This window comes from Jiella sp. M17.18, assembly GCF_041027365.1.
Classification (GTDB): Bacteria; Pseudomonadota; Alphaproteobacteria; order Rhizobiales; family Rhizobiaceae; genus VKMB-3413.
The window spans coordinates 110,554-199,287 of record NZ_JBFTEH010000009.1 but is presented as its reverse complement, the minus strand read 5'-3'; the positions used below and the strand labels follow the sequence as shown (position 1 = coordinate 199,287).

General features: G+C 68.2%; 73 protein-coding genes (1 of these 73 only partly in view). 45 read left to right on the top strand and 28 right to left on the bottom strand.

Features of this window, described 5'->3' with window-relative positions:
• Positions 1 to 243: 243 nt before the first annotated feature.
• Together AB5S17_RS17380 and AB5S17_RS17375 are read right to left on the bottom strand one after the other, a co-directional pair.
• Complete coding sequence (locus AB5S17_RS17380) at positions 244 to 1,722, bottom strand: cobyric acid synthase (protein WP_369241660.1); 1,479 nt, start codon at positions 1,720 to 1,722, stop codon at positions 244 to 246.
• 139 nt (positions 1,723 to 1,861) lie between these two features.
• Entirely contained in the window at positions 1,862 to 2,872 is a 1,011-nt protein-coding gene (locus AB5S17_RS17375; protein WP_369241658.1) for a helix-turn-helix domain-containing protein, read from the bottom strand.
• A 222-nt stretch (positions 2,873 to 3,094) separates the two neighbouring features.
• On the opposite strand from AB5S17_RS17375, the gene AB5S17_RS17370 reads away from it, so the two are divergent.
• Positions 3,095 to 3,766 (top strand): hypothetical protein, encoded by a 672-nt coding sequence (locus AB5S17_RS17370; protein WP_369241656.1) that lies wholly within the window; start codon positions 3,095 to 3,097, stop codon positions 3,764 to 3,766.
• A 214-nt stretch (positions 3,767 to 3,980) separates the two neighbouring features.
• Here the strand turns inward: AB5S17_RS17370 and AB5S17_RS17365 are convergent, their stop codons facing one another.
• Together AB5S17_RS17365 and AB5S17_RS17360 are read right to left on the bottom strand one after the other, a co-directional pair.
• Entirely contained in the window at positions 3,981 to 9,740 is a 5,760-nt protein-coding gene (locus AB5S17_RS17365) for a DUF4011 domain-containing protein (protein WP_369241654.1), read from the bottom strand.
• A gap of 197 nt (positions 9,741 to 9,937) precedes the next feature.
• On the bottom strand, positions 9,938 to 10,825 hold the full coding sequence (locus AB5S17_RS17360) for a D-amino-acid transaminase (RefSeq protein WP_369241652.1): 888 nt from the start codon (positions 10,823 to 10,825) through the stop codon (positions 9,938 to 9,940).
• 214 nt (positions 10,826 to 11,039) lie between these two features.
• On the opposite strand from AB5S17_RS17360, the gene AB5S17_RS17355 reads away from it, so the two are divergent.
• The 3 genes from AB5S17_RS17355 (at position 11,040) to AB5S17_RS17345 (ending at position 12,845) form a co-directional block, all read left to right on the top strand.
• The gene (locus AB5S17_RS17355; protein WP_369241650.1) at positions 11,040 to 11,495 is read left to right on the top strand and encodes a hypothetical protein; all 456 of its coding nucleotides are present in this window, start codon (positions 11,040 to 11,042) and stop codon (positions 11,493 to 11,495) included.
• 183 nt (positions 11,496 to 11,678) lie between these two features.
• Positions 11,679 to 12,503, top strand: a complete 825-nt coding sequence (locus tag AB5S17_RS17350) for an urease accessory protein UreD (RefSeq protein WP_369241648.1) — start codon at positions 11,679 to 11,681, stop codon at positions 12,501 to 12,503.
• A gap of 39 nt (positions 12,504 to 12,542) precedes the next feature.
• A complete protein-coding gene (locus AB5S17_RS17345) occupies positions 12,543 to 12,845 on the top strand; it encodes an urease subunit gamma (RefSeq protein WP_369241646.1) in 303 nt (100 codons plus the stop codon).
• Positions 12,846 to 12,870: 25 nt separating this feature from the next.
• On the opposite strand, the gene AB5S17_RS17340 is transcribed toward AB5S17_RS17345, so the two are convergent.
• Complete coding sequence (locus tag AB5S17_RS17340) at positions 12,871 to 13,143, bottom strand: hypothetical protein (protein WP_369241644.1); 273 nt, start codon at positions 13,141 to 13,143, stop codon at positions 12,871 to 12,873.
• Positions 13,144 to 13,521: 378 nt separating this feature from the next.
• Between AB5S17_RS17340 and AB5S17_RS17335 the strand changes: the two genes are divergently transcribed.
• The 3 genes from AB5S17_RS17335 to AB5S17_RS17325 are packed head-to-tail and all read left to right on the top strand — an operon-like array spanning position 13,522 to position 14,564.
• Entirely contained in the window at positions 13,522 to 14,109 is a 588-nt protein-coding gene (locus AB5S17_RS17335) for a HupE/UreJ family protein (protein WP_369241642.1), read from the top strand.
• 30 nt (positions 14,110 to 14,139) lie between these two features.
• Positions 14,140 to 14,262, top strand: coding sequence for a hypothetical protein (locus tag AB5S17_RS17330; protein ID WP_369241640.1), 123 nt, complete (start codon positions 14,140 to 14,142; stop codon positions 14,260 to 14,262).
• Positions 14,259 to 14,564 (top strand): urease subunit beta, encoded by a 306-nt coding sequence (locus tag AB5S17_RS17325; protein WP_369241638.1) that lies wholly within the window; start codon positions 14,259 to 14,261, stop codon positions 14,562 to 14,564. Before AB5S17_RS17330 ends, AB5S17_RS17325 begins: the two co-directional genes overlap by 4 nt.
• 310 nt (positions 14,565 to 14,874) lie before the next feature.
• On the opposite strand, the gene AB5S17_RS17320 is transcribed toward AB5S17_RS17325, so the two are convergent.
• Positions 14,875 to 16,953 carry an NAD(+) synthase gene (locus tag AB5S17_RS17320; protein ID WP_369241636.1) on the bottom strand — a complete coding sequence of 693 codons (2,079 nt, stop codon included), beginning with the start codon at positions 16,951 to 16,953 and terminating at the stop codon, positions 14,875 to 14,877.
• 125 nt (positions 16,954 to 17,078) lie between these two features.
• On the opposite strand from AB5S17_RS17320, the gene AB5S17_RS17315 reads away from it, so the two are divergent.
• The gene (locus AB5S17_RS17315) at positions 17,079 to 17,294 is read left to right on the top strand and encodes a hypothetical protein (protein ID WP_369241634.1); all 216 of its coding nucleotides are present in this window, start codon (positions 17,079 to 17,081) and stop codon (positions 17,292 to 17,294) included.
• Between the two features lie 41 nt (positions 17,295 to 17,335).
• Here the strand turns inward: AB5S17_RS17315 and AB5S17_RS17310 are convergent, their stop codons facing one another.
• From AB5S17_RS17310 to AB5S17_RS17270, 9 genes are all read right to left on the bottom strand, one after another.
• On the bottom strand, positions 17,336 to 19,828 hold the full coding sequence (locus AB5S17_RS17310; protein ID WP_369241632.1) for an EAL domain-containing protein: 2,493 nt from the start codon (positions 19,826 to 19,828) through the stop codon (positions 17,336 to 17,338).
• A 35-nt stretch (positions 19,829 to 19,863) separates the two neighbouring features.
• Positions 19,864 to 20,238: a plastocyanin/azurin family copper-binding protein gene (locus tag AB5S17_RS17305; protein ID WP_369241630.1), complete on the bottom strand. Its 375-nt coding sequence runs from the start codon at positions 20,236 to 20,238 to the stop codon at positions 19,864 to 19,866.
• Positions 20,235 to 21,248, bottom strand: a complete 1,014-nt coding sequence (locus AB5S17_RS17300; RefSeq protein WP_369241628.1) for a catalase family peroxidase — start codon at positions 21,246 to 21,248, stop codon at positions 20,235 to 20,237. Before AB5S17_RS17300 ends, AB5S17_RS17305 begins: the two co-directional genes overlap by 4 nt.
• 227 nt (positions 21,249 to 21,475) lie before the next feature.
• Positions 21,476 to 23,032 (bottom strand): SpoVR family protein, encoded by a 1,557-nt coding sequence (locus AB5S17_RS17295; RefSeq protein WP_369241626.1) that lies wholly within the window; start codon positions 23,030 to 23,032, stop codon positions 21,476 to 21,478.
• Positions 23,032 to 24,336 carry a YeaH/YhbH family protein gene (locus AB5S17_RS17290; protein ID WP_369241624.1) on the bottom strand — a complete coding sequence of 435 codons (1,305 nt, stop codon included), beginning with the start codon at positions 24,334 to 24,336 and terminating at the stop codon, positions 23,032 to 23,034. The genes AB5S17_RS17295 and AB5S17_RS17290 overlap by 1 nt, the downstream gene beginning before the upstream one ends.
• Positions 24,337 to 24,354: 18 nt before the next feature.
• A complete protein-coding gene (locus tag AB5S17_RS17285) occupies positions 24,355 to 26,295 on the bottom strand; it encodes a PrkA family serine protein kinase (protein WP_369241622.1) in 1,941 nt (646 codons plus the stop codon).
• 466 nt (positions 26,296 to 26,761) lie between these two features.
• Positions 26,762 to 27,469: an NAD-dependent deacylase gene (locus AB5S17_RS17280; protein WP_369241620.1), complete on the bottom strand. Its 708-nt coding sequence runs from the start codon at positions 27,467 to 27,469 to the stop codon at positions 26,762 to 26,764.
• 16 nt (positions 27,470 to 27,485) lie between these two features.
• Entirely contained in the window at positions 27,486 to 28,904 is a 1,419-nt protein-coding gene (gene tldD, locus AB5S17_RS17275; RefSeq protein ID WP_369241618.1) for a metalloprotease TldD, read from the bottom strand.
• 109 nt (positions 28,905 to 29,013) lie between these two features.
• On the bottom strand, positions 29,014 to 29,460 hold the full coding sequence (locus tag AB5S17_RS17270) for an invasion associated locus B family protein (protein ID WP_369241678.1): 447 nt from the start codon (positions 29,458 to 29,460) through the stop codon (positions 29,014 to 29,016).
• Positions 29,461 to 29,906: 446 nt separating this feature from the next.
• Between AB5S17_RS17270 and coxB the strand changes: the two genes are divergently transcribed.
• From coxB to glgB, 16 genes are all read left to right on the top strand, one after another.
• Entirely contained in the window at positions 29,907 to 30,860 is a 954-nt protein-coding gene (gene coxB / locus AB5S17_RS17265; RefSeq protein WP_369241616.1) for a cytochrome c oxidase subunit II, read from the top strand.
• 24 nt (positions 30,861 to 30,884) lie between these two features.
• Complete coding sequence (gene ctaD / locus AB5S17_RS17260; protein ID WP_369241614.1) at positions 30,885 to 32,486, top strand: cytochrome c oxidase subunit I; 1,602 nt, start codon at positions 30,885 to 30,887, stop codon at positions 32,484 to 32,486.
• A gap of 267 nt (positions 32,487 to 32,753) precedes the next feature.
• Entirely contained in the window at positions 32,754 to 33,647 is an 894-nt protein-coding gene (gene cyoE / locus AB5S17_RS17255; RefSeq protein ID WP_369241676.1) for a heme o synthase, read from the top strand.
• Between the two features lies 1 nt (position 33,648).
• Entirely contained in the window at positions 33,649 to 33,783 is a 135-nt protein-coding gene (locus AB5S17_RS17250; RefSeq protein WP_369241612.1) for a protoheme IX farnesyltransferase, read from the top strand.
• A complete protein-coding gene (locus AB5S17_RS17245; protein ID WP_369241610.1) occupies positions 33,780 to 34,427 on the top strand; it encodes a cytochrome c oxidase assembly protein in 648 nt (215 codons plus the stop codon). Before AB5S17_RS17250 ends, AB5S17_RS17245 begins: the two co-directional genes overlap by 4 nt.
• A 122-nt stretch (positions 34,428 to 34,549) precedes the next feature.
• On the top strand, positions 34,550 to 35,428 hold the full coding sequence (locus tag AB5S17_RS17240; RefSeq protein WP_369241608.1) for a cytochrome c oxidase subunit 3: 879 nt from the start codon (positions 34,550 to 34,552) through the stop codon (positions 35,426 to 35,428).
• Positions 35,429 to 35,530: 102 nt separating this feature from the next.
• Complete coding sequence (locus AB5S17_RS17235) at positions 35,531 to 35,917, top strand: DUF983 domain-containing protein (protein WP_369241606.1); 387 nt, start codon at positions 35,531 to 35,533, stop codon at positions 35,915 to 35,917.
• Positions 35,907 to 36,698: an SURF1 family protein gene (locus AB5S17_RS17230; RefSeq protein ID WP_369241604.1), complete on the top strand. Its 792-nt coding sequence runs from the start codon at positions 35,907 to 35,909 to the stop codon at positions 36,696 to 36,698. The genes AB5S17_RS17235 and AB5S17_RS17230 overlap by 11 nt, the downstream gene beginning before the upstream one ends.
• Positions 36,699 to 36,808: 110 nt before the next feature.
• The gene (ispH, locus tag AB5S17_RS17225; RefSeq protein ID WP_369241602.1) at positions 36,809 to 37,813 is read left to right on the top strand and encodes a 4-hydroxy-3-methylbut-2-enyl diphosphate reductase; all 1,005 of its coding nucleotides are present in this window, start codon (positions 36,809 to 36,811) and stop codon (positions 37,811 to 37,813) included.
• Between the two features lie 5 nt (positions 37,814 to 37,818).
• Positions 37,819 to 38,835, top strand: a complete 1,017-nt coding sequence (locus AB5S17_RS17220) for a homoserine kinase (protein ID WP_369241600.1) — start codon at positions 37,819 to 37,821, stop codon at positions 38,833 to 38,835.
• The gene (gene rnhA, locus AB5S17_RS17215) at positions 38,832 to 39,290 is read left to right on the top strand and encodes a ribonuclease HI (protein WP_369241598.1); all 459 of its coding nucleotides are present in this window, start codon (positions 38,832 to 38,834) and stop codon (positions 39,288 to 39,290) included. The genes AB5S17_RS17220 and rnhA overlap by 4 nt, the downstream gene beginning before the upstream one ends.
• 281 nt (positions 39,291 to 39,571) lie before the next feature.
• Positions 39,572 to 40,018 (top strand): hypothetical protein, encoded by a 447-nt coding sequence (locus tag AB5S17_RS17210; protein WP_369241596.1) that lies wholly within the window; start codon positions 39,572 to 39,574, stop codon positions 40,016 to 40,018.
• A gap of 370 nt (positions 40,019 to 40,388) precedes the next feature.
• The gene (locus AB5S17_RS17205; protein WP_369241594.1) at positions 40,389 to 41,234 is read left to right on the top strand and encodes a fumarylacetoacetate hydrolase family protein; all 846 of its coding nucleotides are present in this window, start codon (positions 40,389 to 40,391) and stop codon (positions 41,232 to 41,234) included.
• Between the two features lie 216 nt (positions 41,235 to 41,450).
• Complete coding sequence (locus tag AB5S17_RS17200; protein WP_369241592.1) at positions 41,451 to 43,487, top strand: alpha-1,4-glucan--maltose-1-phosphate maltosyltransferase; 2,037 nt, start codon at positions 41,451 to 41,453, stop codon at positions 43,485 to 43,487.
• Between the two features lie 26 nt (positions 43,488 to 43,513).
• The gene (treS, locus tag AB5S17_RS17195; RefSeq protein WP_369241590.1) at positions 43,514 to 46,843 is read left to right on the top strand and encodes a maltose alpha-D-glucosyltransferase; all 3,330 of its coding nucleotides are present in this window, start codon (positions 43,514 to 43,516) and stop codon (positions 46,841 to 46,843) included.
• Between the two features lie 2 nt (positions 46,844 to 46,845).
• Complete coding sequence (gene glgB / locus AB5S17_RS17190) at positions 46,846 to 49,068, top strand: 1,4-alpha-glucan branching protein GlgB (protein ID WP_369241588.1); 2,223 nt, start codon at positions 46,846 to 46,848, stop codon at positions 49,066 to 49,068.
• 67 nt (positions 49,069 to 49,135) lie between these two features.
• Here the strand turns inward: glgB and AB5S17_RS17185 are convergent, their stop codons facing one another.
• The 4 genes from AB5S17_RS17185 to AB5S17_RS17170 all read right to left on the bottom strand — a co-directional run bounded on the left by AB5S17_RS17185 (position 49,136) and on the right by AB5S17_RS17170 (position 54,989).
• Complete coding sequence (locus AB5S17_RS17185; RefSeq protein ID WP_369241586.1) at positions 49,136 to 50,290, bottom strand: GGDEF domain-containing protein; 1,155 nt, start codon at positions 50,288 to 50,290, stop codon at positions 49,136 to 49,138.
• Between the two features lie 70 nt (positions 50,291 to 50,360).
• Positions 50,361 to 51,566 (bottom strand): GGDEF domain-containing protein, encoded by a 1,206-nt coding sequence (locus tag AB5S17_RS17180; protein ID WP_369241584.1) that lies wholly within the window; start codon positions 51,564 to 51,566, stop codon positions 50,361 to 50,363.
• A gap of 40 nt (positions 51,567 to 51,606) precedes the next feature.
• Positions 51,607 to 52,578 (bottom strand): transglutaminase domain-containing protein, encoded by a 972-nt coding sequence (locus AB5S17_RS17175; RefSeq protein ID WP_369241582.1) that lies wholly within the window; start codon positions 52,576 to 52,578, stop codon positions 51,607 to 51,609.
• Entirely contained in the window at positions 52,575 to 54,989 is a 2,415-nt protein-coding gene (locus AB5S17_RS17170) for a circularly permuted type 2 ATP-grasp protein (RefSeq protein WP_369241580.1), read from the bottom strand. The genes AB5S17_RS17175 and AB5S17_RS17170 overlap by 4 nt, the downstream gene beginning before the upstream one ends.
• A gap of 177 nt (positions 54,990 to 55,166) precedes the next feature.
• Here AB5S17_RS17170 and AB5S17_RS17165 point away from each other — a divergent pair, with 177 nt between their 5' ends.
• Positions 55,167 to 55,421, top strand: a complete 255-nt coding sequence (locus AB5S17_RS17165; RefSeq protein ID WP_369241578.1) for a type II toxin-antitoxin system HicA family toxin — start codon at positions 55,167 to 55,169, stop codon at positions 55,419 to 55,421.
• Entirely contained in the window at positions 55,418 to 55,750 is a 333-nt protein-coding gene (locus AB5S17_RS17160; protein ID WP_369241576.1) for a type II toxin-antitoxin system HicB family antitoxin, read from the top strand. The genes AB5S17_RS17165 and AB5S17_RS17160 overlap by 4 nt, the downstream gene beginning before the upstream one ends.
• A gap of 51 nt (positions 55,751 to 55,801) precedes the next feature.
• Here the strand turns inward: AB5S17_RS17160 and AB5S17_RS17155 are convergent, their stop codons facing one another.
• Positions 55,802 to 59,248 (bottom strand): DUF2126 domain-containing protein, encoded by a 3,447-nt coding sequence (locus tag AB5S17_RS17155; protein ID WP_369241574.1) that lies wholly within the window; start codon positions 59,246 to 59,248, stop codon positions 55,802 to 55,804.
• A gap of 196 nt (positions 59,249 to 59,444) precedes the next feature.
• Between AB5S17_RS17155 and AB5S17_RS17150 the strand changes: the two genes are divergently transcribed.
• From AB5S17_RS17150 to AB5S17_RS17120, 7 genes are all read left to right on the top strand, one after another.
• Positions 59,445 to 60,512, top strand: coding sequence for a putative zinc-binding metallopeptidase (locus tag AB5S17_RS17150; RefSeq protein WP_369241572.1), 1,068 nt, complete (start codon positions 59,445 to 59,447; stop codon positions 60,510 to 60,512).
• A 295-nt stretch (positions 60,513 to 60,807) separates the two neighbouring features.
• Entirely contained in the window at positions 60,808 to 62,688 is a 1,881-nt protein-coding gene (treZ, locus tag AB5S17_RS17145) for a malto-oligosyltrehalose trehalohydrolase (protein ID WP_369241570.1), read from the top strand.
• Positions 62,685 to 64,544, top strand: coding sequence for a 4-alpha-glucanotransferase (gene malQ / locus AB5S17_RS17140; protein ID WP_369241568.1), 1,860 nt, complete (start codon positions 62,685 to 62,687; stop codon positions 64,542 to 64,544). Before treZ ends, malQ begins: the two co-directional genes overlap by 4 nt.
• Positions 64,541 to 67,246 carry a malto-oligosyltrehalose synthase gene (gene treY / locus AB5S17_RS17135; RefSeq protein WP_369241566.1) on the top strand — a complete coding sequence of 902 codons (2,706 nt, stop codon included), beginning with the start codon at positions 64,541 to 64,543 and terminating at the stop codon, positions 67,244 to 67,246. The genes malQ and treY overlap by 4 nt, the downstream gene beginning before the upstream one ends.
• A gap of 61 nt (positions 67,247 to 67,307) precedes the next feature.
• Positions 67,308 to 68,093, top strand: a complete 786-nt coding sequence (locus AB5S17_RS17130) for a ThuA domain-containing protein (RefSeq protein WP_369241564.1) — start codon at positions 67,308 to 67,310, stop codon at positions 68,091 to 68,093.
• A 2-nt stretch (positions 68,094 to 68,095) separates the two neighbouring features.
• A complete protein-coding gene (locus tag AB5S17_RS17125; RefSeq protein ID WP_369241674.1) occupies positions 68,096 to 69,199 on the top strand; it encodes a Gfo/Idh/MocA family protein in 1,104 nt (367 codons plus the stop codon).
• A 121-nt stretch (positions 69,200 to 69,320) separates the two neighbouring features.
• Entirely contained in the window at positions 69,321 to 71,552 is a 2,232-nt protein-coding gene (locus AB5S17_RS17120; protein ID WP_369241562.1) for a DUF1217 domain-containing protein, read from the top strand.
• Positions 71,553 to 71,645: 93 nt separating this feature from the next.
• On the opposite strand, the gene AB5S17_RS17115 is transcribed toward AB5S17_RS17120, so the two are convergent.
• From AB5S17_RS17115 to AB5S17_RS17105, 3 genes are all read right to left on the bottom strand, one after another.
• A complete protein-coding gene (locus tag AB5S17_RS17115; RefSeq protein WP_369241560.1) occupies positions 71,646 to 72,002 on the bottom strand; it encodes a PepSY domain-containing protein in 357 nt (118 codons plus the stop codon).
• Between the two features lie 265 nt (positions 72,003 to 72,267).
• On the bottom strand, positions 72,268 to 72,993 hold the full coding sequence (locus tag AB5S17_RS17110; protein WP_369241558.1) for a beta-ketoacyl-ACP reductase: 726 nt from the start codon (positions 72,991 to 72,993) through the stop codon (positions 72,268 to 72,270).
• Positions 72,994 to 73,259: 266 nt separating this feature from the next.
• Positions 73,260 to 74,444 carry an acetyl-CoA C-acetyltransferase gene (locus tag AB5S17_RS17105; protein WP_369241556.1) on the bottom strand — a complete coding sequence of 395 codons (1,185 nt, stop codon included), beginning with the start codon at positions 74,442 to 74,444 and terminating at the stop codon, positions 73,260 to 73,262.
• Between the two features lie 317 nt (positions 74,445 to 74,761).
• Between AB5S17_RS17105 and phaR the strand changes: the two genes are divergently transcribed.
• Positions 74,762 to 75,373, top strand: coding sequence for a polyhydroxyalkanoate synthesis repressor PhaR (phaR, locus tag AB5S17_RS17100; RefSeq protein ID WP_369241554.1), 612 nt, complete (start codon positions 74,762 to 74,764; stop codon positions 75,371 to 75,373).
• Positions 75,374 to 75,512: 139 nt separating this feature from the next.
• Here the strand turns inward: phaR and rpmF are convergent, their stop codons facing one another.
• Positions 75,513 to 75,698, bottom strand: coding sequence for a 50S ribosomal protein L32 (rpmF, locus tag AB5S17_RS17095; protein ID WP_369241552.1), 186 nt, complete (start codon positions 75,696 to 75,698; stop codon positions 75,513 to 75,515).
• A gap of 321 nt (positions 75,699 to 76,019) precedes the next feature.
• Here rpmF and AB5S17_RS17090 point away from each other — a divergent pair, with 321 nt between their 5' ends.
• The 8 genes from AB5S17_RS17090 (at position 76,020) to AB5S17_RS17055 (ending at position 83,053) form a co-directional block, all read left to right on the top strand.
• Positions 76,020 to 77,183: an isovaleryl-CoA dehydrogenase gene (locus tag AB5S17_RS17090; RefSeq protein WP_369241550.1), complete on the top strand. Its 1,164-nt coding sequence runs from the start codon at positions 76,020 to 76,022 to the stop codon at positions 77,181 to 77,183.
• Positions 77,184 to 77,232: 49 nt separating this feature from the next.
• Entirely contained in the window at positions 77,233 to 77,739 is a 507-nt protein-coding gene (locus tag AB5S17_RS17085; RefSeq protein WP_369241548.1) for a hypothetical protein, read from the top strand.
• Positions 77,740 to 77,744: 5 nt separating this feature from the next.
• Positions 77,745 to 78,116, top strand: coding sequence for a type II toxin-antitoxin system VapC family toxin (locus AB5S17_RS17080; protein ID WP_369241672.1), 372 nt, complete (start codon positions 77,745 to 77,747; stop codon positions 78,114 to 78,116).
• Between the two features lie 16 nt (positions 78,117 to 78,132).
• Complete coding sequence (locus tag AB5S17_RS17075) at positions 78,133 to 79,740, top strand: carboxyl transferase domain-containing protein (RefSeq protein WP_369241546.1); 1,608 nt, start codon at positions 78,133 to 78,135, stop codon at positions 79,738 to 79,740.
• A gap of 41 nt (positions 79,741 to 79,781) precedes the next feature.
• Complete coding sequence (locus tag AB5S17_RS17070; protein WP_369241544.1) at positions 79,782 to 80,027, top strand: Arc family DNA-binding protein; 246 nt, start codon at positions 79,782 to 79,784, stop codon at positions 80,025 to 80,027.
• Positions 80,028 to 80,459, top strand: coding sequence for a type II toxin-antitoxin system VapC family toxin (locus tag AB5S17_RS17065; protein WP_369241542.1), 432 nt, complete (start codon positions 80,028 to 80,030; stop codon positions 80,457 to 80,459). It abuts the gene before it with no gap.
• Entirely contained in the window at positions 80,456 to 82,468 is a 2,013-nt protein-coding gene (locus tag AB5S17_RS17060; protein WP_369241540.1) for a biotin carboxylase N-terminal domain-containing protein, read from the top strand. Before AB5S17_RS17065 ends, AB5S17_RS17060 begins: the two co-directional genes overlap by 4 nt.
• A 204-nt stretch (positions 82,469 to 82,672) precedes the next feature.
• Positions 82,673 to 83,053, top strand: a complete 381-nt coding sequence (locus tag AB5S17_RS17055) for a response regulator (protein ID WP_369241538.1) — start codon at positions 82,673 to 82,675, stop codon at positions 83,051 to 83,053.
• Between the two features lie 235 nt (positions 83,054 to 83,288).
• Here AB5S17_RS17055 and ctrA read toward each other — a convergent pair whose 3' ends face one another.
• Positions 83,289 to 83,981, bottom strand: coding sequence for a response regulator transcription factor CtrA (ctrA, locus tag AB5S17_RS17050; protein WP_229152555.1), 693 nt, complete (start codon positions 83,979 to 83,981; stop codon positions 83,289 to 83,291).
• 363 nt (positions 83,982 to 84,344) lie between these two features.
• Between ctrA and AB5S17_RS17045 the strand changes: the two genes are divergently transcribed.
• Positions 84,345 to 84,716, top strand: a complete 372-nt coding sequence (locus AB5S17_RS17045) for a flagellar export protein FliJ (RefSeq protein ID WP_369241536.1) — start codon at positions 84,345 to 84,347, stop codon at positions 84,714 to 84,716.
• Between the two features lie 224 nt (positions 84,717 to 84,940).
• Positions 84,941 to 85,897 (top strand): Gfo/Idh/MocA family protein, encoded by a 957-nt coding sequence (locus AB5S17_RS17040; protein WP_369241534.1) that lies wholly within the window; start codon positions 84,941 to 84,943, stop codon positions 85,895 to 85,897.
• Between the two features lie 61 nt (positions 85,898 to 85,958).
• Here AB5S17_RS17040 and mnmA read toward each other — a convergent pair whose 3' ends face one another.
• Complete coding sequence (mnmA, locus tag AB5S17_RS17035; protein WP_369241532.1) at positions 85,959 to 87,131, bottom strand: tRNA 2-thiouridine(34) synthase MnmA; 1,173 nt, start codon at positions 87,129 to 87,131, stop codon at positions 85,959 to 85,961.
• Between the two features lie 310 nt (positions 87,132 to 87,441).
• Here mnmA and AB5S17_RS17030 point away from each other — a divergent pair, with 310 nt between their 5' ends.
• Positions 87,442 to 87,732 carry a DUF1153 domain-containing protein gene (locus AB5S17_RS17030; RefSeq protein ID WP_229152557.1) on the top strand — a complete coding sequence of 97 codons (291 nt, stop codon included), beginning with the start codon at positions 87,442 to 87,444 and terminating at the stop codon, positions 87,730 to 87,732.
• 161 nt (positions 87,733 to 87,893) lie between these two features.
• On the opposite strand, the gene AB5S17_RS17025 is transcribed toward AB5S17_RS17030, so the two are convergent.
• Both AB5S17_RS17025 and AB5S17_RS17020 read right to left on the bottom strand, forming a co-directional pair.
• Complete coding sequence (locus AB5S17_RS17025; RefSeq protein WP_369241529.1) at positions 87,894 to 88,508, bottom strand: DapH/DapD/GlmU-related protein; 615 nt, start codon at positions 88,506 to 88,508, stop codon at positions 87,894 to 87,896.
• Positions 88,509 to 88,649: 141 nt separating this feature from the next.
• Positions 88,650 to 88,734: the end of a LysE family translocator gene (locus tag AB5S17_RS17020; protein ID WP_369241527.1), read on the bottom strand. 560 nt of this gene lie beyond the right edge of the window; 85 of the gene's 645 nt are visible here — the last part of the coding sequence; its start codon lies off the right edge, out of view — the gene reads right to left on this strand; it ends in the stop codon at positions 88,650 to 88,652.

Genomic DNA, 88,734 nt, shown 5'->3' with positions numbered 1-88,734 from the left:
AAAGTCGGTCGCTGCCAGGTCTGCCAATCGCAAAAAACACCAAGCGTCTTCTTCTCTCACCATTCCCACCTCAAAGCCCCGCTCGGCACCCCCGGCGGGGCTTTCGCGCGTCCGGGCGGCCAGAACCCGAGCGCTCTACAGGAAAGACGCGCAGGCCGCGGGATCCCGCGCCAGACGCCCAAACCCCGACGCAAGACCCCGGAGCCCAAGAACGAAGCGCGTGCAGGACATGACGAGCGCCGTCTAACGCCGCTCCGCGAGGGCGAGCAACCGCGAAATGTCGACCGCCTGCTCCAGGGCTTCGGCGATCGCGTCCAGCGCGGATTCGACGCCGGCGCGGTGCCCGGACGCTGCCGCCTCCACCCCGAAGCCGGCGAGAAACCGCCGCCGATAGCCGTCCGCCGCGAACAGGCCGTGGAGATAGGTGCCGAAGATCCGGCCGCTTCCGGACGTCGCCCCGTCGGGGACGCCGTCGAGGATGCAGACGGGCCTTTCGCAGTCGGGACCGCTGGTTCGCCCGAGGTGGATCTCGTAGCCCTCGAGCGGCTCTCCGTCGGGGGTCGTCGCGCGGGCGGTGCGGACGATCTTCTCCGGCTCCATCACGGCCTCGACGTCGAGGAGACCGAGCCCCTCGGCGTCCCGCTGCGGGCCCTCGACCCCGTCCGGATCCCGCACCCGGCGTCCCAGCATCTGATAGCCGCCGCACAGGCCGACGACATGGCCGCCCCGGGCGACATGCGCCGCAAGGTCCGCGTCCCAGCCGTTGGCGCGGAAGGCCGCGAGATCGGCGATCGTGGACTTCGATCCCGGCAGGACGACCAGTTGCGCCTTCTCGGGCAGCCTCTCGCCAGGCGGGACGAAGACGACCTCCACCTCCGGCTCCGCCCGCAGCGGGTCGAGATCGTCGAAATTCGCGATCCGTCCGATAAGGGGCACCGCGACGGTGAGCCGCTTGGGAGCGCCGCGGGACAGCCGCTCGAGCACCACCGAGTCCTCCGCCGGCAGACGCCGGGCGGCGGAAAGGTGCGGGACGACGCCGAGTCTGGGCCAGCCGGTGAAGCGCGTGATCGCCGCAAGGCCGTCGTCGAACAGCGCGACGTCGCCGCGGAACTTGTTGATCAGGAATCCCGCGATCGTCGCGCGGTCGCCCTCCGGCAGGATCGCATGGGTCCCGACCAGCGAGGCGATGACGCCGCCGCGATCGATGTCGCCGACGAGGATCACGGGCACGCCGGCGGCCGTCGCAAAGCCCATATTGGCGATGTCGTTCCGGCGCAGATTGATCTCGGCTGGCGAGCCCGCACCCTCGACGACGACGAGATCGGCCTCCTGCGACAGGCTCTCGAAGCTCTGCAGGACGGTCTGGAGGAATCCCACCTTCAGGCGCTGGTAGTCCCGGCCGCGCGCTTCGCCCGTGACGCGCCCGCGCACCACGATCTGGCTGCCGGTCTCCGACTGAGGCTTCAACAGCACCGGGTTCATGTCGACGGTCGGCGGCGTTCCCGCGGCGAGCGCCTGCAGCCATTGGCCGCGGCCGATCTCACCGAAGCGGCCGGTCTCGGGGATCAGGGCGACCGCGGCATTGTTCGACATGTTCTGCGGCTTGAATGGGCGCACCGTCAGGCCGCGGCGGGCGAACAGACGGCAGAGGCCGGCAACGAGCACCGTCTTGCCGACGTCGGAGCCGGTCCCCTGCAGCATGATGGCGGACGTCTTCCTCATGCGAGGCTTGTCGCCCGGCGGGCAGGGAAGGTCCAGTGGCTTCTCGCGCGGAAAAGGCAGAGCGGATGCCGTGGCATCTCTACCCGGGAAGGTCTGCCGCGCTTCGTCCGGCGTGCGACGCGCCGCCGCCCCGGAAGAGCTACAGGACCGCCAGCCATGTCGGCAGCAGCGTCTTCAGCGAGGCGGTGCCGGGACCGCCGACGGTCGGCCGCGAGCGGTCAAGCCCGGCCGCCCGGAACTCCGACGGCGTGCAGCCGAAGGCGTCCCTGAAGGTGCGGCTGAAATGCGCGTCGCTGGAGAAGCAGAACCGGTGGGCGAGGTCGCCGATGCGCAGCGACGGATCCGGCTGCAGGAGATCGCGCGCGGCCGCCTTCAGGCGGCTCTCCCGGATCACTGTCGCGACACCCCCGGCTTCCTCGAACAGCCGGTAGAGGCTGGAGCGGGAGACGCCGATCGCCCGCGCGATCCGCTCCGGCCCGAGGCGCGGATCGGCGAGGTCGCGCTCGATCATCCTTCGGACCTGCACGACAAGCGCGCTCCGCAGGTCGTCGCGCAGCACATCGTCGCGCGGTGCCGCATCGGCAAGGCAGGCGGCGATCAGGCCGGGCGTCATCGCGGGGATCGCGCCCGGCACCGTCTCGCCGCCGCGCCCGGCCATCCGCACGACCGAGACGATGTGGTCGGCGAGGAACAGCGCGGCGGGATGTGCCAGCGTGTCGCCGTGGCGCGCTGCGACCGCGTCGGCGCGATCCTCCAGGGCTCGCCGGGGCACGACGACCGATACGGTGTGCGGTGGGGTGCGGACGCGCGGAGAGACCCGGCCGAGGTCGGTGACCGCGACCGCGATCGGAGCGCCGCCCGACGCGATCGGGCCGTCGAGATCGATGCGGATCATCAGGTGATCCAGGAAGTCGCGCATCAGCCGGTGCCGCGGCCGCTCGCGGGTGAAGCCCGGACAGGCCATCGCGTTGATGATCAGCGAGCCGAAGTGGAAGCTGTCGATCGTCGAGCGGACCGGCTCCCCGGAGAATGGCGCTATCTCGCTCACCTCGAACAGGGACGCGATGCGGCTCCGGAACGCCTCCTCACGGTACTTCGGCTCGACCATATCGGTCGAGAAGCGATGCGCCGAAATCCTCGCTGCCTGCATGCACGTCCGTCCCCACGCCACCCTGTCAGGCGTCCTGTCGTGATAGCTGGGACGAGGATGCAAGAACAACCGCATTCTCCGGGACGGATGCGATAACCGCAGGAATCCCGGCATCGTAGAAGAGGCTCGCCGGGTCCCGCAGAGGCGCGACCGGACGGCGGCGAGACGGGATCACCGGGCCGGCCGCCGTTTCCCTATCCCTTCTTCGGAGACGAGACGTCCATGCGGTATTGGAGCCTCGCGCCCATCGCAGTCCTGTGCCTGGCGGCGAGCGCCTGCACCACCACGCAGGAGGCGGCGACGGCGGTGCAGTCGCGCTGGATCGGCCAGCCGGCCTCGGCCTTCTTCACCCGCTATGGCCCGCCGCAGTCGGATTACAACTTGCCGAACGGCGACATCATCCACACCTGGCGCGGCGGCGAGACGACCCGCACCATTCCGGCGCAATACAGCAATCCGGCGCCGCCGAAGCTGCCGTCCTTCCCGACGTTCGGGAGCGCGCCGCAGTCCAGCGGCTTCGGCAATTCAAGCTGGCCCTCGTCCGGCACGTTCGGCGGCAATGCGCATCAGGCAAGCTCCCAGCCGCTCTGGAGCAAGCAGACGACGCGGACCGAGACGAAGGTCGAGAATCCGTCACCCGGCGTCACCCGCACCACCACCGTGACGAAGTCGAGCGGCGCCAGCATCGGCTGGAACCCGCCCTGGAAGAACAAGCCGCATGGCGGCGGCGATCATCGCCGGCTGATCGCCCCGGCCCGCACCGAGCAGCTGTTCTGCGAACTGCAGATCACCGCCGATCCGCAGGACATCATCAAGTCGATCCGGATCTCCCGGGACACGACCGGCGCCGGGATGGCGCTGTCGCGCTGCGCCGAGGTGCTGGACGTCAAGTAAAGGCCGGGCCGCCGTCCCATCGAGCGGGGCGGCCTCGGTGACAGCGATTGCGCGTGCGCGAGAGTTCGACCCGCGAGCGCGTAACCGGCCGGACCGTTCCGCCGACATGCCCCAGAGGCGGCGGGTCCGGCCGGTGCCTCTGAGCGTCTGCGCCTTCCGAGGCCCTGCCGGCCAGCGAAGCGGCAGCACGAGAGGCGGAAGGCCGACCCGGCCGTCACTCGGTCTCGGCGAGGGCGGTCGCCTCGATCCGGTCGAAGGCCTCGTAGATGTCGGTGGTGGTGAAGGTGACGTCGCTGCCGCTCGGCGTGCCGCGGAAGCGTGGCAGGCTGGGGGTCGATCCGGCGGTCAGCCGGCGGTCGACGCCGACGCCGGAGACGCGCTCGACCTCGCCGAGCACGCGGCCGTCGCGGCGGATCTCGAACAGGCCGGGCAGCACCTCGTAGATGTCGAGCGCGTTGCGGCGGATGTGGCGGCCGCGCGGCGGGGGAGCGCTCGGAGCTGCCGGCTCGGTGCCGTCCGTTGCGTCGCGCGCCGGCGGCCCGTCCGCCGCGCCGCGGTCTGCGGCCGGTTCGGACGGCGCGAGGTCGAACAGGGTGCGGATCGGCGCGCCCTCCGTGGCAAGCGGCTCGGCGGCAGGTGGCGCGGCCTCGTCTTCGGGCGCCGGCGTCGCCTCCGACCGATCGACGGCTCGTGCCGGCGCCTCTGCGGCATCGCTACCGGCTGCAGGATCCGCCGGAGGACGTGCGGCGGCAGCCGCGAGCCCTGTCTCCTCAGGGATGTCGGGGTCGGGCTCGGCACTCGCATCAGATGACAGCGCCGGCTCCGCCCGCGGCGCGACATGGACGGCCGCCTCGCGCTCGCCGAGGAAGCGGATGAGCTTTCGCGCCTCGCCATCCGGGTCGTTGTACCAGTCCGTCGACCAGATCCGGACAATCGCCCAGCCGAGCCCCTCCAGCACCTGCTGGCGGATCATGTCGCGGTCGCGGATCGTCAGGCCGGTGTGGAACGGCGCGCCGTCGCATTCGATGCCGGCGATGAAGACGGTGGGATCGGCGGGATGGCGCACGCCGAGATCGATGCGGAAGCCCTCGACGCCGATCTGGTGGACGACGTCGTAGCCGGCAGCCTTCAGCCGCGCCGCGACAAAGGTCTCGAACGGGCTGTCGGCCTCGCGCCCCGTGGCATCGTCGTAGACGGCGCCGCCGCGGGCATAGTCGAGGAAACCCTTGAAGACGTGGACGCCGCGCGACGAACTGGCCGTCGGCACGATGTCGCCGGTCTTCAGCGAGGTCACGACGATCATCGCCCGCTTGGCGCGGGTGAAGAGGACGTTGAGGCGACGGTGGCCGGCCGCGCGGTTGATCGCGCCGAAGTTCTGCTTCGGCCTCTGTCCGGCTTCGGACGGGCCGAACAGCGTCGAGATGATCACGACGTCGCGCTCGTCGCCCTGGACGTTTTCGAGGTTCTTCACGAAGACCGGCTCGACAGTCTTCTCCCAGCGTTCGACATAGGCGCGCACGATCGGGTCTCGCGCCGCCAGCCGCTCGAACTCGGCGTTGATCAGCTCGCGCTGCTTCAGGTTCATCGTCGCGATGCCGAGGGAAAGGTCGCGCCCGTCCTCGGCCGTGCGGTAGATCAGCGCCCGCGCCTCGGCGATGACGCGCTCGGCCTCGGCCGGATTGACGTTCGCCTGATAGATGCCGTCGACCTCGATGCAGGAGACGCCCGAGACGTCGTCCTCGGTCGCAGCCGGGAAGATCACCAGCTCGCGGTCGTAGAATTCGCGATTGGAATAGGCGATCAGCGCCGGGTGCTGCGAGCGGTAGTGCCAGCGCAGCCGTCGCTTGTGCGGGATCCGGGCGGAGGCGAGGTCGAGAATGCTCTCGGCATTGTCCGCCGCGCCGGCCTCGTCCTCGGCCTCGTCGCCCTCTTCCTGGCCGGAGAAGAAGTCGGTCGGCGGCAGCTGCTTCTGGTCGCCGACGATGACGTATTGCGCGCCGCGCGCCAGCGCCCCGATCGAGAACTCCGGCTTCATCTGCGAGGCCTCGTCGATGACCACGAGGTCGAAGTCGAGCGTGCCGGGCGGCGCGTACTGCGCCAGCGCGTGCGGGCTCATCATCAGGACGGGCTTCAGCGCCTGGAGCGCCGTGCCCGCGCGCTCGATCAGCTGGCGGATCGGGATGTGGCGGCTCTGCTTGGCGATCTCGTTCTGGACCAGCGCCATCTCCGTGTAGCTGCGGATCGGGCCGGAATCGTTGCCCCAGGGCGCCGTGCGGGCGCGTTCGCGCGCCTTCGACAGGATCGCGTCCGCTTCCAGCCGGTAGAGGTCGATCTCGGCGGCCTTGAAGCGGCCGCGTGCTGTGTCGAGCCGGCCGGTGGTCGTGCGGCCGATCGGCGAGGCGGGATCCGCGAAGATCGCCTCCAGCGCCTGCTGGCAGCGCAGGAGCGACAGGATGTCCGGCAGCGCGCTCACGGGCTGGCCGTCCCTCACCTGCCGGTCGTAGAGCGGCTTCAGGCCCTGGGCCTCGGCCTCTGCGATATAGCGGGACAGGTTGGCATGGAGCCGCAGACCCTGCGTATCGGCGATGGCGGCGGAGAGCGTCTCGGCGCGAGCCGAAAGGCCGGCCGCTTCGGATGAAGGGACGAAGTCCGGCCCCAGCCGCTCGCGCACCGCAGAGCCGGCCGCCCGGAGGTCCGCGAGGCGCTCCGCAAGATGCCCCGCCTGCCCCTGCAGCGTCCGGATCTCGTCGAGGCGCATGATGCCGTCCTTGGCCGGATCGGGTCCGAACGCGTCCACGAGTACCGGCGCCGCAGCCATTGCGCGGGCGGTGCGGGCGGCGTCGAGGTCCTTCGAAGCGCGTTCGATCGCCGCGCGTTGCTCCGGCGCGGCTCCGTTCACGAGCGCCGCGATGTCCGCCTCGAGGGCTGCGAGCGTCTGCGACAGTCGCCGGCCGTGGTCGAGGATCGGCGCGTCCGCGGCGACGCCGCAGCCGCGCCCGTCGCGCTCCAGGGCGCCGAGAGCCTCGGCGCGGGCGCGAAGACCGTCGGCGAGCATCGTCAGCGCCGCGGAGTCATCGCAGCGCTCGATCAGCGCCGCCTCCTCCGCAGACAAAGAGAGGCCGTCGAGCGCCTCCGGCGGCAGGCTGAGGACGGCGCGCAGGCGGTGGTCGCCGCCGTTGCGCGACAGGAAGCCGCCGACTTCGCCAAGGCAGGCCGCGGCGTCGTCCAGCGCGTCGAAGGCCGTCTGCGGTCCGCGCCAGGCCGCGCCGAAGGCGCTCTGCCCCTCGGCATCGCCGGCGATCTCGGACCATTCGTCGAGCAGCGTCGCGGCGTCGGCGAGCAGCTGGCGCAGGCGGTCGCGGTCGGTCACGCGCGGCGCCAGCGTCTGCGCCGCCGTCATCGCCCGCTTGAACTCGCCTCCGAACAGCCGTCCGAGCGCACCGGTGCCGCCGAGCGTTTCCGCGAGCCGGCGCAGCTCCGCCGTCGGAACCTCGGAGGCCTTCGCCATGTCGATCTCGGCGGACAGGCGCTTCAGGCGTTCCTGGACATCCCGCGAGCGATCGCCGAGCCGGTCCAGATGCTCGCGCCGGCGTTTGTTCGCCACGGGGATCTGCAGGCTCCAGGCGAGGTCGGAATAGGTCCGGCGGATGGCGGCGAGGCGCGACAGCTGCCGGGCGGTCTCGGCATTGGCCGGGAAATCGGGTCCGAGCGCCTCGGTCGCCGGCGCAAGGCGCGATGCCAGCGCCTCGAAGCGGCCGGCATCGGCGCGAAAGGCCTCGGCGCGCTCCGCCAGATCCGCGAGCGCGACGCGGGTGAAGCCGTCGGCGAGCAGCCGCTCTTCCAGGGCTTGAAGCGACTTCAGGCCGGCCGCATCGCCGGCGCCGTTCGCCAGCTCTTCGCGGTGGGCGCGCGTCTCGGCCAGCCGCTCGGCGGCGCCGAGCACCGTCTCCGTCAGGGCGCCTTCGAGCGCTGCGGCGGCGAGCCCGTCGTCTGCCGGCAGGACGAGGGCGGCGAGCGCGTCGCAGAGGGCCGCGAGCTCCGGCGCCGTCCGGCCGACCAGCGGAGCCGGGGCGGCTGAGACCGGCAGCGCGGCCGCCGCGTCCCGCGCGGCGGCGAGTGCTGTGCCGAGACCGGCCGACAGATCCCGGACGAGCGCCTCCTGTGCATGCGGCTGCACCGGCAGTCCCCGAGCAGCATGCCAGGGGCTGGCAGTGAGGCCGCCGAGGTCTTCCTCGACGGCCTCTGCGGCCTTCGCGAGTTCCGCCAGCGTGTCCGCCGCCCGCCTGAACGCGCCCTCGTCCGCCAATTCGACGCCGGCGACGTCCGCCGGCCGGATCGTCTCCGCCATCCGTCCGGCGAGACGGTCCCGCAGCGCCGTCTCGCTCCAGACCAGCGACCACACCGTCGCGTCGTGCCCGTCGGGGCGTTCCTGCAGCGCCGTCAGATAGTCCGTCAGCACGGCGCGGTCGCGCTTCTGGCCGTCGCGCAAGGCCGCAAGCCGCGCCGGCATCGCGACATCGTTCTCCAGCGCCTCCTTCAGCGAAGCCATCACCTCCGGCTTCGAGGTCTTGTCCGAATGCAGCTCCAGGAGCGCCGGGCCGAGGCCGCGCTCGCGCAGCCGCTTGGCGACGGCTTCGAGCGCCGTGCGCTTTTCAGCGAGGAACAGGACGCGCCGACCGGCGCCGATGGCCGCGGCGACGAGGTTGGCGATGGTCTGGCTCTTGCCGGTGCCGGGCGGCCCCTCGACGACGAGGTCCTTGCCTTCGATGGCGTCGAGGATGGCGGAATGCTGCGAGACGTCGGCCGGCATGACGAGCGGCGGGACGCGGCCCTTGAACGCCGGATCCTCGATGGGGTGGTCGACGCCGAACGAGCCGGCCGCGCCTTCTGTCGCAAGGCCGCCGATGAGGCGGGCGAGGCCGCGATGGGCGACGAGCCCGTCGTTCGGCCAGATCGTCTCGTCGAGATCTACCCAGAGGCCCATTCGCGGGAAGGGGAAGACGGCGATGGTGACGAAGCGGCGGAGCGCCAGGAACTTCGCCGCTTCGAGAAGCGGCGCGATCGCCGCGAAATAGGCTTCCGGCGTCGCCTCCGCCCCGATGTCCGGCAGAGCGACGCCGTGGTCGCGCTTCAGGAGTTCCGCCAGAGCGAGGTTGACCGACAGCTCGCCCTCCGGCGCGCTCGCCCAGAACCGGTAGCTGCCGTTGACGATCTTGCGCCGGAAGTGCAGCGGCATCATCAGGAGCGGCGCATGGTAGGGTCCGGCGGATGGCTGCTTCGGATCGCGCCATTCGACGAAGCCGAAGGCGATCTGCAGCGTATGGATGCCGGTCTCGTTCTCCAGCGTGCGGTTGCGGTCGAAGATGGTGCGCAGGCGCCGGTCGGCCTGCGACGCCGTCAACAGGATGCGGATGGCGTCGTCGCCGAGATGTTCGGGCGTCGCCGCATCGAATTCGGGACCCGCCTGCGAGGCTTTCGGCAGGTCGAAGCTCGGATCGAAGCCGTTGGCGCGGGCGAGCTCCGCGATGTCGAGCCGCCGTCCGCCCGAAAGCTTCGGCAGGTTCAGCTGGGCGCGCACCCGGTGGCGCAGCGCCTCGTCGAGTGCGGCGAGCGTCTCCGTGTCGGCTTCCGTTTCGCCCAGTTCTGCGATCGCGGCGAGATAGGTCTCGTCGGTCAGCCGCGCGATCGCCATGGCGTTCTGGAAGCTCTCGGTGCGCTCGTCGGCCGGCTCGGTCTCGGGATCGGGCAGCGGCTCGAAGGCCATTTCGCCGGCGCGCAGGGCGGCGAAAAGCTGGTCCGGCAGTTCGTCGATCACCCGGGCGAAGGCGCCGCTCCGGGCATGGCTGAAGTTGAGAAGGCCGTTCCGGCGCGTGAGGTCGAGCAGCTTCTCCCGCAGCCGGGCGATTTCCCGACGCTGGAAGTCGAGATCGATCGCGTCGCCCGCTGCGCCCGCTTCCGAGGTCTGTGCCGCCATGGAGGTCCTCGAATCGTTACCGCCCGAAGGCGCAACCGTAAGCGAGCCACGGCAGAGGAGGAAAGGGCGGATCGATCACAAGGCGAAGCCGGGCGCCCGACGCAACCGCCCCGGTGGCGCCTCTCGCACGGCCGGCGTGAAACAACGGAAGCTGGGCGCCGCCGCGACCCGCGACGAGCCGGCGCCGGCCGGCGGCCTCAGATGGCGGTGTCGCGGGCGTGCCGGATGTAGATCTCGCGCAGCCGGGTCGCGACCGGGCCCGGCTTGCCGTCGCCGATCGGGGTGCCGTCGATCTCGACGACCGGCATCACGAAGGCCGAGGCGGAGGTGATGAAGGCCTCTCGCGCGCGCTTGGCTTCCTCGATCGTGAAGCTGCGCTCCTCGATGCGGATGTCGGATTCTTCCGCGAGCTTCAGCACCGCGGCGCGGGTGATGCCGTGCAGGATCGAATGAGACAGGGCGCGGGTGACGAGCGTGCCGTCCTCGGCGACGATGTGGGCATTGTTGGAGGTGCCCTCGGTGACCATCCCGTCCTCCACCATCCAGGCGTCGTCGACGCCGCGGCGCTTCGCCTCGGTCTTGGCCATGGAGGAATAGAGAAGCTGCACGGTCTTGATGTCGCGGCGCGACCAGCGCAGGTCCGGCACCGAGATGACGCGCAGGCCGGTGCGGGCCGCGGGCTTGTCGACGAGCGTGTTCGCCTGGGTGAAGAGGACGAGGGACGGCGGCGTGTCCTCGGACGGGAAGAGGAAATCGCGGTCGGCGGCGCCGCGCGTGACCTGCATGTAGATCGTGCCCTCGTCGAGGTCGTTGCGCCGGACGAGTTCGCGGTGGATGGCGAGCAGGTGCGCCTCGCTGCCGGGCGAGGGCAGGCCGAGTTCGGCAAGCGAGCGTTTCAGCCGCGCCATATGGGCGGAGAAGTCGACCAGCCGGCCACCGAGAACGCTCGTCACCTCGTAGACGGCGTCGGCGAAGAGAAAGCCGCGGTCGAAGACCGAGACGCTCGCTTCGTTCTCGGGCCGGTATTCCCCGTTCACATAGACCGTGCGCATCTGAAACCTTGCCTCGCCGCTCGTCGCCGCCATCCGTCTGGCCCCTGATGGTGTCGCGGAATTCGCCGGGGAAGACAAGGCCGGCCTGCACCGCCGGTCCGGCCGTCGCGAAGCGTATGCCGGCTCTCCTGCCGCGTTGGAACTTTGCCGGCTATCCGGCATTTGATCCTTCAACTTTACCGACGCTTCACGGCACCCGGACTATGGTTCGGGGACCATAACGTTGCTTCAACCGGCGGGTCCAGAAATGTCCGCGCAATCCTTCGAAGCGATCCTCGACGGGATCGCTGCCAAAGACGACAAGGCAGAATGGGGATTCTCCTTCGGCCAGACGTCTGCCGGATTCTGGACCGTTCTCAGCGGCATCGGCGGGGCCGAGGCGGGCGACGCCCCGCGCCAGCCGGCGAGCCGCTATGAGAGAAGCGGCGAGACGATCCGCCAGCGGGTCGCGGAGCCGCCCGCGCCGCCAGCGCCGCCGAGCATCGACCCCCGGGACATCCGGCGCGACCTCGGCCTTGCGAACGCCCTGACGCCGAAGGATCTGATGCTGTGCCGGCGCGCCTTCGCCCGCGCCAACCATCCGGATTGCGCGCCCCTGGCGTTCCGGGAACAGGCGAACATCCGCATGCAGATCGCCAACCGGCTGGTCGACGAGGCGCTGGCCCGTCTGCGCCCCGGCACGGGCGCGCAGGCGCAGGGCTGAACCGGCTTCCAAGCGTTCCTTGCCTGCATCTCGCAGCCGTTCGCGAAGCGGCAAAACGCGTGGCGGGCGGATTGCCGCGCTTCCGCCTGCCTGTTAGCGCTTTGGCCGGACGGATGACCTTGCGGGGCGGGCGATGACGGCAAAAAACTGCGGCTTTCCGATCTCGGCCGGATCGCGCCCGAGGTGACGACGACTGCCGTGGCCCATGCGCCGGTCCCCCTTCAGCGCTCCGCCGGCCGGGTCGATCTCGCGGTGCGGCCGCTCGCCGGGCGCACGCGGCTCGAACGGCTGCACCAGGCGGGCTGCCTGAAGCTGCGCTTTCCGCGCCCGATCGGCCCGAGCGCAGAGGCGGTCCTGATCAACACCTCCGGCGGGCTGACCGGCGGCGACCGGCTCGACCAGTCTTTCCAGGTGGCGAGCGGGGGGCGGCTGACCGTCACGACGCAGGCCTGCGAACGGGTCTACCGCGCCGCCTCGGGGTCGGCAGAGGTGACGAGCCGCATTGCGATCGGGGACGACGCCTCACTCGCCTGGCTGCCGCAGGAGACGATCCTCTTCGATGGCGGCGCCATCACCCGCCGTCTCGACGTCGACGCGGCTCCGGGCGCGCGGTTCCTGCTGTCCGAGAGCGTCATCCTCGGCCGCGAGATGATGGGCGAGAGCGTCGAGGCCGGCTCGTTTCGCGACCGCTGGCGCGTGAGGATCGGCGGACGGCTGGTCTTCGCCGACGATCTGCGGCTCGAGGGGCCGGTCGCCGCGATCGCCGCGCAGCCGGCGAGCCTGGCAGGCAACCGCGCCTTCGCGACGCTCCTCGCGCACGGGCCCGGTCTCGAAGGGTGGGTGCCCGCCATCCGCGACATGGCGGGAGAGGCGGGGGGCGCCAGCATCGTCGGCGGGCTGCTCGTCGTCCGCCTGCGGGCGCCCTCCGGCTTTCACCTGAGGAAGCGCCTCGTTCCGCTGATCCGGGCTCTGGCGGACGGCGCGCTGCCCCGCGTATGGTCGGTGTGACCCGAACCACCGACCGGCAACCGCACGAAGGATCCCCCGATGCAACTGACCCCGCGCGAAAAGGACAAGCTCCTCGTCTCCATGGCGGCCGTCGTCGCGCGGCGCCGGCTCGAGCGCGGTGTGAAGCTCAACCATCCCGAGGCGATCGCGCTGATCACCGACTTCGTCGTCGAGGGCGCGCGCGACGGGCGCACGGTCGCCGACCTGATGGAGGCGGGCGCGCATGTGATCACGCGCGACCAAGTGATGGAGGGGGTGGCGGAGATGATCCCGGACGTCCAGGTGGAAGCGACCTTTCCGGACGGCACCAAGCTGGTGACGGTGCACGAGCCGATCAGGTGACGCCCTGCCGTCGGCCGCGACCGCTTCAGCGGCCGGCGGAGGCGACCGCCACGCGGGCGCCCTTGGGAGCCGTCGGCGCAAGTTCCGACACCTCGACGGGCTTCTGGATCTGTCGATGCTCCGGCGCCTGCGCGGTCAGGCGCCCGCCGACGAAGCGGTAGCCCTGCTCGACGGCGGAATAGTAGGCAGGGCCGGTGAGCCCGGCCATGGTAACGGTGCGGATCGTCAGCGGCTGCCGGCTTCCGACCGGTCCCGCGGAAACGAGAAGAGCAGCCGCGATCACGAGCGATCTCAGCATCGAAGACTCCAACCTGTTGCGGCCTCTGGCTCCGATCGTGAACGTGCCGGAACTCAGGCCTTCCGTAGCGGAATATGGCCGCTTTTCTTGCTGTGTTCAAGGGAATGCGCCCGCGGTGGATTCGTTGCGGTTAACACCGTGGCGGGCGCCGCCACGGCCTTCCGGTCTGGTTGCCGGAGCAATAACGGCGGGACGGTCCGGCAACGGATCGTTACGGTTTGCCGCGGCGGCCGCGGCTCACGCTTTGTTGACACGCTGCAATGCGGCACACATGATCGGCCGGCCCAGGGAACGGCGTCTTCGCGATTCCGGCCTCGGCACGAAAGGAGCCGCGACCCAAACCGGGGCGGCCGTCGACCTCAGTTCAAGGGACTTTCCATGTTGAAGCGCATTTTCATCGCCGCCGCGGCCCTTGCCGCCGCCACGGCCCCGGCCTTCGCCCACATCAACCCGATGGAGCACGGCACCTTCCTCGCCGGCGTGTCGCACCCGCTGACCGGGCTCGACCACATCGTCGTCATGGTCTCCGTCGGCATCTGGGCCGCGATGATCGGCGGGCGCGCGATCTGGATCGTCCCGCTGTCCTTCGTCGCGACGATGACCGCCGGCTTCCTGCTGGCCCTTGCCGGCGTGCAGCTGCCCTTCGTCGAGCCGGCGATCCTCGCCTCGGTCGTCGCGATCGGCCTGCTCGTCGCCGCGGCGGTGAAGCTGCCGGTGCCGGCCGCGTCCCTGATCGTCGGCGCGTTCGCGCTGTTCCACGGCCATGCGCACGGCACCGAGTTCGCCCTGTCGAACGCCGGCATGGGCGCGGAGGAGTTCGGCCTCGGCTTCGCCCTGTCGACCGCGGCGCTGCACTGCGTGGGGCTCGCCGTCGGCGTCTCGCTGTCGCGCCTCGCCCAGCCGATGGTGCTGCGCGCGATCGGCGTCCTCTCCGCTGCCGCCGGCCTGTACCTGATGGCCGGCTGAGCGGAGCGCCAAGGCATGGGAGGATCGGAGATGCCGCTATCGTCGGGCGCGCCGCAGCCGGTGGGCGAACGCGATCTCCTGGCGATCGGCCCGATCCTCCTCGTCATCCTCGCGGCCGTCGGCATCGCGAAGCTCTGGAGGCATTTCTCATGATTCCCGGCGAAGTGATCACGGCCGAGGGCGATCTCGTTCTCAACGCGGGCGCCGAGACCATCGTGCTCGAGGTCTCCAACACCGGCGACCGGCCGGTTCAGGTCGGCAGCCACTACCACTTCGCCGAGACCAATCCGGCGCTCGCCTTCGACCGCGAGGCCGCGCGCGGCATGCGGCTCGACATCGCCGCCGGAACGGCCGTGCGCTTCGAGCCCGGCCAGACCCGCGAGGTGACGCTGGTCCCGCTGTCGGGCGCCCGCAAGGTCTACGGCTTCAACGGCAAGGTGATGGGCGCGCTCTGACGGGGGGTGAGTGGGTGCCGGGGAACTGAGCCGGCGCCCGTCCTCGCGGCCGAGCCGCGAACTCCTCAGAAGACGCAGAACCCTCTCCGCATCGTCATCCCGGGCTTGACCCGGGACCCATTCCAAATCGGAAGAGTCGTCGCGGCGTGGCGTTGCTTCCACCGGGCTGCGGCGTAACCGCTGAGGAATAGATCCCGGGTCAAGCCCGGGATGACGAAGCGCTATCATTCAGCTGCTTTGTCGCTGCCGTCCGATCTGCCGCTGTCGCTGTCCATCGCCGCCTACGCGGCGCCTTTGACCTCTCGCAGCCTCACCCCTCGTCCGGATAGGCCGCGTCCAGTTCCGCGAGCCATGCCGCGGCGGTGGCGTCGGAGGGCATGCGCCAGTCGCCGCGCGGCGAGAGCGACCCGCCGGCGGAGACCTTCACGCCGTTGGGGATCGCCGAGCGCTTGAACTGGGCGGCGAAGAAGCGGCGCAGGAAGGCGCGCAGCCAGCGCAGGATCGTCGCCTGGTCGTACTGGTTGCGCGCGTCCTTCGACAGGTTGGCCGGCCAGTCGCCCGCCTCGCGATCGCGCCAGGCCTGCCAGGCGAGATAGGCGATCTTCGAGGGCGGCATGCCGTAGCGCAGCATGTGGAACAGGAAGAAGTCGTGCAGCTCGTAGGGCCCGATCATGTCCTGCGTGCTCTGGATCTTCCCATCGGCGTCTGCGGGCACGAGCTCCGGCGAAATCTCGGTGTCCAGCACGTCCGCCAGCACGTCCAGCGCCGGCTGCTCGAACTGGCGCGTGGCGATCGACCAGCGGATCAGGTGCTGGATCAGCGTCTTCGGCACGCCCGCGTTCACCGCGTAGTGGCTCATCTGGTCGCCGACGCCGTAGGTGCACCAGCCGAGCGCCAGTTCCGACAGGTCGCCGGTGCCGAGGACGAAGCCGCGGCGCTGGTTGGCGAGGCGGAAGAGGTAGTCGGTCCGAAGGCCCGCCTGCACATTCTCGAAGGTGACGTCGTAGACCGGTTCGCCCTTCGCGAAGGGATGGCCCATGTCGGCGAGCATCTGCCGCGCCGCGGGGCGGATGTCGATCTCCTCGGCGGTGATGCCGAAGGCCTCCATCAGCCGCCAGGCGTTGGACTTGGTGGTCTCGCCGGTCGCAAAGCCCGGCATGGTGAAGCCGAGGATGTTCTTCCGCGGGATGCCGAGCCGGTCGCAGGCCTTGGCCGCAACGATCAGCGCATGGGTGGAATCGAGGCCGCCGGAAATGCCGATGACGAGGCCGGTGCCGGGCGTCGCCTGCGCCCGCCGCTTCAGCCCGTCGACCTGGATCTCAAAGCTCTCGTAGCAGTCCTGGTCGAGGGTCGCGGGGTCGTTCGGCACATAGGGGAAGCGGCGGAGCGGCCGCTTCAGGTCGGTCGCCGGCTCGGCGCGCGGCGCCCAGTCGAAGGAGACGGTCCGGAACGCCTCTTCCGGATGGCCGGCGAAGGCGGCGGCATCGTTGAAGGTGGGGGTGCGCTGGCGCTCCTGGCGGATGCGCATGACGTCGACGTCGGCGATCGCCAGCCGCGGCTCGTCGGCGAAGCGTTCCGAGCGGGCGAGGCGGTCGCCGAGCTCGTGGATCGAGCCCTGTCCGTCCCAGGCAAGGTCGGTCGTCGACTCGCCGGCCCCCGCGGCCGAATAGACATAGGCGCTCATGCAGCGCATCGACTGCGAGGCGCAGAGGATCTCGCGATCCGCCGCCTTGCCGACGGTGATGTTCGAGGCCGACAGATTGCACAGGATCGTGGCGCCGGCGAGCGCGCCCCGATTGGAGGGCGGCGCCGGGCCCCAGAAGTCCTCGCAGATCTCCAGATGAAAGCAGAAATCCTCCGGCCGGCCGGCGGTCGCCGCGCCTTCGTCCGCTCCGCCGTTCGCGGCACGGAAGACGAGGTCGGGGCCGAAGGGGATCGCTTCGCCCGCCAGCGTCACCGACAGTCCCCGCAGCCCATGGCCGGAGGCGAACCAGCGCTTTTCGTAGAACTCGCGGTAGTTCGGCAGGAACACCTTGGGCACGGCACCGAGAATGGTGCCCCGCCGGAAGACGAGGGCGGCATTGTAGACCCGCCCGTTGCGCCGGATCGGGGCGCCGACGACGAAGGTGCAGTCGATCTCGGCGGTCTCCGCCTTGAGCGTTGCAAGAGCGGCCTCGACGCCGGACAAGAGCGCCTCCTGCAGATGCAGGTCGTCGATCGCATAGCCGGACATGCAGAGTTCGGGAAAGATCACGAGGTCGCAGCGCTCGTCCTCCGCCTGCCGGACGAGATCGAGGACGAAGCGACAATTGCCGGCCGGATCGGCGAGCGCGACCTTCGGCGTCGCGGTCGCGACGCGGACGAAGCCGGCCCTGCGGTTGTTCATCATGGCGCTCTCTCTAGCGGATGCCTGCCCTCTTGTGTGGGAGACGGTGTCGAAATGGCAAGGTTTGCGGGCAACTCTTCCCGGCGGTGGCCGTTCCCGCCGGACGACAGGAACCAGGGAGCGGCGCCATGCCCCCGGAGAACGAGAAGCGCGGCGGGACCAACCCCGACCGGACCGGCGACGAGCCGAAGATCAGCACCGGCACCAACGATCGGCCCCGGAACGCGACTATCGGCGGGACCGGCGGCGGACTACCCGACGATTCCGGCCGCGCGATCGCGCCGGATCCGGAAGAGGAGCGCAGGATCGCGGAAAAGATCAGGCCGGCGAAGCCTGCGGGCTGAGCGGCTGACAGCCGGCGATCGCTCCCGAAGCAAGCGAGCCCTCAGACCGCGATCGACGTGATCGGGGGCTGCAGGGACGGCCCCTCCTCGGCGCCGCGCGAGCCGTCGGCCGCCGCGACCTCCTTGATGATCTGCGCCAGCGCCGAGGCGGGGCGCGGCCGGCTGAAGTAATAGCCCTGCATCTCGACGCAGCCCTCGCGGATGAGCCGTTCGGCCTGCTCGCGGGTCTCGACGCCCTCGGCGATGACCGACATGTCCATGGCGCGGCTGAGGCCGATCACCGCGCGCACGATGGCGAGGTTGTCCCGCGCTTCCAGATTGCGCACGAAGGACTGGTCGATCTTGATCTTGTCGAAGGGGAAGCGGCTGAGATAGCCGAGCGAGGAATAGCCGGTGCCGAAATCGTCCATCGAGATGCGGATGCCGAGTGCGCGGAACCGGTTCAGCGTCTCGAGGACGGCGGAGGTCTCCTGAAGGAGGAGCGATTCGGTGATCTCCAGCTGCAGCCGGCTGGCGGGCAGCCCGGCCGACGACAGCGCCCGCTCGACATCCGCGACCAGCGTCGAGCGGCGGAACTGGGTCGGCGACAGGTTGACCGAGACGATCATCCCGTCCGGCCAGGACGCGGCCTGGCGGCACGCCGTCTCCAGCGCCCAGGCGCCGAGCGTATGGATCAGCCCGCATTCCTCGGCGACCGGAATGAAGTCGGCCGGCGGGACGAAGCCGCGTTCCGGGTGACGCCAGCGCATCAGCGCCTCGAAACCGGAGACCCGCCGCGTGCGGGTGTCGACGAAGGGCTGGTAGTAGAGTTCCAGCTCGTCGCGCTCGGCGGCCTGGCGCAGGTCCAGTTCCAGGCTGCGGCGCGCCTGCAGCTGCGCGTCCATCTGCGGCTCGAAGAAGCGGAAGGTCGACCGTCCGCCGTGCTTGGCCCGGTAGAGGGCGAGATCGGCGTTCTTGATCAGCGTGTCGACATCCGGAGCCTGCGCGCCGTCGACCGGCATGGCGAGGATGATGCCGATCGAGACGCCGATCGAGGCCTCGTTGCCATCGATCCGGTAGGGCTGGCTCAGCGCCTCGATCACCTGCTTGGCCAAGGTTTCGGCCGCCGCCGCGGGGTCGCTGGCCACCTGGATGATGGCGAACTCGTCACCGCCGAGCCGTGCCACGAGGTCGTTCTGGCCGACCGTCGCGAGTAGCCGGTCGGATGCGACCTGGAGGAGGCGGTCGCCCACCGGATGGCCGAGCGTGTCGTTGACCGACTTGAAGCCGTCGAGGTCGAGGCACAGCACCGCCGTGCGCGCCGCCACCGCCGGCTTGCGGATCGCCGTCTCGAGCCGCTCGCGGAATTGCACCCGGTTCGGCAGGGAGGTCAGCGCGTCGTGCAGCGCCATGTGGCTGAGCTTGCGCTCGGCCCGGCGCCGCTCGGTGATGTCCTCGAAGGTCGCGACCCAGCCGCCGCCGGCGATCGGCTCGCGCGAGACGGCGACGATCCGCCCGTCCGGCAATTCGTGGCTGCTCGAAGCCGATTCCCCCGGCATCAGCACGTGCTGGAAGCCCGGATCCAACAGCACGTCCTTGGCGCAGACGCCGAGCTGGATGCCGCCGAACATCTGGATGAAGCGGCGGTTGAAGACCACCAGCCGCTCCGCGTCGTCGAACATGCACAGGCCCTGCGACATGTTGTTGAGGGCCGCCTCGAAGCGGGTGTTCTGCTCGGCGATGCGGTTGCGGTAGCCGTCCGCCTGCGAGGCCATCAGCTCCCGGATGCGCTCCATCTTTTCGGCGATGCTCGTCTGCATGGCGGCGAGCGCGCCCATCAGCTGGCCCGTCTCGCTGTGGCCCTCCGGCGGGATCTCGTTGTCCAGCCGGCCGGCCGCGATCGCCCGCGCCACCGCGACGGCGTGGTTGACCGGCGGCACGATCGCCCGCGTCAGAAGGAAGGAGATGAGAACCGCCAGGCCGACGGCGCCGACGATCAGCAGTCCCGTCTGGCGGACCGAGGAGTCGATGATGTTCCCGACCTCGCGTCGGAAACGGAAGCCGTCGCCGGCGAAGATCTCGACCGCGACGTCGAAGTCGTCGTCGATCTTGTGCAGCTCGGCGAGAAGGGCGCTCCTGTCCAGTGTTCCCGCCTTGGCGCGCAGGTCCGTCAGATGCTGCCGGATCAGGGCGGTCTGCCGCTTGCCGGCCGGCGAGATCGCCCGGTCCGTGGCCACCTGGAGATCGCCGAAGATGTCGGGAAGCGCCTTGCGGAAACCGGCGGCGAGCAGGCTGTCGCGCTGGTCCAAGCGATCGTCCTGCGGCGTATCCGCGCCCGGCGCCGCGACGGCCGACGGCGGCTCCTCGATCGCCTCCAGCCCGACCAGCGAGTTCTGCGCCGAGCGCAGATAGCTCATCGACAGCAGCGCCTCGTCATAGATCCGCTCCGCCAGCCGGCCGACATCGCGCTGCGAGTTCTGGGCGAAGACGCCGAGGCCCGCCGTCATCATCGTCAGGGCAAGGCAGGCAAGGAGCAGTTTCAGGCGGATCGACATGAAGATCTGTCCCGAGAGGCGGCTGGCGATCCGGCTCAATGTTGCACGGAGGGTTTCACCACGGTGACGTCCAGCCGCATGCGCGGATGAATGCCGCAGCGCACCTGGAAAACGCCGGGCGTGGTGAACGTCACGTCGACCGAGTTGCCGGGCATCTGTTCCGTGGAGTCGAAGCTGAATGCCGGCGAGTCGACGTAGATCTGATGCAGGAACGGGTCCTCGTTCGTGAAGCGGACGGCTTCGCCCGACGTCACCGTGATCGCCTTCCTGTCGAATTCCCGGCCGCTCTGGTTGACGACGGCGACGGGCTCCGCCTTCCCCCATGCCAGCACCGCCGTCAGGCAGAAGCCGAAAACGGCCGAGGGCAGGGTGACCGCGAGGATCGGGAGGAGAGGCCTTGGCGCTGTCATCGCGGCGTCACCGACGCCTCGGTCCGCTCCGTCCGGCGATCGTGCGAAATCCGGTAGGCGCGGGTGCGCGAGGCGAGCATCGGGTCCTTCGACGGCGCGATGCCGCCGACCAGGCTGAGCGGCGTGAAGAGGATGTCGCGCTGCCGCCCGGCATTGTCCGCCGCGACGCCGGTGAGGGTGATCGTGCCGAGATCGACCATCGGCCGGTCGTCCGGCCAGGGGAACGCGCCGTCGGTCAGGCTGTCGCCCGGTCCGGCGATCTGGACCTTCAGCACGAATCGCACCGGCCCGCGCGCGAGGCGCGCCCTGATCTCGTCGAAGAGGAAGTTCGGCCCCTTCTTCGCCGCCTCCTCGTCCGAAAGGTGGCGAAGGCCGGCGGCGGGCACGATGAAATAGCGCCCGTAGCGGGTGACGTTCCGGGCATTGGTGAAGGCGAAGGCGTTGACGCCGAAGAAGTGCTCGGTGGCGAAGCTCGCCGGAGCCGGCTTCGGCGCGTCGAGAAACCGCTTCGCCGCCGGATGCGCCGCGGCGTAGGCGGGCAGCGCAGTCTTGTCCGGATCGCCCAGCGCCGTCAGGAAGGCGAGGAAGCCCTCGGGCGTCGCGGCGGGAAAGCCGTTGAAGGAGTGGGCGACGATGTCCGTCGAGGCGCCGTCCCCCAGAAGGAACTTGATCGCCATGCCCTTCGGATTGGCCGCTCCATCGGTATCCGGAATGTCGGGAATGCCGGCGAAGTCGGAGAACCGCACCAGAACGGGAGACGGCGCCCTCTGCAGATGGACGGCGGTGGTCAGCGAGGCGGCGTCGGGACCGGGCTGGAAGCTGCCGTCGAGCAGGACGCCCTTGGCATGGACCGCGCGGTAGCCCTCATGCGGGCCGCCGAAGAGGTGATCGAAGGCCTTCACGATCGCCCCGGCGGTTCGGACGGGGCTCGCATCCGCGGCTTTCGCCGATCCAGAAAAGTTTACGCAGGACAACAGCAGAACGGCGGCGAGCGCAGTCTTCGCGACCATGCGTCCCGGCTTGCGACTGCGTTCCGCTGAAACATCATCCATGGGTTGCGCCTGCGCTATGCTCCGTTGCATGGCGAAGACTACTAAGGCGCAGAGATTAAACCCGAGTTAGAGATCGGCGGCGGTTCGTTCCCACCTACCGAACTTGCGGAGCGTCGCCCTGTCGCACCCGGCAAGCGAGCGCGGAGAAGACGTCCCGGCCTCTGCGCGGCGCGTGCCGTGTCGCGCTACTGGAACAGGTTGCTCGGCGAGGCGTCGTGGGTGGCGTAGGTGGCGCCGTCGTCAGCCTCCACCAGCCGGACGTCATAGCCCCAGAGATTGGCGAGATGCTGCAGCACCTTCGTCGCGTCGGCCTTGTCGAGCGTGACGCCGTCGACGACGTGATGCCGCAACAGGAGCCTTCGGTCGCCGGCGAGGTTCACGTCGACGACCTGGATGTCCGGGTCCTGCCGCGAGACGTCGAACTGGCGCGACAGCGCCTGCCGCACCGCCTTGTAGCCGCGCTCGTCATGGATCGAGCCGACCACCAGCTCGTCCTCTTCCTCCTCGTCGACCAGGTGGAAGAGGCGATGCTTGCGGATCAGGGCGGGCGAGAGGAACTGCAGGACGAAGCTCTCGTCGCGATAGTTCGCCCAGGCGTCCTTGAGGACGCCGAAGGGATCGCCGCAGCCGGCGAAATCCGGGAAGACCTGACGGTCCTCGGGCGTCGGCTCCGTCGCGATCCGCTCGATGTCCTGCATCATCGCAAAGCCCAGCGAATAGGGATTGATGCCGCCATAGCGCCGGTCGTCGAAGTCCGGCTGCATGATCACGCTGGAATGCGAGTGCAGGAACTCCATGAAGGCGCCGTCGGAGATCCGGCCCTGTTGGTGGAGCCGCGTCATCATGGTGTAGTGGACGAAGGTGGCGCAGCCCTCGTTCATCACCTTGGTCTGGCGCTGCGGATAGAAGTACTGGGCGATCTGCCGCACGATCCTCAGGATCTCGCGCTGCCAGGGGGCGAGACGCGGCGCGGACTTTTCGAGGAAATAGAGGATGTTCTCCTCGGGCAGGCCGAGCAGGGCGCGCCGGCGCTCCTCGTCCGGCTTGCGCTGCTTGCGGCCGGCGGTCTTCGGCAGGGTGCGCCAGAGCACGTTGAAGTTCTTCTCGGCGTAGTCGGCGCGCTCCTGCTGGCGACGCTGCTCCGAATTGAGGTCCGGCGCGTGCTTGCCGGGATAGCGGTGGATGCCGTGGCTCATCAGCGCATGCGCCGCGTCGAGGACCCGCTCGACCGCCTCGTGGCCGTACCGGTCCTCGCAGGCGGCGATGTAGGACTTGGCGAAGGCGAGGTAGTCGAGGATGCTCGAGGCGTCCGTCCACTGCCGGAAGGCATAGTTGTTCTTGAAGAAGTGGTTGTGGCCGAACGCCGCATGGGCGAGGACCAGCGTCTGCATCGTCGCCGAGTTCTCCTCCATGATGTAGACGATGCAGGGATCGGAGTTGATGACGATCTCGTAGGCGAGGCCCTGCCAGCCCTTGCGGTAGAGCGTCTCGTTGCGCACGAAGTGCTTGCCGAACGACCAGTGCTTGTAGAACATCGGCATGCCGGTCGAGGCATAGGCGTCGAGCATCTGCTCGGAGGTGATCACCTCGATCTGGTTGCGATAGGTGCTGAGGCCGAGTTCGGTCTCCGCCATCTCCTCCAGCGTTTCGTAGATGCGCGAGAGGGTGGAAAAGTCCCAGTCGCGGGTCTCGAACAGGAGCCCCTTCCGCCCGGCGGCCTTCGGCTTGCGAACCACCGACATCAGTCCGACCTTTCCTTCTCGGCCTTCCTCTCGAACAGTTCGCGGAAGACCGGATAGATGTCGCGGCGGCTGTTGACCTTGCGCATGGCCATCGGCAGGTCGGGCCGCAGTATCTCCTTGTAGGCCCGCCACAGGGCCGTCTCCTGGCGCGGGAAGACGCCGTCCTCGTGGTCCGGGTCGCCGCGGCCGACCTGCAGATAGGCGTAATACTGCGAGACCGGCAGGATCGTGTTGCGCAGGAGCGCGACGGTGCGGGCATTGTCGGAGGAGAGGTTGTCGCCGTCCGAGGCCTGCGCCGCGTAGATGTTCCACTGGTCGGCGGGGAAACGCGCTGCGGCGATCTTCGCCATCTCCTCCAGCGCCGAGGAGATCACCGTGCCGCCGCTCTCCCTCGAGTGGAAGAAGGTCTCCTCGTCGACCTCCTTGGCCTCGTGCGTGTGGCGGATGAAGACGATCTCCACCCGCCGGTAGCGCCGGGTCAGGAACAGATAGAGCAGCGAGAAGAACCGCTTGGCGAGGTCCTTCATGTGCTCGTCCATCGAGCTCGACACATCCATCAGGCAGAACATCGCCGCCCGGGCGATCGGCTCCGGCGTCACCTCGATGCGGCGAAAGCGAAGGTCGATCGGGTCGATGAAGGGCACGCTGCGCGAACGCCGCTCCTGCCGCTCCAGCTGGGCCCTCAGCGCGGCCAGCTTCTCGGCATCGGCGCCACCGGCCTCCGCCTCCTCGATCTCCTGGCGCAGCGCCGCCAGCTCGGCGGGCGAGGGGCGCCTCAGCGCGATGCGCCGCGACAGGCTCTTGCGCAGCGTGCGGGGCACCGAGAGGCTGGCGGGCGGGCCGGAGGTACGAAAGCCCGCCGGATGCCGCTTCTCCTGTGCATCGCCCATGATCTGCCGCTTGGCGAGGTTCGGCAGTTCCAGATCCTCGAGGAACAGGTCGAGGAACTCGTCGCGCGACAGGACGAAGGAGAACTGGTCCTCGCCCTCGCCGTCGGGGCTGCCCTCCGAGCCGGCGCCGCCGCCCTGCTTCGGCCGTGGGATGCGGTCGCCGGCGACGAACTCCTTGTTGCCCGGCAGGACATGCTCGCGCATCCCGCCCTCGCGGGAGGGCCGGAAGCTCGGCTCGTGGACCCCGTCGGCCGGGATCGAGACCGCGCCGCCCTCGTCCACCTCGCGGATCTTGCGGGCGCCGGACGCCTCGCGCACCGCCTGCCGGACGAGCGAGCGCGCCCGGCGGATGAAGCGCTGGCGGTTGGCGAGGCTCTTGCCGCCGGGATCGAGACGACGATCAATGATGTGCATGATGGATCGCCAGGCGCGTCAGCTCGCCTGCCTCACGCGCATGTACCACTCGACCAGCCGCCGGACCTGGCGCGGCGTAAAGCCGCGCTCGACCATCCGGTCGACGAACTCGTTGTGCTTCTTCTCGGTCTCCCCGTCCTTCTTGGAGCCGAAGCTGATCACCGGCAGCAGGTCCTCGACCTGGCTGAACATCCGCTTCTCGACGACGTCCCGGATCTTCTCGTAGCTCGTCCAAGATGGGTTCCGTCCGTGGTTGGCTGCCCGCGAGCGCAACGAGAACTTCACGACCTCGTTGCGGAAGTCCTTCGGATTGGCGATGCCTGCCGGCTTCTCGACCTTCGACAGTTCCTGGTTCAACAGGTCGCGGTCGAAGAGCTGCCCGGTGTCCGGATCTTTATAGTCCTGATCCTCGATCCACGCATCTGCATAAGCGACGTAGCGGTCGAACAGGTTCTGGCCGTAGTCGTGATAGGATTCGAGGTAGGCCTTCTGGATCTCGTTGCCGATAAACTCGGCATAGCGGGGTGCGAGTTCCGCCTTGATGAATTCCAGATAGTCGCTCTCGACGTCCTCGGGGAACTGTTCGCGGCGCACCGCCTGTTCGAGGACGTACATCAGGTGCACCGGATCGGCCGCCACCTCCTCGGTGTCGTGGTTGTAGGTGGCCGAGAGCGCCTTGAAGGCGAAGCGCGTCGAAATGCCGTTCATGCCCTCGTCGACGCCGGCGGCGTCGCGGTATTCCTGCATGGTGCGGGCCTTGGGGTCGATCTCCCTGAGGCTTTCGCCGTTGTAGACCCGCATCTTCGCGGCCAGAGACGAGTTCTCGTGCGGCTTGAGGCGCGACAGGACGGCGAAGCGGGCCAGCATCTCCAGCGTGTCCGGCGCGCGGGGCGCGTCGGCCAGTTCGGAGTTCATCACCAGCTTCTCGTAGATCTTGGTCTCCTCGTCGACCCTGAGGCAGTAAGGAACCTTGATCACGTAGATGCGGTCGATGAAGGCCTCGTTGTTTTTGTTGTTCTTGAAGGAGCGCCATTCCGACTCGTTGGAATGGGCCATGATCATGCCGGTGAAGGGAATCGCGCCGATGTTCTCCGAGCCGACATAGGAGCCTTCCTGCGTCGCCGTCAGCAGCGGATGCAGCATCTTGATCGGCGCCTTGAACATCTCGACGAATTCGAGCACGCCCTGGTTCGCCCGGTTGAGGCCGCCGGAATAGGAATAGGCGTCCGGATCGTTCTGCTCGAAGGTTTCGAGCCGCCGGATGTCGACCTTGCCGACCAGCGAGGAGATGTCCTGGTTGTTCTCGTCGCCGGGCTCGGTCTTGGCGATGGCGACCTGCCGCAGGCGCGACGGCATCATCTTGGCGACCTTGAACCTGGTGATGTCGCCGCCGAACTCGTCCAGCCGCTTCACCGCCCAGGGGCTCATCAGCCCGGTGAGGCGCCGGCGCGGAATGCCGTATTCCTTCGAGACCATCTCCCCCATCGTCTCGGGATCGAAGAGGACGAGCGGGCTCTCGAAGACTGGGCTGATCTCGTCGCCGGCCTTCAGGACGTAGATCGGCTGCTCCTCCATCAGCGCCTTGATCCGCTCGGCAAGCGACGATTTGCCGCCGCCGACGGGGCCGAGCAGGTAGAGGATCTGCTTGCGCTCCTCCAGCCCCTGGGCGGCCTGACGGAAGAAGGCGACGATGCGCTCGATCGTCTCCTCCATGCCGTAGAACTCGGCGAAGGCCGGATAGGTGCGGATCGTCCGGTTCTGGAAGATGCGGCCGAGCCGGGGATCCTGCGACGTGTCAACCATTTCGGGCTCGCCGATCGCTGCGAGCAGCCGCTCGTGCGGCCCGGCATACATCAGCGGGTCGGTGCGGCAGGCGTCGAGATAATCCGCGACGGACATCACGGTTTCGCGCCGCGCCTCGTACGTCTTCGCATAGTAGTCGAATAACGCGCTCAACACTCACCTCCGTTCGCCATGCCGGGGTGGGCCCTACGTGGGTCCTATGCCCCAGCCGCTCCAGTCAACAGTGTGGGCAATGCAGCGATGCGACGCAAGTCAAATCGTTGAAAACAATATTAAATTCCGCGTGCACCGAGACAAGGCGCTTGCATTCGAAGGCATGTCGGTAGAACATGCGCTCCCGGCGATTCGCGGTTCGCCTGCGGTTTTCGCTGCACTGCAGTTGAGCAGTTTCATCAGAGCCGGACGCAAATCAAGCGGTGTTTCCGGTCGCTGGAGCCGCCGGCCGTGGCGTGCGACACGTTCTTTCAGCCGATGCCGCGACCGCGGCAGGCCGCTCGGTCGCCATCGATAGATGCTAGACCTCGAAGCTTGCGGCCTGCTGGTGTCGCGCGTGTGAACCCACGGGGCTTCTCCGGCAGCTGCCGTTCCGGCTCCTGGCCCCTCGGCCGCATGGGGTCTGCCGCTAGGTCCGCAGGATCTCCGCGACGAAGGCCGGCACCAGCACGCTCGCCGGCCCCTGTCGCGCCTCGTCGAACAGGAACGTGCCCTCGGACGGCTCGAGGTTCAGCTCCAGCGTGCGGGTTCCGGCCGAGCGGGCTTCGTCGACGAAGCCCGCGGCGGGGTAGACGGCGCCGGACGTGCCGATCGAGACGAACAGGTCCGCGGCGAGCAGCCGGTCGATGATCAGCTCCATCCGGTAGGGCATCTCGCCAAACCAGACGACGTCCGGCCGCATCCGTCCGTGCGCGCCGCAGGCGGTGCAGGCGAGGTCGGTCGAAAGGTCGCCCGCGGCCTGCGAGCGCGTGCCGCAGGCCGCGCACAGCTGCTGCGTCAGCTCGCCATGCATGTGGATGACGTTCTGCGAACCGGCACGCTCGTGCAGGTCGTCGATGTTCTGCGTGACGATCGTCACGTCGCCGGCGTGCTCGTGCTGCAGCCGGGCGAGGGCGAGGTGCGCCGGATTGGGCTCCACGGCGCCGAGAGCCGCGCGTCTCGCATTGTAGAAGGCGTGCACGGCGGCTGGGTCGCGGGCAAAGCCCTCCGGCGTCGCGACGTCCTCCAGCCGGACCTTCGACCAGATCCCGCCCTTGTCGCGGAAAGTCTCGACGCCGGACTCCGCCGAAATGCCGGCGCCGGTGAGGATGACGATGGATGCGGGTGCTTTCGGCATGGTCGCGGCCGTTTCGTCAGGCGGCCTCCGTGCCGCCCACCGTCACCTGGTCCATCCGCAGATGCGGCTGGCCGACGCCGACCGGCACGCCCTGGCCGTTCTTGCCGCACATGCCGATGCCGGTATCGAGCGCGACGTCGTTGCCGACCATCGAGACGCGGTGCATCGCCTCCGGGCCGTTGCCGATCAGCATGGCGCCCTTCACCGGCTCGGCGACCTTGCCGTCGCGGATGCGGTAGGCCTCGGTGCAGCCGAAGACGAACTTGCCCGAGGTGATGTCGACCTGGCCGCCGCCGAAGGAGACGGCGTAGATGCCGTCCTTCACCGACGCGATGATCTCGCCCGGCGTGTGCGGGCCGTTCAGCATCATCGTGTTGGTCATGCGCGGCATCGGCACGTGGGCGTAGGACTGGCGCCGGCCATTGCCGGTCGCGGCCATGCCCATCAGCCGGGCGTTCTGCCGGTCCTGCATGTAGCCGACGAGCTTGCCGTCCTCGATCAGCACCGTCTTGTTGGTCGGCGTGCCCTCGTCGTCGATGGTGAGCGAGCCGCGCCGCTCCGCGAGCGTGCCGTCGTCGACCACCGTCACGCCCTTGGCCGCCACCTGCTGCCCCATCAGGCCAGAGAAGGCCGAGGTCTTCTTGCGGTTGAAGTCGCCCTCAAGCCCGTGGCCGACGGCCTCGTGCAGCATGACGCCGGGCCAGCCGGAGCCGAGCACGATGTCGAAGGTGCCGGCGGGGGCGGGGACAGCCTCGAGGTTCACCCGCGCCTGGCGCAGCGCCTCGTCGGCGATGTGCTGCCAGCTCTCGGTCACCATGAACTCGCCGAGGCCGCGCCGTCCGCCGGCGCCGAAGGAGCCGGTCTCCTGGCGGTCGCCCTTGCCGCAGACGACCGAGACGTTGATGCGCACCAGCGGACGCACGTCCTTCACCAGCCGGCCGTCGGCCCGAAGGATCTCGACCGTCTGCCAGGTGGCGCCGAGGGTCGCCGAGACCTGGCGCACGTCGTCGCCCTTGGCCCTGAGATAGGCGTCGATCGCCTGGAGGAGCTTCACCTTCTCCTCGAAGCCCGGCGCGGGGATCGGGTTCTCGTCGCCGTAGAGCTTGCGGTTGGTGCCGGCGGGCGGCTCGGCATAGCGGCCGGCATGGCCGGTCTTAACCGCCGAGACGGCGTCCGCGGCCCGCTTCAGCGCGGCCTGCGAGAAATCGCCGGCGTGGGCGTAGCCGACCGCCTCGCCGGCGACGGCCCGCAGGCCGAAGCCCTGGTCGGTGGAGAAGTTGCCGGATTTCAGCCGGCCATTGTCGAAGACCAGCGATTCCGATTCCCGGTATTCCAGGAACAGTTCGCCGTCGTCGGCGCCGCCGAGCGTTTCGCCGAGGACTGCGTCGATCTCGGCGCGGGAGATGTCGAAACGCTCGATGAGCGAAAGGGTCATGGCAAGGCGTCCTTGGAACGAGAAGTCCCGCTGGAGATAAGAGCACCGGGCGCCGTTGCCAACAACCGCGGCCCGGCGCGCGAGCGTCCGGGCCGTCCGTCGGCGCGGCTCAGGGCAGCGCGTCGAAGCCCTCGCGGAAGCCCTTGAGGTCGACCGGGATGCCGATCCCCTGTTCCGGGCTCTGGAAAACGATGAAGGTCGCCGTCTTGCCCTCGGACAGGGTCTTCAGAAGCTCGTCGGCGAGAACCACCTCGGCATAGCAGCCGTCGGAAAAGCAGCGCACGAACTGGGCCCGGCCGATCTCCTTGCCGTCGACATAGAGGCCGAGGCCGTTCGGCAGGAGGATGCCGAGCGGGGCGAGGACGCGCAGGATGCGGGCCTTCTTGTCAGCGGTCTTCAGCGCGACGACGGAGAGGCCGATCTCCGGCCGGTCCTCGGCGACGACGTTCTGCAGGAGGGCGCACTGCTCGCCCGATGCGCCGGCCGGCTGGTCGCAGACGACGGCCCAGGCGCCGTGCCGGCTCTTGACCGTGCCGGTCGCCCCGGCTTGCGCCATGGCGGACGGCGTCGCGGCGAAAAGGCAGGCGGTCAGGGCGAGGGCCGTGACGGCCGGCGTGAGGGCTTTGATCATGTCGACGTCCGAATCAGATTCCGGTCACATTATCCCGCGACCATGGCAAAGGATTGATTACCGCCTTCCCCGCCGCAGCGCGACCGCGCACCGCCGCTCCCCGCGGTCGCCCACCTTGACCTAAAGGCGGACGGTCGGCCGCAGCTTCCGCTACCGCCCTGATTTTGCTCGCGACAGAGTCGCGGGTTCGGGAAAATGTCGCAAGGTTCGGTCCAATCTATGATGTTGCGGTCGGACGACTTTCGTGGTTTGAAACGGGAGTCTGCGGGAGGTCGCCGGATCGTGGGGGAAGAGGATGTCGAAGGTTCGGCGCCTCGAACGATGCGGTGGAAGGCGGGCGTGAGCTCCGCGCGACAGGGGAGAACAAGCGAGTGAGACGATCGATCTTTGCCGTCGCGGCGCTGCTTGGAAGCGCCGGCGCGGCAGCTGCCCAGGAGGGGGCGGGCTCAGGTTCGGCGCTGGCGATCGCACGGCCGGCCGGTCAGCCGCATCCCTGGCAGATGGGCCTGCAGGAGGCGCTGTCGCCGATCGAGGCGCAGATCCACTGGTTCAGCGACTACGTGCTGGCCTTCATCGTTCCGATCGTGATCCTGGTCGCGGCGCTGCTCGGCTACTGCATCTATCGCTTCCGCGACAGCAAGAACCCGGTCGCCTCGCGCACCAGCCACAACACGCTGATCGAGGTCATCTGGACGCTGGCGCCGGTCATCGTCCTTCTGTTCATCGCGGTGCCCTCCTTCCAGCTCCTGACGGCGGAGTACAACCCGCCGAGCGAGCCGCAGCTGACGGTCAAGGCGACCGGTCATCAGTGGTACTGGAGCTACGACTACCAGCCGCCCGGCAATTCGCCCGAAGCGAAGGTGAAGCCGGTGTCCTTCGATTCCTATCCGCTCGCGCAGCTGACCGACTCGATCGCCGACCAGGACGCCGCGGCGAAGGCGAAGGGCAGCCTGTCCGAATATCCGCGGCTGCTCGCGGTGGACAACGAGATGGTCGTGCCGGTGAACACGGTGATCCGCCTGACCACCACCTCGGGCGACGTCATCCATTCCTGGGCGATGCCGTCGATGGGCGTGAAGGTCGACGCCATTCCCGGCCGTCTCAACGAATACTGGTTCGAGCCGCTGAAGGAAGGCCTGTTCTACGGCCAGTGCTCGGAGCTCTGCGGCCAGAACCACGCGAACATGCCGATCGCCCTGCGCGTGGTCTCCAAGGAACAGTTCCAGAAATGGTACGCCGCCGCCTCGCAGGATGTCGGTGCGGCGAACAAGCAGCTGATGGCGCAGGTCGACGGGGCGAAGACCGTCGCGGTCGCCGGTCGCTGACGGCAAGGGACGAGGGGAGAGACCATGGCTTACACCGCCGCCCACGAGGCCCATGACGATCACAAGCCGCACGGCTGGACGCGCTGGGTCTATTCGACCAACCACAAGGACATCGGGACGCTCTACCTGATCTTCTCGATCTGCGCCGGCCTCGTCGGCGCGGCCCTGTCGATCGCCATGCGCGCCGAGCTCCAGGAGCCCGGCCTGCAGATCTTCGGCGATCCGCAGATGTACAACGTTTTCACCACCGGCCACGGCCTGATCATGATCTTCTTCATGGTCATGCCGGCGATGATCGGCGGCTTCGCCAACTGGATGGTGCCGATCATGATCGGCGCGCCGGACATGGCCTTCCCGCGCCTCAACAACATCTCCTTCTGGCTGCTCGCTGCCGCTTTCCCGCTGCTCATCCTGTCGATGTTCGTCGAGGGCGCGCCGGGCTCGAACGGCGCCGGCACCGGCTGGACGATGTATCCGCCGCTGTCGACCACCGGCCATCCCGGCCCGGCGGTGGATCTGGCGATCTTCTCGCTGCATATCGCCGGCGCTTCGTCGATCCTCGGCGCGATCAACTTCATCACCACGATCCTGAACATGCGCGCCCCGGGAATGACGCTGCACAAGATGCCGCTGTTCGCCTGGTCCGTGCTTGTGACGGCGTTCCTGCTGCTCCTGTCGCTGCCGGTGCTCGCCGGCGCGATCACCATGCTGCTCACCGACCGCAATTTCGGCACGACCTTCTTCTCGCCGGCCGGCGGCGGCGACCCGATCCTGTTCCAGCACCTGTTCTGGTTCTTCGGTCACCCCGAGGTCTACATCCTGATCCTGCCGGGCTTCGGCATCATCAGCCACGTCATCTCGACCTTCTCCAAGAAGCCGGTCTTCGGCTATCTCGGCATGGCCTACGCCATGGTCGCGATCGGCGTCGTCGGCTTCGTGGTGTGGGCGCACCACATGTACACGACCGGCATCTCGCTCAACACGCAGCGCTACTTCCTGTTCGCGACGATGGTCATCGCCATCCCCACCGGCATCAAGATCTTCTCCTGGATCGCGACCATGTGGGGCGGGTCGATCTCATTCCGCGTGCCGATGCTGTGGGCGGTGGGCTTCATCTTCCTGTTCACCGTCGGCGGCGTCACCGGCGTCAAGCTCGCCAATGCCGGCTTCGACCGCGTGGTGCAGGATACCTACTACGTCGTCGCGCACTTCCACTACGTGCTGTCGCTCGGCGCCGTCTTCGCCATCTTCGCGGCCTGGTACTACTGGTTCCCGAAGATGTCCGGCTACATGTACAACGAGCGGATCGGCCAGATCCATTTCTGGCTGACCTTCGTCGGCGTGAACATCATCTTCTTCCCGCAGCACTTCCTCGGTGCCGCCGGCATGCCGCGCCGCTATGCCGACTATCCCGACGCCTTCGCCGGCTGGAACTTCGTCTCCTCGATGGGTTCCTACATCTCCGGCGTCGCGCTGCTCGTCTTCCTCTACGGGGTCTGGGAAGCCTTCTCCAAGAAGCGGATCGCCGGCGACAATCCGTGGGGCGAGGGGGCGACCACGCTGGAATGGCAGCTGTCCTCGCCGCCGCCCTACCACCAGTGGGAAGAGCTGCCGCGCGTTCGCTAACGCTCTGATCTTGAACGGGGCCCCGGATCGACGACGAGACCTGGGGCAACCCGTCCAAGGCGACAAAACCCCGCACATGCGCTAGAAGCGTCTGCGAGACGAAACGGGCGGGTCCCGGCGACAGCCGGGGTGCGCCGAAATCGGGGCCGGATCATCCGCCGGCCCGGGCCGGCCGCGCGCCGGCCGACGACATGACGAGGTCGATCCTTGACGCTTCTCGATGCCACCCATGCCGAGGCCGCGGCGCCTGCCAACGAGGGCGTTAGCCTGGCACAGCCCCGCGACTTCCTGGCGCTTCTGAAGCCGCGGGTGATGTCCCTCGTGGTGCTGACGGCAATCGCCGGGCTCGTGGTCAGCCCGGGGCACATGAGCCCGACGCTCGCCTTCTTCTCGATCCTGGCGATCGCCATCGGGGCCGGTGCCGCCGGCTCGCTCAACATGTGGTACGACGCCGACATCGACGGCGTTATGACGCGGACCGCCAAGCGCCCCGTTCCGTCCGGCCGGGTCGATCCGGAGACGGCGCTGTCCTTCGGCATCGGCCTGTCGATCCTCGGCGTCTCGCTGCTCGGTCTCGCCGCCAACTGGCTGGCTGCCGGCCTGCTCGCCTTCACCATCTTCTTCTATGCCGTCGTCTACACGATGGGGCTGAAGCGCTGGACGCCGCAGAACATCGTCATCGGCGGCGCCGCGGGCGCCTTTCCGCCGATGATCGGCTGGGCGGCGGCGACCGGCGGCATCTCGATCGAGAGCGTCACACTCTTTTTGATCATCTTCCTCTGGACGCCGCCGCATTTCTGGGCGCTGGCGCTGTTCAAGCTGAGGGACTACGACAATGCCGGCGTGCCGATGCTGCCGAACGTCGCCGGCGAGCGCGCGACGCGCATCCAGATCTTCGCCTACTCGCTGATTCTCGCCCCGATCGGCGTCGCGCCCTTCCTGCTCGGCTTTGCCGGCCCGGTCTACGGTGTCGCTTCCGTGCTGCTCGGCGCCAACTTCGTGCGCCACGCCTATCGGACGCTCAAGATGCCGGACGGCGATCCGAAGATGATCCCGGCGAAGAAGCTGTTCGGCTTCTCGATCCTCTACCTCTTCGGCCTGTTCGCCATCCTGCTCGGCGAAGGCCTCGTCACCCATCTTCTCTCGGCGTTCGGAGGCTGAGGTGAAGAACGATCGCGTCAGGCTGACCGAGGCCGAGGAGAAGGCGCGACGCAACCGCTCGGTCGCCATCGCTGTGGTCCTCGTGGCGCTGGTGGTGATCTTCTACGTCGTCTCGATCGCGAAGATGGCGTCATGACGAGCGGCGGGCCGGGGGAGCCGGGCCGCACGACTGCCGCGCGCCGCGGCGTCCTCATTGCCGTTGCATGCGCGGCCTTCGCCGCCGGCATGGTCGGCGCCGCCTACGCCTCCGTCCCGCTCTACCGCCTGTTCTGCCAGGTCACCGGCTATGGCGGCACCACGCAGTGGGCGACGACCGGGAGCAGCCGCGTCGTCGACCGCACCGTCCTCGTGCGCTTCGACAGCAATGTCGCGCCGGGCCTGCCCTGGAGCTTTCGACCGAACGAGCGCGAGGTCCGGCTGAAGCTCGGCGAGACGCATCAGACGACCTTCCACGTCCGCAACGATTCGGCCCGCGCGCTGACCGGCCAGGCCTTGTTCAATGTGACGCCGGAAGCCGCCGGCGTCTATTTCAACAAGGTCGTCTGCTTCTGCTCGACCAGCCAGACGCTGAAGCCCGGCGAGGCGGCGGACGTCCCGGTGCTGTTCTTCGTCGACCCGCAGATGGTGAAGGCGGAGGAGCTGAAGGACACGCCGGCGATTACGCTGTCCTACACCTTCTTCCCGGTCGACGATGCGGAGAAGCTGCCGGAGCCCGTGCTGGAGCCGGTGGCCGGATCACCGGCCGGACGAACGGATGTCCGGAAGGGCAGGGAGAGTTGAGGTCCGGCGGGGCGGCGTGAGAGCCGCGGGAGCCCCCGGAACTTTGGAAGTGGTGGCAGCGGACGGTGATCTCGTATAGTCAGATCGTCGGGCCGAGTGAGGAGAAGGTCGGGGGAGCATCGATGGCCAATACGCACGCCAAGCATCACGATTACCACATCATTGATCCGAGCCCGTGGCCGTTCATCGGCTCGGTCGGCGCGTTCATCATGTTCATCGGCGCGGTCGCGCTGATGCGCTGGCATTCCGGCAGCCAGTTCCTGCTCTTCGGCGCCGACATCGCGACGCCCTGGATCTTCGTCCTCGGCCTCATCGTCGTGCTCTACACCATGTTCGGCTGGTGGTCGGATACGGTGAAGGAGAGCCGGGAGGGCGCTCATACCCGCGTCGTCCAGCTGTCGCTGCGCTACGGCATGATCATGTTCATCGCCTCGGAGGTGATGTTCTTCGTCGCCTGGTTCTGGGCGTTCTTCGACGCCAGCCTGTTCCCGAACGAGGCGGTCCAGACGGCGCGCACGCAGGTTCTCGGCGGGCAGTGGCCGCCGGTCGGCATCGAGGTGCTCGATCCGCTCCACCTTCCGCTGTTCAACACGATCACGCTGCTCCTGTCCGGCACGACCGTCACCTGGGCGCACCATGCGCTGCTCCACAACGACCGCAGCGGCCTGAAGATCGGTCTGGCGCTGACCGTCGCGCTCGGGCTGATCTTCTCCTACGTGCAGTTCTACGAGTACAGCCACGCGCCGTTCGCCTTCGCCGGCTCGATCTACGGCTCGACCTTCTTCATGGCGACCGGCTTCCACGGCTTCCACGTCATCATCGGCACGATCTTCCTGGCGGTCTGCCTGATCCGGGCCTCGGCCGGGCAGTTCACGCCGCAGAAGCATTTCGGCTTCGAGGCGGCAGCCTGGTACTGGCACTTCGTCGACGTGGTCTGGCTGTTCCTGTTCTTCTGCGTCTACGTCTGGGGCGGCTGGGGCGGCCACATCGCCGCAGGCTGACCGATCGCCGCCTCCGCCGCGCGCGGGGCGCCCGATCAGAGGCAGGCAGGGAGGAGGCGGCGCGCCACGCGGCCGCCTTCTTCGGTTTCGGGAGAGAGTGCGATGAGCGAGGACAAGGCGCTGTTCGCGCCGGTCGATCCGGCCAAGGCGGGATTGCGCGGACGCTGCCCGCGCTGCGGCGAAGGCAAGCTCTTCGCCGGCTACCTCACCACCGCCCCGCGCTGCTCGCACTGCGGCCTCGACTATGAGTTCATCGATTCCGGCGATGGCCCGGCGGTCTTCGTCATCCTGATCATCGGCATCATCGTGTGCGGTCTGGCGCTCTTCGTCGAGGTCAGCTGGAACCCGCCGCTCTGGGTCCACTTCATCCTGTGGATCCCGCTGACCCTGATTCTCGCGCTGCCGCTCCTGCGCATCCTCAAGGGGCTGATGATCGGCGTTCAGTACAAGAACCGGGCGGCGGAAGGGCGGCTCGACCGTGCGGAGTGAGGCGGCGGCCGACGAGCGGCGACCTCTCGCCCTGCGCGGCAGGGCGATGTCGCGCACGGGCTTTGCGGTCGCTCTCGCGGCCTGCCTCCTCGGGATCGCGATCCTGTGCGGTCTCGGCACATGGCAGGTCGAGCGGCTGCAGTGGAAGCAGGCGCTGCTCGCGCGGATCGACGCGCAGATCCATGCGGCGCCGGTCCCGGTCGACGCGCTGGCGGCGGATGACGCAAAGGGGCGTGACATCGAATATCGGCGGGTGACGGCGAGCGGCCACTTCCTCAACGAGGACGAGCGCTACGTCTTCACGACGTTCGACGGCCAGTCCGGCTGGAACGTCTTCACGCCGCTCGTCCTGTCCGGCAACCGCATGGTGTTCGTCAACCGCGGCTTCGTCCCGTACGACCTGCGCGATCCGGCCAAGCGATGGGCGGGCCAGGTCGCGGGGGAGGTCACGGTGACGGGGCTCGCCCGCAGGCCGCCGCAGGAAAAGCCCGGCTATTTCGTCCCCGACAACGACCCGGCCAAGGACACCTTCTACTGGCGCAATCTCGACGCCATGCGGATGGGCCTCAAGCTGCCGGAGGGCATGGCCGTCCTGCCGTTCTTCATCGACGCCGGCCCCGGCCGGGCGCCCGGCGGCTGGCCGGTCGGCGGCACGACGGTCATCGCCATTCCCAACGACCATCTGCAATACGCCCTCACCTGGTATGGACTCGCCGCAGTGCTGATCGTGATGACGGCGATGCTCGTGCGGCGCCGCTTCGGTGGCCGGCGCGAAGGCTAGCGCCGGCCCGCGCCTTGACAGAGGTGGGGCCGATCCCTTCATTCCCGCCTAGAAGCGCCCGGCGCCCTGCCTGCGCCGCCCGACCTGCCGCAATTCCGGAGCCTGCCCCCGTGTCAGCCGTACCCGCCAAGCCGAAGCTGACGATCCGCCTGTGCGAGCCGCGCGGCTTCTGCGCCGGCGTAGACCGGGCGATCCAGATCGTCGTCCTCGCCCTGAAGAAATACGGCGCCCCGGTCTATGTGCGCCACGAGATCGTCCACAACCGCTTCGTGGTCGAGGGCCTGAAGGCGATGGGCGCGGTCTTCGTCGAGGAACTCGCCGACGTGCCGGACGACGGCCAGCCGGTGGTCTTCTCCGCCCACGGCGTGCCGAAATCGGTGCCCGCCGAGGCGCAGGCGCGCGAACTGCTCTATCTCGACGCCACCTGTCCGCTGGTCTCCAAGGTCCACAAGCAGGCGATGCTGCACGTCAAGCGCGGCCGCCACGTCATCCTGGTCGGCCACAAGGGCCACCCGGAGGTGATCGGCACGATGGGTCAGTTGCCGGAGGGCACCGTCAGCCTGATCGAGAGCGAGGCGGACGTCGAGGCCTTCGCGCCGGCCGATCCCGCGGCGCTCGGCTTCGTCACCCAGACGACGCTGTCGGTCGACGACACCAGCGGCATCGTGGCGGCCCTGCAGGACAAGTTCCCCGAGATGCAGGCGCCCTCTTCGGATTCGATCTGCTACGCGACGACCAACCGCCAGGAGGCGGTGAAGGCGGCGGCGCAAGGGGCGGACCTGTTCCTGATCGTCGGCGCGCCGAATTCGTCCAACTCCAAGCGGCTGGTGGAGGTCGCGACCGGCGCCGGCGCGCTGCACGGCGCTCTGGTGCAGGGGGTGGACGACATTCCGTGGGACATGCTCGGCGACGGCTCGGTGGTGGCTGTCTCGGCCGGCGCTTCGGCGCCGGAAGTGCTGACCTCCGCCGTCCTCGACGCCTTCCGCGCGCGCTACGACGTCACCATCGACCTCGTGCAGACCGCCGAGGAGACCGAATACTTCCCGGTCATGCGCTCGCTGCGCGACACCCCGCTCGCCCCCGCCGACATGGCCTTCGTCAACGGCGGGGCCTGACCGACTTGGCCGTCTATACCGACGTTTCCGAACCGCAGCTCTCCGCCTTCCTCGCCGGCTACGACCTCGGCGACCTGAAGAGCTACAAGGGCATCGCCGAGGGTGTGGAGAACTCCAACTTCGTCCTGAAGACGGGCGAGGCGACCTACATCCTGACGCTCTACGAGAAGCGGGTGAACCGGGGCGACCTGCCGTTCTTCGTCGGGCTGATGGAGCACCTGGCCGAGGGCGGGCTGTCCTGCCCGCTGCCGGTGCGGGACCGCGCCGGCGAGACGCTGGGCGAACTCGCCGGTCGGCCGGCCGCGATCTTCACCTTTCTCGAGGGCATGTGGACGCGGCGGCCCGGCGCCGAGCATTGCCGCGCCGTCGGTGCCGAGATGGCGCGCATGCACGCTATCGCCGGCAGTTTCGCGCTGACCCGCCGCAACGGCCTGGCCCTCTCCGACTGGCGGCCCTTGTTCGACAGCTGCGGCGGGCGCGCCGACGCGGTGGAGCCCGGCCTCGGCGCCGAGATCGCCGCGGAACTCGACTTTCTCGAAGCGAACTGGCCGGCGGACCTGCCGGCGGGCGTCATCCATGCCGATCTCTTCCCCGACAACGTCTTCTTCCTCGCCGGAGAGCTTTCCGGCCTGATCGACTTCTATTTCGCCTGCAACGACCTTCTTGCCTACGATCTCGCGATCGGGCTGTGCGCCTGGTGCTTCGAGCCGGACGGCAGCTACAACGTCACCAAGGGACGGGCGCTGGTCGAGGGCTATGCCGGCGTGCGGCCGCTGACGGAGGCCGAGATCGAGGCCTTTCCGGTGCTCTGCCGCGGCGCCTCCATCCGCTTCCTGCTCACCCGCCTCTACGACTGGCTGACCGTGCCGGACGATTCCTTCGTCACCAAGAAGGATCCGCGCGAATATCTGAAGAAGCTGCGCTTCCACCGCGGCATCGCAGCGGCGGCCCAATACGGCTTCGACATCGCCCGCGCGACCGGCGGAGCTGTCGGTGCCGCGGGGGCGGGGGATGCGCGATGAGCGGCCGGGTAGAGATCTTCACCGACGGCGCCTGCTCCGGCAATCCCGGCCCCGGCGGCTGGGGTGCGATCCTGCGCTTCAACGGCGCCGAGAAGGAACTGAAGGGCGGCGAGGCCAACACCACCAACAACCGCATGGAGCTGACGGCGGTGATCGAGGCGCTCGCGGCGCTGAACCGGCCCTGCGCGATCGACCTCTACTCCGACTCGCAATACATGCGCGACGGCATCACCAAGTGGATCAACGGCTGGAAGCGCAACGGCTGGAAGACGGCCGACAGGAAGCCGGTGAAGAACGCCGAGCTCTGGCAGCGGCTCGAGGTCGAGAAGGCGCGCCACGACATCACCTTCCACTGGGTTCGCGGCCATGCCGGGCACGCGGAGAACGAGCGCGCCGACGAACTGGCCCGCGCCGGCATGGAGCCGTTCAAGCGAAAGCGCGCCGCCGCGGAGTAGCCGGCGGAGCGGCGGGCGCCTGCTCATCGCCGCGCCCGCGCTGTACCTCCCGGCCGCGTTGCGGCCTGCATTCCGCCGGATCGGCCGGCTGGCTGTGCGCCCGCACCTTGATCGCCCCCGCGGCGGAGCCGCGCTGTGCGCCGACGCTTGGGCGGCCAGCCAATTCCCCTGCGTCGCCTCGCATCCCCGTGATTTCCTCCGGAAATTCAGGGTGATATACTCGTCCCCGTCGTAAGCGTGCGTTGCGTTCCGTGTTTGATTTCCCTGTCACGGAGGCTGTGATGAAGCACCAAGACCCCCTCGCGATGGAACGATCCGCCGAGGCGATCTCCCTGAATGACCTCTCCGTCAACGAGCGGCTCCAGCGCTGGGCGCTTCTGCTCGAAAGCCACGAAGGCCCGGTCCACGCGCTGGACCGGATCGAATACATGTCGCCGCGCGACCGGCGCGCGGTGCGCGGGCTCAACACACCGATGTCCGTCGCCTTCGCCGATCCGGTGTTCCGCGCACAGGGGCTGACCGGCGATACGCTGGGCGAGACGATGTCCTTCTTCGATCTCACCGACCACGACGCGCATCGCATGTTCTGCGACTGCCACTACAACGGTTCGATGACCGGCCGGAACCTCGCGGCCCGGCTGCGCCACCACGCCGACGTGCGCGAGCGCGGAACGTTGTTCCAGCGGATCGCGCGGATGATCTTCGGGCGGCGTCCGGCGGCAGCCTGACCCGACGGCTCACCGCTCCGGCCGAGGCAGATCCCGGACGGGGCGGTTGCCGGATATTTGGGGGTTCCGTGACAGCGGCAGGGGCATGCCTCTGCCGACGGCGTACTGCGTCCGCGCGTGCCGGTGCGCGATCGCGATGTTCTCCTCATAGCTTCGGAGGGTGACGCCGCGATCGCTGGAGCGGTGATGGATATCCGGCCTCTGCCGAGTGCGGGCCGGGCGCAGCCATGCGGCGCGCTCTCACCTGTCCTCGAAGCGGGGGCCCCGGCAAGAAAATCCTCTGCCCGCCGCGACTTCGCGTGGCCGGCGGCTATCTCTCCGGTCGGAGGTCGGGCGCCAGGGCTCGGCCACGGACGGAGGAGTCGAACCCATGCGGCTGGTGCGATACGGTGATGCGGGGCGGGAGAAGCCGGGGCTGATCGACGACGACTATGTCCTGCGCGACCTCTCCGGCGAGGTGGACGACATCGGCGGCGAGGTGCTGACGAAGGCGGGGCTGGCGCATCTGCGGCAGATCGACCCGAAGAGCCTGATCAAGGCCGACCCCTCGCACCGCATCGGTCCCTGCGTCGGCAAGGTCGGCAACTTCATCGCCGTCGGCCTCAACTACGAGGACCATGCGCGCGAATCCGGCATGGACATCCCGAAGGAGCCGATCCTCTTCAACAAGGCACCGTCCTGCATCGTCGGGCCGCACGACGACGTCATCGTGCCGCGGGGATCGGATCGGCTCGACTGGGAGGTGGAGATCGCCATCGTCATCGGCGAGCCGGCGCTCTACGTCTCGGAGGACGAGGCGATGGACCATGTTGCCGGCTTCTGCCTGTGCAACGACGTCTCCGAGCGAACCTTCCAGGCCAATCGCGGCGGCCAGTGGATGAAGGGCAAGAGCGCGCCGACCTTCGGGCCGCTCGGCCCTTGGCTGGTGACGCCGGACGCGCTCGGCGATCCGCAGGCCGTCGACCTCTGGCTCGACGTCAACGGCGAGCGCATGCAGACCGGCTCGACCGCCACGATGATCTTCGGGGTGAAGACGCTCGTCTCGTACATCTCGCAGTTCATGCAGCTGATGCCCGGCGACGTCATCACCACCGGCACGCCGCCGGGCGTCGGCATGGGCATGAAGCCGGAGCGCTATCTCAAGCCCGGCGACATCGTGACCCTCGGCGGCACCCATCTCGGCGAGCAGCGGCAGGTGGTCAAGGCGGCGGAATAGCGGCCCGGCCCCCGCCTTCGCCCGGCCGGCGGTCGGGCGGGGGAATGCGCCTGCGCCCGCGCAAATTCGCCGACGACCGATCGAACCTTCCGGGCCTTTCGCGCATTCCGACTGGACATGCGGGTCCGGCTTCCTATCCCTTAACGTCAATTCGCCAGCACCGGCGGCGTCCGCCGCCTGTCCCTGTCCCGACCGGCATCTGGAGAAGGTTCGTCCATGGCAGACACCGTCGAAGCCCCGCGCAAGAGCAAGAAGGCCGGCCGCGGAAAGGATCCGGAGGGCGAGGCAAAACTCCTGGCGCTGGCTGAGAACCGGATCGCGATCGAGGGCGTCTCCCCGGAGATCGACGGCGGGCGGTTCGCGGTGAAGCGGGTGGAAGGCGAGCCGCTGACGGTCTCGGCGGACGTCTTCTCCGACGGCCACGACAAGATCGCCGCGGCGGTGATCTACGGCGCGGAAGGCTCGGACAAGTGGGACGAGGCGCCGCTGACCTTCGTCGAGAACGACCGCTGGACCGCGACGATCAGCTTCGACGCGCCGGGTCCCTACCGCTTCTCGATCATCGCCTGGCGCGACCTCTACGCGACGTGGCGGGACGAGGCGACGAAGAAGCTGGACGCCGACAAGCTGACCGACCTCGAGCTCACCGAAGCGCGGGAGCTGGTCGAGAAGGCGCAAGATTCCGGCCGCGGCTCGAAGGCCGACCAGAAGGCCCTCGCCAAGCTCCAGGAAAAGCTCGAGAAGCTCGCGGCCAAAGGCGATCGCGGCGGCCAGTATCAGCTGATGCAGGCGCCGGAGACGATCGCGCTGCTCGAGTCCGCTGGCCATCGCACCAACCTATCGCGCTATCCCGGCAACGTTCCCGTCTGGGTCGATCGAGAGCGGGCGGCCTTCTCGGCCTGGTACGAGATCTTCCCGCGCTCGCAGTCCGGCGACGTCAACCGCCACGGCACGTTCGACGACGTGGTGAGGCGCCTGCCCGACATCCGGGAGATGGGTTTCGACGTCCTCTACTTCCCGCCGATCCATCCGATCGGCAAGACCAACCGCAAGGGCAAGAACAACACGCTGACGCCCGCGCCGGACGATCCCGGCAGCCCCTACGCGATCGGCTCCAAGGACGGCGGCCACGATGCGCTGCATCCCGAACTCGGCTCGTTCGAGGACTTCGCCCGCATGGTGAAGGCGGCTCGCGAGCATGGGCTGGAGGTGGCGATCGACTTCGCCATCCAGTGCTCGCCGGACCATCCCTGGATCAAGCAGCACCCCGAATGGTTCGACTGGCGTCCGGACGGCACGATCAAGTTCGCCGAGAACCCGCCGAAGAAGTACGAGGACATCGTCAACGTCCACTTCTATCGCGGCGCGCTGCCCTCGATCTGGTATGCGCTGCGCGACATCGTCCTGTTCTGGCTGGGCAAGGGCGTCCGGATCTTCCGCGTGGACAACCCGCACACCAAGCCGTTCCCCTTCTGGGAGTGGATGATCGCCGAGGTGCACAAGGTCGATCCCGGCGTGATCTTCCTCGCCGAAGCCTTCACCCGGCCGAAGGTGATGAAGCGCCTCGGCAAGGTCGGCTACAACCAGTCCTATTCCTATTTCACCTGGCGCAATACCAAGTGGGAGCTGACGGAATATCTGACCGAGCTGACGAAGACGGAGTGCGCCGACTACATGCGGCCGAACTTCTTCGTCAACACGCCGGACATCAACCCGGTCTACCTCCAGACCTCCGGCCGGCCGGGCTTCAAGACGCGCCTCGCGCTCGCGGCGACGCTCGCCGGCAATTACGGCGTATATTCCGGCTTCGAGCTGTGCGAGTTCCTGCCCGTGCCCGGCAAGGAGGAGTACCTCAACTCCGAGAAGTACGAGATCCGCGCCTTCGACTGGAAGGCCGAGGGCAACATCCGCGACGACATCGCCTTCTTCAACCGGCTGCGGCAGGACGAGCCGGCGATGCGGCAGTTCCGGAACCTGCAGTTCTACAATTTCTGGAACGACCACGTCCTCTATTACGGCAAGCGGACCGAGGACCTCTCCTCCTTCCTGCTGTTCATCGTCTCGCTCGACCCGCACGCCTCGCAGGGCGGGCACTTCGAGGTGCCGATGTGGGAGTTCGGCCTGCCGGACGACGGCTCGGTGCACGCGCGCGACATGGTCACCGGCAACGAGTTCGCCTGGACCGGCAAGGTCCAGCACTGGTGGCTGAACCCGCAGGACCGTCCCTACGCCGTCTTCAAGATCACCCGCTGAGACAAGAGCCGAAGGCCGCCCATCCGATGAACGAATTCGTCTCCGTCGCGCCGACCGATGTCGTTGTCGCAGGTCCCGACCTGAAGGCAGCGGACTGGTACAAGGACGCGATCATCTACCAGCTGCACGTCAAGACCTTCGCCGATTCGAACGGCGACGGGATCGGCGACTTTCCGGGCCTTCTGGAAAAGCTCGACTACATCCAGGAACTCGGCGTCACGGCGATCTGGCTCCTGCCCTTCTATCCCTCGCCGCTGCGCGACGACGGCTACGACATCTCGGACTACCGGTCGGTCAACCCGTCCTATGGCGCGCTGGAGGACGTCGAGCGCCTGATCGACGAGGCGCACAAGCGCAACATGCGGGTGATCACCGAGCTGGTCATCAACCACACCTCGGACCAGCACCCCTGGTTCCAGGCGGCGCGAAAGGCGCCGAAGGGCAGCCCGGAGCGCGACTTCTACGTCTGGTCCGACGACGACAAGGGTTACGACCTCACCCGCATCATCTTCACCGACACCGAGACCTCCAACTGGACCTGGGACCCCGTCGCCCAGCAGTATTTCTGGCACCGCTTCTTCTCGCACCAGCCGGACCTCAACTTCGACAATCCGAAGGTGATGGAAGAGGTGCTGGCGACCATGCACTTCTGGCTCGACAAGGGCGTCGACGGGCTGCGGCTCGACGCGATCCCCTATCTCGTCGAGCGCGAGGGCACCAACAACGAGAACCTGCCGGAGACCCACGACGTCCTGAAGGCGATCCGCGCCGACCTCGACAAGCACTATCCCGACCGCATGCTGCTCGCCGAGGCCAATCAGTGGCCGGAGGATACGCGTCCGTATTTCGGCGAGGGCGACGAATGCCACATGGCGTTCCACTTCCCGCTGATGCCGCGCATGTACATGGCGCTGGCGCAGGAGGACCGGCACCCGATCACCGACATCATGCGGCAGACGCCGGAGATCCCCGAGAACTGCCAGTGGGCGATCTTCCTGCGCAACCACGACGAGTTGACGCTCGAAATGGTGACCGAGGAGGAGCGCGACTATCTCTGGCGCACCTACGCCTCCGACACGCGCGCCCGCATCAATCTCGGCATCCGCCGGCGCCTCGCGCCGCTGATGGGCAACGACCGGCGCAAGGTGGAACTCCTCAACGCGCTGCTGATGTCCATGCCCGGCACGCCGGTCGTCTACTATGGCGACGAGATCGGCATGGGCGACAACTACTATCTTGGCGACCGCGACGGCGTGCGCACCCCGATGCAGTGGTCGGCGGACCGCAATGGCGGCTTCTCCCGCGCCGACCCGCAACGGCTCTACCTGCCGGTGATCCAGGACCCGGTCTACGGCTATCAGGCCGTCAACGTCGAGGCGCAGTCGAACAATCCGGCCTCGCAGCTCAACTGGATGCGCCGGCTGATCCAGGTGCGGCGGACCAAGGAGGCCTTCGGGCGCGGCACGATCGATTTCCTGCTGCCGTCGAACCGCAAGATCCTCGCCTATCTCAGGACGCATGCCGAAGAGCGCATCCTCTGCGTCGCCAATCTCTCCGGCTCGGCGCAGGCGGTCGAGCTCGACCTCTCGGCCTATGCCGGCACCGTGCCGGTCGAGATGCTCGGGCTGTCGCCCTTCCCGCAGATCTCGGCGAACGGCAACTACGTCCTGACGCTGCCGGCCTACGGCTTCTTCTGGTTCGACCTGTCGGGCAAGACCGACGGCCTCGCGGGCCAGCCGACGCCGCTGCCGGACTTTGCGACGCTCGTCGCCGGCAAGGACATCGCGACCACCATCACGCCGCGCAACCGGCGCGAGCTGGAGACGGTGCTGCCGGACTTCATCGGCGGCCAGCGCTGGTATGCCGGCAAGTCCGAGCGCCCGCGGCGCCTGCAGATCGCGGTGATCGGGCCGGTCGCCAATTCCGGCCGCAATCTCCTGACCGAGGTGACGGTGACGGTCGGGGAGGAGGCGCAGCGCTACCTCCTGCCGCTGAGCGCGGTCTGGGGCGAGAGCCATTTCGGCCCGCAGGCGCCGGCGCTGCCCTATACCATCGCCAAGATCCGCCAGGGGCCGAAGGTCGGCGCGGTGATCGACGGGACGCGCAATCCGGATCTCGCCGAGCTGCTGATCCAGATCATCGCCGCCGGCAAGGACCTCGACCTCGGCGAGGCGAAGCTGCACGTCGAGGCCTCGGCGGCCCAGCGGGAGGCGCTGGAGCGCGCGCTTGCGGTCGAGTCAGGCGCCATCGTGCCGCTCGCCGCCGAGCAGTCGAACACCTCGCTGCTGGTCGGCGCGGAAGCGATCCTGAAATACTATCGCCGGCTGCGCGACGGCATCCAGCCCGAGCTGGAGGTCACGCGGTTCCTGACCGAGAAGACCGACTTCGACGCTGCGCCGGCTCTGCTCGGCTCGATCGAGCTGATCCGCGCCGACGGCAGCCGCACGGCGCTGGTCGCGATGTTCGCGCAGGTGCAGAATCAGGGCGACGCCTGGGCGGTGATCACCGACGCACTCGCCCGCTATCTGCGCGACCACGCCTATACCTATCCCCCCGTCGCCGACGAGGAGGGCGAGGTGGGAACGCCGAGCGAGCCGATGCTGACGATCCAGATCGATCCGGGCGAGGTGCTCGGCCGGCGGACCGGCGAGATGCATGCCGCGCTCGCCACCGTCACCGGCGATCCCGCCTTCGATCCGGAACCCGTCACGCCCGAATTCCTCGCCGACATGGTCGCCGAGGCCAAGCGCGAGGCGAGCGAGGCGCTGGCGATCCTCAGGCAGTCGGCAGCCAATGCCGGCGAGGCCAATGCCGAGGGCGTCGAGCGTCTGATCGGAGCGGAGAAGGACATCCTCACCTGGTTCGACGGCTTCGTCGATCTGAGGGTCGAGAGCCGGCGGATCCGCATCCACGGCGACTACCATCTCGGCCAGGTGCTGGTGGCCAAGAACGACGTCGTCATCCTCGACTTCGAGGGTGAGCCGGGCCGCTCGCTGGAAGACCGGCGTCGCAAGACCTCTCCCTTGCGCGACGTCGCCGGCATGCTGCGCTCCTTCGACTACGCCGCCTTCGCCGCGCGCGACAAGGCGGGGCCGGCGGACGAAGCGACGATGGCGCGGCTGGCCGAGATGGCCGAGAGCTGGCGGGACGAGACCACCCAGTCCTTCCTCGCCCACTGGAGCGAGGCGTCCGGAATTTCTCTTGCCGACGAGGCAACCTCCCGGCTGCTCGATCTCTTCGTCCTCCACAAGGCTTTCTACGAACTGCGCTACGAGGCGGCGATGCGACCCGCATGGCTGTCGATCCCCTTGCGCGGGATCATCGCGCTCCTCGAAAAACGGCAGGTACTGAAATGAACATGAGCACCGACACCGGCGCCGGCGCGGCGCCCATCGACCATCGTCCCGACGAGCACCAGGCCTACGAGTTCGAGCGCGGCGCCCATGGCGACCCGTTCTCCGTCCTCGGCCCGCATTATGTCGACGGCGGCGCGATCGTCCGTGCCTTCCGGCCCGGCGCCCACTGGGCCGCAGTCGTCGACACCGCCGGCAAGGAGCTGGGGCAGCTGGAATCCTTCGGCCCGGAAGGCTTCTTCTCCGGCTTCGTGCCCGGCCTCGATCGGTCCACGGCCTATCGTCTGCGCTTCAGCCATGGCGGCGGCACGCCCTGGGACGAGGAGGATACCTATCGTTTCGGCCCGATCCTCGGCGATCAGGACATCTACTTCCTGGCGCAGGGCAACCACTATCGGCTCTACGAGAAGCTCGGCGCGCACCCGCGTGAGATGGACGGCGTTGCGGGCGTCTCCTTCGCCGTCTGGGCGCCGAACGCGCGCCGCGTCTCCGTCGTCGGCCCGTTCAACTCGTGGGACGGGCGGCGCCACGTCATGCGCCTGCGCCACGACTGCGGCGTCTGGGAACTGTTCATTCCGCAGATCGGCAAGGGCGAGATCTACAAATACGAGGTCGTCGGCGCCGACGGCAACGTGCAGCCGCTGAAGGCCGATCCCGTCGGCTTCAAGCAGGAGCAGGCGCCGTCCACCGCCTCGATCGTCGAGGGCCTGATCGAGCACGAGTGGCAGGACGGCAAATTTCAGGCGCACGACACCGAGTGGCAGAACCGCGAGAAGCCGATCTCGATCTACGAGGTGCATCTCGGCTCCTGGCGCCGGGGCGACGGCAACACCTTCCTCGACTACGATGCGATCGCCAGGGATCTCGTCCCCTACGTCAAGGACATGGGCTTCACCCATGTCGAGTTCCTGCCGGTGTCCGAGCATCCGTTCTACGGATCCTGGGGCTACCAGCCGATCGGCCTCTTCGCGCCGACCTCGCGCTACGGCTCGCCGGAAGCCTTTGCGCGGCTGGTCGACGCGTTGCACCAGGAGGGCATCGGCGTGCTGCTCGACTGGGTGCCGGGGCATTTCCCGACCGACGTCCATGGCCTGGCCCGCTTCGACGGGACGTCGATCTATGAACATCCCGACCCGCGGCGCGGCTTCCACAAGGACTGGAACACGCTGATCTACGACTACGGCCGGAATGAGGTGAAGAACTACCTCGTCGCCAACGGCCTATACTGGCTCGACCAGTTCCACATCGACGGGCTGCGTGTCGATGCGGTCGCCTCGATGCTCTATCTCGACTATTCCCGCAATGCCGGCGAGTGGGAGCCGAACATCCATGGCGGGCGCGAGAACCTCGAGGCGATCGCCTTCCTGAAGGACACCAACGAGCGCGTCGGCGAGTACTTCCCCAAGGCGACGACGCATGCCGAGGAATCGACCGCCTTTCCGGACGTCTCGCGGCCGACCTATGCCGGCGGCCTCGGCTTTCACTTCAAGTGGAACATGGGCTGGATGCACGACACCCTGCATTACATGCAGGAGGACCCGATCAACCGGCGCTACCATCACCACCACATGACCTTCGGCATGGTCTATGCCTATTCGGAGAACTTCGTCCTGCCGCTCAGCCATGACGAGGTGGTCTACGGAAAGGGCTCGCTGATCGGCAAGATGCCGGGCGACCAGTGGCAGAAGTTCGCCAATCTGCGCGCCTATTTCGGCTTCATGTGGACCCATCCCGGCAAGAAGCTGATCTTCATGGGCGGCGAGTTCGCCCAGTCGGCCGAGTGGAACCACGACCAGTCGCTCGACTGGCACCTGCTCGAATACAGCGAGCACAAGGGGGTCCAGCGGCTCGTGCGCGACCTCAACACGATGTACCGCGAGATTCCGGCGCTGCATCAGCTCGACTGCGACCCGGCCGGCTTCGAGTGGATCGACACGGCGAATGTCGACCAGAGCGTCATCGCCTTCCTGCGCAAGGACCGCGAGGGCCGCTCGGTGCTGATCGTCTCCAACTTCACGCCGGTGCCGCGCCACGACTACCGGGTGGGTGTGCCGTCCGCGGGGCGCTGGAGCGAGCGGCTGAACACCGATGCCGAGATCTACGGCGGGTCGAATGTCGGCAATATGGGCGGCAAGGAGGCCGAGGAGCATTCGGTCAACGGTCGGCCCTATTCGATCTCGCTGACGCTGCCGCCGCTGGCGACCATCGCCCTCGTCCACGAGAGATAGGGCGTCTGCTTCGGCGTCGCCCGGGCCGTGGAAGCGGCCGGGCGATCGTGGCGGAAGCATGTTCGGGCTATGCCCGCTGCGCGACTTCGACGCGGTTTCGCCCGGCTCGCTTGGCATCGTAGAGCGCTGCGTCCGCCGTCGACAGCGCGTCCTGCAGTTCGCCCGCTCTGCTGATCTCGGCAACGCCGACGCTCACAGCGGCGCCGACCGGCTGGCCCCGGAAGATCAGGGCGCGTTCGGCGAAGTCCCGGCGGATCGCCTCCGCGACGAGGGCCGCATCCTCCGCGGTGCGGCCGGGAAGGCAGACCGCGAACTCTTCGCCGCCGAGCCGGCCGCAGAAGTCCTGCGGGCCGAGATGAAGCCGCACCGTCGCGCACAAGAGGCGCAGAATGTCGTCCCCGAAGGCATGACCGAACGTGTCGTTGATGCGCTTGAAGTGATCGAGGTCGAGAACGGCGATACTGCCGCCCCCGGGGCCGGACCGCTTGCCTGAAAGGGCGAGGCTGGCGTTCTGCTCGAACGAGCGCCGATTGCCGATGCCGGTGAGGAAGTCGGTTTCGGCCAGCTGCCGCAGAGCGTCTTCCTCGCGTTCGCGGGCAATGGCGATCAGCAGGAAGGCGATCACCACGACGGCGATGGCCCCTTCGAAGATGATCGGTGTGAAGGCGAAGCCGGTCATCCGCAGATCGTCCAGCACCGCCCCCGGCACGCCCAGCAGCGCGACCCGCAGCGCGTGAACCAGGCCGTGCACGGCGAAGACGCAGGCCAGGAGCCGGATGAAGAAGGTGCGGTTTCCGTCCCCGTTCAAGAGGAGCCAGGAGGCGACGAAGGAGAAGGCCGTCATCACCGACGACTGAAGGAAGATCCGTATCTCGATCGAGGAGAATTCCGGGCAGAACATCCAGAAGGCGAGCCAGATCGCCGGAGCGGGCAGCGCGAAGAGAACGATGCCCTTGCGTCCCGTGAACTGGGCGATGCCGCAGACGATGAAGCCGAAACCGGTGCTGAGGAAGAGGTTGCACATGCCGATTGCCAGCCAGTCGAGCCCCGGCAGGAGGCGCAACGGCGCGGTCGCGGCGCCTGCGGCGATACCGAGGAACCCGGCCGCCCACCAGATCATGGCCCCCGTCGCGAGCTTGCGCCATTCCGCCAGGATCGCCAGCGCGACGACGAAGGCGATTCCCGCGAGGACGAGGTAGATGGTGGGGACGTCGACGTGCATGGCCCCTTCCGACATGAATACGGGATGCGATTGGCCATACATCGCGAAAATAGAGGAAGTCTTACCGCACTCAGGCCGGAGCAGCGGACCGCGTCTGCGAGCAGGGCTGGCTGCCTGACATCTCCGCTTCGGGCTCCGCCGCGATCACCTTGTTCCGGCCGCCGGACTTCGCCCGGTAGAGCGCCCCGTCCGCAAGCCTGGTGAGGGTGTCGAGGCTTCCGGCCTCGGCGGCCGACGCGATGCCGATGCTCACCGTGGACTTGACGGACCGCCCGTCGATGACATCCGCGGCTTCGGCGAAGCTGCGCCGGATCGCATTTGCCGTGCGCGTTGCGCTCTCAACGTTCTGGCCCGGCAAGAGGACGGCGAATTCCTCGCCGCCCAGACGGGCGAACAGGTCGGCGGGACCGAGATGCCCCGCGACGATCGCGGCGAACATCTGCAGCACCTCGTCCCCGAAGGCATGGCCATGGGTGTCGTTGAGACGCTTGAAGTTGTCGATGTCTATGATGAGGAGAGAGGTGTTCGGGTTCGTGCGGCGCGGCGCCAGCGCCAGCGCCACCCGCGCCTTGAGGGCGAAGGCCCTCCGATTGTCGATGCCGGTGAGGAAGTCCGTCTCGGCGAGGCGCTTCAGCGAGACCTCGCGTCGGTCGCGTCCGACCGCAAGGAGAAGATAGCCGAGCAGCACCGATGCGAGCACGCCCTCGAACATCACCGAGGTGAAGCTGAAGCCGGTCATCAGCCGCGCGTCAAGGACCGATCCGCTCAGCGAGACCATGGCGATCCGCACGGCGAAGAAGACGGCACGGATCGTGAAGACCCAGCCGACGGTCTTCACCAGGGCGTTGGCGCGCGGCATCTGCAGAAGCAGGACTCCGGCGACCGCGGAGTAGACGACGACGGAGAAGGACTGGACGACGATGCGGGCGAAGACGTCGTCCGAAAGCGGCGAGAACAGCCAGAACAGCAGCCAGACGATGCAGCCGAGCGGCCACAGCGCGGTCAGCTTTCTATGGCCCGTGAAGCTGGCGATGCCCGCGAAGAGCCCGCCGTAGCCGCCGATCGTCAGGGCATTGCTGAGCCCGATCGCCAGGACGTCGAGGCCGATCTGGCGCAGCGGCGTCAGGGCGCTGCCGATTCCGATCACGAGGAAGGCGGGGCTCCACCAGGCGAGCGCCGGCTCGCCGCCCTTCCGCCATTCCATCAGCATCGCGCCGGAGGCGATCGTGCAGGTTCCCGCCATCAGGAGGAGCATTGTTGTGACGTCGAACTGCATGACCCACTGACCGACTGGCAACCAAACCGTTTGCCAAGGGCTACAGTGAAAACGTCGAGGAAATCTTACGATCCTTGGAAGAACTTGGTTTTTCACTCGCAGAAGTTGCCGATGTCTCCCGCATCGGAAGCGACGGATCCTCATGCGGCACCACGTCAACGGCGTGATAGGATCTTTGCGGACCAGCCGTCACGAGCACGCCGGCAACCGGCGCGACATCGTCGTAGTCGCGGCCGAGCGCGACGGCGATATGGCCGTCCCCGGCCAGGACGCCGTTGGTCGGGTCGAAGCCGACCCAGCCGCAATCCGGCCCGAGCCATGCCGTCACCCAGGCGTGCATGGCGTCCGCTCCTTCCAGCCGCGGCTGGCCGGGCGGCGGATCGGTCCGCAGGAAGCCGCTGACATAGCCGGCCGGGATGCCGTTCGCCCGCAGCCCGGCGATCATCACATGCGCGAAGTCCTGGCAGACGCCGCGCCTTTCGGCGAAGGCCGCGGCGGCCCCTGTTCCGACATCGGTGGCGCCTGGCCGATAGGCGAAGTCGGCCTTGATCCGCATCGCGAGGGACAGGATCGCGGCACCGGCACCGGCCTCGTTGTCGAGACATTCGGCGGCGTAGGTCCGCACCGGATCCGGCAGGGCGATGCGCCGGCTGCGGCCGAGAAAGTGCATGGGCGCGTCCGGGCCGCCGCTGCGGCAGAGACGGGCCGCGTCCGCCAGCCGGCCAAGCGGCGGTGTGGCCGCGAGGTCGACGGCCCGACGCGAGACTTCGACACGGGCGCGCATCTCCAGATCCAGCCGGCTGTGGGGCCGGTAGAGCGTTGCCGAGTCCATCGGGTTGCCGAAGAAGTCGGCCTCGGCAAAGCTCTCGTCGGGCTCCGGCGCGACGGCGAGCGCCGAGCTGACGACGCGCTGGCCGGGCTCCGTCCGCGGGCGAACGCGCAGGACATGCCGCGCGTCGGCGACGCTGCCGGCATAGTCGTGGCCGATCTTCAGGACGAGGTCGTAGATCATTCCGATTCCTCGTGACCGGGACCACGCCGCGGGCTGGAGAGGAGATAGCGGCGGGTGAAGAGATCGGAGATGTCGGCGAGGTCGCCGCCGATGCGGGTGAGGAAGGCCGGCGCCACCTCCTGCGCCTCGGCCGTCTGCAGCCGGACGCGCAGGCGCGCCAGCCGCCGGAACAGCATGTCCGGCGTTTCCCCAGCGTCCATTCCCGGCAGCGCCGAGACCGCCTCGAACAGGGCGTTGGCCTGGAAGGCGACGGAGCGAGGATTGAGCGGATCGAGGACGGTCAGGTCGACGACGGTCTCGCGGGAGAGGTCGACGAAATAGCGCCGCCGATAGGTGACGCTGGAATCGGAAAAGCCGAGCAGCGCCTCCAGGGCGCCCTCCGGTGGCTCGCCGGACAGAAGCGAGGCGGCGATGCGCGCCGACATCTGCGCGCGTTCGAGGCTCCGGCCGGACTGCATGAAGCGCCAGCCGAGGAACTGGTACATGTTCTCCTGGACGAGCCCGGCGAAACCAGAGAGGTGGGTGAGGATCGCGCTGGTCAGCCCGACCAGCTCGGTTCCGTCGTCGTCCTGTGCCTCGACGATCAGCCGGACGATCTCGCGCAGCGTGCGCCAGCCGTCCGGCGAAAACCGGTCGCGGATGCGCGAGGCGGTATCGGCCGCCTGGCGGGCGAGCGCGAGGAGCCCGCGCACCGGGTCGCCGGGCGGAACGGTCACGCCGAGCTCCGCGAGAAGGCCGCCGATCCGCATTTCCAGCTCACCGGCTTTCCAGCCCTCGCCGGTCCGGGCGCCGTAGAGCCTGAGGAGACGTGTCGCCACTTCGCAGCGCTCGGCATAGCGGCCGAGCCAGTAGAGATTGTCCGCAGCGCGGGCGGGAACGGCGCCGGGGAGCCGGCGCGCGAAGCGCGTCCCGCCGGTGCCGATCAGGGTGACCGGCCTCGGCGGGTTGTCCGACGGGATCCAGACATCGGTCGAGCCGCCGCCGCGCTGCAGCGAGACCACGCGCGCGTCCCGGGAATCCGATATGCGGGCAAAGCCGCCGGGCATGACGTGCCAGCCGTCGCGGTCGCGCGCCAGGAAGACCCGCAGCGTCACCGGTCGCGGCTCCAGCCTGCCTGCGACGAACACCGGCGCGGTCGAGAGCGCCGCCACCTCCTGCGCGACGATCGCGGTTCCTTCGCGACGCATCAGCTCGTCGAAGCCGCGCGCGGAAAGCCTTGTGATCTCCTCCGCCGCAGGCAGGCCGGCGGCGGCATCGGCGGCGGGCGGAAAGGCCGGCGCCAGTTGCAGCCGCTCGCGGTGCGCCGTCACGTAGGCGCGCGCCGCCTCCTGGCCGCACCACCAGGTGGCGATCGTCGGCAGCATCAGTTCGGTGCCGATCGTCGCCCGGGCGAGAGCCGGCTGGAAAGCCAAGAGGCCGGCCGTCTCCAGAAGGCCGGAGCCGAGCGCATTGACCGTGACGAGGGCGCCGGAGCGCACCGCCCGCAGGAATCCGGGCGTGCCGATGCGCGAGCCGCCGAAAAGCTCCAGCGGATCGCAGAAGTCAGCGTCGAGCCGCCGCCACAGGACGCGGATCGGGCGGAAACCGTCCACCGTCCTCACCTCGGCGCGATCGTGGTGGACGACGAGATCGCCGCCCTCCAGCAGCAGCAGGCCGAGATAGCGGGCGAGATAGGCGTGCTCGTAATAGGTCTCGTTGTGCGGGCCCGGCGTCAAAAGGCCGATGCGCGTGACATCCGGCCCCGCCAGATCGTAGAGCGTGTCGCGGAAGCGCATGAAGAAGGGTGCCAGCCGCTCGACGTTCATCTCCCGGCTGATGTCGGGAAAGGCCTTCGACGTCGCGACGCGGTTCTCCAGCGCGAAGCCCGCGCCCGACGGCGCCTGCGTCCGGTCGCCGAGCACCCACCAGCGCCCGTCCGGCCCGCGGCCGAGGTCGATCGCGATGAAGCGGATCAGCGGCGCGCCGGAAAGGCCCTGCTGGCTCAGCGGGCGCAGGAATTCCGGGTTCTGGCCGACCAGCGCGCCGGGGATCACCCCGTCGCGGACGAGCCGCCGCTCGCCGTAGAGGTCGGCGATCACCCTTTCCAGGAACTCCGCCCGCTGGACGAGCCCCTCCGACAGCGTCGCCCACTCGGCCGGGTCGAGGACGAGCGGCGGCTGGGCGAGCGGCCATTCATGCGTCTGCTCGGCCGCGTCGCCGGAGCCGTAGACCTGGTGGAACACGCCGGCTTCGGAGAGATACTGACGCGCCGAGGAAAAGCGCGCCTCGCGCTCGCTGCGGGGCATCGTCGAAAGCGCGTTGAGGAGCGGCGCGTAATGCGGCCGCACGCCGCCCCCCGGCGCGATCATCTCGTCGCGGCCCACACCGACGAGGCTCGCATAGCTTGGAAGGGCGGTGGATTCGCTGGTCACGGGGCTCCAGGGAAGAGACGGCGGCGGTGGTTGTGTACCCACCGCTGGCTTTCCTGGCGGCGTGGCAAGGCGATGTCCTCGCCTCATGATGATACCGTATTCGAATGCGCCCGGATCTGGGAAGGCGCCTTGAACGCTCCTGCTTGCAGATTGTGCTAGCAAAGGCCATATTGCCGCATGAACAGCCGTCAGCGGAAGACGCTCGAAGCGGTGTTTGCAAATCCGGTCTCCGGCACGATCGCCTGGGCCGATACCGAGGGCCTGCTTCTCGCCGCGGGCTGTCGCCTGATCGAAGGGAGCGGCTCGCGCGTCCGCTTCGAGAAGGATGGCCTCGTCGCGAGCTTTCATCGTCCGCATCCGGGGCGGGAGGCGAAGCGTTACCAAGTCCGGGATGCGCGGGAATATCTGGAAAAGCTGGGAATGCGGCCATGAGCATGCTCACCTACCGCGGCTATACGGCGAAGGTCGACGTCGATGTCGATGATGACATCCTCGTCGGGCGGATCCTCGGCATCAACGATGTGATCGGCTTCCACGCCGACGATCCGAAGAGCATCCGGGCGGCCTTTCAGGAGGCCGTGGACGATTATCTCGATACCTGCGCGAAGGTCGGAAAGGAGCCGGACAAGGCTTATTCCGGAAAGATGCTGTTCCGCGTCGACCCGGCACTCCATCGAAGCGCAGCGATCGCCGCCGCCGCGGCCGACCAGAGCCTGAACGAGTGGGGCGAGGCGGTGCTGCGCAAGGCCGTCGAAGGCTGAAGCCGCGCAGGGCTGAGCGATCCCCGATGATCCGGGCCCTGCCGCTAAACGTCACATCACCGCCAGCCCCGCCGGCCGCCTGAGATCCAGCGTCATCGGGAACGACGGGTCTGGGATCTCCCGCACCGGCTCATAGCCGCCGGGCGTATGCCCGATGTCCTCGAACCGCGCGAGGCGCCGGGCCTCCGCCTCGTAGGCGTTGACCGGGAAGACGTCGTAGTTGCGCCCGCCGGGATGGGCGACGTGGTAGACGCAGCCGCCGAGCGAGCGCTGCGACCAGCGATCGTAGATGTCGAAGGTGAGCGGCGCATGCACCGGGATCGTCGGGTGCAGGCCCGAGGCCGGCTGCCAAGCCTTGAAACGGACGCCGGCGACCGCCTCCTGGCCCCGTCCGGTCGGTGTCAACGGCACCTCCCGACCGTTGCAGGTGACGACGTGGCGCGCCGCCTCGAAGTTCGAGAGCTTCACCTGCAGCCGTTCGACGGAGGAATCGACGAAGCGCACCGTGCCGCCGATCGCCCCGGTCTCGCCCATCACGTGCCAGGGCTCCAAGGCCTGCCGCAGCTCCAGCGAGACGCCCTCGCGCTCGATCCGGCCGCAGAAGGGGAAGCGGAACTCGGCCTGCGCCTCGAACCATTCCGGACGCAGCGCATAGCCGGCGCGGCCGAGATCGCCGAGCACGTCGAGGAAGTCGGCCCAGACGAATTCCGGCAGCATGAAGCGGTCGTGGAGGCTGGTGCCCCAGCGCACGAACTTGCCCTCTTCCGGGCGCTTCCAGAACTTCATGATCAGCGCCCGGATCAGCAGCTGCTGGGCGAGGCTCATCCGCGCGTCCGGGGGCATTTCGAAGCCGCGGAACTCGACGAGGCCGAGCCGGCCAGTCGGCCCGTCCGGCGAATAGAGCTTGTCGATGCAGATCTCGGCGCGATGGGTGTTGCCGGTGACGTCGATCAGGAGGTTGCGGAACAGGCGGTCGACGAGCCAGGGCGGCGTCGCGGAGGAGACGGCCGGCATCTGCGCCATCGCGATCTCCAGCTCGTAGAGCTGGTCGTGCCGCGCCTCGTCGATGCGTGGTGCCTGGCTGGTCGGGCCGATGAACAGGCCGGAGAAGAGGTAGGAGAGCGAGGGGTGCCGCTGCCAGTAGAGCACCAGCGACTTCAACAGGTCCGGCCGGCGCAGGAACGGCGAGTCGAGCGGCGTCGCGCCGCCGACGACGACATGGTTGCCGCCGCCGGTGCCGGCATGCTTGCCGTCGATCATGAACTTGTCGGTGCCGAGCCGCGACTGGCGCGCGTCCTCGTAAACGCCGGTGGTGATCGCCTTGGCCTCCTCCCAGGAGGCGGCCGGATGGACGTTGACCTCGATGACGCCGGGGTCCGGGGCGACGCGGATGACGTTCAGCCGCGGATCGTGCGGCGGGGCGTAGCCCTCGATCTGAACCGGAAGGTTCTCCGCTTCTGCGACCTGTTCGATCGCGCCGAGGAGATCGAGATAGGCCTCGGCGGTCTCGAGCGGCGGCATGAAGACGCAGAGCTTGCCCTCGCGCGGCTCGATCGACAGGGCGGTGCGCACGGCGCCGTCGATCTCGCCGGGCCCGGAACCCGGCGCGCCGAAGGTCATGATCTGGACCGGGAGATTGGAGGCTCCGCTCGGATTGCCGAGCGGCGGCAGCGACTGGCGCATCGCGCCTGCCGGCCCCTCCATCGCCTGGCTCATCCCTGCCTGCAGGGGGCTGTCGGGGTCGCCGTCTCCGCGCTCCTGGCTCTGCATCTCCAGCCGCCCGTATTGCGTCCGGTTCTGCGGCGGCAGCGGCGGGAAGGGCTGGGTCGGATCGGCGGGATGGATAAAGGGATAGTCGCCGGGCTTCAGATAGGGCAGGGACCCGAGCGGCAGGCGGTAGCCGAGGGCGGAATCGCCGGGCACGAGGAAGAGGTGCCCCCGGCGCGTGCGCCAGCGCTCAGAGACCCAGCGCACGGAGCGGTCGCGCCCCTGCCAGGCCTGGACGGGCAGGACGTAGCCGGTCGGGCGCGACAGGCCGCGCTCGAACACCTTGGCGAGACGCGCCCGCTCCTCCCGGTCCTCGAGCTTCGAATCCGTCGGCTCGACATTGTCCGGCAGCTGCGCCTCGCGGGCGATCCAATAGGCCGCGTCCTCGAAGGCCGGGGCGACATTGTCGGCCGAAACGCCGAGCGCCTCCGCGACCTTCGTCGCCAGCCGCTCGGCCTCGTCCGGCCCGGCGGGACCCGACTCGGTCTCGCGGGCGACGAGGCCCTCGTTATTCCAGATCGGGACGCCGTCCTTGCGCCAGTAGAGCGAGAAGGTCCAGCGCGGCAGCGTCTCGCCGGGATACCACTTGCCCTGGCCGTAATGCAGGAAACCGCCGGGCGCGAAGCGCTCGCGCAGCCGGCGGATCAGGGCGTCGGCGAGGCCGCGCTTCTTCGGGCCGGTGGCGTCGGCATTCCATTCGGGGGATTCGAAGTCGTCGATCGAGACGAAGGTCGGCTCGCCGCCCATGGTGAGGCGCACGTCGTTGGCCGCGAGGTCCGCGTCGACGGTCTTGCCGAGGGCATCGAGCGCCTGCCAGCTCTCCTCGGAGAAGGGGTAGGAGACGCGCGGGCGCTCCGAGATGCGGGTCACCGTCATCTCGAAGTCGAAGGTGACCTCGGCGAAATCGACGCCGCCGGTGATCGGGGCGGCGGAGCGGTAGTGCGGGGTCGCGGCGAGCGGGATGTGGCTCTCGCCGGTCAAGAGCCCCGAGGTCGGGTCGAGGCCGATCCAGCCGGCGCCCGGCAGATACACCTCGGCCCAGGCGTGGAGGTCCGTGAAGTCGACGCTGGTGCCGGCCGGCCCGTCGATCGCCACCTTGTCCGGCTTCAGCTGGATCAGGTAGCCGGAGACGAAGCGGGCGGCGAAGCCGAGATGCCGCAGAATCTGGACGAGCAGCCAGGACGTGTCCCGGCAGGAGCCGGAGCCGTTCTCCAGCGTCTCCTCCGGCGTCTGTACGCCGGGTTCCAAGCGCACGAGATAGGCGATCTTCTGCTGCAGGTCCCGGTTCAGGCCGACGAGGAAGTTCACCGTGTTCAGCTCGCTGCGGTCGAGCGTCCGGAGGAATTCCGTCAGCAGCGGCCCCGCGGGCTCGGCGCCGAGATAGGCCGACAGGTCGCTGCGCAGCGGCTCCTCATAGGTGAACGGCCAGCGCTCGGCGGCCTCCTCCACGAAGAAGTCGAACGGGTTGTAGACCGTCATGTCGGCGAGAAGATCGACCTCGACGCGGAACTCCGTCGTCTTCTCCGGGAAGACGAAGCGGGCGAGATGGTTGCCGAACGGGTCCTGCTGCCAGTTGACGAAGTGGGGCTCGGGCAGGACCTTCAGCGAGTAGGACGGCACGCGCGTGCGCGAATGCGGGGCGGGACGAAGCCTGATGATCTGGGGGCCGAGATGGACGGGGCGGTCGTATCGGTAGTGGGTAACGTGATGAAGCGCTGCGAGGATGGACATCCGTGCCCCTTCGTGCCGTCCTGATCATTCGTTCGCCTTGGACCATATAGGCTGGCGGCATGGCGGCAAGCGCTGCAGTGCGGAAGGCGTCACGATTTCTGTCGCCGCGGCGCGCCCGCTGCGGAACCTGGGCCCGCTTCAAGCATTCCTGCGCGCAACTCTCTTCGCGGTGCGCCGCGCCGCTAGGTTTCCGACAATGAAACTCTTCTCCTGCCCCGCATGTTCGCAGGTGGTGTTCTTCGAGAACGTCGTCTGCGAGCGCTGCAACCACGCCCTCGGCTTCGAGCCGCGGTCCAACCGGATGCTGGCGCTGGAGCCGGACGACGGCATCTGGGTCGCGGCCGGGCGCCATTCCGACGGCGGAAGCTGGAAATACTGCGACAATTATCAGTTCGGCGTCTGCAACTGGCTCGTTCCCGGCCAGGGGAGCGATACGCTCTGCGCCGCCTGCCGGCACAATGTCACGATCCCGGACACGTCGGATCCCCAGAACGTCGCGCTCTGGCAGAAGATGGAGTTCGCCAAGCACCGGATGATCTACACCGCGATGCGGCTGAACCTGCCGCTCCTGACGCGGGCTGAGCATCCCGAGGGCCTCGGCTTCGACTTCCTGACGGAGACGTCGTCCGGCGAGAGGGTGATGACCGGGCACGACCGCGGCCTGATCACCATCGCGCTGGCCGAGGCGGACGATGCCGAGCGCGAGAAGCGCCGCACCGTCATGGGCGAGCCCTACCGCACGCTGCTCGGCCATTTCCGTCACGAGGTCGGCCACTGGTACTGGGACCGGCTGGTGCGCGACGGCTCCGCGCTTTCCGAATGCCGCGCGCTCTTCGGCAATGACGAGGAGGACTACGGCGAGGCACTCCAGCGTCACTACCAGAACGGCCCGAAGCCGAACTGGCAGGACGAATTCGTCTCCTCCTATGCCGGATCGCACGCCTGGGAGGACTTCGCCGAGACCTGGGCGCACTATCTCCACATCGTCGACTCGCTCGAGACCGGTCACTGGTGGGGCGTGTCGGTCGATCCGCGGGTGAAGGATTCCGGCCTGTTGACGACGACGATCGACTTCGACGTCTTCGGCGAGGCGACGACGATCCGCGAGATCCTCGACGCCTGGCTGGCGCTGTCGGCGGCGCTGAACTCGTTCAACCGCTCGATGGGCCACCACGACCTCTACCCCTTCGTGATCTCCGAGGTGGTGACGCAGAAGCTCGGCTTCATCCACGACCTCGTCCACCGCCGGGTCGGCGCAGCCTGACGCATCGGCGCCGCCGCGCCGACCGGCGACAGTGGCGTCCGGTGCGGATTTCCTTACCCGAACAAGGACTTGTGGACGGCGACGGAAATATCGACCCGGCGTCAGGCTTGAAGCGCACTCACGCGCTCCAGTTAAGCCGAGAACAGACATCGCGGCTCGCTCCCCGCGGGACGGGTGCGGACCGAGCGCGCGCGACAATGCAGCGGAAAGGCCAGGCGCCGCCCGCCGCTCTCGCACGCTCGTGCCCCATCGACGTCCCGCGCAGCGTTCGGGCCGCCCGACCCGTCGAGTGGACATGGCAGAGCCGAACCGATTCTCCTTCAAGACGTCCTGGGGCGCCAGTCGCGACGGCGACGCCACCACCTTCCGCCTCTGGGCACCGAGCGCCACGCAGATCGAACTGGCGTTCGAGCCCGCCGGCGAGGAGCGCCGGTTCCGCGAGATGCAGCGGGGCGATGACGGCTGGTGGCAGGTCACCACCGCCGAGGTGCCGCTCGGGGCGGGCTACGGCTTCCGCGTCGATGGCGGCATGGTCGTGCCGGATCCGGCGGCGCGTGCGCAGGTCGGCGACGTCCACGGCCTGTCCAGGCTGATCGATCCGCAAGCCTTTGCCTGGCGCACCGCCGGCTGGACGGGACGGCGGTGGGAGGAGGCCGTGTTCTACGAGCTCCACACCGGCACGTTCACGCCGGACGGCACGTTCGACGCGATCGTCGAGAAGCTCGACTACCTCAAGGAGACCGGCATCACCGCGATCGAGCTCCTGCCGGTCGCCCAGTTCGCCGGGCGCCGCGGCTGGGGATATGACGGCGTGCTGCTCTACTGCCCGCACGAAGTCTATGGCGGAGCCGAGGGGCTGAAGCGGCTCGTCGACGCCGCGCACGAGCGCGGGCTGATGGTCTTCCTCGACGTCGTCTACAATCACTTCGGCCCGGACGGAAACTATATCGGCGCCTATGCCTCGGGGTTCTTCCACGAGGAGATCCACACGCCCTGGGGCGCGGCGATCGCCTATGACGAGACGCCGGTGCGCGAGTTCATGATCGAGAACGCGCTGTTCTGGCTGGAGGAGTACCGGATCGACGGGCTCCGGCTCGACGCGATCGACTCGATCAAGGACACCACCGACACGCCGCTGGTGAAGGAACTCGCCGCGCGGGTGCGCAAGACGTTCCCCGACCGCCACGTCCACATCACCACCGAGGACGACCGCAACATCGTCTGGCACATCGAGCGCGACGGGAAGGGCGAGCCGGAACTCGTCTCCGGCGAATGGAACGACGACTTCCACCACTGCGCCCATGTGCTGGCGACGCATGAGGAAGAGGGCTACTACGCCGACTATTCCCGCAGGAGCGTCGAGCAGATGGCGAAGGCGCTCGCCACCGGCTTCGTCTTCCAGGGCCAGCACTCGGAACACCGGGGGCGCGACGTCGGGACCGCGTCGGCGCATCTGCCGCCGACCGCCTTCGTCAACTTCCTGCAGAACCACGACCAGATCGGCAACCGCGCCTTCGGCGACCGGCTGACCGACCTCGCCTCGCGCCGCGTCGTCGAGTGCCTGCAGGCGATCCTGCTTCTGTCGCCGCAGATCCCGCTGATGTTCATGGGCGAAGAGTTCGGCGACACCCATCCCTTCTGCTTCTTCACCGACTTCCACGGCGAGCTCGGCGAAGCCGTGCGCGAGGGCCGGCGGAGCGAGTTCAAGAAGTTCGCGGCCTTCCGGGACGAGGATGCGCGCCGGCTGATCCCCGATCCGAACGCTGCCTCGACCTTCGAAGCCTCCAAGCTCGACTGGTCGATGATCCAGCGCCCGACCTATCGCCGGCGGCTGGAGATGGTGAAGCGGCTCCTCGAGAAGCGCCAGAAGCAGATCGTGCCGCTCTTGAAGAACATTCCCGCCTGCTGCGGTGCCTGGCAGGCGTCGGACGACACGCGGGCCTTCGTGGTGGCCTGGACATTGAAGGACGGAGCCGTCTTGTCGCTCTACGCCAATCTCGACGACGAACCCTGGGCGGTGCCGCAGGGCGTGGCGAAGGGAGACCTCTCCCGCGGCTCTCTCGTGCACTCGCATCCCAAGGAGGCCGCCGACGTGCTGGAAACCGGCATCCTGCCCGGACCATCGGTCATCTTCCGCCTCGATGGCCAACAGCTTCTCGCGGGGCTGGCCTCTTGAGCGATCATCTCGACCGCCTGGCCGCGAGCCACGGCATCCAGCTCGCGTACATTTCCGAGATGGGCGAGCGGAAGCACATCGACGATGCGGCGAAGCGGGCGCTGCTCTCGGCGCTCGGTGTCGATCCGGAGAACGGGCCCCTCGGATCGTTCGACGAGACGGGCGACCAGCCGAGCCGCCGCTGCGCGCTGCCGCCCGCCATCCTGGAGCATCGCTCCTGGGGCGTCGCCTGCCAACTCTACGGCCTGACGTCGCAGCGCAATCTCGGCATCGGCGATTTCGAGGACCTGGCGCAGCTGGCGGCGATCGCCGGCGAGGAGGGCGCCGCCTTCGTCGGCGTCAACCCGTTGCACGCGCTGTTCCTTGCCGATCCCGGGCGCTACAGCCCCTATTCGCCCTCGACCCGGCGCTTCCTCAATCCGCTCTACATCGCCGTCGACCGGCTGAAGGGCGGGGCGGCGGCGATCGAAGCGCTGCGCAGCGAAAAGCCGGCGCTGTTCGAGGGGCTGGACGGCGACCTCGTCGATTATCCGAAAGCCGGCCGGCTGAAGCGGGAGCTGTTCAAGCGCATCTTCGCCGCACGAGTCGACGAGATCCGCGAGGAGCAGGCCTTCGAGCGCTTCTCCGCCGGGGGCGGCGAGACGCTGGCTGCCTTCGCGCTGTTCGAGGCGATCTCCGAGCGCCAGGTGGAGGCGGGCCGTTATGCCGGCTGGCATTCCTGGCCCGACGAGCTGAAGGACCGGAAGGGCGAGGCGGTGGCGCGGTTCGCCGCCGAGAACGCCGATCTCGTCCTGTTCCATCAATGGCTGCAGTTCGAGGCCGAGGAGCAGCTCGCCAGCGCGCAGGCACGCGCCAAGGCGGCCGGCATGCGGATCGGCCTCTACCTCGATCTTGCCGTCGGCGTCGCGCCGGACGGAGCGGAAACCTGGGCGGATCCCTCGCTGACCGTCGGCGCAGCCCGCGTCGGCTCGCCGCCCGACATGTTCAACAGCCAGGGCCAGGACTGGGGCCTCGCGCCGCTGTCGCCGAAGGCCCTCGCCGAACGGAACTACAAGCCGCTGCGCGAATCCTTCGAGGCGCTCACCCGCAATGCCGGGGCGGTGCGCATCGACCATGCGATGGGGCTGGCGCGGCTCTGGTGGATCCCCGAAGGAACCGGCTCGGCGGGCGGCGGCTATGTCCGCTATCCGCTCGGCGCGATGGTCGACACGGTCGCCGCGGCGTCACAGGAGAATGCCTGCCTCGTCATCGGCGAGGACCTCGGCACCGTCCCCCCGGGCTTTCGCCACACGATGGAGGCGGCGCAGATCCTCTCCTACCGGGTGCTGTATTTCGAGCGGCATCGCGAGACGGAATTCCTGCCACCGGCAGCCTATCCGAAGCTCGCGCTCGCCTGCGTCTCGACCCATGATCTCGCGACGCTCGCCGGCTGGTGGGTCGGCGCCGACATCAGGCTGCGCGCCGAGGCCGGAACGCAGGACGAGGCCGCGAGCGAACGGGACCGGGCCGACCGGCGGCGCGACAAGCGTGCGCTGATCGCCGCGCTCGCCGAGGCGGGCATCCTGCCCGGCGAATACGCCCGCGTCGCCAGCGGCGAGGAGGAGGTGCCGGGCGAACTGTCGCCGGACCTCGCCGTCGCCGTCCACCGCTTCGTCGCGATGACGCCGTCCGTGCTGGTCACGGTCCAGCTCGACGACATGATCGGATCGACGCGCCAGCCGAACCTGCCGGGCACCACCGACCAGTATCCCAACTGGCGGATCCGCACGCCGGTCGGGCTCGAAGACCTCAGAGACAATCACCGCTTCCGCAGCCTGGCGATGGCGATGCGGCAGGAAAGGCCGGAGAAGCCATGAGCCGTCCCCTCGTCGCGACCTACCGGCTGCAGTTCCGGGAGGGCATGGATTTCAAGGAGGCCGGCAAGCTCGGGCCCTATCTCGCCCGGCTCGGCATCAGCCACCTCTACGCCTCGCCCATCTTCGCGGCCTCGCCCGGGTCGACCCACGGCTACGACGTGACCGACTACAACGCCTTCGAGGAGGGGCTCGGCGGGATCGCCGGCTTCACCGACATGAGCGACGCCCTGTCCTCGGCGGATCTCGGGCTGATTCTCGACTTCGTGCCCAACCACATGGGCGTCTCGCCGCTGAACCACTGGTGGGAGGACGTGCTGCGCTGGGGGCAGGAGAGCCGCTACGCCCGCGCCTTCGACATCTCCTGGGAGGCCGAGAAGATCCTCGTCCCTGTGCTCGGCAAGCCCTATGGCGATGCGCTGGAGGACGACGACCTGTCGGTGAAGCTCGATGCGGAGAACGCCCGGTTGCGCTTCGACGCGGCGGGCTACGGACTGCCGATCGATCCGCGGACCTATGGCCATGTCTTCGGCCTGATCGACCATCCGGAGAAGGACCGGCTTGTGCGGCGCTTCTCGGTCTCGACGCCGGCCGAGGCCGACGAGCTTGCCGAGCGCTTCTCCGAGCATCTGGAGGACGGGAGCTTCCGCGCCGCACTCGACCAGGCGATCGCGGCGATCAATGCCGACCCGGCCGCGCTGCACGAACTGCACGAGGCGCAGGCCTGGCGGCTCGCCTGGTGGCGCACGGCGCGCGAGAAGCTGACCTATCGCCGTTTCTTCGAGATCGCCGACCTGATCGGCGTGCGCCAGGAGCTGCGCCGGGTGTTCCGGGAATCCCACCAGCTGGTGATCCGGCTGGCGCGTGAGCGCCGCCTCGACGGCATCCGCATCGACCATGTCGATGGTCTCGCCGACCCGAAGGGCTATCTCGAACAGCTGTGCGAGGCCTTCCACTCGGTGCGGCGCTCGCCGTCGATCCATGTCGAGAAGATCCTCACCGGCGACGAGCGCCTGCGCACCAGCTGGGCGATCCAGGGCACCACCGGCTACGAGTTCATCACCGCGCTCTCCGGCCTCTATGTCGACCCGTCGAAGGAGGCGGCGATGAGCGAGGCCTACCACGCCTTCATCGGCGAGGAGGAGGACCTGCGGGCGATGATCACCCGGCAGAAGCGCTCGATCTTCCAGCGCAATCTCGCCGGCGAGCTCGCGGCCCTGAGCAGCCTCGCGCTCAGCGTCGCCGAACGCGGCCTGTCCACCCGCGATCTCGGGCCGGACACGATCGCGCGCTCGATCGTGGAGGTCGCGGCCGCGCTGCCGGTCTATCGCACCTATGTCTCGGTCGACGGCGTGCCGCGCCGGGACATCGCGATCATCGACGAGGCGGTCGATCGCGCGATGAGCGGCCGCGAGGTGGAGGCGGACGAGCCGATCCAGTTCATCGGCCGGCTGATGAAGCTCGACTTCGTCGACGGCGCCGACATCGCCGGCGCGCTCGACTTCACGCGGCGGTTCCAGCAGACCACCGGCGCGGTGATGGCGAAGGCGGTCGAGGACACCGTCTTCTACCGCCATAACCGCCTGATCGCGCTCAACGAGGTCGGCGGCGAACCCGACCATTACGGTGCCGACACCGAGATCTTCCACGAGGCGATGCAGATCCGGCTGGAGGACCAGCCGGAAGGGCTACTCGCCACCTCCACCCACGACACCAAGCGGGCGGAGGATGCCCGCGCCAGGCTCTACACCCTGTCCGAGGCGCCGGAGCGCTGGCGCGACATGGTGGCCGAGTTCGCCGGCCATATGAGCGGATGGCGAAAGGAGATCGAGCCGGGACTTCTCTCGCCGGATCCGGCCACCGAGTGGGGGCTCTATCAGTCGCTGCTCGGCGTGCTGCCGGCCGATTTCGATCCCGCCGACCGCGAGCAGTGCCGCCGGATCGCCGGGCGCCTCGCGGCCTTCGCCGAGAAGGCGGTGCGGGAGGCGAAGCGCTGGACTAGCTGGACCTCGCCGGCGGAAGCCTATGAGACGGCGCTCCGGGACTTCGTCCATGCCATGCTGGAGGGCGGCGAGGCGGAGAGCTTCCTGTCGCGGTTCTGGGAGGCCGTGCAGCCCTTCGTCGCGGCGGGGGCGCTGACCTCGCTGTCGCAGGCGACGATCAAGCTCGCCGCCCCCGGCGTGCCCGACATCTACCAGGGGACCGAGTTCTACGACTTCTCGCTCGTCGACCCCGACAACCGCCGCAGCGTCGATTTCGCCGCCCGCGCCGAGGCGATGGGCCGCGAGTACTCCTGGGCGCAGGCCATGGCGGAGTGGCGTAGCGGCTGGATCAAGGCGAAGCTGACGCGCGCCGGACTGGCCTTGCGCGGCCGCAATCCGGAACTCTTCACCCGCGGCGCCTACGTGCCGCTGACGGGTGAGGGTGAACGCGCCGCTCACATCGTCGCCTTCGCCCGGACGAATGGCGACGGTCGCGCCGCGATCGCGATCGCGCCGCGCCTCTGCCTGTCGCTTCTGGAGGGGGCGGTCGATATCGGGGTCCCGGCCGAGCGCTGGGGGACGACGCGGCTTGTCCTTCCCGAGGCGCTGCGCGGCCGCGCGTGGCGGAACGCCCTCACCGAGGTGGACCTGCCGGCGCAGGACGCGCTGGACCTTGCCGCCGTTCTCGCCGATCTGCCGTTCGCGCTGCTGGAAACGGCCTGAGGCCCGAGCCGGCCGGAGTTCGCATCTGCCCGGCCCCGCCCCGAAGCCTGCGGAGAAAGCCATGCCCATCCGAGCCCTCGTCTGGAACGAGTTCCGCCACGAGCGCGAGAACGAGACCGTCAGGAGCATCTATCCCGACGGCATCCACGCGGTCATCGCCGCGGCGCTCGCCGAGACGCCGGACTTTCAGGTTTCGACCGCGACGCAGGACGAGCCGGAGCATGGCCTGCCGCAGGAGCGGCTCGACCAGACGGACGTGCTCCTCTGGTGGGGCCACAAGGCGCACAAGGAGGTGTCCGACACGGTCGTCGAGCGCGTCGCGGCGCGCGTCCACCAGGGGATGGGCCTGATCGTTCTTCACTCCGGCCACTTCTCGAAGATCTTCAAGCGGCTGATGGGGACGCCCTGTTCGCTGCGCTGGCGCGAGGCCGGCGAGCGCGAGCGGCTGTGGGCGGTGAATCGCTCGCATCCGGTCGTCCAGGGAGTGGGGCCGTCGATCGACCTGCCGAATGCCGAGATGTACGGCGAGCCGTTCCTGGTGCCGGAGCCGATGGAGACGGTGTTCATCTCCTGGTTCGAGGGCGGCGAAGTCTTCCGCTCCGGGCTGACCTATCAGCGCGGCGCCGGCAGGATCTTCTATTTCCGCCCCGGCCACGAGACCTATCCGATCTATCACAACCCCGACATCCGCCGGGTGTTGAACAACGCGGTCCGCTGGGCCTACAACCCGGCGCCCGCGTGGGAAGATGTCGCGGCGGCGCCGAACGTTCCGGTGGACAAGGCGCCGGAGAAGATCGAGCAGCGGGGCCCGGCCCTGCACAGACCAGGGGAAGAGGGATTCCGGTGAGCATGACGGGGAACGAGGCGCGCGGCGCGACGGCGACGGGCGAGAAGCGTATCATGATCCTCGGCACCGGCGGCATCGCGCATCGCCACGCCGAGCACTTCACCTCCATTCCCGGCTGCCGGATCGTCGCGGCCTGCGACGTCAACGCCGAGCGGGCTCGTGCTTTCGCGCAGATGCATGCAATTCCGGAGGCCTTCGACAGCCTGGAGCGGGCGCTCGAATGGGGCGCGTTCGACGCGGCGGTCAATTCCACCCCGGACGGGGTCCACAAGGCGACGACGCTGCAGCTGCTCGCCGCCGGCAAGGCGGTGTTCTGCGAGAAGCCGCTGGCGGTGAACGCAGAGGACGCCTTCGAGATGGTCGAGGCGGCGGAGGCGGCCGGCGTCGTCAACATGGTCAACCTCACCTATCGCAACGCCCACGCGATCCAGATGGCGCGGCGGCTGATCGAGGCCGGGGAGATCGGCGAGGTGCGCCACATCGAGGCGAGCTATCTGCAGAGCTGGCTGTCCGCGAACCACTGGGGCGACTGGCGCACCGACGAGCGCTGGCTCTGGCGCCTGTCCTCCGCGCACGGCTCGAAGGGCGTGCTCGGCGACATCGGCATCCACATCGTCGACTTCGTGACCTTCGCGACCGGCCTCGACATCGCCGCTCTGCAGGCGCGGCTGAAGACCTTCGACAAGGCCGAGGGCGGCGCGCTGATGGGCTATACGCTCGACGCCAACGATTCCTGCGCGATGACGGTCGAGATGACCAACGGTGCGCTCGGCGTCATCCACATGAGCCGCACCGCCACCGGCAAGGCCAACGACCTCGACCTCACTATCCACGGGTCGAAGGGCGCGGTGAAGGTCTGGTCGAACACGACGGAATCGACGCTGCAGGTCTGTCTCGGCCCGGATATCGAGACGCAGACCTGGCAGCCCTACGAGTGTCCGCCGACCCCGCGCAACGCCGACCGCTTTGTCATCGCGCTGCTCTCCGGCGAGAACGGCCAGCCGGACTTCCGCCGTGCCGCCGAGGTGCAGACGATCCTCGACCTGTGCTTCGTCTCCGATGCCGAGAAGCGCATGCTGCCGGTTGAACTGCCGCCGGCGGAGTGACGCTCGCGGTCACGGCCCGTTAACGCCCATGCGGTAGAAAAGGTCGGCGCCAGCTTTCTCTGGCATGGCTGGGGCCGCCCCAACGCGCCTCCGGCACCGGTCCGTGCGGCGCTGATCGCCCATGGACGAGCCGCAGATGCTGTCGAGCTTCCTGACCTATCAGCTTTACGCCAGCGACATGCAGCGCTCGCTGAACCGGGTCGCGGCGGAACCGCTCGTCAGCCGCGAGGCGGCCTATTACAAGGCGAACATCGGCAACGTAAAGACGATCGACGACTTCCTCGGCAACTATCAGCTCTATTCCTACGCGATGACCGCCTACGGGCTGGAGGACCAGATCGGCTCCAAGGCGCTGATGAAGAAGGTGCTGGAAAGCGACCTCACCGATTCCTCGAGCTTCGCCAACCAGCTCGCCGACGACCGCTACCGAACCTTCGCCGCGGCCTTCCACTTTTCGGCCGACAGCACCTCCAGTTCGAGTTCCAGCTCGTCGACCACCAGTTCGTCGACGACGCCGATCGCCCAGTCGACGCAGCAGAGCGACCTGACGACCGAAGCCTATTCGGACTGGCGGGTGCGGGCCGGGCAGGCCCAGGCCTTCAACGCCAGCCACTATGTCAGCGCGATCGGCAGCGTCACCTCGCTCGACCAGTTCATGAACGACAAGGCGCTCTACAATGTCGCGCTGACGTCGGTCGGCATCGATCCGGCCATCACCTCGAAGGACTTCATCAGGCAGGTCCTCACCTCGAACGCTGCGGACGGCCCAGCGGCCAAGGGCGATACGCGCTATCTGCAGCTCGCCGACATGCTGCACTTCAACACCGACGGGACGGTGCCGGCCGGCGCACTGCAGGATGCGGCGGCCGCCAACACCACCGTCTACAACTATTTCAATGCCAAGGGACTCGGCTCCACGGCCCAGGCCGCGAGCTACCAGGTCAGCTATTACGAGCAGCAGATCGGCCAGGTGAAAACCGCCGACGACTTCGTCAACGACAAGCGGCTTCTCGGGATCGCGCTGACCTCCGTTGGTCTCGACCCGGCGACGACCTCCTCGACCTTCGTCTGGCAGGTCCTCACCAGCGACCCGAACGATCCGAACAGCGTTCTCAACAAGATGTCCACCGCGACCGGTGCCGACCAGGACCGCAAGGCGCAGTTCCAGGCGCTGGCGGCCGCGTTCGACTTCGACACCCAGGGCAATGCCGGGGCGGGCGGAGCACAGACCGCCGACGCCGTGACCAAGACCACGGACGCCTATCTGCAGAAATACCGGACCGCCACGCAGCAGGCCGACGCACTGCAGACCAGCCTGTTCAAGGGCATGGTCGGCGGCATCACCAGCGTCTCGGACTTCATCGGCAACAGCACCGTCTACAACTATGCGCTGGAGGCCTTCGACCTCGACCCCAAGGCCGAGAGCATGACCACGATCATGCGGGTTCTGAAGAGCGATCCGTCCGACCCGAAGAGCTTCGCGCGGCAATTGGGCGACGACCGCTATGTCCGGCTTGCGGCGGCCTTCAACTTCGATTCCAAGGGCAAGGTTGCCACCGAGCGTCTGCCGCAGACGGATGCGGCGCAGCTGGCGACCGCCAACCGCTACGCCGCCCTCCTCGGCGACAAGCCCAGCGCCACCGACCTGGCGAAGGCGAAGTCCGAAACCGCCGACTACAAGGCTGCGCTCTATTCCGTCGCCACGATCGACGACTTCGTCTCGAACGACACGATCATGAACTACGCGCTGAAGGCCTATGGCCTCGATCAGGAGAAGCTGTCGAAGGACGACGTGAAAGCGATCCTGACCAGCGATCTCAACGATCCCAAGAGCTTCGCCGATTCCAAGAACGACAAGCGCTATGTCGAGTTCGCCTCGGCCTTCTCGTTCAACACCGATGGAACGATCGCGCTGGACAAGCAGCAGGTCCAGACCGCCGCCGACGTGATGAACACGCAGGACCTCTACCTGCAGCAGACGATGGAGAGCGAAGCGGGCGACGACAACCAGGGCGTCCGCTTGGCGCTCTACTTCAAGCGCAAGGCGCCCGATCTGAAGAACAGCTACGAGATCCTGGGCGACACCGCGCTCTTGACCGTGGTGCAGACGGCGCTCGGCATCCCGACCGAGTCCAGCCAGAGCAACATCGACCTGCAGGCCAAGACGATCGACAACAAGCTCGACCTCTCCAGCCTGAAGGACTCCAAGACGCTCGACAAGTTCATCAACCGCTTCCTGGCGATGTACGATCTCAACAATGGCTCGGGCGCCGCTGCTTCGTCGCCGGCGCTGACGCTTCTCGGCGGGGGAAGCTCGAGCTCCGGCAGCACCGGGATCGAAAGTCTGCTCTGACAGGCCACGAGGGGGCCGGACGGGACAGGTTACGCAAACGCCGCGAGGCAGTTCGTCCCGCGGCGTCTCTCGTTTGTCCAGATGTCGTCCGGATCAGCGCACGGACAGGACTTCGCCGCTGAACCGGTCGATCGACACCGACATGCGGTCTCCGCGCCTGTCGGCGCCGGCGACGCGGAAGGAGCGCGGGGTCCTGGTAATGGCGCGAACGTCGCGCATGCCCTGACGCCGTGCGATCCGAACCGCCTCATGCTCCGAAATCTCGGAAATGTGACGTTCGTCGCGCCGGTTGTAGCGGCCGTGATCGCGGTGATCGCGGTAGCGATACGAGTCGTTCGGAACGACGCGCACGCCGTTCGGCCCGATCTCGACGCTCTGTGCCAGCGCCGGGGTTGCGACGGCCAATGAAGCAGCCGCCATGATGCCGTAAGTCCAGGACTTCTTCGTCATCGGTCTTCTCCTCGAAGATCAGTTCTGCATCGTCCCGTGTCGGGGATGCTTTATGTGCCGATAAACAAAGAGGAATTCGCTTCGTTCCCTGCAGTTTCATTCCGCAACGATGTAAAGGATCGTGCCCCGCCAATACTTCGTGACGAAAGATTGTCCGGATCGGGGAGAAGTCGGGATACACGCTGCCGTGATGAGCTTCTGCGGACACCGCCACCGCCGTGTCCGCGATGCTCCCGGTGCGAGACGGCGCCGGGCGCCACCCGGATCAGCCCATATATTGCCCGCCATTGGCGGTCAGGGTCGAGCCGGTGATGAAGGCGGCGTCGTCGGAGGCGAGGAATACCACGCAGCGGGCGATCTCGTCCGGCTCGCCCAGCCGGCCGACCGGGATCTGCGGCAGGATGTGCTTCTGCATGACGTCCTCGGAGATCGTCGCCATCATCGCCGTGTTGATGTAGCCGGGGCAGATCGCGTTGACGGTGATGCCCTTCCGGGCCCCCTCCTGGGCCAGCGCCCGGGTGAAGCCGAGATCGCCGGCCTTGGCTGCGGAATAGTTCGCCTGACCCGCCTGGCCCTTCTGGCCGTTGATCGAGGAGATGTTGATGATCCGCCCGAAGCCGCGCTCGCGCATGCCCTCCCAGACCGGGCGGGTCATGTTGAAGAGGCCGGTGAGATTGGTGTCGATGACCTCCTTCCACTGCTCGGGGGGCATCTTGTGGAACATCGCGTCGCGGGTGATGCCGGCATTGTTGACGAGGACGTCGACGGGGCCGAGTTCTGCTTCCACCTTGGCGATGCCGGCGACGCAGGCGTCATAGGAGCGCACGTCCCACTTGTAGACGGAGATGCCGGTCTCCTGCCGGAAGGCGTTCGCGGCGTCGTCCTGCCCGGCATAGGTCGCCGCGACCTGATATCCCGCCGCCTTTAGCGCCTTTGCGATGGACGCGCCGATGCCGCGCACGCCGCCGGTTACGATTGCCGTTCTCGCCATGCTCTTCCTCCCACCGTTGCCTGCCGCGCGAGCGGCCCCCGATACGAAGCCGACCGCCGAAAGGATGCCTCCTCCCAATCATTACGGCGACGGCTCCCGCTTGGCACCCCTTGCGGGAAAATTTCTCATGCGCTGCGTGGTCGCGACCGCCGTCAGGTTCGCCTGCGACGCGGGCTGTCACCAAAGGAAAGGGCGAGCGGCTCCCTGAGCCACCCGCCCCGATTTCCTGCTTTGCGGCCGGCGCCCGGGGGCGGCCGCAGGTGCCGTCACATCCGCTCGAAGCACATGGCAACGCCCATGCCGCCGCCGATGCAGAGGGTGGCGAGGCCCTTCTTCGCGTCGCGCCGGATCATCTCGTAGATCAGCGTATTGAGGATGCGGTTGCCGGACGCGCCGATCGGGTGGCCGATGGCGATGGCCCCGCCGTTGACGTTGACGATGTCGGGATTCCAGCCGAGGTCCTTGTTGACCGCGCAGGCCTGCGCGGCGAAGGCCTCGTTGGCTTCCACCAGATCCAAGTCGTCGACCGTCCAGCCGGCCTTCTCCAGCGCCTTCTTCGAGGCCGGGATCGGGCCGGTGCCCATGATGGCGGGATCGACGCCGGCGGTCGCCCAGGAGACGATGCGCACCAGCGGCGTCAGCCGGCGGCGCTCGGCCTCCGCCTCGCTCATCAGGACGGTTGCGGCTGCCCCGTCGTTGATGCCGGAGGCGTTGGCGGCGGTGACCGAGCCCTCCTTGTCGAAGGCGGGGCGCAGCTTCGAGACGCCCTCCATCGTCACGCCGTGCTTGATGTACTCATCGTCGGAAACGACGGTGTCGCCCTTGCGGCCCTTGACCGTGAAGGGGACGATCTCGTCCTTGAAGCGGCCGGCCTTCTGCGCAGCCTCGGCCTTGTTCTGGGACTTCACCGCGAATTCGTCCTGCGTCTCGCGGGTCAGCTGCCACTGGCGCGCGACGTTCTCGGCCGTGTTGCCCATGTGATAGCCGTTGAAGGCGTCGATCAGCCCGTCCTTCAGCATGGTGTCGACGAGCTTCAGGTCGCCCATCTTCTGGCCCGAGCGCAGATGCTGCGCGTGCGGGGCCATCGACATGGACTCCTGGCCGCCGGCGACGATCACCTTGGCGTCTCCGCAGGCGATCTGCTGCATGCCGATGGCGACGGTGCGAAGACCGGAGCCGCAGAGCTGGTTGAGGCCCCAGGCAGTGGTCTCCTTGGGGCAGCCGGCGGCCATGGCGGCCTGCCGTGCCGGGTTCTGGCCCTCGGCGGCCGTCAGGATCTGCCCCATGATGACTTCGTCGACCTCCGCCGCGTCGACCTTGGCGCGCGCCAGCGCCTCCTTGATGACGGCGGCGCCCAGTTCATGGGCAGGAACGCTGCCAAAAGCGCCATTGAAGGCGCCGACCGGGGTGCGGGCCGCCCCGACGATGACCACCGACTGTCCGTTGCTCATGACATTTCCTTCGATCGAGCGCGAGCGATAGGGTTCAGATAGAATGCTTCAGGCTCTTCCGCGACCTTTGTCGCAACTCTCTCGGCGGCCTGTCAAACGGCTCCGGTCGTCACCGGGAGCGACGATGCACCCCCGCCTGCCGCCCTCTTTCCGACGGCGCGCCTCACGCCGCACCGTCACCTTGCGGTGGATCGAAGCCTCCGTCCTTCGAAGCATTTGGAATACGGCGGATTTTGTGCCTATGATTTATGCGGCGCAACGCGGGAGTTTGCGCTGCGAATGCGCCGGCGGGTGCGGCACGGGTCAAGGGGTGGAGCATGGCCAGGGATTCCGACGTGACGGTCATCAAGAAATACGCCAACCGTCGGCTGTATAATACCGGGACGAGCACCTACGTGACGCTCGAGAACCTCGCGACCATGGTCAAGAACAACGAGGAGTTCGTCGTCCAGGACGCCAAGACCGGCGAGGACATCACCCATTCGGTGCTGACCCAGATCATCTTCGAGCAGGAGAACAAGGGCGGCCAGAACCTGATGCCGATCGCCTTCCTGCGGCAGCTGATCCGGTTCTACGGGGACCAGATGCAGATGGTCATTCCCGGCTATCTGGAGCAGACGATGAGCGCCTTCTCCAAGGAGCAGGAGAGCTTCCGTGAGCAGATGGCGGGCGCGATGACCCAGACGCCGATGAAGCTGATGGAAGCGCAGGTGCGCCGCAACACCGAGATGTTCCGCCAGGCGATGGCGGTGTTCAACCCGTTCATGGCCGGAACGATGGGGGAGGCGGGCACCGCCTCGGGCGCCGGCCCTGCCGCCGGGAATGGGCCGGGCACCGACAGCCGCGACGACGATCTTAAGGCGATGCGCGAGCAGCTTCAGCGCATGCAGGAGCGGCTGGAGGCGATCGACGCCCGCAAGGCCGAGTAGAAGCCTGTCGGTTCAAGGGCGAAGCCGGTTCGCCGCGAGCGTCAGTATTACGAGCAACGCAAAAAGGGCCGGCTCCCCGTGCGGGACCGGCCCTTGCTGTTCGATGGGCGCCGCGGCCGAGCCGTCGGCGCGAAGCGGCTTACGCCTGCTCCTTGACCTTCAGGATCTGCTTGCCGCGATACATGCCGGTCTTCAGGTCGATGTGGTGCGGCCGGCGCAGCTCGCCCGAGTCCTTGTCCTCGATGTAGGTCGGCGCCTTCAGCGCGTCCGCCGAACGGCGCATGCCGCGCTTCGACGGGGTGGTCTTCCGTTTGGGTACGGCCATGTCCTGCTCCATTCGGCCCGCCGCGTACCTTGGAAGGCTGAGCGGCCGGGCGGTCTCGATGTGTCCGGTCTGCGCCGGTCGGTCGCAAGCGGCGCCTGGTCCGACCCGGTGCATTCGCGTCGCAAAGCGCATACGGTCGACCGAAGGCCGCCGCAAGGCTTCGCCATGACGGGAATTCGAGGCTGCCCATAGCAAAGCTCGGCGCAAATTGGAAGCCCCGCAACGCGCACGAAGACGGTGGCAGGACGTGGGCCTGCGGCGTGCTATGTCAATCGGAGGACGGCCTGCTTTCGGGAGTGGCGGCCACGGGAGGATGGCGACATGTTCGACAGGTCGATGAATTTCGCTCTGGGAGAAGAGATCGAGGCGCTGCGGGAGAGCGTTCACCGCTTCGCCGAGGACAGGATCGCGCCGCGCGCGGCGGAGATCGACCGGAGCAACGAGTTTCCGAACGCGCTCTGGCCCGAGATGGGCGAGCTCGGCCTGCTCGGCATCACCGTCGAGGAAGAGCACGGCGGTGCCGGCATGGGCTATCTCGCGCACTGCGTCGCCGTGGAGGAGATTTCCCGCGCCTCGGCCTCGGTCGGCCTCTCCTACGGCGCCCATTCGAACCTCTGCGTCAACCAGATCCGGCGCAATGGCAGCGACGCGCAGAAGCGCAGATACCTGCCGAAGCTGATCTCCGGCGAGCATGTCGGCTCGCTGGCGATGTCCGAGTCCGGGGCCGGCTCGGACGTCGTCGGCATGAAACTGAGGGCCGAGAAGCGCAACGACCGCTTCGTCCTCAACGGCACCAAGATGTGGATCACCAACGGGCCGGACGCCTCCACCCTCGTCGTCTACGCCAAGACCGATCCGGACGCCGGGCCCCGCGGCATCACCGCCTTCCTGATCGAGAAGGAGATGGCGGGCTTCTCGACGGCGCAGAAGCTCGACAAGCTCGGCATGCGCGGCTCCAACACCTGCGAACTGGTGTTCGAAGACTGCGAGGTGCCCTACGAGAACGTCCTCGGCGAGGTCGGCGGCGGCGTGAAGGTGCTGATGTCCGGCCTCGACTACGAGCGCGTGGTGCTGGCGGCGGGGCCGCTCGGCATCATGGCCGCCTGTCTCGACGTCGTCGTCCCCTACGTTCACGAGCGCAGGCAGTTCGGCCAGCCGATCGGCGAGTTCCAGCTGATGCAGGCGAAAGTCGCCGACATGTATGTTTCGGCAAACGCCTGCCGCGCCTATGTCTACGCGGTGGCCGCCGCCTGCGACCGCGGTGCCGTCAGCCGCAAGGACGCGGCGGGCTGCATCCTCTACGCTGCGGAGGCCGCGACCCAGATGGCGCTGCAGGCGATCCAGGCGCTCGGCGGCAACGGCTACATCAACGACTATCCGACGGGGCGCCTGCTGCGCGACGCCAAGCTCTACGAGATCGGCGCCGGCACGAGCGAGATCCGGCGCATGCTGATCGGCCGGGAGCTGTTCCGCGAGACGGCTTGATGGAGCCTACATACCTATCTAAGTAGGTAGGACTGGCGATGGAGGTTTCATGCAAGTCGACCGTGAGGCGATGTCGAAGATCGTCGCAGGGCTTCCGACGAAGGCCGCGAAGATTCGGGCTCTCGATGAGAAGGGCTTCAAGCGAGCGGACATCGCGCGCTTTCTGGATATCCGCTATCAACACGTCCGCAATACGCTGGAACGGCCGAGATCCGGAAAGTCGGCGGCCGCGGCTTCGCCTCGGGCTGCGTTCGTGCCGCACGAGAAGGCGGATGCCTTCACGGCGTTGGCGCTCGACGAAGGCGGACGTCTCGTTATTCCGGATGAGCTGCGCCAGCTGATGAAGCTCGGCCGAGACGGCAAACTGATTGCCAGGATCGACGAGGACGGCGAACTTCGGCTGGTCTCTCCAATGGCGGCGATCGACAAGGTGCGTCGGTTGATCGCTCAGAGCGGTTTCAGCGGCGGCTCGCCTGTCGACGAATTGATCGACGAGCGTCGCGCCGAGGCGCTTCGCGAGGAAGCGGAGACATTGATGCACGGCGCGCGTTCTTGACGGTCGTGCTCGATAGCTCGGCAGTCCTCGCCTATCTGTGGAGTGAGCCGGGCAGCGACGACCTTGCCTCGCTTATTCCAGATGGGCGGATTTCCAGCGTGAACGTGGTTGAGGTCGTGAGCAAGCTGATCGACCACGGGCTGACCGGGGAGGCGGCGAAGCTCCTGCTCGCCGGTCTTGATCTTGCGACCGTTCCCTTCGACCGCATTCAGGCACAACTGGCTGGAACGCTGCGCACAGAGACCCGGCGGATGGGACTTTCGCTTGGCGATCGCGCCTGCCTTGCGTTGGCTCTTCAGGAAAAGGCAAGGGTCGTCACCGCCGACCGCGCCTGGGCCGATATCGACATCGGCGTCGAGGTCGAGCTGATCCGATGAACTGCGGGAGCCTGCGATGCCGATCCTGACCTCCAGCATCTCGACGCGCTCCGAGGCCTTCGCGACGAACCGTGCGGCGATGCTGGAGCAGATCGCGGCCGTCGAGGCGGCCGCGGCGGCGGCGCTCGCGGGCGGCGGCGAGGCAGCGCGGGAGCGGCATGTCACACGGGGCAAGATGCTGCCGCGCGACCGGGTCGAGGGTCTCCTCGATCCCGGCTCGCCGTTCCTGGAGATCGGCCTCTTCGCCGCGCATGGTCTCTACGGCGGCGAAGTGCCGGCGGCCGGCGCGATCGCCGGGATCGGCCGCGTCGCGGGCCGCGAGGTGATGGTCCTCGCCAACGACGCCACGGTGAAGGGCGGAACCTACTTCCCGCTGACCGTCAAGAAGCACCTGAGGGCCCAGGAGATCGCCGAGGAGAACCGGCTGCCCTGCGTCTACCTCGTCGATTCCGGCGGGGCGAACCTGCCGAACCAGGACGAGGTCTTCCCCGACCGCGACCATTTCGGCCGCATCTTCTACAATCAGGCGCGGATGTCAGCGAAGGGCATCGCCCAGATCGCCGTCGTCATGGGCTCCTGCACGGCGGGCGGCGCCTATGTCCCGGCGATGAGCGACGAGACGATCATCGTGAAGGGGCAGGGGACGATCTTCCTCGCCGGCCCGCCGCTGGTGAAGGCGGCGACGGGCGAGGTCGTTTCGGCCGAGGACCTCGGCGGCGGCGATGTGCACACGCGGCTCTCCGGCGTCGCCGACCATCTCGCCGAGGACGACCTAGACGCACTGGCGATCGCGCGGCGCATCGTGGCGAACCTCAACGAAAGGAAGCCGGAGACCGTCGTCATGGAGGCGCCGGAAGACCCGGCCTACGATCCGGCCGAGATCCTCGGGATCGTCCCGGCCGATCCGAAGACGCCCTATGACGTCCGCGAGGTGATCGCCCGCCTCGTCGACGGCTCCAGATTCGACGCATTCAAGGCGCGCTACGGCCAGACGCTGGTCTGCGGCTTCGCCCATGTCCACGGCGTGCCGGTCGGTATCCTGGCGAACAACGGCGTCCTTTTTGCCGAAAGCGCCATGAAGGGCGCGCATTTCGTCGAGCTCTGCTCGCAGCGCAGGATTCCGCTGGTCTTCCTGCAGAACATCACCGGTTTCATGGTCGGCCGCGCCTACGAGGCGGGCGGCATTGCCAAGCATGGCGCCAAGCTCGTGACCGCCGTCGCCACCACCGCCGTGCCGAAGGTGACGATGCTGATCGGCGGCTCCTACGGCGCCGGCAATTACGGCATGGCCGGGCGCGCCTATGGACCGCGCTTCCTCTGGACCTGGCCGAACAGCCGCATCGCGGTGATGGGCGGCGAGCAGGCAGCGGGAGTTCTCGCGACGGTGAAGCGCGAGGCGATCGAGCGCAGGGGCGGCTCCTGGTCGGCGGAGGAGGAAGCCGCGTTCAAGGCTCCGACGATCGAGACCTTCGCCCGCCAGAGCCATCCCCTCTACGCCTCCTCCCGGCTCTGGGACGACGGCATCGTGCATCCGGCGAAGAGCCGCGAGATCCTGGCGCTGTCGCTCTCGGCGGCACTCAACGCGCCGATCCCGGAGACGCGGTTCGGGCTGTTCCGGATGTGAGTCCGCAGCTATGATATCGAAATGATATCAAGAGGAATGCCATGGGCCAGATGCTGGTACGGCAGATCGACGATGCTTTGCTGGAGCGCCTGAAGACGAGAGCCAGGCAGAACGGACGCTCGGCGGAGGCCGAGGCGCGTGCGATCCTGGCGGAAGCGCTCGCGGTGCCGGCTACACCGCGCTCCTTGATGTCGCTGATCGGCGCCGGTTCCTCCAGACATTCGTTCCGCACATCAGAGGAGATCATGGCCCATGTGCGAGCGCTGCGCGAAGAGGGGGATCGATAGGTGGAACCCCCGCCTGTCTATCTCGATACGAACGTGCTGATCGCGCTGATCGAGCCGGTGGCGCCGTTGACCGTCTCTCAGAAGCAGTTCGTGACGCAGCTGGACGCGGGGCGGGTGGTCGGGATCACCAGCGAGATCGCGCTGTCGGAATGTCTGGTCAAGCCGCTGGCCGATGACGCGGCGCAGACCATCAACGCCTACCTCGCCCTCTTCTCGTCCCAGTCCTGGCTGGCGGTTCTGCCGGTGTCGCGCGACGTGCTCGTCGAAGCCGCCGTGCTTCGATCCATTCATCGCATGGCCTTGCCCGATGCCATTCACGTTGCTTCCGCCCGCCTTGCCTCCGCAACGCTTTTCATCTCCGACGATCGTCGCCTCAAGACCCCATCCCTCGAACGAACGAGTTGGTCGGACCTGCCGGAGCTCGGCCAATGACTGAGACGATCGCCACCCTCCTCATTGCCAATCGCGGCGAGATCGCCTGCCGCATCATCCGCACGGCGCGGCGGCTCGGCATCCACACGGTCGCGATCTTCTCCGATGCCGACGAGGACGCGCTGCATGTCGCGATGGCCGACGAAGCCGTGCGGATCGGCCCGCCGGCGGCGGCCGAGAGCTATCTGCGGGGCGACCGCATCGTCGAGGCGGCGCTGAGGACCGGCGCCGACGCGATCCACGCGGGCTACGGCTTCCTGTCGGAGAACCCGGACTTCGTCGATCAGGTCGAGAGGGCCGGGCTGACCTTCGTCGGGCCGTCCGCGAGTGCCATCCGGGCGATGGGGCTGAAGGACGCTGCCAAGCGGCTGATGGGCGAGGCGGGCGTGCCGGTGGTGCCCGGCTATCACGGCGACAGCCGCGATCCGGACGAGCTCGCCGCCGAGGCGGACAGGATCGGCTACCCCGTGCTGATCAAGGCGCGGGCCGGCGGCGGCGGCAAGGGCATGCGCCGGGTGGACGCACCCGCCGACTTTCGTGCCGCACTGGAGGGCGCGCAGCGCGAGGCGGAAGCGGCCTTCGGCGATCCGCACTGCCTGATCGAGACCTATGTCGAGACGCCGCGGCACATCGAGATCCAGATCTTCGGCGACAGCCACGGCAACGTCGTCTACCTCTTCGAACGGGACTGCTCGCTGCAGCGCCGCCACCAGAAGGTCATCGAGGAGGCGCCGGCGCCCGGCATGACGGCCGAGATGCGCGCGGCGATGGGGGCCGCGGCGGTGAAGGCCGCGAAGGCGATCGGCTATGCCGGCGCGGGCACCGTCGAGTTCATCGTCGACGCGTCCGAGGGGCTTCGGCCCGACCGGTTCTGGTTCATGGAGATGAACACCCGGCTGCAGGTCGAGCACCCGGTCACCGAGGCGATCACCGGGCTCGATCTCGTCGAACTGCAGCTGCGCGTCGCTTCGGGCGAGCCGCTGCCCTTCGCCCAGGACGATCTCGCGATCGACGGCCACGCCTTCGAAGCGCGCCTCTATGCCGAGGATGCGGCGCGGGGCTTCCTGCCGGCGACGGGCACGCTGGCGCATCTGCGCTTTCCCGAGGCGCGGGACGGCGTGCGGATCGACACCGGGGTTCGCGAAGGCGACCGGATCACGCCGCATTACGATCCGATGATCGCCAAGCTGATCGTTCACGGGCCGAGCCGGGCCGCCGCGCTCGGCAGGCTGCGAACGGCGCTCGGGCAGACCCGGATCGCGGGCTCGGTCACCAATCTCGCTTTCCTCGGCCGGCTCGCGGCCCATGACGGCTTTGCCGCCGGCGACGTCGATACCGGGCTGATCGCGCGCGATCTCGCGGCGCTGACCGCACGGCCCGACACACCGCCCGAAGCGCTGGCGATCGGGGCTCTGGCCGAGCTCGGCCTTCTCGGCGAGAGCCGCGCGGCCCGGCGCGATCCGGACCCGTTTGCGGCGTTCCGCGGCTTTCGCGCCTGGGGCACCGCCCGGAACGTCGCGCGCTTTGGGTCGCCGGACGGGGGCAGGCTCGACGTCCCGGTTGCCGACCAGGGAGACGGTCTGTTCGTCGTCGAGGCGGCCGGCTCGGCGATCGCGGTCCGGCTTCTCGGCGAACGCGAGGGCGGCGAGGCGCGCGTCGAGATCGGCGGTCGCGTTTTCTCGGCCGGGCTGCTGCGCGACGACCGGTCGGTGACGGTCTTCCTGGAGGGGCAGCCGCACCGCTTCGAGCGGCATGCTCCTGCTGCCGGCGCCGTTGAAGCCGCAAGCGGCGAGCGCGTCACCGCACCGATGCCGGGCCTCGTCAAGCTGGTTTCCGCGGCCGCTGGCGACACCGTGACTGCCGGCATGCCGCTTCTCGTCCTCGAGGCGATGAAGATGGAGCACACGCTGACGGCTCCCCGCGACGGAACACTCGCCCAGGTCCTCGTCGCGGCGGGCGATCAGGTCGAAGCGGGCGTGCTCCTCGCCGCCCTGAAGCCGCTGGCCTGAGCCGAAGCGGGCTGCGCGCCGCGCGGAGTTCCGCCTGAAGCGCTCGGCCGGTCCGCTGCCGGGGCTCCGCAAGCGGCCGAGCCGGCCGCGCCTGCTTCGGCTGAGCTTTACCCTGCGTTAGTCATGTCCTTGAACGGAACGGCAAGTGCGAGGTGCTAACCGTTCTTTCGTCCTGAGACGCAGCGGCCGCAACGGAGGAACCCCATGCAGACCTGTCTGGTCATCGACGAGGCTCCGGTGATCCGCAAGATCGCCTCGCGCCTGATCCTGCAGTTCGGGCTCGCCGTCGAATGTGCCGCGACACTTGCCGAATCGCGCGCCTGGATCGACGAGAACGGCCTGCCCGACATCGTCATCGTTTCCGTCGGCTGCAGCGACCAGGCCGGGGTTGACTTCGTTCGCGAACTGCGTCAGCGCTCGGGGAAGGGACAGACGGTGATCCTGGCGGCGATCGTCGAAGCCAATCTCGGGCTGATGACGCGCCTCAGGCGCGCCGGCGTGACCGGCTACATCTACAAGCCGTTCGACCGCCAGGCGCTGATCGACTGGCTGTCTCCGTTCATTTCCTCGGAACAGGCGGCCTGAACCGCAATATCGCCTCTTCCTGCTGCGGGTGGCGTGGCCCAGGTGATGCTCGCCCTGCTTCGAAGCGCCTCTCCGGCGGCGTCCCGAGCCGGTGCCGCGACGAAGAGGACGGGCAGCATCGGCTGCGAACGGCCAGGCAGGTCGTCGCGCGCCGAACGGAACGAAAAAGGCCCGCCGCGGCGGAGCCGGGCGAGCCTCGAATAGCGTCGGCGTTGGAGTTCGGGAGAGACCCCTGTCAGGCGGCCTTCACCTCGTCCGGCTCGCGCAGCACGTAGCCGCGGCCCCAGACGGTCTCGATGTAGTTCTTGCCGTCGGTGGCGGTGGCGAGCTTCTTGCGGAGCTTGCAGATGAAGACGTCGATGATCTTCAGCTCCGGCTCGTCCATGCCGCCGTAGAGATGGTTGAGGAACATCTCCTTGGTCAGCGTCGTGCCCTTGCGCAGCGAGAGCAGCTCCAGCATGGCGTATTCCTTGCCGGTCAGATGCACTCGCTGGCCGTTCACCTCGACCGTCTTGGCGTCGAGATTGACCGTCAGGTCTCCGGTGTTGATGACCGACTGCGCATGGCCCTTGGAGCGGCGGACGATCGCATGGATGCGGGCGACCAGCTCGTCCTTGTGGAACGGCTTGGTCATGTAGTCGTCGGCGCCGAAGCCGAGGCCGCGGACCTTGTCCTCGATGCCGGCCATGCCGGAGAGGATCAGGATCGGCGTCTTCACCTTCGACAGGCGCAGCGTGCGCAGCACCTCGTAGCCGGACATGTCCGGAAGGTTGAGGTCGAGGAGGATCAGGTCGTAGTCGTAGAGCTTCCCGAGATCGACGCCCTCTTCCCCCAGATCGGTGGTGTAGACGTTGAAGCTCTCGGACTTGAGCATCAGTTCGATGCTCTGCGCGACCGCGCTGTCGTCTTCGATCAAAAGAACGCGCATCAGAAGTTCCTCTCCGCCAGCCGAGCCGAACCGGGCATATCCGGCAAAGCGTTCGTTGTCATAGTTCGGCCCAAACTGGCACCAAATGGTTAACAAATCCTCCTGGCCCATCATGGACCCAGGCCGCGACAAGCCGCGGACTGGTCGAAAGCTCGGATCCGCCCGGCGGGATCTGGCGCCGTCGGCGCAGCCCCGTAACAAGTGTCGATCCCGGTTTACCCAGCCTTAAACCCTCGTCCCTATGATTAACCGTGCGCGTAAACAGACGGTTAAAGGGCATAGTTCGCGAGCCTTGCCCGAAACCCGACGACGCGGTGTTCAAGCGCGCTTCGTTCCCCGGAGCCGCGAGTTGAGGATGTGGTCATGAAGCGGGACAACTTGGTGCGACTGACGCGGTTCAAGGTTCTGGAAAAGCGTCGGCAAGTCGAGCAGCTCGAGCTGATGCTGGGCGAGTTCTCCCGCATGGCAGGGGAGCTCGACGCCCAGATTTCCAGCGAGGAGAAGAAGGCGGGCATCAGCGACGTCAACCATTTCGCCTATCCGACCTTCGCCAAGGCGGCGCGCCTTCGCCGCGACAATCTGATGAATTCCGTCAAGGATCTCAAAGTGCAGATCAGCGCCGCCCGCCTGGCGCTCGACGAGGCGGAGGCCGAACTCGCCAATGCCGAAAAGCTCGAGCAGCGCGACAGCCTGCGCGACGAGCACGAGGAGCGGCGTCAGGCGGCGATCGGCTGACGCAGCGCCCAGCCCCGGCCGGCAGCAAGGCCCGGACAGGGTCCACGGCTGTAGGGCGAGGGAGGCCGGGCGCTGGCTCGCAGCCCGCCGGCCGAGTCGCCGCGTAGCCGGCGAGGCGGCGACGGCCGGGTTCCCGCCGAGCCTCGCGCCGGGCCGCAAGCTTGCCCGTCGCGGCCGGCTTCGATAGACGCGGGACCATCGCAATGCGTCACGCCTGGACGAACATGCAGCCAAGATTAGCCGTCATCGGATGTGGCCAGTGGGGCCAGAACCATGTCCGCACCCTGTCCGAGATCGGCGTCCTCGCCGCCGTGTCCGACCGCAACCCCGATCGCGCCGAGATGTTCGCCGAGCGCTACCGGGTGCCGGCGATCGAGCCTGCGGCCGCGATCGCCTCTCGGGACATCGATGCGCTGGTGCTGGCGCTGCCGGCGAGCGCGCAAGGGGAGATGGCCCGGGCGGCATTCGCCGCCGGCAAGGACGTGCTGATCGAAAAGCCGATCTCGCTCGATCCGGCAGATGCCGAAAAGACCGCTGCGGCGGCGCGGGCGGCGCATCGCCTGCTGATGGTCGGCCACGTCCTGCGCTTCCACCCGGTGTTCCAGCGGCTGTGCGCCGTCGTTGCCGAAGGGCGCATCGGCACCGTCCGGCACATGGTCGCCAATCGCATGGGTCTCGGTCGCTTCCTCGGCATGGATGCGCTCTGGGACCTTGCCCCGCACGACCTCTCGATGATCCTGCATCTCGCCGGCTCGCTGCCGACGCAGATCATCAGCCAGAGACGGTCTGTCCTCTCCGACGAGACGGACATCGCCGACATCGAACTCGATTTCGCCGGCGGCCTGAAGGCGGAGGTGCATGTCTCGCGCGTTTCGCCCTATCGCGACCGCCGCTTTTCGGTCGTCGGCACCGAGGGCATGCTGACCTTCGACGATCTGGCGCCGGAGGGCGAGAAGCTCGCCTTCTACGCCCACAAGGTCTGGCGCAGCGGGGAGGGCTTCGCCTTCGAGAACGCCCCCGTCGCCTATATCCCGACCGAGCCGGGCCTGCCGCTCGACCGCGAACTGCGCCACTTCGTGGACTGCGTCCAGCATCGCCGCGAACCCGAGACCGGGGCGGTCGAGGCGGTCGAGACGGTGCGGATCCTTGCCGAGGCGTCGCCGCTGAAGCAGGCCGGCTGAGCGTCCGCAGCTACAGCGCCCACGTCTGTTCCCGCGCCGGCGGCTCCCGCCCGGTGCCGGCTCAGCCGGCGGCGCGGATCTCCGCGGCCGGCTGGGGCCGAAGCTCGGCCCGCTGCGCCTCGCTGATCACCCCGCCGCCCAGAACCTCGGCGCCGGCTCCCTCGCCATCGTAGAAGACGCAGGCCTGGCCGGGCGCAACGCCGCTCTCGCCGCCAAGAAGCTCCACCGACCAGCCGCCATCGTCCCCGACGATACGGGCCGGCGCCGGCGGCCGGGTCGAGCGCACCCGGACGAAGACCTCGGTGCCGGTCTCGGCATAGGAGTCCGGCGTGCGCCGGCCGAGCCAGTTCACGTCCCGCAGCGTCAGGCGATGCGTCAGAAGCGCCTCGCGCGGGCCGACGACGACGGTCGCCGTCTTCGGCTCCAGCGCGACGACGTAGAGCGGCTCGCCGGCGGCGACGCCGATACCGCGCCGCTGGCCGATGGTGAAGTTCAAGATGCCGTCATGGGTGCCGAGCCGCCGGCCGTCGAGATGCACGATCTCGCCCGGCGCGCCGGCGTCCGGCCGCAGCTTGCGGATGACGTCGCTGTAGCGGCCGCTGGCGACGAAGCAGATGTCCTGGCTGTCGGGCTTGGCGGCGATGGCGAGCCCGTGCTTCTCGGCCAGCGCCCGCGTCTCGGGCTTGGTCAGCCGTCCCAGCGGAAAGCGCAGGAAGTCCAGCTGTTCGCGCGTCGTGCCGTAGAGAAAATAGCTCTGGTCGCGATCGAGGTCGTGCGGGCGGAACATGGCGCGGCGCCCGTCCACCGCCCGCGTCTCGATGTAGTGCCCCGTCGCCAGGGCATCGGCGCCGAGATCGCGCGCGGTCTCCAGGAGATCGCGGAACTTGACCGTCTGGTTGCAGGCGACGCACGGAATCGGTGTCTCGCCCGCGAGATAGCTTTCGGCGAAGGGGTCGATCACGTCGCGGCGGAAGCGGTCCTCGTAGTCGAGGACGTAGTGGGCAATCCCGAGCGTCTCGGCGACGCGGCGCGCGTCGTGGATGTCCTGGCCGGCGCAGCAGGCGCCGGCGCGGCGCGGGACGGCACCCGAATCGTAGAGCTGCAGCGTGATGCCGACGACGTCGTAGCCTTCGTCCTTCAGGATGGCGGCCACCACGGAGGAATCGACGCCGCCGGACATGGCGACGACGACACGGGTGTCGGCGGGCGACTTTTCGAGATCCAGGCTGTTCATAATCGGCTGCCCCGGCGGGGTTCGAAAGGCATGGCGAGCCCCGCTTCTATCGTTTCCGGGCCCGAAGGCCAAATTTCGCTTCCGCCCACCGGATCACCCGGCTGCCGGCTTATTCAGCGGAAATGGCCGGGAATCGCGGCGAAAATGGCCCGCTGCGGGCCGGCTGAAGATGAGGACGCGATCTCGCTTCGTGAAGTCGGCGATTTGACTCGTGTTGTTATCGAAACCTTACGCGGGGCTTGACGGATTTTTAAAAGCACCCGGCTACGGTCAGGGACGATTAGGTCTTTGAATGGTGTTCGAGAGTGCAATGACCGATCAGGTTAGACCACGAGTGAAATACGTCATCGGTCCCGACGGGAGCCCTTTGACGCTGGCGGACCTGCCGCCGACCAACACGCGCCGGTGGGTGATCCGCCGCAAGGCGGAGGTGGTGGCGGCGGTTCGCGGCGGCCTCCTCAGCCTTGAGGAGGCATGCTCGCGCTATACGCTGACGGTGGAGGAATTCCTCTCCTGGCAGATGTCGATCGACCAGCACGGCCTCGCCGGGCTGCGCACGACGCAGCTGCAGGAATACCGCAAGCGGGTCGATCTGCACTGATCGTGCAGAGCGGCCGCCGCGACGGCAGCACCCGCATCGCATAGCGCTTCGCCTGAGACGGCGGGGCGGCGGGAAGGATCACGCTCTCGAGCCCCATCCGCGGGTTCGGGAGCGTTTTTCATTCGGCATTCCGCTCCGGGGGCCGCGGCTCCGCCCGCGACTCACCCTGCGTATTTGTCGAGGAAGGCCTCGGCCGAGAGGTTGCGGAAGTCGGGGAGGGCGGCCCGCAGCGTCTCGTGCGGCCAGTCCCACCAGGCGAGGCGCTCCATGCGCTCCCCGATTCCCGGCGCAAAGCGCGGCTTGATGGGGCGGGCCGGAACGCCGCCGACGATCGTGAAGGGCGCCACGTCCTTCGACACGACGGCGCCTGCGCCGATCACGGCACCGTTGCCAATCGACACGCCCGGCAGGATCGTCGCGCCGTGGCCGATCCAGACGTCGTGGCCGATCGTCACCTTGTTCTCGCGGCGCCAGTCGAAGAACTCGGCCTCGTTGGTCTCGCCCTCGAAATAGTCGCCCGCCCGGTAGGTGAAGTGGTGCAGCGTCGCCCGCCAGGTCGGGTGGTTGGTGGCGTTGATCCGCACCGCCGCCGCGATGTTGGCGAACTTGCCGATCTCGGCCGCCCAGACCTGTCCGTCCCGTTCTATGTAGGAATAGTCGCCCATCACCGTCTCGGTGACGCGGCAGCGCTCGGCCACCTCGGTATAGCGGCCGAGGAAGGAATCCTCGACCTCGGCGCTCGGGTGGATCAGCGGAGACGGGGAGAGCTTCGGCATTCCGGGGTCACTCGGCGAAGGTTGCGGGACGGTCTTGCGAAGAGAGCTCGGCCTCCGGCTCCGATACACGGCCGCTTGCGACTGCCTGCGGTGAGGCCGGTCGCCGGACCGGAGGACCTTCCGACGAGACGGTCACGACGGTCACCGCCCCTGCGTCGTCAGGATCTTGATTGCGAAGGCGGAGAACACGCCGGCAAAGACGTAGTCGATCATCCGGGTGATCTTC

What these genes read in the sequence shown, in the direction of transcription:
- ctrA (WP_229152555.1), bottom strand. Translation starts at nt 83,981, where the DNA reads ATGCGCGTTCTTTTGATCGAAGACGACAGCGCGGTCGCGCAGAGCATC.
- AB5S17_RS17125 (WP_369241674.1), top strand. Translation starts at nt 68,096, where the DNA reads ATGACGGGGAACGAGGCGCGCGGCGCGACGGCGACGGGCGAGAAGCGT.
- AB5S17_RS17305 (WP_369241630.1), bottom strand. Translation starts at nt 20,238, where the DNA reads ATGACAGCGCCAAGGCCTCTCCTCCCGATCCTCGCGGTCACCCTGCCC.
- AB5S17_RS17330 (WP_369241640.1), top strand. Translation starts at nt 14,140, where the DNA reads ATGCCGCTATCGTCGGGCGCGCCGCAGCCGGTGGGCGAACGCGATCTC.
- treY (WP_369241566.1), top strand. Translation starts at nt 64,541, where the DNA reads ATGAGCCGTCCCCTCGTCGCGACCTACCGGCTGCAGTTCCGGGAGGGC.
- AB5S17_RS17060 (WP_369241540.1), top strand. Translation starts at nt 80,456, where the DNA reads ATGACTGAGACGATCGCCACCCTCCTCATTGCCAATCGCGGCGAGATC.
- AB5S17_RS17365 (WP_369241654.1), bottom strand. Translation starts at nt 9,740, where the DNA reads ATGGCGGCACAGACCTCGGAAGCGGGCGCAGCGGGCGACGCGATCGAT.
- AB5S17_RS17300 (WP_369241628.1), bottom strand. Translation starts at nt 21,248, where the DNA reads ATGGTCGCGAAGACTGCGCTCGCCGCCGTTCTGCTGTTGTCCTGCGTA.
- AB5S17_RS17045 (WP_369241536.1), top strand. Translation starts at nt 84,345, where the DNA reads ATGAAGCGGGACAACTTGGTGCGACTGACGCGGTTCAAGGTTCTGGAA.
- phaR (WP_369241554.1), top strand. Translation starts at nt 74,762, where the DNA reads ATGGCCAGGGATTCCGACGTGACGGTCATCAAGAAATACGCCAACCGT.
- AB5S17_RS17340 (WP_369241644.1), bottom strand. Translation starts at nt 13,143, where the DNA reads ATGCTGAGATCGCTCGTGATCGCGGCTGCTCTTCTCGTTTCCGCGGGA.
- ctaD (WP_369241614.1), top strand. Translation starts at nt 30,885, where the DNA reads ATGGCTTACACCGCCGCCCACGAGGCCCATGACGATCACAAGCCGCAC.
- mnmA (WP_369241532.1), bottom strand. Translation starts at nt 87,131, where the DNA reads ATGAACAGCCTGGATCTCGAAAAGTCGCCCGCCGACACCCGTGTCGTC.
- glgB (WP_369241588.1), top strand. Translation starts at nt 46,846, where the DNA reads ATGAGCACCGACACCGGCGCCGGCGCGGCGCCCATCGACCATCGTCCC.
- AB5S17_RS17150 (WP_369241572.1), top strand. Translation starts at nt 59,445, where the DNA reads ATGAAACTCTTCTCCTGCCCCGCATGTTCGCAGGTGGTGTTCTTCGAG.
- AB5S17_RS17375 (WP_369241658.1), bottom strand. Translation starts at nt 2,872, where the DNA reads ATGCAGGCAGCGAGGATTTCGGCGCATCGCTTCTCGACCGATATGGTC.
- AB5S17_RS17235 (WP_369241606.1), top strand. Translation starts at nt 35,531, where the DNA reads ATGAGCGAGGACAAGGCGCTGTTCGCGCCGGTCGATCCGGCCAAGGCG.
- AB5S17_RS17090 (WP_369241550.1), top strand. Translation starts at nt 76,020, where the DNA reads ATGTTCGACAGGTCGATGAATTTCGCTCTGGGAGAAGAGATCGAGGCG.
- AB5S17_RS17280 (WP_369241620.1), bottom strand. Translation starts at nt 27,469, where the DNA reads ATGCCGAAAGCACCCGCATCCATCGTCATCCTCACCGGCGCCGGCATT.
- AB5S17_RS17310 (WP_369241632.1), bottom strand. Translation starts at nt 19,828, where the DNA reads ATGTCGATCCGCCTGAAACTGCTCCTTGCCTGCCTTGCCCTGACGATG.
- treZ (WP_369241570.1), top strand. Translation starts at nt 60,808, where the DNA reads ATGGCAGAGCCGAACCGATTCTCCTTCAAGACGTCCTGGGGCGCCAGT.
- AB5S17_RS17130 (WP_369241564.1), top strand. Translation starts at nt 67,308, where the DNA reads ATGCCCATCCGAGCCCTCGTCTGGAACGAGTTCCGCCACGAGCGCGAG.
- AB5S17_RS17105 (WP_369241556.1), bottom strand. Translation starts at nt 74,444, where the DNA reads ATGAGCAACGGACAGTCGGTGGTCATCGTCGGGGCGGCCCGCACCCCG.
- AB5S17_RS17185 (WP_369241586.1), bottom strand. Translation starts at nt 50,290, where the DNA reads ATGCACGTCGACGTCCCCACCATCTACCTCGTCCTCGCGGGAATCGCC.
- AB5S17_RS17345 (WP_369241646.1), top strand. Translation starts at nt 12,543, where the DNA reads ATGCAACTGACCCCGCGCGAAAAGGACAAGCTCCTCGTCTCCATGGCG.
- AB5S17_RS17155 (WP_369241574.1), bottom strand. Translation starts at nt 59,248, where the DNA reads ATGTCCATCCTCGCAGCGCTTCATCACGTTACCCACTACCGATACGAC.
- rnhA (WP_369241598.1), top strand. Translation starts at nt 38,832, where the DNA reads ATGAGCGGCCGGGTAGAGATCTTCACCGACGGCGCCTGCTCCGGCAAT.
- AB5S17_RS17355 (WP_369241650.1), top strand. Translation starts at nt 11,040, where the DNA reads ATGTCCGCGCAATCCTTCGAAGCGATCCTCGACGGGATCGCTGCCAAA.
- AB5S17_RS17210 (WP_369241596.1), top strand. Translation starts at nt 39,572, where the DNA reads ATGAAGCACCAAGACCCCCTCGCGATGGAACGATCCGCCGAGGCGATC.
- AB5S17_RS17055 (WP_369241538.1), top strand. Translation starts at nt 82,673, where the DNA reads ATGCAGACCTGTCTGGTCATCGACGAGGCTCCGGTGATCCGCAAGATC.
- AB5S17_RS17295 (WP_369241626.1), bottom strand. Translation starts at nt 23,032, where the DNA reads ATGTCGGTGGTTCGCAAGCCGAAGGCCGCCGGGCGGAAGGGGCTCCTG.
- AB5S17_RS17175 (WP_369241582.1), bottom strand. Translation starts at nt 52,578, where the DNA reads ATGATCTACGACCTCGTCCTGAAGATCGGCCACGACTATGCCGGCAGC.
- tldD (WP_369241618.1), bottom strand. Translation starts at nt 28,904, where the DNA reads ATGACCCTTTCGCTCATCGAGCGTTTCGACATCTCCCGCGCCGAGATC.
- AB5S17_RS17040 (WP_369241534.1), top strand. Translation starts at nt 84,941, where the DNA reads ATGCAGCCAAGATTAGCCGTCATCGGATGTGGCCAGTGGGGCCAGAAC.
- AB5S17_RS17030 (WP_229152557.1), top strand. Translation starts at nt 87,442, where the DNA reads ATGACCGATCAGGTTAGACCACGAGTGAAATACGTCATCGGTCCCGAC.
- AB5S17_RS17200 (WP_369241592.1), top strand. Translation starts at nt 41,451, where the DNA reads ATGGCAGACACCGTCGAAGCCCCGCGCAAGAGCAAGAAGGCCGGCCGC.
- AB5S17_RS17240 (WP_369241608.1), top strand. Translation starts at nt 34,550, where the DNA reads ATGGCCAATACGCACGCCAAGCATCACGATTACCACATCATTGATCCG.
- AB5S17_RS17380 (WP_369241660.1), bottom strand. Translation starts at nt 1,722, where the DNA reads ATGAGGAAGACGTCCGCCATCATGCTGCAGGGGACCGGCTCCGACGTC.
- AB5S17_RS17335 (WP_369241642.1), top strand. Translation starts at nt 13,522, where the DNA reads ATGTTGAAGCGCATTTTCATCGCCGCCGCGGCCCTTGCCGCCGCCACG.
- AB5S17_RS17075 (WP_369241546.1), top strand. Translation starts at nt 78,133, where the DNA reads ATGCCGATCCTGACCTCCAGCATCTCGACGCGCTCCGAGGCCTTCGCG.
- AB5S17_RS17165 (WP_369241578.1), top strand. Translation starts at nt 55,167, where the DNA reads ATGAACAGCCGTCAGCGGAAGACGCTCGAAGCGGTGTTTGCAAATCCG.
- treS (WP_369241590.1), top strand. Translation starts at nt 43,514, where the DNA reads ATGAACGAATTCGTCTCCGTCGCGCCGACCGATGTCGTTGTCGCAGGT.
- AB5S17_RS17325 (WP_369241638.1), top strand. Translation starts at nt 14,259, where the DNA reads ATGATTCCCGGCGAAGTGATCACGGCCGAGGGCGATCTCGTTCTCAAC.
- AB5S17_RS17245 (WP_369241610.1), top strand. Translation starts at nt 33,780, where the DNA reads ATGACGAGCGGCGGGCCGGGGGAGCCGGGCCGCACGACTGCCGCGCGC.
- AB5S17_RS17290 (WP_369241624.1), bottom strand. Translation starts at nt 24,336, where the DNA reads ATGCACATCATTGATCGTCGTCTCGATCCCGGCGGCAAGAGCCTCGCC.
- AB5S17_RS17320 (WP_369241636.1), bottom strand. Translation starts at nt 16,953, where the DNA reads ATGATGAACAACCGCAGGGCCGGCTTCGTCCGCGTCGCGACCGCGACG.
- AB5S17_RS17120 (WP_369241562.1), top strand. Translation starts at nt 69,321, where the DNA reads ATGGACGAGCCGCAGATGCTGTCGAGCTTCCTGACCTATCAGCTTTAC.
- AB5S17_RS17115 (WP_369241560.1), bottom strand. Translation starts at nt 72,002, where the DNA reads ATGACGAAGAAGTCCTGGACTTACGGCATCATGGCGGCTGCTTCATTG.
- AB5S17_RS17370 (WP_369241656.1), top strand. Translation starts at nt 3,095, where the DNA reads ATGCGGTATTGGAGCCTCGCGCCCATCGCAGTCCTGTGCCTGGCGGCG.
- AB5S17_RS17315 (WP_369241634.1), top strand. Translation starts at nt 17,079, where the DNA reads ATGCCCCCGGAGAACGAGAAGCGCGGCGGGACCAACCCCGACCGGACC.
- AB5S17_RS17070 (WP_369241544.1), top strand. Translation starts at nt 79,782, where the DNA reads ATGGGCCAGATGCTGGTACGGCAGATCGACGATGCTTTGCTGGAGCGC.
- AB5S17_RS17085 (WP_369241548.1), top strand. Translation starts at nt 77,233, where the DNA reads ATGCAAGTCGACCGTGAGGCGATGTCGAAGATCGTCGCAGGGCTTCCG.
- AB5S17_RS17360 (WP_369241652.1), bottom strand. Translation starts at nt 10,825, where the DNA reads ATGGCGGCGACGAGCGGCGAGGCAAGGTTTCAGATGCGCACGGTCTAT.
- AB5S17_RS17180 (WP_369241584.1), bottom strand. Translation starts at nt 51,566, where the DNA reads ATGCAGTTCGACGTCACAACAATGCTCCTCCTGATGGCGGGAACCTGC.
- AB5S17_RS17270 (WP_369241678.1), bottom strand. Translation starts at nt 29,460, where the DNA reads ATGGCGCAAGCCGGGGCGACCGGCACGGTCAAGAGCCGGCACGGCGCC.
- AB5S17_RS17110 (WP_369241558.1), bottom strand. Translation starts at nt 72,993, where the DNA reads ATGGCGAGAACGGCAATCGTAACCGGCGGCGTGCGCGGCATCGGCGCG.
- AB5S17_RS17025 (WP_369241529.1), bottom strand. Translation starts at nt 88,508, where the DNA reads ATGCCGAAGCTCTCCCCGTCTCCGCTGATCCACCCGAGCGCCGAGGTC.
- AB5S17_RS17160 (WP_369241576.1), top strand. Translation starts at nt 55,418, where the DNA reads ATGAGCATGCTCACCTACCGCGGCTATACGGCGAAGGTCGACGTCGAT.
- AB5S17_RS17205 (WP_369241594.1), top strand. Translation starts at nt 40,389, where the DNA reads ATGCGGCTGGTGCGATACGGTGATGCGGGGCGGGAGAAGCCGGGGCTG.
- rpmF (WP_369241552.1), bottom strand. Translation starts at nt 75,698, where the DNA reads ATGGCCGTACCCAAACGGAAGACCACCCCGTCGAAGCGCGGCATGCGC.